Annotated in this window: 90 protein-coding genes, 7 pseudogenes and 1 riboswitch; of the genes and pseudogenes, 29 read left to right on the top strand and 68 right to left on the bottom strand. The window is 39.7% G+C overall.

Annotated features, from left to right (window positions below; all coding sequences use genetic code 11):
• Positions 1-55 precede the first annotated feature (55 nt).
• From ltrA to CVD19_RS25730, 8 genes and pseudogenes are all read right to left on the bottom strand, one after another.
• Entirely contained in the window at positions 56-1,336 is a 1,281-nt protein-coding gene (ltrA, locus tag CVD19_RS13270) for a group II intron reverse transcriptase/maturase (RefSeq protein WP_101582341.1), read from the bottom strand.
• A 613-nt stretch (positions 1,337-1,949) separates the two neighbouring features.
• A complete protein-coding gene (locus tag CVD19_RS13275) occupies positions 1,950-2,672 on the bottom strand; it encodes a DUF2812 domain-containing protein (protein WP_101582342.1) in 723 nt (240 codons plus the stop codon).
• Positions 2,669-2,986, bottom strand: coding sequence for a PadR family transcriptional regulator (locus tag CVD19_RS13280; RefSeq protein WP_101582343.1), 318 nt, complete (start codon positions 2,984-2,986; stop codon positions 2,669-2,671). The genes CVD19_RS13275 and CVD19_RS13280 overlap by 4 nt, the downstream gene beginning before the upstream one ends.
• Before the next feature lie 470 nt (positions 2,987-3,456).
• Positions 3,457-3,858, bottom strand: a complete 402-nt coding sequence (locus CVD19_RS13285; RefSeq protein ID WP_101582344.1) for a VOC family protein — start codon at positions 3,856-3,858, stop codon at positions 3,457-3,459.
• 310 nt (positions 3,859-4,168) lie between these two features.
• Positions 4,169-4,735: a DUF4256 domain-containing protein gene (locus tag CVD19_RS13290; RefSeq protein ID WP_101582345.1), complete on the bottom strand. Its 567-nt coding sequence runs from the start codon at positions 4,733-4,735 to the stop codon at positions 4,169-4,171.
• A 502-nt stretch (positions 4,736-5,237) separates the two neighbouring features.
• Positions 5,238-5,372: pseudogene (locus tag CVD19_RS25865) on the bottom strand (DUF4352 domain-containing protein); the annotation flags it as partial.
• A gap of 337 nt (positions 5,373-5,709) precedes the next feature.
• Complete coding sequence (locus CVD19_RS13300; RefSeq protein WP_101582346.1) at positions 5,710-7,983, bottom strand: PAS domain-containing hybrid sensor histidine kinase/response regulator; 2,274 nt, start codon at positions 7,981-7,983, stop codon at positions 5,710-5,712.
• A gap of 647 nt (positions 7,984-8,630) precedes the next feature.
• Positions 8,631-10,139, bottom strand: coding sequence for a methyl-accepting chemotaxis protein (locus CVD19_RS25730; RefSeq protein WP_101582347.1), 1,509 nt, complete (start codon positions 10,137-10,139; stop codon positions 8,631-8,633).
• Between the two features lie 670 nt (positions 10,140-10,809).
• Here CVD19_RS25730 and CVD19_RS13310 point away from each other — a divergent pair.
• A complete protein-coding gene (locus tag CVD19_RS13310; protein WP_101582348.1) occupies positions 10,810-11,424 on the top strand; it encodes a DUF6241 domain-containing protein in 615 nt (204 codons plus the stop codon).
• A gap of 263 nt (positions 11,425-11,687) precedes the next feature.
• Here CVD19_RS13310 and CVD19_RS13315 read toward each other — a convergent pair.
• Positions 11,688-12,049 (bottom strand): annotated as a pseudogene (locus CVD19_RS13315) (iron chaperone).
• Between the two features lie 579 nt (positions 12,050-12,628).
• Between CVD19_RS13315 and CVD19_RS13325 the strand changes: the two are divergent.
• A complete protein-coding gene (locus CVD19_RS13325) occupies positions 12,629-13,312 on the top strand; it encodes a DUF421 domain-containing protein (protein ID WP_101582419.1) in 684 nt (227 codons plus the stop codon).
• 449 nt (positions 13,313-13,761) lie between these two features.
• Entirely contained in the window at positions 13,762-14,118 is a 357-nt protein-coding gene (locus CVD19_RS13330; protein WP_101582349.1) for an STAS/SEC14 domain-containing protein, read from the top strand.
• 42 nt (positions 14,119-14,160) lie between these two features.
• On the opposite strand, the gene CVD19_RS13335 is transcribed toward CVD19_RS13330, so the two are convergent.
• The 7 genes from CVD19_RS13335 to CVD19_RS13360 all read right to left on the bottom strand — a co-directional run bounded on the left by CVD19_RS13335 (position 14,161) and on the right by CVD19_RS13360 (position 20,941).
• A complete protein-coding gene (locus CVD19_RS13335; RefSeq protein WP_180953620.1) occupies positions 14,161-15,387 on the bottom strand; it encodes an MFS transporter in 1,227 nt (408 codons plus the stop codon).
• A gap of 10 nt (positions 15,388-15,397) precedes the next feature.
• Positions 15,398-16,678, bottom strand: a complete 1,281-nt coding sequence (locus CVD19_RS13340) for a CehA/McbA family metallohydrolase (protein WP_101582351.1) — start codon at positions 16,676-16,678, stop codon at positions 15,398-15,400.
• Between the two features lie 18 nt (positions 16,679-16,696).
• Entirely contained in the window at positions 16,697-17,545 is an 849-nt protein-coding gene (locus CVD19_RS13345; protein WP_257985130.1) for a carbohydrate ABC transporter permease, read from the bottom strand.
• 1 nt (position 17,546) lies between these two features.
• Complete coding sequence (locus CVD19_RS13350; protein ID WP_101582352.1) at positions 17,547-18,428, bottom strand: ABC transporter permease subunit; 882 nt, start codon at positions 18,426-18,428, stop codon at positions 17,547-17,549.
• Positions 18,429-18,490: 62 nt separating this feature from the next.
• The gene (locus tag CVD19_RS25480) at positions 18,491-18,700 is read right to left on the bottom strand and encodes a hypothetical protein (protein WP_257985131.1); all 210 of its coding nucleotides are present in this window, start codon (positions 18,698-18,700) and stop codon (positions 18,491-18,493) included.
• On the bottom strand, positions 18,651-19,895 hold the full coding sequence (locus tag CVD19_RS13355) for an extracellular solute-binding protein (protein ID WP_257985132.1): 1,245 nt from the start codon (positions 19,893-19,895) through the stop codon (positions 18,651-18,653). The genes CVD19_RS25480 and CVD19_RS13355 overlap by 50 nt, the downstream gene beginning before the upstream one ends.
• Positions 19,895-20,941, bottom strand: coding sequence for a LacI family DNA-binding transcriptional regulator (locus tag CVD19_RS13360; RefSeq protein ID WP_101582353.1), 1,047 nt, complete (start codon positions 20,939-20,941; stop codon positions 19,895-19,897). Before CVD19_RS13360 ends, CVD19_RS13355 begins: the two co-directional genes overlap by 1 nt.
• A gap of 310 nt (positions 20,942-21,251) precedes the next feature.
• Between CVD19_RS13360 and CVD19_RS13365 the strand changes: the two genes are divergently transcribed.
• Positions 21,252-21,989, top strand: a complete 738-nt coding sequence (locus tag CVD19_RS13365) for a hypothetical protein (RefSeq protein ID WP_101582354.1) — start codon at positions 21,252-21,254, stop codon at positions 21,987-21,989.
• A 43-nt stretch (positions 21,990-22,032) separates the two neighbouring features.
• Here the strand turns inward: CVD19_RS13365 and CVD19_RS13370 are convergent, their stop codons facing one another.
• Entirely contained in the window at positions 22,033-23,565 is a 1,533-nt protein-coding gene (locus tag CVD19_RS13370; protein WP_101582355.1) for an N-6 DNA methylase, read from the bottom strand.
• Between the two features lie 309 nt (positions 23,566-23,874).
• Here CVD19_RS13370 and CVD19_RS13375 point away from each other — a divergent pair, with 309 nt between their 5' ends.
• A complete protein-coding gene (locus CVD19_RS13375) occupies positions 23,875-24,246 on the top strand; it encodes a hypothetical protein (RefSeq protein ID WP_101582356.1) in 372 nt (123 codons plus the stop codon).
• A gap of 143 nt (positions 24,247-24,389) precedes the next feature.
• Here the strand turns inward: CVD19_RS13375 and CVD19_RS13380 are convergent.
• Positions 24,390-24,781: pseudogene (locus tag CVD19_RS13380) on the bottom strand (DnaB-like helicase C-terminal domain-containing protein); the annotation flags it as partial.
• A gap of 225 nt (positions 24,782-25,006) precedes the next feature.
• Between CVD19_RS13380 and CVD19_RS13385 the strand changes: the two are divergent.
• Complete coding sequence (locus tag CVD19_RS13385; RefSeq protein ID WP_101582357.1) at positions 25,007-25,381, top strand: hypothetical protein; 375 nt, start codon at positions 25,007-25,009, stop codon at positions 25,379-25,381.
• Between the two features lie 130 nt (positions 25,382-25,511).
• Here CVD19_RS13385 and dnaB read toward each other — a convergent pair whose 3' ends face one another.
• From dnaB to CVD19_RS13405, 4 genes are all read right to left on the bottom strand, one after another.
• Complete coding sequence (dnaB, locus tag CVD19_RS13390; protein ID WP_101582358.1) at positions 25,512-26,816, bottom strand: replicative DNA helicase; 1,305 nt, start codon at positions 26,814-26,816, stop codon at positions 25,512-25,514.
• A complete protein-coding gene (locus CVD19_RS13395) occupies positions 26,816-27,154 on the bottom strand; it encodes a replicative helicase loader/inhibitor (RefSeq protein WP_101582359.1) in 339 nt (112 codons plus the stop codon). The genes dnaB and CVD19_RS13395 overlap by 1 nt, the downstream gene beginning before the upstream one ends.
• The gene (locus CVD19_RS13400; RefSeq protein WP_101582360.1) at positions 27,147-27,893 is read right to left on the bottom strand and encodes a conserved phage C-terminal domain-containing protein; all 747 of its coding nucleotides are present in this window, start codon (positions 27,891-27,893) and stop codon (positions 27,147-27,149) included. The genes CVD19_RS13395 and CVD19_RS13400 overlap by 8 nt, the downstream gene beginning before the upstream one ends.
• A gap of 241 nt (positions 27,894-28,134) precedes the next feature.
• Entirely contained in the window at positions 28,135-29,028 is an 894-nt protein-coding gene (locus CVD19_RS13405; protein ID WP_101582361.1) for an AraC family transcriptional regulator, read from the bottom strand.
• A 569-nt stretch (positions 29,029-29,597) separates the two neighbouring features.
• Here CVD19_RS13405 and CVD19_RS13410 point away from each other — a divergent pair.
• On the top strand, positions 29,598-29,924 hold the full coding sequence (locus tag CVD19_RS13410) for a hypothetical protein (protein WP_101582362.1): 327 nt from the start codon (positions 29,598-29,600) through the stop codon (positions 29,922-29,924).
• A 570-nt stretch (positions 29,925-30,494) separates the two neighbouring features.
• Here the strand turns inward: CVD19_RS13410 and CVD19_RS13415 are convergent.
• Positions 30,495-31,466, bottom strand: coding sequence for a helix-turn-helix transcriptional regulator (locus CVD19_RS13415; RefSeq protein WP_101582363.1), 972 nt, complete (start codon positions 31,464-31,466; stop codon positions 30,495-30,497).
• Between the two features lie 392 nt (positions 31,467-31,858).
• Between CVD19_RS13415 and CVD19_RS13420 the strand changes: the two genes are divergently transcribed.
• Both CVD19_RS13420 and CVD19_RS13425 read left to right on the top strand, forming a co-directional pair.
• The gene (locus CVD19_RS13420; protein ID WP_101582364.1) at positions 31,859-32,422 is read left to right on the top strand and encodes a dihydrofolate reductase family protein; all 564 of its coding nucleotides are present in this window, start codon (positions 31,859-31,861) and stop codon (positions 32,420-32,422) included.
• A gap of 316 nt (positions 32,423-32,738) precedes the next feature.
• A complete protein-coding gene (locus tag CVD19_RS13425) occupies positions 32,739-33,326 on the top strand; it encodes a lysophospholipid acyltransferase family protein (RefSeq protein WP_101582365.1) in 588 nt (195 codons plus the stop codon).
• 366 nt (positions 33,327-33,692) lie between these two features.
• On the opposite strand, the gene CVD19_RS13430 is transcribed toward CVD19_RS13425, so the two are convergent.
• A complete protein-coding gene (locus CVD19_RS13430) occupies positions 33,693-34,529 on the bottom strand; it encodes a transposase (protein ID WP_257985133.1) in 837 nt (278 codons plus the stop codon).
• Positions 34,530-35,172: 643 nt separating this feature from the next.
• On the opposite strand from CVD19_RS13430, the gene CVD19_RS13435 reads away from it, so the two are divergent.
• The 5 genes and pseudogenes from CVD19_RS13435 to CVD19_RS13455 form a co-directional block, all read left to right on the top strand.
• Positions 35,173-35,751, top strand: coding sequence for a TetR/AcrR family transcriptional regulator (locus tag CVD19_RS13435; protein WP_101582366.1), 579 nt, complete (start codon positions 35,173-35,175; stop codon positions 35,749-35,751).
• Positions 35,752-35,814: 63 nt separating this feature from the next.
• Complete coding sequence (locus CVD19_RS13440; RefSeq protein ID WP_101582367.1) at positions 35,815-37,125, top strand: cytosine permease; 1,311 nt, start codon at positions 35,815-35,817, stop codon at positions 37,123-37,125.
• Between the two features lie 24 nt (positions 37,126-37,149).
• On the top strand, positions 37,150-38,250 hold the full coding sequence (locus CVD19_RS13445; RefSeq protein WP_101582368.1) for a DUF917 domain-containing protein: 1,101 nt from the start codon (positions 37,150-37,152) through the stop codon (positions 38,248-38,250).
• Positions 38,238-39,794: a hydantoinase/oxoprolinase family protein gene (locus CVD19_RS13450; protein ID WP_101582369.1), complete on the top strand. Its 1,557-nt coding sequence runs from the start codon at positions 38,238-38,240 to the stop codon at positions 39,792-39,794. The genes CVD19_RS13445 and CVD19_RS13450 overlap by 13 nt, the downstream gene beginning before the upstream one ends.
• A 295-nt stretch (positions 39,795-40,089) precedes the next feature.
• A pseudogene (locus CVD19_RS13455) lies at positions 40,090-40,334 on the top strand (transposase family protein); the annotation flags it as partial.
• A gap of 326 nt (positions 40,335-40,660) precedes the next feature.
• Here the strand turns inward: CVD19_RS13455 and CVD19_RS13460 are convergent.
• The 5 genes and pseudogenes from CVD19_RS13460 to CVD19_RS13485 form a co-directional block, all read right to left on the bottom strand.
• On the bottom strand, positions 40,661-41,617 hold the full coding sequence (locus CVD19_RS13460; protein ID WP_219620101.1) for a helicase-related protein: 957 nt from the start codon (positions 41,615-41,617) through the stop codon (positions 40,661-40,663).
• 86 nt (positions 41,618-41,703) lie between these two features.
• Positions 41,704-42,388, bottom strand: a pseudogene (locus CVD19_RS25875) (DUF6946 family protein).
• A gap of 18 nt (positions 42,389-42,406) precedes the next feature.
• Positions 42,407-42,610, bottom strand: a complete 204-nt coding sequence (locus CVD19_RS25190; RefSeq protein WP_219620102.1) for a hypothetical protein — start codon at positions 42,608-42,610, stop codon at positions 42,407-42,409.
• A 197-nt stretch (positions 42,611-42,807) separates the two neighbouring features.
• Positions 42,808-43,065 carry a hypothetical protein gene (locus CVD19_RS13480; RefSeq protein WP_101582373.1) on the bottom strand — a complete coding sequence of 86 codons (258 nt, stop codon included), beginning with the start codon at positions 43,063-43,065 and terminating at the stop codon, positions 42,808-42,810.
• 43 nt (positions 43,066-43,108) lie between these two features.
• The gene (locus CVD19_RS13485; RefSeq protein WP_257985134.1) at positions 43,109-44,233 is read right to left on the bottom strand and encodes a hypothetical protein; all 1,125 of its coding nucleotides are present in this window, start codon (positions 44,231-44,233) and stop codon (positions 43,109-43,111) included.
• Between the two features lie 219 nt (positions 44,234-44,452).
• Between CVD19_RS13485 and CVD19_RS13490 the strand changes: the two genes are divergently transcribed.
• Positions 44,453-44,722 carry a hypothetical protein gene (locus tag CVD19_RS13490; RefSeq protein ID WP_101582374.1) on the top strand — a complete coding sequence of 90 codons (270 nt, stop codon included), beginning with the start codon at positions 44,453-44,455 and terminating at the stop codon, positions 44,720-44,722.
• A gap of 214 nt (positions 44,723-44,936) precedes the next feature.
• Here the strand turns inward: CVD19_RS13490 and CVD19_RS13495 are convergent, their stop codons facing one another.
• The 4 genes from CVD19_RS13495 to CVD19_RS13510 form a co-directional block, all read right to left on the bottom strand.
• Positions 44,937-45,275 carry a hypothetical protein gene (locus CVD19_RS13495; protein WP_101582375.1) on the bottom strand — a complete coding sequence of 113 codons (339 nt, stop codon included), beginning with the start codon at positions 45,273-45,275 and terminating at the stop codon, positions 44,937-44,939.
• Positions 45,276-45,525: 250 nt separating this feature from the next.
• Positions 45,526-47,604 carry a DUF262 domain-containing protein gene (locus CVD19_RS13500; RefSeq protein ID WP_101582376.1) on the bottom strand — a complete coding sequence of 693 codons (2,079 nt, stop codon included), beginning with the start codon at positions 47,602-47,604 and terminating at the stop codon, positions 45,526-45,528.
• A 92-nt stretch (positions 47,605-47,696) separates the two neighbouring features.
• Positions 47,697-48,032, bottom strand: a complete 336-nt coding sequence (locus CVD19_RS13505) for a hypothetical protein (RefSeq protein WP_101582377.1) — start codon at positions 48,030-48,032, stop codon at positions 47,697-47,699.
• A gap of 124 nt (positions 48,033-48,156) precedes the next feature.
• Positions 48,157-48,903: a hypothetical protein gene (locus tag CVD19_RS13510; protein WP_101582378.1), complete on the bottom strand. Its 747-nt coding sequence runs from the start codon at positions 48,901-48,903 to the stop codon at positions 48,157-48,159.
• Between the two features lie 206 nt (positions 48,904-49,109).
• Between CVD19_RS13510 and CVD19_RS24230 the strand changes: the two genes are divergently transcribed.
• On the top strand, positions 49,110-49,304 hold the full coding sequence (locus CVD19_RS24230; protein WP_142383530.1) for a hypothetical protein: 195 nt from the start codon (positions 49,110-49,112) through the stop codon (positions 49,302-49,304).
• A 2-nt stretch (positions 49,305-49,306) separates the two neighbouring features.
• On the opposite strand, the gene CVD19_RS13520 is transcribed toward CVD19_RS24230, so the two are convergent.
• The 13 genes and pseudogenes from CVD19_RS13520 to CVD19_RS13580 all read right to left on the bottom strand — a co-directional run bounded on the left by CVD19_RS13520 (position 49,307) and on the right by CVD19_RS13580 (position 62,017).
• Positions 49,307-49,627 (bottom strand): hypothetical protein, encoded by a 321-nt coding sequence (locus CVD19_RS13520; protein ID WP_101582380.1) that lies wholly within the window; start codon positions 49,625-49,627, stop codon positions 49,307-49,309.
• Positions 49,624-49,860 carry a hypothetical protein gene (locus tag CVD19_RS13525; RefSeq protein WP_101582381.1) on the bottom strand — a complete coding sequence of 79 codons (237 nt, stop codon included), beginning with the start codon at positions 49,858-49,860 and terminating at the stop codon, positions 49,624-49,626. Before CVD19_RS13525 ends, CVD19_RS13520 begins: the two co-directional genes overlap by 4 nt.
• Positions 49,861-50,065: 205 nt before the next feature.
• Positions 50,066-52,135 carry a CocE/NonD family hydrolase gene (locus tag CVD19_RS13530; RefSeq protein WP_101582382.1) on the bottom strand — a complete coding sequence of 690 codons (2,070 nt, stop codon included), beginning with the start codon at positions 52,133-52,135 and terminating at the stop codon, positions 50,066-50,068.
• Positions 52,136-52,154: 19 nt separating this feature from the next.
• The gene (locus CVD19_RS13535; protein WP_219620103.1) at positions 52,155-53,318 is read right to left on the bottom strand and encodes a DUF819 family protein; all 1,164 of its coding nucleotides are present in this window, start codon (positions 53,316-53,318) and stop codon (positions 52,155-52,157) included.
• A gap of 26 nt (positions 53,319-53,344) precedes the next feature.
• On the bottom strand, positions 53,345-54,364 hold the full coding sequence (locus tag CVD19_RS13540) for a dipeptidase (RefSeq protein WP_101582383.1): 1,020 nt from the start codon (positions 54,362-54,364) through the stop codon (positions 53,345-53,347).
• Between the two features lie 129 nt (positions 54,365-54,493).
• Entirely contained in the window at positions 54,494-55,633 is a 1,140-nt protein-coding gene (gene menC / locus CVD19_RS13545) for an o-succinylbenzoate synthase (protein WP_101582384.1), read from the bottom strand.
• Between the two features lie 16 nt (positions 55,634-55,649).
• Positions 55,650-56,471, bottom strand: a complete 822-nt coding sequence (locus CVD19_RS13550; RefSeq protein WP_101582385.1) for a GNAT family N-acetyltransferase — start codon at positions 56,469-56,471, stop codon at positions 55,650-55,652.
• Entirely contained in the window at positions 56,464-57,606 is a 1,143-nt protein-coding gene (locus tag CVD19_RS13555) for a M20 peptidase aminoacylase family protein (protein ID WP_101582386.1), read from the bottom strand. Before CVD19_RS13555 ends, CVD19_RS13550 begins: the two co-directional genes overlap by 8 nt.
• Before the next feature lie 12 nt (positions 57,607-57,618).
• On the bottom strand, positions 57,619-58,467 hold the full coding sequence (locus CVD19_RS13560) for a MurR/RpiR family transcriptional regulator (RefSeq protein ID WP_101582387.1): 849 nt from the start codon (positions 58,465-58,467) through the stop codon (positions 57,619-57,621).
• 214 nt (positions 58,468-58,681) lie between these two features.
• Positions 58,682-58,801, bottom strand: a pseudogene (locus tag CVD19_RS13565) (helix-turn-helix transcriptional regulator); the annotation flags it as partial.
• A gap of 31 nt (positions 58,802-58,832) precedes the next feature.
• Positions 58,833-59,243, bottom strand: a complete 411-nt coding sequence (locus CVD19_RS13570) for a type II toxin-antitoxin system death-on-curing family toxin (RefSeq protein ID WP_101582389.1) — start codon at positions 59,241-59,243, stop codon at positions 58,833-58,835.
• A gap of 6 nt (positions 59,244-59,249) precedes the next feature.
• On the bottom strand, positions 59,250-59,516 hold the full coding sequence (locus CVD19_RS13575) for an AbrB/MazE/SpoVT family DNA-binding domain-containing protein (protein WP_257985135.1): 267 nt from the start codon (positions 59,514-59,516) through the stop codon (positions 59,250-59,252).
• 230 nt (positions 59,517-59,746) lie between these two features.
• Complete coding sequence (locus tag CVD19_RS13580; protein WP_101582390.1) at positions 59,747-62,017, bottom strand: transporter substrate-binding protein; 2,271 nt, start codon at positions 62,015-62,017, stop codon at positions 59,747-59,749.
• Between the two features lie 241 nt (positions 62,018-62,258).
• Between CVD19_RS13580 and CVD19_RS13585 the strand changes: the two genes are divergently transcribed.
• From CVD19_RS13585 to fmdA, 4 genes are read left to right on the top strand one after another with little or no spacing between them, the layout of a single operon-like run.
• The gene (locus CVD19_RS13585) at positions 62,259-63,308 is read left to right on the top strand and encodes an aliphatic amidase (protein WP_101582391.1); all 1,050 of its coding nucleotides are present in this window, start codon (positions 62,259-62,261) and stop codon (positions 63,306-63,308) included.
• A gap of 47 nt (positions 63,309-63,355) precedes the next feature.
• The gene (locus CVD19_RS13590; protein ID WP_101582392.1) at positions 63,356-64,429 is read left to right on the top strand and encodes an AAA family ATPase; all 1,074 of its coding nucleotides are present in this window, start codon (positions 63,356-63,358) and stop codon (positions 64,427-64,429) included.
• A complete protein-coding gene (locus CVD19_RS13595) occupies positions 64,419-65,030 on the top strand; it encodes an AmiS/UreI family transporter (RefSeq protein WP_257985136.1) in 612 nt (203 codons plus the stop codon). Before CVD19_RS13590 ends, CVD19_RS13595 begins: the two co-directional genes overlap by 11 nt.
• A 46-nt stretch (positions 65,031-65,076) precedes the next feature.
• The gene (gene fmdA, locus CVD19_RS13600) at positions 65,077-66,258 is read left to right on the top strand and encodes a formamidase (RefSeq protein WP_101582393.1); all 1,182 of its coding nucleotides are present in this window, start codon (positions 65,077-65,079) and stop codon (positions 66,256-66,258) included.
• 205 nt (positions 66,259-66,463) lie between these two features.
• On the opposite strand, the gene CVD19_RS13605 is transcribed toward fmdA, so the two are convergent.
• Positions 66,464-66,736 carry a hypothetical protein gene (locus CVD19_RS13605; RefSeq protein ID WP_180953621.1) on the bottom strand — a complete coding sequence of 91 codons (273 nt, stop codon included), beginning with the start codon at positions 66,734-66,736 and terminating at the stop codon, positions 66,464-66,466.
• Positions 66,737-66,929: 193 nt separating this feature from the next.
• Positions 66,930-67,040, top strand: a riboswitch (TPP riboswitch).
• A gap of 86 nt (positions 67,041-67,126) precedes the next feature.
• On the opposite strand from CVD19_RS13605, the gene CVD19_RS13610 reads away from it, so the two are divergent.
• The 4 genes from CVD19_RS13610 to CVD19_RS13625 are packed head-to-tail and all read left to right on the top strand — an operon-like array spanning position 67,127 to position 70,735.
• A complete protein-coding gene (locus CVD19_RS13610) occupies positions 67,127-67,723 on the top strand; it encodes a YkoF family thiamine/hydroxymethylpyrimidine-binding protein (RefSeq protein ID WP_101582394.1) in 597 nt (198 codons plus the stop codon).
• A 21-nt stretch (positions 67,724-67,744) separates the two neighbouring features.
• Entirely contained in the window at positions 67,745-68,323 is a 579-nt protein-coding gene (locus tag CVD19_RS13615) for an ECF transporter S component (RefSeq protein WP_101582395.1), read from the top strand.
• Positions 68,320-69,984: an ABC transporter ATP-binding protein gene (locus CVD19_RS13620; protein ID WP_101582396.1), complete on the top strand. Its 1,665-nt coding sequence runs from the start codon at positions 68,320-68,322 to the stop codon at positions 69,982-69,984. Before CVD19_RS13615 ends, CVD19_RS13620 begins: the two co-directional genes overlap by 4 nt.
• Positions 69,985-69,991: 7 nt before the next feature.
• Positions 69,992-70,735: an energy-coupling factor transporter transmembrane component T family protein gene (locus CVD19_RS13625; protein WP_101582397.1), complete on the top strand. Its 744-nt coding sequence runs from the start codon at positions 69,992-69,994 to the stop codon at positions 70,733-70,735.
• Between the two features lie 562 nt (positions 70,736-71,297).
• On the opposite strand, the gene CVD19_RS13630 is transcribed toward CVD19_RS13625, so the two are convergent.
• From CVD19_RS13630 to CVD19_RS13650, 5 genes are all read right to left on the bottom strand, one after another.
• Positions 71,298-72,269 carry a DUF4885 family protein gene (locus CVD19_RS13630; RefSeq protein WP_101582398.1) on the bottom strand — a complete coding sequence of 324 codons (972 nt, stop codon included), beginning with the start codon at positions 72,267-72,269 and terminating at the stop codon, positions 71,298-71,300.
• A 527-nt stretch (positions 72,270-72,796) separates the two neighbouring features.
• Complete coding sequence (locus CVD19_RS13635) at positions 72,797-73,429, bottom strand: type 1 glutamine amidotransferase family protein (protein WP_101582399.1); 633 nt, start codon at positions 73,427-73,429, stop codon at positions 72,797-72,799.
• Between the two features lie 75 nt (positions 73,430-73,504).
• Positions 73,505-74,467: a helix-turn-helix transcriptional regulator gene (locus CVD19_RS13640; protein ID WP_101582400.1), complete on the bottom strand. Its 963-nt coding sequence runs from the start codon at positions 74,465-74,467 to the stop codon at positions 73,505-73,507.
• A gap of 278 nt (positions 74,468-74,745) precedes the next feature.
• The gene (gene xerA / locus CVD19_RS13645) at positions 74,746-75,588 is read right to left on the bottom strand and encodes a site-specific tyrosine recombinase/integron integrase (RefSeq protein ID WP_101582401.1); all 843 of its coding nucleotides are present in this window, start codon (positions 75,586-75,588) and stop codon (positions 74,746-74,748) included.
• 464 nt (positions 75,589-76,052) lie between these two features.
• Positions 76,053-76,859: a cupin domain-containing protein gene (locus CVD19_RS13650; RefSeq protein ID WP_101582402.1), complete on the bottom strand. Its 807-nt coding sequence runs from the start codon at positions 76,857-76,859 to the stop codon at positions 76,053-76,055.
• A gap of 204 nt (positions 76,860-77,063) precedes the next feature.
• On the opposite strand from CVD19_RS13650, the gene CVD19_RS13655 reads away from it, so the two are divergent.
• A complete protein-coding gene (locus CVD19_RS13655) occupies positions 77,064-77,963 on the top strand; it encodes a ferritin family protein (protein WP_101582403.1) in 900 nt (299 codons plus the stop codon).
• Positions 77,964-78,630: 667 nt separating this feature from the next.
• On the opposite strand, the gene CVD19_RS13660 is transcribed toward CVD19_RS13655, so the two are convergent.
• The 15 genes and pseudogenes from CVD19_RS13660 to CVD19_RS13725 all read right to left on the bottom strand — a co-directional run bounded on the left by CVD19_RS13660 (position 78,631) and on the right by CVD19_RS13725 (position 89,830).
• Positions 78,631-79,068: a hypothetical protein gene (locus CVD19_RS13660; protein WP_257985137.1), complete on the bottom strand. Its 438-nt coding sequence runs from the start codon at positions 79,066-79,068 to the stop codon at positions 78,631-78,633.
• Complete coding sequence (locus CVD19_RS13665; protein WP_101582405.1) at positions 79,022-79,498, bottom strand: MerR family transcriptional regulator; 477 nt, start codon at positions 79,496-79,498, stop codon at positions 79,022-79,024. Before CVD19_RS13665 ends, CVD19_RS13660 begins: the two co-directional genes overlap by 47 nt.
• A gap of 354 nt (positions 79,499-79,852) precedes the next feature.
• Positions 79,853-80,311, bottom strand: a complete 459-nt coding sequence (locus tag CVD19_RS13670; protein ID WP_101582406.1) for an ASCH domain-containing protein — start codon at positions 80,309-80,311, stop codon at positions 79,853-79,855.
• 276 nt (positions 80,312-80,587) lie between these two features.
• On the bottom strand, positions 80,588-80,992 hold the full coding sequence (locus tag CVD19_RS13675; RefSeq protein WP_101582407.1) for a hypothetical protein: 405 nt from the start codon (positions 80,990-80,992) through the stop codon (positions 80,588-80,590).
• Between the two features lie 456 nt (positions 80,993-81,448).
• Positions 81,449-82,132, bottom strand: coding sequence for a hypothetical protein (locus CVD19_RS13680; RefSeq protein ID WP_101582408.1), 684 nt, complete (start codon positions 82,130-82,132; stop codon positions 81,449-81,451).
• Positions 82,129-82,956: a Cof-type HAD-IIB family hydrolase gene (locus CVD19_RS13685; RefSeq protein ID WP_101582409.1), complete on the bottom strand. Its 828-nt coding sequence runs from the start codon at positions 82,954-82,956 to the stop codon at positions 82,129-82,131. Before CVD19_RS13685 ends, CVD19_RS13680 begins: the two co-directional genes overlap by 4 nt.
• The gene (locus CVD19_RS13690; protein ID WP_101582410.1) at positions 82,937-84,073 is read right to left on the bottom strand and encodes an ABC transporter ATP-binding protein; all 1,137 of its coding nucleotides are present in this window, start codon (positions 84,071-84,073) and stop codon (positions 82,937-82,939) included. The genes CVD19_RS13685 and CVD19_RS13690 overlap by 20 nt, the downstream gene beginning before the upstream one ends.
• Before the next feature lie 14 nt (positions 84,074-84,087).
• Complete coding sequence (locus CVD19_RS13695; RefSeq protein ID WP_101582411.1) at positions 84,088-84,960, bottom strand: carbohydrate ABC transporter permease; 873 nt, start codon at positions 84,958-84,960, stop codon at positions 84,088-84,090.
• The gene (locus tag CVD19_RS13700) at positions 84,957-85,919 is read right to left on the bottom strand and encodes a carbohydrate ABC transporter permease (RefSeq protein WP_101582412.1); all 963 of its coding nucleotides are present in this window, start codon (positions 85,917-85,919) and stop codon (positions 84,957-84,959) included. Before CVD19_RS13700 ends, CVD19_RS13695 begins: the two co-directional genes overlap by 4 nt.
• A gap of 18 nt (positions 85,920-85,937) precedes the next feature.
• Positions 85,938-87,341: a sugar ABC transporter substrate-binding protein gene (locus CVD19_RS13705; RefSeq protein WP_101582413.1), complete on the bottom strand. Its 1,404-nt coding sequence runs from the start codon at positions 87,339-87,341 to the stop codon at positions 85,938-85,940.
• Between the two features lie 7 nt (positions 87,342-87,348).
• Positions 87,349-88,077 carry a GntR family transcriptional regulator gene (locus CVD19_RS13710; RefSeq protein ID WP_101582414.1) on the bottom strand — a complete coding sequence of 243 codons (729 nt, stop codon included), beginning with the start codon at positions 88,075-88,077 and terminating at the stop codon, positions 87,349-87,351.
• Positions 88,078-88,619: 542 nt separating this feature from the next.
• Positions 88,620-88,855: pseudogene (locus CVD19_RS13715) on the bottom strand (DsrE/DsrF/DrsH-like family protein); the annotation flags it as partial.
• 125 nt (positions 88,856-88,980) lie between these two features.
• Entirely contained in the window at positions 88,981-89,238 is a 258-nt protein-coding gene (locus CVD19_RS13720) for a hypothetical protein (protein WP_101582415.1), read from the bottom strand.
• An 84-nt stretch (positions 89,239-89,322) separates the two neighbouring features.
• Positions 89,323-89,451 carry a hypothetical protein gene (locus CVD19_RS25485; protein ID WP_257985138.1) on the bottom strand — a complete coding sequence of 43 codons (129 nt, stop codon included), beginning with the start codon at positions 89,449-89,451 and terminating at the stop codon, positions 89,323-89,325.
• 55 nt (positions 89,452-89,506) lie between these two features.
• The gene (locus CVD19_RS13725) at positions 89,507-89,830 is read right to left on the bottom strand and encodes a nucleoside triphosphate pyrophosphohydrolase (RefSeq protein ID WP_101582425.1); all 324 of its coding nucleotides are present in this window, start codon (positions 89,828-89,830) and stop codon (positions 89,507-89,509) included.
• A 668-nt stretch (positions 89,831-90,498) separates the two neighbouring features.
• Here CVD19_RS13725 and CVD19_RS25490 point away from each other — a divergent pair.
• The 4 genes from CVD19_RS25490 (at position 90,499) to CVD19_RS13740 (ending at position 91,763) form a co-directional block, all read left to right on the top strand.
• Positions 90,499-90,822 (top strand): hypothetical protein, encoded by a 324-nt coding sequence (locus CVD19_RS25490; protein WP_257985139.1) that lies wholly within the window; start codon positions 90,499-90,501, stop codon positions 90,820-90,822.
• Positions 90,777-90,869: a hypothetical protein gene (locus CVD19_RS25880; RefSeq protein ID WP_374702891.1), complete on the top strand. Its 93-nt coding sequence runs from the start codon at positions 90,777-90,779 to the stop codon at positions 90,867-90,869. The genes CVD19_RS25490 and CVD19_RS25880 overlap by 46 nt, the downstream gene beginning before the upstream one ends.
• Positions 90,827-91,168 carry a hypothetical protein gene (locus CVD19_RS13735; protein ID WP_101582416.1) on the top strand — a complete coding sequence of 114 codons (342 nt, stop codon included), beginning with the start codon at positions 90,827-90,829 and terminating at the stop codon, positions 91,166-91,168. Before CVD19_RS25880 ends, CVD19_RS13735 begins: the two co-directional genes overlap by 43 nt.
• Positions 91,169-91,358: 190 nt before the next feature.
• Positions 91,359-91,763, top strand: coding sequence for a hypothetical protein (locus tag CVD19_RS13740; protein ID WP_101582417.1), 405 nt, complete (start codon positions 91,359-91,361; stop codon positions 91,761-91,763).
• 103 nt (positions 91,764-91,866) lie between these two features.
• Here CVD19_RS13740 and CVD19_RS13745 read toward each other — a convergent pair whose 3' ends face one another.
• On the bottom strand, positions 91,867-92,910 hold the full coding sequence (locus CVD19_RS13745; RefSeq protein WP_101582418.1) for a hypothetical protein: 1,044 nt from the start codon (positions 92,908-92,910) through the stop codon (positions 91,867-91,869).
• Positions 92,911-93,055 lie beyond the last annotated feature (145 nt).

A 93,055-nucleotide genomic window follows, 5' to 3' on the forward strand; every position in this document is an offset into this window, starting at 1 on the left:
CCGACTGTGTATAAGGATGGAATCAAATGTAATTCAGGAAAATCTTTAGTTCAACTTATATAGGTGAAGGTAGTGGATATTTATTAAGAAAGAGCCTGAATTTATCCCAAGTAAAGGACTTCCTTTGACTTCTTCTGTTTAGCCATTTAAATAGTAAATACTCGATTTTCTCTTTGAAGTTATTGACAGTCTGGGTATTATCTGTGATGCAATAATAGTTGTAGTAACCTATGAGTGAGCGTTTAAACCTATCCATAATGGTATGAATATCTTTATTCCTGTTATTCTTCAGCCATTCTTTGGTTTCTTTTAGTTTGCCTTGGACTTTCTTCCTGCTGGTTTTCCGTTTAACTCGGAAATTACCCTGTTTACTTACCCCACAATAGTGGGTAAACCCGAGGAAATCAAAAGTATCTGGTTTGCCAGTCCCGTCACGTTTTGCATTCTTTTCCGCAAACCGTCCGAAAGGAATAATTTTAGTTTTATCCTCGGCTATTTCCAGGTTAAATTTCTTTAATCTGGCTTTTAATGAATGGAAGAATTGCTGGGCTTCACTTTTATTCTGAAAACAACAAACAAAATCATCTGCGTATCTTACTATATATGCCTGGCCTTTACATTGTTTCCTAACCACTTTTTCAAACCATAGATCAAGAACGTAATGGAGATAGACATTGGCTAATATCGGAGATATCACTCCACCTTGCGGTGTACCAGTGTCTGTCTTGTAGTTCTTACCCTCCTCCATGTATCCACCTTTAAGAAACCTGCTGATTATTCTCAGTAGGTTGGGGTCAGTGATTCGGAGTTTCAAGAATTCCATCATCCATTTGTGGTCAACGTTATCAAAGAATCCTTTAATATCTACATCGACTACATAACTTACTGCTCTCTTCTCAATATATTGATTCAGTATTTTCAGCGCATCATGGCAGTTTCTATTTGGACGGAACCCAAATGAGCAGTCTAGAAAGTCATTTTCATAGATGGCATTTAGTATTTTCGTAATGCCCTTTTGAACAATTTTATCTTCATGTTCCGGTATTCCCAACGGTCTCATCTTGTTTGAGCTGAGCTTTGGGATATACATTCGTCTTACTGGAACAGGACGGTAACTTTTGCTTTTAAGCCTACTTACTAGATCCTCTATGTTTTCTTCCAGGCTGTCACTGTATTGTTCTTTTGTCGTTCCATTGATACCAGTTGCCTTTTTATTTGGCAATTCATGATGACACTGAGTTAAGAATTGCGCATTCAGTAAATGCACCAGAGATGTGAATTTCATTTTAGGCTCTGATTTCGCTAATTCTGCTATCCTTAGTAGTTTTGTTTCCATTAATTATTCCTACCTCTGTGTGTAGTTAATGTGTCCCTAGTAAGGATGATAACTGGTAGCTAGCCTTCCCTCCATCGGCATTACCCAACTTCATTGGTACTACGCTGCTATCCGACTCCCTACACGGCATTTGGTTTCCTTGCTTATTATCGCTTGTACACCATACTCTTCATCTGAAAAGACCGGTAGGGTCTCCCGAGTTGCCGTATCATATCCATGTGTAACGTGCCAAGGTCTCTGACTCCAGGGAGGCTTTACCCTTCTTGCCTTTGACGAAGGATAAAATGTTGCTTTCTGCACGCAGGTAAGGCATCAGCCCTCCCGATTTACTAACGATTATGGAGCTCAATCCCTTCAACCATTTGGCTTTCGTCCCGCCACCTAACTATCTAAGCTTAAAGGCTAAAGTTACCATTAGCCCTCCAAGACTCGCTACGAGCGAATGGCTAGTTCTTACTCGGCGGGAATCCCACCCGCTATATGATACGACCTAGGCTCGGCCGCACACCTGCCCGTTACTTGAATAAGCAAAAAAAGCGATCCTTCGCTCTTGAAGCATCGCCCCCATTAACTCAATAACGGTATCTAAAAACTTTATTTTTCGACTCCTATACTAAGCTCTGTTGCCCCCCATTTTATGATAAAGAGACATGATGACCCAAATAGCAGTTGGAAGTGCGACCGCACCAATTACCATAGACGCTAAGAGGCGAGCTGCACTGTCTGAGTCATCGACAAATAACAATATAATAACAGCAATTAAGAAGAGAAAGAATGGTATAGGTTTCAATAGATTGACTAATCCTTTTTTTCCTTTAACCTTCCATTTGTTATTGTATGTCGCGATTACAGTCCAAGCTGTTGGGATGGCAATTATACTAAGAATAACAGCTATTACATGAAGTAATGATTTTAAGGCACCAGTGCTTATCATTGCTCCAACCCATATGAGTACTGTTATTAAAACTAACGGAATTGCTAGATATTTCATGGAACCAATTGAATTTTCATACTTTTCAACTGATGTGTCACGGTCACTATAAATCGGTTTTGTACCAGGATGTGCTCGAAATAAATGAATATCTCCTTCTGAGGCAATATGCGTCCATCCAGAAGATGAAAAAAAGTAAAAATATTCCTCTTTTTCATCCTCTTTTAATGAACGATAATCTACACTGTAGATATAATCTGAGCTTTCTCCTCTTTTAAGCGCATACCCCATAAACTTAAAGTCACTGACATGCCAACCCTTCAAAGAAAATCGGCGTAATTTTTCCATGTCCTTATCCTCAGAAAAAGCTAACCCACCTGACGTAATATACTTTGTTTGCCTCATTCTAGAACCTCCTTCAATCCAGTTTCCGCTAATTGAATCATCAGTTTTCTTAGCTTCACATCTTCTTCTAATACTTCTCTGCCCTTTTCAGTAAGCAGATATGTTTTACGTCTTGAATCCGACCCATCATGCAAATAAATCCACTCTTGTTTTAATAACTTTTTAATAATCGTGTACATTGAAGCAGGACCTATAGTAATTGCTCCTTTTGTTGTTTCTTCAATTAAGTTCATAATAGCGTAACCATGCCTTGGTTTAGTTAAAGCAGCCATAATATAAAACATTGAATCTGTTAATTGCTCAGTTTTCTTCAACCAATCACCTTCTGTATCTTTTTAAAATATATCATAAAGCGATATATATCTAAAAATATATCATGATGTGATATATATGTCTAGAGCTATATCATAATTTGATACAACACTATGTGATATTTTTCCATAAGAATCAAAAAAGAGCCTTTACAATGGGCTTTTCTCTAAATCTAAAAATATGGATGTTCTTGTCCATTATCCTTCTAACCTGCCCCCTTTGTTCAACAAGGACTTCTACAAATAAAGTGTTAATCCTTCCTGGAAAACGCACCCGTTCGTGTAAGTACTATCCTTCAAAATCTTTATATAATAGCCTACTATGCTCGATACTTTTATTAATTACGGCTCTTCGGAATATGTAGTGGAAAAATAGATTTTAATACTTTATCAAAATATTAATTCATGTAAAGTAGCCCCTAATGTGCAGCATAAAAAATCCACCAATATATTTGGTGGAAAGCTCCGTAAATTTATTGATTTTCATGAAGAACATTGCATGCACTAATTAAATTTCCATCGGGGTCTTTAAAACCGAACCCACCGATACCAGTTTCATCACTTATATTTAGGTTTCCTACTTCAACCTTTTTCTCCACGAGCCAATTATAGAATTCTTTTAACTTTGGAGTATAAAAGTCAATTACACTATGTATAATACCGTTATTTGTATTTAGAAAAGATAAACTCTTGTTAGCTTCGGTTTCAACCAAGAACAAAGAAGGTACACCCTTTGTACTGAATGTAAGCATTGCATTCTTATCTCCTTTAAATTCCACTTTAACACCAAGAATGTCTGTATAAAAATGGATGGATTCGTTAAGGTTTGTTACGGGAATCTCAACAGTAGCTATATGAGAAATGAAGTTAGACACAATTAATACCTCCCTTTAATGTTATCTGTATTATAGTTCTGCATTTTTATCAAAAATCCTGTTCAAAAATCAACTATGAAGTGGTTAACGCAGTTCGTGGATAGAGCGAAATAACAAAGTCAAAGGGTATTCCACCAAATAATCCGAATACCGTCAATTACTTACGCTCATTGTTTTTAAATCCCTCATTATCAATAAATCCTGAATTCCCCATTGCACCTTCGCCTTTTCGAGCAATCCCAGCATATACACCTTCAGAAAGTTTTTCCAGCGAAAAATAAGATGATTGAATTTTACTTTAGGGTAAATTTCAGACCCTTAGAGAGCCACGGAAACCCCTTGCAGCATAGTAGGAATCCGCTCCATTATGGTATACAAATACAGTGTCGTAGCGATAATCACAAAAGATGGCCCCGCCAAGTTTTCTGATACTAGCAGGTGTTTGCACCCAGCTCGATGTCTTCATATCGAAATTTTCAAGTTTCTGCAGCATCCGGTATTGTTCTTCAGTTAATAGTTCAATTCCCATGGCAGTTGCCATATCAATAGCGTTATTTTCTGGTTTGTGTTTTTTTCTTGACTCCAGAGCTTCACGGTCGTAACAAACACTTCTGCGACCTTTAGGACTTTCCGCTGAACAATCATAAAAAATGTATTCGCCCGTCTTTTTATCATGGCCAACAACATCCGGTTCATCGCCAGTGCCCTCCATTTCATTGAGCGACCACATTTTTTCAGTATTAGCTTCGATGTTAGCTTGTACTTCAGCCCATTCGAGACCTTCATGTCGGTGCATGTTCTTCTCAAAACGGGCTCTTAAAGTCCTTAATAGTTCTTCACGTTGTTCTAGTGACAACTCCTTATTTCTCTTTGTCATATTAGTTTCCTACTTGGGTTGTTCTCATAATTGAATAAGGACTGAACTGCTCCTTAGTACAATAACTTCAACAAAAAGCTGCGTTATCCTTCTTAGATAAACGCACCCGTTTGTTTAGCAGGGTTATAAATGAAAATGTAGTCTACTGCTTATCACTCGTCTTTAAAAGAGTTAAGACGAAAAAATCAAGTGATACTATCTCTTGGTGTTTCGTTCATATATTTAAGTAAGTCTAACTTATATTGTGGTGAATAATGTATAGAGCTTTTGGAAAAAGCTTTTTCACCGTGAGATTCATATTTTCTTACCCAATACTGAAGCTTACTAAAATGAAACTAAGTTCTTGGTGCGATAGTTGGTCCCCATCATTTCCTTCTAATTATCGTTTCGCAACTCTAAGTTTTTCTTCGTTCGAAAATTTACCCAAAAGAAAAGCACCTCCAAACTTTAGACGGTGTCTAAAATTTGGGGTGCAGTTCATTACTACCACTGTTTTTTCATACTATTGCAAGTTAACCTTGATCGTTTTGTCTGACCAGAAAGATGGAATATATTGTAGCTGAAGTCCAGTATCTCCTGCTGGTTGTTCAAAAGATATTGTTCCTGAAACTTTTCCACCTGCTGCAAGCTCGCCAGCCTGTAATGCTGTAACATAAAAGTCATAAAGTTATTTTAGAAAAGTATTGGTAGTGATGGATAATCCTTTTATTTTATCTAATTTTTGTACCCAGGCAATGCAACAGGTTTCTACTACTATAATTATAAGTCTGACTCCCTTTACCCTTTATTGTTGTACTGGGGTTCTTTTATAAGCCAAAATGTTATAGTGGAGAAAACAGGATCAAAATACAGGCTTTTATGATGTGGATTAGTCCGGAAAAACCACCAAATAAAAAGGTAATTTTAATCTAATTAGAAAAATCAAAGGAGAAAATCATTAGATATACGATTGCATCAACAATGTTTCCGAGATTCTATTTTGTTGGTTCAACAATGTCATTCAGCAGGGTGAGGAACTCCTTAATTTCAATTGGCTTCGTAAGATAATTTGTAAATCCCTGATTAATGGTTTTCTTAATTTCGTCGGGCATAGCATTCGCACTTAGAGCGACTATTGGAGTCTCAAGTGTTTTTGGAAATCGCTTTAAACAATCAAACACTTCTTGACCATTCATATCAGGCAAATTCAGATCCAGCAGAATCAAATCAAATTTTTCTTTTTGAGCGATCTTTATTCCTTCTTCACCGGTCCGGCCAACAGTGATATTGTATCCTGGCAATAAATTAATTATGCGGTTCAATAAATTAATGTTCGCCTCGTTATCCTCTACATATAAAATCCGGGTGGATCTACTATGATTGATATGAAGTTCTGGATGTTCAACGTGATCGGTTATGATATCTTTTTCTGGCGCTCCAACGTTTAGGCTGAACCAGAAATCACTACCTTGTCCTAAAACGCTGGAAACACCCATATCACCGCCCATTAATACTACTAACTGTTTCGCTAATGGTAACCCAATACCGTTGCCTTCTATTTTCGTTTGTTCTATTCGATAAAAAGGTTTAAAAATATTTTTATGTTCTTCGTTGGATATGCCCTCTCCAGAATCTTTTATGTGAATGATTAATTTATCTTCTGCGCAGGTAACTGATATTTTAACTTCACCATTTATCTGATTATACTTAACTGCATTGTCTAGAAGATTGTACAAAACTTGTTTAATGCGGATGGGGTCAACCGACACATAAACATCCTTACATTCCTCGATTTCTCTAATTACCGAAATGTTTTTCAACATCGCCACTGCTTCAATATTTTTAATACATTCATTGATGGTATCATAGGCATTAACGGTCTCAAGATTAATTTTTATTTTGCCTGTTTCGATTCTGGACAGGTCCAATATTTCATTGATCAACTGAAGAAGATGGCGGCCGCCTTTTATTATTTCCTGGACATAATCAAGGTGTATCTCGTCTAGTTGCGTATCCATTTCTAACAGCTGGGCAAATCCAAGAACACCGTTGAGGGGGGTTCGGAGTTCATGGCTCATTTTAGACAAAAATTCCGATTTCGCCATATTGGCTTGTTCTGCTAATTCCTTAGACATGATTAAACTACTCTCTAATTTTTTTCGTTCAGTAATATCAATAAATTCAAATATATGACCACTGAATTTTTTCTTAAAATTAAAGGGAATATAAGTTGCCTCCAGAATTTTTCCATGTACAGTTTCTATTTCAGCAGATTTGATATTTCCGTCAACCATTGTACTTATGACAAGCTGGTCTATAAATTCTTGATCTTTCCATAGACTATGAAAATCAGGCGCAAATAGCCCAGTGTAGTCTCCAATCTGTCCTGTCAGCCCAAGCGTTTCCAATGCTTTCTTATTAATCATGGTGACTTGTCTTGTGTTGTCTATCACAACGATGCCGTTATCCAAATTATCCAGAAGAGTCTTTTGAAAAGCCAATGTTTCCAGTAATTCCATCTCCTGTTGTTTCTGTTTTGTGATTTCGAAGAATGAAACAAGAGCGGCAGCTTTACCTGATATGGTGATGGGGCTTGAGTTAAGTGAAAACCATCTGGTATGTCCGTTCTTTTTGAGTACGCTTACCTCAACATTTTGGAAGCGCAGGCCTGTTTCAATACTTAAAAAAGCCGGCCATTCTGTGTACGGCAGGGGTTTTCCAAACTCGTCAAACAGCTGAATGCCTAATTGAGCTGCAGTTTCTTCATCGTAAACACCGGAAACCATACCGGTCAATTTTTCAACGTTATCATTTAATGTTGTTACTTTTCCATCTTTTTCTAAAATTAATATTCCTTCACTCATCGTTGTTACAACCGAATGGTATATCATCTGCCTCTCTCGCAGTTCAATTTCCCTGGCTTTGATTCCTGAGACATTGAAAGCTGTCCCTGCTATTTCAGTTACAACACCGTTTTCGAATACTGGCGTTAAGGTGGTAAGATAATAGACATTTTTATAAAACGCTTCGTACTGTACACATTCACCTGTCCAGGCTTTTTCACAAAATTCATGTTTGGCACCGGCCAAATGAGCAGGAAAAATGTCAAATACGGTTTTGCCAATAATATCACCAGGTTCAAGCCCTAATGCATGAAGTAATTTCCCTTTGCAAAATGTATGTATGTACTGATCGTCGTGTTTTTTTACTTTAAATAGCATTCCTGTGTTGCTGTTATCTACCTGAGAAATAAAACTAGAGTATGGCATCTCGTTCTCCTTTGTATGCTAAGTGCTTTATATAGATACGGCAGCTGCATGAAAAAATATACATTCATGTTAACGACTATTTCGTTAATTATATCGTGTGAAAATAAGTAAAATTATGCGGGAAATATTTACCTATTACTTGTTTTAACAGATATACTCTCAAATAAAAAAGAGAGGCTTTCAAGCCTCACCAGTTTAAAAACTATTATAGTTTAAATTTTTTGACCATATCTTGTAAATCTTCAGCCATTGAAGCTAATGCAGTTCACGAAGCATGGATTTCTTGCATGGAAGCAAGTTGTTCTTCTGTTGGTGCTGAGCTGGAAGCATTTGCTTTGGCTAACCCTGTAATAACTTTAGCGGATTCAGCCAGTTCTTCAACACTTGCGGAAATTTGTTGAACAGTAGCCGTTATTTCTACAAGTGGTGGAGTGATATTTTGAGTGCTTTCAAGAATTGTCGCGAACTTACTTTGGTTACTTCAGATACTTTTACACCATCTTCTGCATTTTCATTTCTTCACTCATAATTTTAACGGATTGTTCTGTATCTTTTTGAATGAGTGTAATTAAATTAGCTATTAATTTGGTAGATGGTTGTGGCTGTTCGGCTGACTTCCTCACTTCATCCGCAACTCTAAAATCAACTTAAATTGTTTTGGCGAAATCCACCAGATCTTGTGATGTTTGACTAATCTCTTCTACTGACGCATTCACTTCTTCTGTCAAGGCTGCCTGGGTTTGAGCGAGATTACTGATTTTACTCATGTGATGAATAATTGTTTCGATAAGATCCTTCATTTCATTCAAACTGTTCTCAATGTTTCCGGTGGCATCCGCACTGCTAACGGCGAGTTTTCTGACTTCATCAGCCACCACTCCGAAACCACGCCCCTGCTCGCCTGCACGCGCCGCTTCTATCGCAGCATTTAGACCAAGCAGATTCGTTTGGTCTGCAATGCCTTTGATAAAGTTCGAAATGTTTTGAGTGTCATCTGCATAACTCTTTGCTTTATTGGCAGCGGCAGTTGATTGTTCTTGAGCGATAGCCAGTTCTTGTGCATGATTGGTAATTGAGCTGATTCCCCTTACCATTTCTTCTAGCGAATCCGAAAGCTGTTGCATTCTGCTCGTCATCGTTTCCACAATCAGCTCTTTATTTTTTTCATGAGAAATATCCCTTATCGTCCCGGCTACCCGCAGTGGAACCCCATTTCGATCCCGAAGTGTGGCTCCACCTGCCTGGAACCAGCGATATTCCCCATTTTTCAATTGTATGCGGTAGCTAACATCAAATGGAGTTTTTCCAGAATAGTCATTCAAATGGGCAGCAAAAGCTGCTAGTGTCATTTCAGAATCCTCTGGATGAATTCGGCTGGACCAGCTGCTCATGACATTCGGAAAATCCTTCTCATCTGTGAAACCAAGTGTCTTTCGGAATTGAGGAGACCACCATAACTCATTATTAGGATTAATCACATCACCTGCGACAACCGTCATATCCCAAGGTGCCTCTACAAGCGCTTGATTGATCAGGTCGTGTCTGGTAACTAATCCCTTTAACTCTTGCTCCTTAAGTTTCTTTATGTTGATATCAAATAACGCACCCGCCACTAATACAGGTATTCCATCTGAATTCCTTACCGACGCTCCGGTTGCATGAATCCAGCGGTATTCTCCTTTAGCAAATACACGGTATTCCATATCAAAAGGAGTCTTGCCCGTACGGTCAACTAAGTGTTTATTGAAATTTTCAAGTACTGCGTCCAGGTCTTCAGGATGTAAAATTTTTAACAAGCTGCCAAGGCTGTTCGGGAAGTCAGTTTCATCCTGATACCCAAGGATTCTGCGCACTTCATCTCCCCACACGAAAGTATTTTCAGGATGATCCGGATCTCCATTTACGATGTCCATTTCCCATAATCCAACTTCAATAGCTTCAGTCACCAGTTGCAACCTTGTCGATAATCTTTCTTCGCGTTTATTCATTTGTTGTAGGATTATATTGATATTTTCGATAAACTCCGGATATCCCGGATCTTCACTAGAAAAGTCGAATGAACCACTGAAATCATTCTTTTCCAACGCTATGCGCAGTTTCCTGCTCTCCTCCAATAACGAGGTAGATATTCCGTTTGAAGCTGACTTGAAAAACATACACATTTCTCCTTAAAGTTATCTAATAACGGACTTTAACAGACTATTTTCACAACACTATTCTTCTTTGCCGTTTTCTTAACGTGAAAGCATAGCAGTTATCTTCATTGAGATGAATTAGATCTCGAATTTTTCAAAATTATATCTTTTATCCTAGGATTCTTTTATTTTACACGTTAGAGTAACAAAGAATATGAGTAAAAAGAACTATTTATCGAATTTTATCGAAATTTGTCGATTTTCCTGTTGATTTTCTTTTCAAAAAATGTCCTCTGATTTCACTTATAAAACTAAATACTAATTGAACTACTGACAAGGAGAATAATATTTAAATATAAAGAGGCAATATAAGAAAAAACCGCCTGATGCGGCATCTGGCCCTAACGTACGTTTTTATTGTAGGGAAATTTACTAACTTAATACTACATTTATATAACAAATTTTATTGGATAGGTAAGCTATCCTTGAACACCAAATTCCTGTTAAGCTTTCCGTACAGTTCCAAATATTGTATTAAGGATAAGTGCACGCTGACAAAGAAAATTATTTATACGCTTACTATTTCCCTCCATAAAATATATAATCTAAATTAAAATGAACATATAAAGGAACATTTCGGGCCGTTGACTCAGGACTGTTAAACTTAAGAATAAGCAGGTGTTGCTATATTATGAGAACTGAATTGCAAAAAGAAAAAAACAAGAAGCTGTTCATTGCATTAGTAATCCTTGTTATTATGCTGATAATTGCTGCATTTGCAGTTTATAAGATTAACGCAAACGCTCGTTCTTATGAATTACAACTGCAAGAGAAACAAAAGTACGAAGAAGAACGACTTGCTGAATTAGCGAGAGAACGAGGAGAAGAAGCAAAACGCGCTGAAGAAGAGGCTGTTAAAGAACTTTCAGAACGAATTGGTTTCATTGATGGGATTGAATATGACACTGGACTTACTCCAGAATCTACCGAAGATCAAGTGATGGGTGTAATGCACAAAATGACGCATCAGAAAGTTAGGGCAGAAAGAAAATTTGGTGCTATTCCAATGGTTGAAGACACTGTTAGTCAAGTGTACGACATAGTTTCTAATAGTAACTTTGCTGAAAAAGAGAAGTTGCTTGAGATTGCAGGAAATTGGAAGAAGGGTTGGTTCGATAACATTCATTCTGATCACAATTTCCTTTGGGAGCACCAAGAAGGTTCAGTTGGTAAAGCATACGGCGTTCTAAGTTCTGCTGAAGAAAATGAATTCGTAAGGGAAAACTTCCCTCAATATGTCCAATAATAAGCTGAATGGCTTATTATTTTTACTTTTTACGCTTAAATTTTAATAATCCCTCTTGTTAAACCTGCCAGTAGTAGTTAAAGTACGAAATTTCACAAATCCAAATAGAAACAAAAAAAATAAGCTGCAGAGGCAGGCTTATTGAACAATTTCCATATGCAGTGTATTAAAATGACCGTAATTTGCGGTATCCTTTCGTGTAGGTGGCCTCCCAGAAACCTTAAGAAGCCCTAACAGACTTTCTAAGGGCTATCCTCGTTTTTCTATTTCCGCCAAAAAGTTGAACAGTCTGCCTTATTCAAAATATTAAACTCGATCATTTTCTCAAGTAATGAGAAATCAACCGGACTATCCCACGTACCAACTCCTTGCTATGATCATAGCCAGCCTGCAAATGCCAGCAGAAAAATGATTAACCCCTGCCCTTTCAGGGGCAAAGCCAAATGATGTTTGGCTACGCTAAAGCCAATAATAAATGTGCCGTGATGGGTAAACACAGGCTGATTCCACGCAATTTTTGGCATTAAACCCGGAAATTTCTTAGTACCCAAGTTAAAACTTCTTCCGTTCGGCCCCGATGGTGCGGGTTGTCAATATGCGCTAAATATTCTGCAAAAACTTCCACGTTGGATCGCTCCTAAAATAAAAATTATGTCGTTCAGACAGGTTCCTCAAACCCATGAATCGGCTACACTTAACTGGACAATAAAATTAAGTTCAAGTAGACTAAATGCCAAATCTGGGCATACTGCCGTTAAGTATAAGTGATCCGTACCAGAAACTTTGTATGGGTGATATGTGCTAAACTCGTTAAAAGTTTAGAAATTTTGTTGTTTGGTACCATAATTATCATAACAACAACCTTATTATATGTAGTTGGTTTACAATATAGATTTTGGGATGATCCAATTGCATTCCCACCTATTATTCCCAGGGCCTTTCCTTTTGATTTTTCAATGATACCTGTAGCTTACAAGTTGTTACTATCAATATTTTAGAACATGGAAATTTTTTATAACCGCCTCAATCAATATGATCTTACATACGCCTTTATTGGTGAACCTTTTTGCGGTGGGTCAAACTTGTTTATTATTTAGAGTGGAGATACAGTTATTCATTCATATATTACATCATCGTTGGAATTTCTAATTTTCTCAAGCTCAAGATTTTACAACTAAGTAAAATTTATATTGGAGGAAAAACTTTGGTAGAAGTTAATATTGGTTTACTGACCATCAAAACCATCGTAGGTTTTGTCACCTTATTTTTTATCATTATCGTAACCGGAAGAACATCCATGTATCAGTTAACCCCGTTTCACTTAGTTTTTGTGTTAGTACTTGGAGATTTTTTAGGGAATACCATTTATGAAGATAAGGTAAGCACTTTTCATTTTTTATATGCCATCGGATTATGGACGCTTCTTATGTTGGGAATAGAGTTTTTGACTCTAAAAAATAAATCGACACGTTCTCTGTTATTAGGCGATCCTAACATCATCATTCGGGATGGAGTCATGGATCGAAGGTTACTTAAGAAAAACAAATTGGATGTAAATCAAGTACTGAGTATACTCCGTCAAAGTAATGTTTTTTCAGTTAGGGAAGTCAAATACGGTATATTGGAAGCTAATGGACAAATAAGTTTATTATTACAATCCAAGTATCAAAAACCAGAAAAGCAAGATCTCAATCTTCCAGAAAGTCCAGTAAACCTCCCAACATCGTTAATTATAGATGGGGAAATTTTATGGTATAATTTACATGAACTCGGATTTGATCAACAGTGGTTAGATCACCAATTATCTATCAATGGATATGATAATGTGAAACGTATACTCTACGCAGATTGGCGTGAGAGCGAAGGCATACATATAAGTCCCAAATAAAATTTTGGGTCTTCCATAATCGGGCGCGATTGTAGAATAAAACTAAGATTTTTAAACGACTTTATTGCTAAAGCATTCTTTATAAAAATTTAACAACCTTATTACACCCCCCATCCAAAACAGGACGGGGGTATGCATGTTAGAGGTATTAAACTTAAATAACTTATTGATCTTGACATTTCCCTATTGCGGGTGGTGACAGCTTCGCTGGTACTACCCCTTTTCCCAACGTTGGCCGCCCTCCATTTTATTCTAGATGATTTCGTGAACTGCTACAGCTGTATATTTTTTGTCCATATGCTTATCGTCTAACAAAACAATATAGTTGGCAAGCAGCGAGGCAAGACCCAGACAACCCTTTTTTGATAAGGGGTGGGAAGACCCACCATTTGTTTTAATAGGATATGGTTGGGTATGGTTGTATATAAAAAATTTTGGAGGTACTCACAATGATTACATTCAGGCCGAGCAGGGATTTATCAACCATAGCCCTGGAGTTCGAAGGTAACGCCACAAAACAAGACGCAGAAAAGCTGGATGACTACGTGAAAACCAGCTTCACAGAAGACCAAAAATTCAACATCCTCGCTGTCATACATGATGTGGACGGCTCTACTTTGAGAGGGGTGGTCGACGGTGTAAAGTTTGATGCCAAACGCTGGCGGCAGTTCAACAAATTTGCGGTCGTGAGTGAACTAGACTGGCTGGCGGCAATGACGATGCTTGGCAATTATTTGCCCGGTATTGAGGCAAAGCATTTTGGGCAGGATCAGATTGAAGAGGCCTGGGATTGGATAAAACAATAACATAACCGGCAGGGAGCCCTGGCTCTCTGCCGCCTGAAGTACTTATTGGGTAATTCCTCTTGAAACAGACCGTAAAAAAAGATGTGGCAAAAGACCAATTAAAACAACCAATATGATAAATCCCTGAATATAAATCTGGGAATGGCCGTCAATATTGTATATGGCATATAACATCAGGACACTGGATATTCTGCCGATACTGAGGGCCGCTTCCCTCGCCACAACAAGTTCCATCCGCAGCTTACCCTTCTGGTCATGATCGGATATATTGTTCAAAGCAATTGTGTGAAATGGAAGCTCGAACAAGGGCATACAGATTCCAGACAATACCCCATAGATTAATAGCGTAGTCCAACTCACTTCAAATACCAAGCCCAACAGCGCGATACTCAGAAACACATTTCCGATCAACATATACTTTAAGCGCCGCTTTCCTTTGCCATACTTCCCTACCATATAATACATAAGAAATGTAAGGCCCGTTGATAGAAGTGAAAACGCCCCTAACGCAGACTCATCTTTTGTGACCATGAACACCCAAACAAGAATGACGAATGACAGCACGCCTCCTCGAAAGGCGTTTGCCATGAAGGCGTACGTCAAGGCCCTCCATTCACGATTACCATGGACAGCAAGCATTTCACGCCAGTAGAATTTCTTTTCGCCATCTTCCCGTGGAAATTGAAGACTTAACAGAATGGTAAAAAAGAAAATCACAAAGGAGCAGCCAAAAATAATATAGTATCCTGATAACCTCTCGAAATTGACGATGAACAAGCCTGCCAGAAACGGGCCAAGCATTTGGGAAATGGAATTCACCATCCCGTTGACACCATTGAACCAGTCCCGGTTTGAATTCGTCGTATAGTCCACCGACATGACGTTGATTGACAGCCAGTAAAACCCCGAACCAACCCCAAACAACAGTCCAAGTAAAACGACATGATCCCCTGCCTGCTCACCCAACAACAAGATGCATAGATAAAATACAAATTGAAAACTATTGCCGATAATCAAGCCATTCCTTTTTGAGGTCCGTTTGCCCAGCCAGCCCGCCGCTACAAAGGCTGGCAGCCATGCAATATACATCATCAAATTGAACAAGACGACGATCCCAAACTGTTCAGTGACTTTAAACAAAAAGATATTAACAAAAATATTCGATAAACTGTTTGCTAAAGTATTTAACCAGCTTACTGCCAACAGTGTTTTAGTAGTTTGAAAAAACTGCAGTGAAGACGGAATGGGATTTGATGCTTCTTTGATCACAAATCCCACCTTATTTCTTCGGAACGGAAGTTTCAAAATAAATCGGGTTGCTCATTGCCGCCAAAAGAACCGCATCGACGACCTCAAAATAACGCCATATTTCAACCCTTATAAACATTTGATTTTCAATTTTACAGCTCAGTTCCTTGCTTCCGGCCCCGTCCTCGCACCGTCTCTCCTGAACATCGACATCTGATATGATCTTGATGATGTCACCTTCGATTAAATGATTCAGCTTCACGATAAGAGATTCACCACTGACTGGAATTACATCGCCCATCTGGTACTGGCCATAGGCCAAATCAATTGTCGGACCATGCACATCGTAACTCATAAAGGCATGGCCTTTATGCATGCCGTCCAATATGGCTGCCATCGTTTTGCTCCCGCTCCAAACATGAGTCGTTGGAGTACCGTGTTCAATGAATTTTTCCGGTCTGTGTACATCACTGCCTCCAACCGCCACAATCCTCTTGCCTTTGCAAAGCTGTTCATGCCACCAGGCAAGTGTATGTTTATTTTCCTTCCTCCACGGTCCGTTCCATACTTCAATCCAGTCGAACGGCACCTCAAAATCATACTCCCACGGGCAATTGGAACAATGGGGGTGATTTAAAACAATTGTCGCACCCTTTTCTTTGGCATTCAGCAGTGCTTCATTCATCCGTTCCGTTGTACTGAAGCGAAAATCAATGCCCGGATTGACGAGACCGAGCAAATTACTGTGGCCTTTATGTGTAGTCAGCTCCATTCCGGGAATAAAAACGAGTGATGTATCCCTTGGGTAAGTTAAGTTTTGGCTGATCGTGTTATGGTCTGTAAGGGCGATGAAATCAAGGCCCTTTTGCTCCGCTTTAGCGATTACGTCCGCAAACGTGAATTTGCCATCGCTGTGAACGGTATGCGTGTGCCAATCCCCTTTAAGCCATGACCCTTCACTTTTTTCCATTTCAATTGCGATGTTCACTGTACAGCCTTCTGGAGATATTTTATATAAACCTAGCAATACGGCCCATACACCTTCCGGCAGCTCCCCATGAAGATAACCTGGTGTCGCATGGTGCGCCTCAATGGAAAATTCTTTCCTCGCTCCCCCGCTCCAGCCGCGAATTGCTAAAGGATCCTTTACACCAAGATCCACAATGGATGCGCCGGTGCCATTATGCAATATTTCATACTTCACATGCAGTTTTTTTACATGAACAGGCATCTCAAACTCGACTTCCAGGCAGGAGCCTTGTTCATTCGGTGATATAGTTCTTGACAGGTTTTGAACGATGGTGTTTTTCATATGTACTCCTTTTTGCGGTTATTCTTTCGTCGACCCCAGCGTGATTCCTTTCACAAAATATTTCTGAACAAAAGGATAAATAATCAGCAATGGGATCAAGGCAATCATGATGCCGGCCATCCTGACATTATTGGTAAAGAAATCACTGCTCGACGTTGAGTCAGATGTAATGATTAATGAACGAAGTGCGAGCTGCAGCGTGAATTTTTCGGAATCATTGATATACAAAAGCGCACTGGTGAAGTGGTTCCACCTGCTGACAAATTCAAATAGTGTAATGGTCGCCAGCCCCGGTTTTGCCATTGGCAAATAAATTTTATAGAAGATTTTAAAGTCACTTGCCCCGTCTATTTTTGCAGATTCAGAGAGACTGTAAGGGACTGACATGAAATAATTTCTCATTAATAAAATGCTGAAGCCTGATACAAGGCCAGAGATGATTAACGATGTCAGCGTGTTTAACAGACCCAATTCTTTATTAACGATATAAAGAGGAATCATGATTGCTTCAGCGGGGATCATCATGGTAACCATGATGAGTGTAATGATGATTTTTTTCCCGAACAGTGTCGGCTGAATCAGGACATAACCAGCCATAGAGGCAAGGACAACATGCCCTGCCGTCCCGAAAATTGTCACAATGGTATTGTTTAAAAAGGGACGCCAAAGCTCCAATCGATTCCAAATCGTTTCATAACCACTGAACGAAAACTCATCTGGCCAAAGTTTAATCCCCGGCCGCATTGATGCGATATTGGAAGATAAAGATACCGCCCATGTATTAATGATTGGAACAATCATGATGAGTATCAGCAGCAAAAGAAACGCAGTGTTGAGGGTGGTGAATATTTTTGATTGTTTATTCATGCTACAATGACTCCTCATCATATTTTAATAAGCTTCTCGTCACCAATGAGAGAATCAAAGTCATCAACAATACGAGAAACGCTGCTGCTGATGCAACCCCCATCTGAAACTGCAAAATGCCCTTTTCATATGTATAAGTCATAAACACATTCACTTCGTGCGCAATGGCCGGATTGCTGAAAATGAAGATCTGGTCAAAGATCCTTAAAATCCCCATCACATTAAGCAAAAGTACAACTTTCAGGGTGGGCACCAGCTGTGGCAGAGTAATATGGCGGATTTTGTTCCATCTGTTAGCCCCGTCGACGCTTGCAGCTTCATAGAGCGAAGGATTGATCCCGACGATTGCTGCCAGGTACAAAATACAGGTGTAGCCCATGTCCTTCCAGATGGCTGTTATGATCATAACCGGCTTTGCATAGTCTTCTTTCACAAGAAAATGAATGGGTTTTTCATTTCCAAACCATTTCAGTAATTCATTGACCAGCCCTCCATCTGGGGACAGAAGAAAAATCCAAATTCCGCCCACGACTACCCAGGAAAAAAGGTGAGGCAGATAGATCACGGTTTGAGTGAATCGTTTGAAAACGCCATTTATGACTTCATTCAAGGATATGGCAATGATAATCGGAAAAATAAATCCGATAATGAGGATTCCTCCACTAATCGCAAACGTATTAATGGTAGCTTGCAAAAATGCGGGGTCCTTAAGTACATACATATAGTTGTCAAAACCGATAAAAGGACGGTCTCCGATGATCCGGAAATCCTGAAGGCTGATGATGAAGCCCCGGACAAGAGGATAATAGGCAAATAGAATAAAATATAAGAATATCGGCAACAACATTAAGTATAGAGAATAATGTCTTTTTATGGCTTTCATAGTCCAGCACCTTTACGTAAGAGGCTGGACAGAAGGGAATACTCACTTCTGTCCAAGTCTGATTATTTGTCTATTAAATTAGCATCCAGCAGTTCTTTATGCATTTTGCTGACCGCATCCTTCGCAGCCATTTCACCCATCATGGCCTGGAAGGCGTATTTCGTTACGATCTTCTCTGCGTCTGCCCAATCAGCAGTGGAAACTTCAACGGTTGAGTCATTTTCAATGCTGTGCTTCTTTCGCTCCCGGGTATGTGCCGATCGGGTTTTCAAATTTTGTGTTGTTCGGGAAAGGAGCCCCGTGATCCATTCCATGCTCTTTTCCTGTTTCAGTCAGTTCATACTTTCCGTTATTTACGGTGTAATCATGGTCTTTAATTCCGAGCGTTCCTAAAATATTGCCTTCTTCAGAATGCCAGAACTCTAAAAATTCCATCGCGGTGTCCGGCTGTTCTGCATTCACTGGTACGGCCCACAAACTTGGGTCGCCACGGCGCAGCATCTTTTTCCCGTCAGGGCTTTCGGCACCTGCAATACCTTTTGCTTCAAACGTTGTTTGAGGGTCTTCAGTTTGTTTAATGTTATTAAACAAGCCTACCCATGCATCCCAATATGTGACCATTCCCACACGGTCTGTCAGGAACAATTCTCTCATTTTTCCAGAATCATTCGTGGCAAAATTCGGATCCAGGATCCCGTCTTTATATAATTTCGCGAACCATTCATAAACTGGCACTGCTGCTTCCGTTGCATACGGAATCGTGCGTTTTCCGTCCTCTATTACATACCGGTATTTCACGCCCTCTGCACTCATGAACCCTTGAATATCATAAAGGCCTGCAGTGGATAAACCGTATGTGTCATTTTTGCCGTTTCCATCAGGATCTTTTTCTTTAAAAGCTTTTAGCACTTCATAAAACCCATCCAGCGTATCTGGCGCCTCGAGTCCGAGCTTGTCCATCCAATCCTGGCGAACCGTTGGCAGGGTTCCGCCTTCAAACTTGTTAAATACCCCATAAATCTTGTCATCCTCTGTCCGGACAAGATCCCATTCTTCCTCTGGAATCACGTCAGAGTCTGAAAGAATTTTAGATTTCTCCACTTGTTTTGTTAAATCTGTCAGGACACCTTGCTCCACCAAAACGTCCAGCATTGGCTTCGTTAAATAAACAAGGTCAAATTTTTCACCCGAAGACATGGATGCCAGCAATTTTTGATCATAATCTGCAGGCGGTTTTTCCATTTCCACTTTAATGCCTGTCAATCTCTCAATTTCTTCTTCAAATTTCTGATGCTCTTCAGGATCCTTCCCGCCAACTACATTTGTCAAAATACGAAGTGTCTTTTCTTCTTTGTTGGTGGCAGCTGCTTTTTCAGACTCTTCGTTTGAACTGCAGCCTGACAAAAGGATGCTGCCAGCAAGACCTAACGTCATGATTTTATGGACATAGCTAGATTTTGATTTCATTATTTATCGCTCCTTGCTTTAGATTTAGAAGTGGCCACTGATGTTGATTCTCTGTAATTGAGATCTGCCGGGATAATAATTTTTTTCACAAGCTTCTTGTCTGAATCGATTTGATCAATCAATAATTTGGCAGCTTCCGACCCTAAAAGCTCAGCATTGAGTTTTACACTTGATAAAGGAGGGATCAGTTCACTTTGAAAAATAGAATCATCACTGAACGCAAAAACAGACAACTGTTCAGGAATGGCAAGGCTTAGCATTTTGGCAGCCCGGTACACACCGAGTGCCATCTTATCTGTATCAACAATAATTGCAGTTATGTATGGATGCTGCTGTAGCATTTCCAAGGTTGAATTGAAGCCAAAATCAACGGAAGTGTCTATGCCGTTATGATATAAAATAAAACCTGCTTCATATTCTTTTTTATGATCCATATGTGCCCATTTGAAACCGGCCTCACGGTCAATGGAAACTGTCCGTTCCCTTGGCGCATTGAGGAACATGATATTTTCATGCCCGTTATCCAGAAGGCTGGATGCCACTTCATAAGCAATTCCAATATTGTCATTGTCCACATAGCTCGTTGCATGTTCATAAGCAGGGGGCGGTTTGCCGATAATGACAGTTGGCATCGCTTTAATCGCCTCTCTGCTCAATCTCGGATCTTCATATGATGGATCCATGATGATTTCCCCGTCCACTGGGATCGATACTTGGTTTTGAATTTCAGGCTGATGCTGCTGAGAGAGAGTATTCACAAGAAGCTGATAGCCCATTTCATGACATTCATGAAGCACGCCATTTAATAAGGACAAATGAAACTGGCTGAACTTAATCTTTTCCGCCTGCATCTTCAAACCGATGATTTTCGTTTCCTTCATCGTGAGGGACCGTGCAAAATAATTGGGCTTATAGTTTAACTCCTTCGCGATTTGTAAAACTCGTTCGGATACTTCCTTGCTTATGGGCCGTTTTTTGCTAAACACATTCGAAACTGTACTTTTCGAAACACCAGCAGCTTCTGCAACTTCCTTTATGGTTGCCAAAGCCCTCCCTCCCTTACAGGTTACATATTAAACCGGTTTTATTAAGCTAAAGCCGGAATGCCCATAACTTACGGTAAAAATTGTAGGCATTTTGTAAATTTCGATTAAGTTTCATAAATTTTTGCATAGCTTTGTCGAATCGGGAGGCAGTTTGGTAAAACCGGTTTCATGACTTTGAAAATTTGAAAACGGAAGAGACCAGGCTCTCCAGCTGTTCCAATATATTCTTCCAACATATCGCCCGGTTTTTTACACGGTGGGAAAAATAGCTGATATAATACGATTAGTTTAAAGCTTGGGGGGAAATGTTTTGAACAGACAAGAGAAAATAGATAGAATTGCCAGGGAAAGGCTAGCACTGGAAAACAGTATTAATTCTCTCATTAAGGACAGGATCAGCCATATACAAATCGCGAGTCCAGAATTAATGCCGTACGGCTGGAGGAAGTCCGGCAAAGGCAGGACAGTGTGGAGAATCATCGAGGAAGTGATTAGCCAGAACCTCGAGATGTATGGCAGTGAATATGGCTTTGAAAAAGTGGTTCCTGCTGACTCAGAGGTTGGGGTTTATGATTTTGAGTTTGAACTTGAAGCCGGTTTTAACTCGTTTGTAAACATCAAATCTGCCGTATTTGGCGGCCGTGTGAATAAGGATGATGTTTCAAAGGCGGATGGCTTGATCAATTTTATTGAAAATAATCCTTCTGTCAATTTATATGTGGCCACCTTCTTGATCAAGTTCAATCCTGACATGAAGGTTGAGCTGTTGAAATGCATTGTGTGCCCGACAGCCTGGATACCTGATGTTTATGTCAATCCAAGCAATAACGGGAATCTTCAGTCAGCCAAGTTTAAAAATGTGGACGAAATGGTCCAAAGAACCAATGAAGAATTCCTGGAATTGCTGAAAAAGGAAAATAAAATTGCCAAGCTTGGCGGCAGGACAAAAATTAAAAAGACAATTGCTGACAAACTTGAAGATGGCGAATATATTGCCGAAATTGCGGAATTGCTCGGCGTTAAAATAGAGGATTTATTAGAGATTTAATACGACGAAACCCCAAAAGATTTTCCTTTTGGGGTTTTCTTGTTTAAGTATTTTTAATTAGATTCAATGTGAAATTTTTAATCATCAAATTGGTCTTTTCGGTTATTCCAGCTATGTTGTTCACCAAAGCATTTATCTCTTCCAGCACATGATCATAAGATTCCTTATTCTTCGCATGCTCGTAAGCCTTTAAAGCGAGATTTCCCAAAAGGATTTTTTCTCCCTCATTTACATTGATTAATGGAATCCGTGATACATAACCTGAAGTGATCATATTGGATCGAATCAAAATTCCTCTTACCAAATAAGTCACCAATCCTGAATTAAGATAGGCCAATAACCACCAGGCATCTGTGTCCTCACAAATGATATTGGCATTGACCCCGTACGTGGAGCCCTCCGGCAGCCGACTCGCGGTAAACTCTACTCCCATTGAAGAGCAGGTAATTCCAGGTTTATATAAGAGCTGCTTGTTCCTGACCATGAAGTTTTTAATCTCACTGTCAAATTTCAGGAAATCCTTGTGCAAAAACAGATTGTTTTCCGTAAAAAATCTATTTTTACCTGGATTTTTATAAAATGGTATCATGAACGGGTCCGCTTTTACTTTCGACAGGTATAATTCATCCTTGCCTGTCGAGATCCCTGTTACACATTTAAACCGTTCTCCCAGCCGGTCATTGGCAAAAAGCAGCTTTATATCATCCGGACATTCAATAATGAACTCATTATTATCTTTTTCATTGGATAATATGATATCGGATAACTGGTAGCCCTTGCTGTTTCCTGTTTCAAAATCTACAAGTTGTTTCTCTAACTGAATTTGAAAATCCGCTTTTGACAATGGACGGTTGCTGACGAAAACTTCCCCTTGATATTGTTTTCCTTTTTGCAAAATCAATATGCTGGTTCTTACGTCTGCTGCCTGGTCATGGAATAAGTCGTTGGAGCACATGGTCACTTCATGAATGGTGCATTCATTTAATATTTTCTTCCTGAGGTCTGCATGTGCTTTCGATGTAAAAAAGGAGTCGTACGTAATCAGGCCGATCAATGCGCCTTCCTTTGCCACATCAATGATTGCCGATATGAACATGCTGTACATATTATGAACACCCACATCAGCAAACAGCTGTTGCAGCTGTTTCTTGTTATCCCTGATATAGTTGACTTCATGGCAATTATAGGGTGGATTGGCTATATAGTAATCGTAATCCAGTTCACTTGTTCTTTCTTGATCATCGAGGCCAACCAAGTCCTCAAAGGAAATTTGCACATCATTTCCGTAAGCCTTAATTTCACGGTAGTATTCAATAAAGTCTCTTTGACTGAAATTAGATCTGTAATCTTCTTTATATTTAAACACATCTATCCCATCAACCATTTTGCCCCGGTTGAAAAACTCTTCCAGCAATTCCTCTTTTCCAACGCAAGGGTCTAAAACTTTATTTCCGTCGGGATTGATCATCAATAGACGTTTACCAATATATTTCGAAATAAAATCAGGGGTGAAATAATAACCTAGCTCCCGCCTGTCTATATTATCCTGTTCCACAACTTTCAGGTGCCTGCCCAATTCTATCTCCTCCTACTGAAAATTATATTATACTACAAAGCAGGTGACTATAAAGGGGTTGTCGAATTTTGGAGATTAAAAACAACCAGTGTTTATTTACTAACAACTGGTTGTTTTGCAGAAAGCTTTCTAATCGGAACAATGGCGGTCAGCAAGAACTGCCCCTCAATCTCTTTGCTTACACTCCCCCCAGCTGATCTTTGTTCAACTTGTCTATGAAACTTAATTATGTTTCAATTATTGACTAGTCCCAAATACTCACTTAACATGGTATATAATACCTATTTTAATAGTGGGTGAGGTGTAAACTTGAAAATAGAAAGTGTAACGACTCTTATCAACAAAGTAGTCCTTGAGGAAAAGTACAATATAGCACGGGAGTTAATTGAGCGAGACTGGGAACGCCTAATCGAATATAAAAATTACCAAGTGTTAAATGGTGAGGCGAAACAATTCCTCAAATTTATCAAGGAAGAAAAAGAGAATGCTGCTAATTTTTCTTTAACCCACACCGAAAAGAAAATTCTTAATTTACTCAACCAGACTATCCGTGATATGAATCTGCGTTATGCCAAACGCTTATTTGAACAACACCAAGAACTGATATACAAGCCTACTGGGCAAAGTTGGCTGACCTCGGAAGCGCGGTATATATGTGATGTGTGGAATAAACATAAATGAGGCAGTTCAAAAACAACTGCCTATTAATTCTTTTGTTAATTAAAACCGGCAGAGCCTGCAGGACAGCTTTGCATCGATACGCTTTCATAACACAATGAAAAACGGCAGGTAGCCACGGTCCTGCCGTCTCTTATCATCCACTACTACATCCCCAGATCGGCAAACTTTCCATATTCCTTATTAAAAGAAAGCTCTACTGTCCCGACCGGCCAATTCCTCTGCTTTGCGACAAGATATCGATCGTATTTTTTGATTCGGCTTCCTTGTCATAGTAATCGTCCCGGTAGAGGAAGGCAATCACATCAGAATCCTGTTCTATTTGGCCCGATTCCCTTAAATCGCTCAGCATCGGCCGTTTATCCTGCCGGCTTTCCACGCCGCGGCTCAGCTGGGACAAGGCAATGACCACTACATTCAGCTCCCTCGCCATATGCTTCAATGACCGGCTGATTTCACTGATTTCCGCCTGGCGGTTTTGTTTGTGCCTGGGGTCACCGACAATTAATTGCAGATAATCAATCACTACGAGAATCCTTGTCCCATCTCCGTACTCCCCACCAGTGTTCATTTCCTAACAACTGGTGGTTTTGCAGAAAGCTTTATAATCGGAACAGTTACGGAGAGCAAGAGTAACTGCCTTTGGACTGCATTGCTTATCTCAACGCCAACACAATTTGCTCATCCTTCTATGAAACTTAATTACTCTTGTGTTTGTTATGCTTTCCCATATACTAAAATTAAAAAGTGTGGGGTATTCCATATGAAAAATGCTAGAAAAATTTATGTGGCTTTTTTTACAGCTGTTATTTTTACTTTTGGATTTTTTCTAATTTTTCTTCGAAATATGTTTATCACCCTCTCATTTAACGATTTCTCGAGTTTTATCATTGTATTTATCTATTCGTTGGTAGGTAATGTACTATACGGATTACCAGTTTCTTTATTAGCAGACTTTGTTTCACAGAAGTTTAAAAAAATACGGATCTTGGTATCCGGTTTGATTCATATAGGTCTTGGCTCAATTACATACTTTATTTTCCCTCATTTTTTTGCATATTTTATTATGATGTGTTCTATTATCTTTTTTGTTCTTGATGAAATAACAAGAAGAAAAAGTAAGAGTGAAACACAATAATTCTTTTGTCATTTGAAAACCGACTGGGAGTTGTAGTATTTATAAACAGGGCAGATATGAAACGAATGGCTGTATAACACAATCAAAAACGGCAGGCAGCCGCGGTCCTGCCGTCTCTTATCATCCACTACTACACCCCCAGATCGGCAAACTTTCCATATTCCTTATTAAAAGAAAGCTCTACTGTCCCGACCGGCCCGTTCCTCTGCTTTGCGACAATGATATCGATCGTATTTTTTGATTCGGCTTCCTTGTCATAGTAATCATCCCGGTAGAGGAAGGCAATCACATCAGAATCCTGTTCAATCTGGCCTGATTCCCGTAAATCGCTCAGCATCGGCCGTTTATCCTGCCGGCTTTCCACTCCGCGGCTCAGCTGGGACAAGGCAATGACCACTACATTAAGCTCCCTCGCCATATGCTTCAATGATCGGCTGATCTCACTGATTTCCGCCTGCCGGTTTTGTTTATGCCTCGGATCCCCGACGATCAATTGAAGATAATCAATCACGACGAGAAATCTTGTTCCCTCCGCGTACTCCCTTTTCATTTTTCGTACCTTTGACCAAATATAGTTGACATCCATTCCAGGCCTGTCAAAAATATGGAGGTTATGATGTGAGATCTCCCCCATCGCACTATACAGATGGCGCCAATCCTCATCAGCAAAAAATCGCCTGGGATTCCTCATCTTTGTACTGTCAATGTTCCCTCTAAAACCGGCCGCCCTTTTCACGAGCTGGTTTTTTGACATTTCCAGCGAAAAAATAACACTCACATCGTGTTCCGAAGCGTTAAGTGCGATATTCAGGGCAAAAGCGGTTTTTCCCATGCTCGGCCGGGCCCCAATGACAATCAAGTCAGATTCCTGAAACCCTCCTGTCAGCCTGTCCAGTTTTTTGAAGCCTGAAGGAACGCCTGAAATCTCACCGCTATCCTTTTCACAATCATTGTACAAATCTACTAAACATGACTTGATATCACCAAGTTCATCGTCCCCGTTTGCACCTTCTATCTCCATCAGATTGTGGATGCCATCGCTGATCGTTTTTCTGATATCCTCAGCACGGGCAACCTCATCCATGATCCTTCCGGCTACTTCCTTCGCCCTCCGTTTTTGGTAATACTCCCTGACGATGTCCTGATAATACTTGAAATTTGCAGTGGTCGGCACGCTCCCCGCCAATTCCGTTATGTATGATATCCCGCCAATACTCTCAAGATTCTGTTCCCCAACTTCCTCCACCACAGAGATGACGTCAATTGGCCTGCCTTTTTCATCAAGCCGCTTCATTGTTGAAAGAAGCCTTTGTAATTTCGGCAAGTAAAGCTGCTCTGGGCGAATGTTACAATCCTTTATCAAACCTTCTTCGAGAAATAGCGCGCCAACCAAAGCCTCTTCCGCTTCCTGATTAAATTGCCACTGTTCCATCATCACGCATCCCTTCTGATCCCCAAGATTTTACGCATATTGGCGAGCTCTCTTTGGATAACCTCCTCACTCGCCGGTTTGACTTGCGTTTGCATAAGCGCCCGGGTAGCCTCGGCTCCCGGTATTTCCCTTGAAACCACGGCGGTTTTTTTGACCAGATCAGAAATTTTAGGTGGAAAAGGGGATTCAGCTACAAACGCAAACAGTTTTTCTTTTACTGGTTCAAAAGGGTAATGCTTAAACACTTCATGCCAGGCATCCACTTTTTGCTGGTCCATCTCAAACTGGTCATAATACACGGATATCGTCATCATGATCAAATACGTCTCCCGCTTAGTCATTTAAATCAAAATCCTCCTCCCGCCACAGTTTCTTGTTCGATTTCTGGTTTAAATAAGACTCGAACTTCACGCCAAACAATGTTTCCGGCCGCAGATATTTGCTCCACTGCGGATCGTTCAGCCACTCAGCAGCCTTCAAATCTATTACTTTTATAAAGTCCTCCAGCCTGAATCCTTCATTCCATCGTGCCCGGATCAATTCTCTTGTTTTCCTTGTAAAAGCCTTGTAAGTGGAGTTTGTTTTTCGATTGAGGTAATCAATAATTTCTTTGTAGGGTATATCTTTCTCTGTTGTATTCTCTGTAGTAATCTCTGGTATTGCTCTGGCCAAGCCGGCCTCCTCCATAGGGCTGTTTGATATGCCGGACGGGTCAGCCTGGCGGCAGGACTGCCCAAATTGAGACGATGCCGCCATATCCAGTGCCTCCACCTTTTTATAGTCAATGCTGTACCATTTCGTCTTATCAAGCTTCAATCGGTTCCAATTGCCGGAAATCAAATAACCCTTGTCCTCCAGCGACTTAATCGTCCGTTTAATCGTGCTCTCCGACCAGAAAGACAACTGATCCTGCCAGTCCTTATACGTATTGTAAATCCACTTCTCCCCCTCGATTTCATGCGAACTCCTTACCAGCCAGTAATGAACCTGCTGCAAAAAAAGCGCCTCATTCAAACCAATCTTCTTCGCCAATGACGGAATCACCATCATTGGGTTTTCGTTGATTAATAGATTGCTCAAATTGGAAACCTCCAGTGTGTATGATTTTATTCAAAGTACAACCATCGTTCACTTTCCTCATGTCCATCGGACGATTTATATCCGTCCATCTGCTCAGCTCCTTTCACTAGTTATATATAAGGAAGTGTCATGGAAGGACAGGGTAGGTAGAAATTTTTTCAAAAAAAAGAACCCTAGATAACAACATTGTTATTGTTATCTAAAGCTCTCTAAGTATTGTTACAATAGGGATATTTAACTTTTACCCCATTATTTTTTGTTTTTTCACCGGAATGTAAATGTCCATTACTTTGTTCTCTGATCCGTAACATCTTTCATCATACAGTTCAAATTCCACTGTTCCATCATGTTCCAGGCCTGATTTTGGAAACCATTCCGTAAAGATGTAATTCCATGTGGACTGAATTGAAGGGCTAAACGATTCTTCATCTGACTTTGGTGTAGTGAAAACCGCATACTCTAGTTCGGGAAAACTCATATATACCATTCCTTCTGGTGCTTGAGTTCCCTCTTTTACTTCCATTCCGATGACATATACGAATTCACCTGTTTCAGCATCAAAATTGGTGCATATACCTAGTTCCTCATTTTTATTAATCGGATTCGGTATATTACAACCTAGTTTATTTTGCATGTACTGCTGCCAAAATTCCGGAATGTCCTTATTATTCAGACCGTCTATATTCCTCGTTTTAAGTTCGTAGCCAATGATGTGAAAAGCAGGTTTAGTGACCAATTTTGGTTCCATGCAAAAACCTCCTGAAAAATGGTGTGTTATTAGGCAGGCTTTTCCGATTAAGGGGCCAGATAAGCTTTTGGCGTCGCGGTATTGCCTTGGTGAAACTCCATAAAACTTTTTGAATGCCCGGTGAAACGATTCCGGGTATTGGAAACCAGCATCTAATGCAATGTCGATCACCTTTTCATCTGTATAGAACAAACGCTCTGCTGCATAGGTAAGCCGTCTTTTTCTCACGTAATCCATCACAGACTCACCGACCATTGTCTGAAATACACGATGATAATGAAAAGGAGAAAAACAAGCAATGTCTGCTAATTTCGTTAGTGTAATCTGTTCCTGCAAGTTCTCTTCAATATAATCAAGTGTCCTTTGTATACTGGCCTCATACCCCACGCGTTTTCACCTGCCTTACATTCACTATAGCAGCAATCGCACAGCTGTTCTTAACATTTTTTGCGGTATTCTGTGTATTTGGAAAATCGGCCTTTAGGTTGGCGACCAGTATTCATGAACGTTCCAGGATTTTTGCAGCAGAAAAGCATGTACCTTCGGCCATGTTAGAAATTGCAAGGTCTATGAAATTTGTCAAGTAACCCAAAAAAGACCGCTTTTTCAGACTCTATTTCAGCAAAACATCTGAATAGAAAAGAACTATGCGTAACAGATTGTGCAATCTAAAAAAGATGCCAGGCTTCCGATATTCCAAGCCAATGGCACCCTTTTCTATAATAATAACTGATGAAATTAAGAGTTCCTAGCCAAGAATCTGACAATACCTAATCAGTTCGAACACCATTTTCAGGCCCCGGTCTCTAATGGACATCTTACGACCTTCCTCCCTAGAACGTTTGTTCTTTTATTGTAACCTGTAATAAAAGAAACTAACAAGCTAAGTTTTACCTAGATGAAAAGGACGTGATAAGATAATAGTGAACAATACTATTGAAAACGTAGGTGAGAGTATGTCAGTGACTTTAGACAATATTTATTCATTTTTGGATGAAGAGAACAAAAATCTATTAAAATCTATCCTGACTATTTCTAAAGTGAATGGATACGAAATTGTTGAGGTTGAAGGTCGCGCCATAGACTTAAGAAAGGACGGTAATAACCCTTGCTTTAGTTTAATTTTAAAAGAAACTGATGGATTAATTTCGTTCTGTGTGTACAAAAACAAAGAATATATGATGATTAATGCAGATGTGGACGTAATTGCAGAGTATGATGATGAAGGGTATAAACAGGGGCTACACATGATAGCTTCTCATTTTGCTCCAAATAGAATCTAAGAAAGAATGATTAATGTTTGCGCACGGTTTATCAATTTCATCTATGAAAGTGAACAATCCTCCAGCCAAAGGCACGGAGGGTTCGAATTAGCATCTGCTAAACGAAAAGAAGAGGCCGAGCAGGAATTACATAAGCAAAAAGAAAAGTTAGGATCGCTTTCGAGAATTCTGGCTAAGTTTGGTCTGTGAAATTATAGGGAAAGCACGAATTGTTTTGAGTTACGGATTATCCGGAAAAATAGCAGTAGCACGGGTTGAATCTTCTTCTCCAGCATACAGCCAATGAAATGTACCATCCTTGACATAGTTTTTACCACTGAATGACAAAAAGTGTACCAAGGAATGACAAACTGCTTACCACTTCAAACCTTCTGGTGATAAAAAGATAAAAAAACAAGTTTTGAGAATCAAAAATTTTATAGTTTTATACATATATGATTGATTTTCAGTAAGAATCACTCTTCTACAAACGGGCCATATTATGGAATAAAAAGTGTACATAAGTATGCTTTTTAACAAAAGGAAAGTAGAATAAACTAAAATGTTTTTCTACTTTCAGGACATTTTATTTTACATTTGATTCTCCTGCTCATAAAAATCGATTACAGCCCTTGCCATATCATATATATTTTGCTTTAAAATGTTAGGTCGTATGATTTTTATCTGATTCTCGAAGCCTAAAATATATTCTTTTGCTTCTTGTTCTGTGTCAAAACACAGCTTTATTGGGATCCATCCATTTTCTAAGGGAGAATCAATTTTTAATATTTGTACAAAGCGTCCGGTGAACTTTATTCTTTGAACGATAGATGGAGATACTTCAACATCTACCTCATATCTTGGTAGACTTTTAATAAATTCTTGTGTTGAGCTACTCCAATATTGGGCTAAATCAAAGTCATTTGGTCGGGTAAATGTTTCACTCATCAATAGCGCAGACCTCATTCTTGATGCTCGATAGTTTCGAATGTTCCCGTTTGATAACGCGATTAAATACCATGTGCTGCCTTTAGCAACTAACCCTAATGGGTTAACAACTCGTTCAACACATTCCCCATCTGCCCGTTCATATTTTATTTGTAGTTTCCGATCTTCCCAAATCGCTTGTTGCAAAACTTTGAATGACTTCATTTTTTCAGTTGACTGTCTCCAAGCACTTGTATCAACATGGATTCGGTTCCATATATCATCGGCATTTGTCTGTAAGGAGCTTGGAATCGAAGCAAGTATTTTCTGACGTGCTTCATACCAATCTTTTGTTAATCCTAAGTCAGTAAGCAACTGGAATGACGGTGAAATAAGCAAAGACTTAATTTCATTGGCTTTCAAACCAGTTAAATTTGTTCGATATTGTTTAAGTAATCTCCACCCTCCAGCCTTTCCGCGTTCAGCCACAACAGGAATACCTGTCGCACTCAATGCTTCCATATCACGATGAATGGTACGTTCAGTTACCTCTAATTCCTGGGCTAATTCTCTGGTTGTCAATTTTCTTTTATTTTGAAGCAGAAGTAAAATGGAGATCAGCCTATCAGCGCGCATAACTACCCACCTAAATGATTAAGTAAAAGATATTTAATTATGACAATAGATGTCATCATTAAGTATTATACTAGGTGTCGTGTAGCAATGGAACTTATTTACACAATAAGTATTAGCAGACATTGATTTTCGGATTTATTGCGTAAATGAGCGGACATAAAAGCCTGATTTTTATGCTTATGATGTCCACTAATATTACTTAGGGGACATGATCACGCTACGTGAATGGAGATGAAGTCAAATTTTTCTCCTTGTATGTAGGGGTCCCGGTAGAAAGAATGGATGTTCACTATTACTTTTTCTCGTTTTTAATGTCCACTAATGATTAACGTAATATTTGATTCTATTGCTACACACAGGCCCTATCTATTTGATTAAAGGGAGGAAGAATTATGTCCAAAAACGTAAGACCAGGAAGAATAATTTTAGATTTAGCAGTAACTTTAGATGGTTTTATTGAGGGGAAAAATGGGGAAATTGATTGGTGTATCATGGACTCTGAGATGGAGTTTATTAATTTCTTAAATCAAATTGATACTATTTTATATGGAAGAAAAAGCTACGATTTATGGGGACAATTTACTCCAGAAATTGAAGTTACTGATACTGAAAAAGAAATTTGGAAATTAGTTCATAGTAAAGAAAAATACGTGTTTTCCAAAACGCAAAAAGGGACTGATAATAAAGCAATATTCATAAATGATAATATTCTTGAAGAAGTAAATAAATTAAAGAATAAGCCTGGTAAAGACATCTGGCTATATGGTGGAGCAAGTCTTATAACAACTTTTATCAATTTAGGGCTTGTTGATGAATATAGATTATCTGTTCACCCTGTTATTTTGGGAGAAGGAAAACCGTTGTTTATTGATATAAAACAGAGATGGAATTTAAAAATGGTTAATACAAGGACGTTCTCCTCTGGCGTTGTGCAACTAATCTATCATAGGAATTAAAATTGCAAATTCCAAAGATAAAATACTCGATAGTAATTGTCACTTCTTCAACAAATTCAGCTAATAGAAGCTCAAAATTTTATTCCGTTATAGACTACTCAATCTTCCGTTAAAGGGCGCTTTTCTGAAATAAGGAAAGCGTCATTCTTTATGAAAAGGGCCATATAATTGAACAACATCTCTAGAGGAAAGGAAATTGGATACTTTTAGTGGAAAGATAATCAAAATTTAGTATCAACTATTAGAACCAAGTGTTAAAATTATGGTAGATGTAGAGTGAAACTATAAATGTTTAAGGTTAATGGAGGAAGAAATTGTGTATCAATTTGCAGCGTATTCTTTGAAATGTATCTTGCGTGTATTTGGAAAACTTCACGTTTATGACAAACAGAACATCCCTAAAGAAGGTCCTTATGTTATTACTTGTACTCATACAGGTTGGGTTGATGTTTTGTATTTAGGCATCACTTTATTGCCAAACAAAATACATTTCATGGCAAAGAAACAACTATTTACTAATAAATTGATAGGTTGGTTTTTGCGCAAATTTAATGCTTTTCCTGTGGATCGTGCTAACCCGGGTCCAAGTGTTTTAAAAATTCCTTCTCGACTGCTGGCTCAAGGTGAAATCGTAGGGATATTTCCAAGCGGAACAAGAATTGAAGAGCAAACCGCATTAAAACAAGGAGCAATTACAATTGCTCAGCGTTCCAAAGTACCTATCATACCCGCAGCATATGTGGGTCCAAATAGTTTTAAGGAATTGTTCATTAAGAGGGATGCATATATTATATTTGGTGAACCACTACATATTTCTAATTTGAAAGAACAGAGAGCCAATTTCACAAACTTGTTAGAAGAAAAAATGAATACTCTTTTGCAGAAGATCCAATTCAAAAATTAGACGAGAATGTGTAAAGAGAAATAAATCTTCTTGTTCAACTACCATGAAAATTAACTTCTAACTTCTGTAAAAAAGGCAATACTTAAGAAGACGCAGCTCGTTCGTTTTTTAAAAAAGGGAGAGCGCCAAATTCATTGACCTATGGTAATTAGATGGACTGGTTTAAGATGCTTTAGGTTCTTCTAACTTAACAATGTATCCTAAGCTTTCTAGTCGTCTCAGTGAATGCCTGACAATCGATTGTTGTCTCTGCTTATCAAAGTAGTCTTCGCCTAAGTCTACATACATTTCTTTACGTGTTAAGAGATAATAAGAGATACGTAACATAGCGTGAGCGACTACGATTCCAGCACGTTTCTTGCCTTTTCATGAGGCTGTACGCCTATACAGTGCTCCGAGATAGTTTTTGGACCCCCTTACGGAATGAGCTGCCTCAGTTAAAGCCGACCTCAAATACTTGTTTCCCTTTTTAGTTTTAGCCGATTTCCGTTTCCCTGCACTTTCATTTTGCCCTGGAACCAAGCCGGCCCAGGAACACATGTGAGACGCAGTTGGAAACTGCTTTTTTACATCTGTTCCGATTTCAGAAAGGATCTGTTCAGCCATCCTTGTCGCAATGCCGGGAATGGAATCAAGTATTTCTATATCCTCTTGATGAGAGCTTACTCTTTTCGCAACTTCTTGATTGAGCATCTCGATTTGTTCAGTAAGAAAGTCAATGTGGCCCAAAATGGTTTTTAACAGTAACCTTTGATGGGAGTTAATATAACCTTTTAAAGCCAGTTCAAGTTCTTCCTTCTTCTTTTTCATAGTGCGTCGAGCGAAGTTTGCTAGTTTCTCAGGGTCTTCTTCGCCATCTGCGATTGCGTCAAGCATATCCCTTGCAGAAACACCCAATACATCCGAAACAACAGACCCCAGCTTAATGTTCGCACCTTCTAACACCTTTTGGATCCGGTTATGTTGTCTGGCTCGCTCTTTTAATCTTTTAAAATGAGCCATTCCAGCTTTGACACATCTGCCATTACAATTGTTATGGCTGAAGCCTAAGTCGTACAATTCCGGCTTGCGTATCTTATACTTGTTCAGTACCTGGTCATGGTCAATGAACATATCGATTAGAGGAAAATCAACTTTAAAACCATTCTTATCGCTGTTCTTAGACCAGTTTTTTCGTATTGGCCCAGACCGGTGTGCCTCCATAAACCCGACGCCGAAGTAAAGTGTTGCATTTCATTAGCATGCAACTCGTATTTATACTTTCAAGAATATTGCTATACATGTGGCCATGAAAGAATATTTCGGTGTGAAAACAGGTTTGAACGTAAAGAAAAGTCGTTTTTTTAAATAAATTAGTATTGTAAAACATACCATATTTGTAATAAGGATGAATAAAGTAGAAAAGCATAACACGTCAACAAACGTTATTTTTCGGTTAATTACTCTGGAATAGAGCATAACCGCAACAATAGATGGCATAACTAAGGCCATAACTTGATAAAAAAATCCCCCTCAGCATACATTTTAGAGTCTACTCTAGGGTAAGTAATGTGGTGTCGTGCACAAAAACAAATTTTATTTTTAGAAATTTCTGTATTTTATACTATTATACCACAATCCTATAAGAAACTGATCGTACTGAATTGTTCTCCGGTTATTAAATTAATGAAATGGCAGCTGTAAGAGGCTGTTTTTATATAATTCTCAACATGTTTGTATTCAACACCAACCTTCATTTCAACCGGAAGTGACCTTATGCCAAAATAAAATTTATTTCGACTATTGCATAATAATTCATAGTTAAGTATAATCAAACCTAACTAAATTAGTTAGGTGCGGTGAGTGGATGACGAAGAACAAAATTAAAGAAGTGGCTTGCAGGCAATTAGCCGAGAATGGTTATGACCGGGCAACCCTGTCCAGTATAGCAAAAGAAGTAGGCATTAAGACGCCATCCATCTATGCATTTTATAAAAATAAGGAAGACTTGTTTTTGGCTGTTTATAAAGATTTGCTGGAAGATTATTATTCTTACATACGGCAATCTGTCCAAAAAGGTACAGATGGAACAGTAAGGGAACAGCTTCACGAAATTTTAAAAGAGCTCAGCTACTACCATTTAAGCCAGCCGGAAAAGACGGCGTCCTATACAAGGCTGGCCATGTCGCTTCCGCCCACTTTAAATGATGAAGTGAAACAAACGTTTAGTGAGATGGAAGAGCTTCTTTATGAGATTCTTAGCGAAATATTTTCAAAAGGGATAGAACGCGGAGAAATCAAGGACCAGCCGGTTGACGATTTAATAGCATCCTTTCTTTGTGTGATGGATGGGGTCTTCCTTGAATTACTTTATTATCAGGAAGACAAGTTCAAAAGGCGGCTTGAACAAATTTGGGGGATTTATTGGAATGGAATCCGCAAATAAAATACTACATCACGAATTGCATTGATAGATAATTAGTTTTTCATTATTAAGGGGGATTTATCAATGAAGGATGAACAAGTGGTTTCAGATTATGCACGGGAAGCGGTTCCCAAGGAACTTCAGAGAAACTGGTTTTCGATGTTCTCGGTATTGGTCGCTATAGGGGTGGATTTATCATCCGTATTATTAGGGGCAGAATTAGCCAATGGCATGCCTTTAAAGGATGCTATTTTATCAGTCTGCGTAGGGTCATTTTTCCTGGCAATTCTCTGTACGATTTGTGCCGTTGTTGGTTCGGCCACAAATCTTTCTACATCCATGATCACAAAATACGTGTTTGGAAAATACGGGGCGCAGGCATTTTCTATTGTAATCGGCATTTCCTTGCTGGGATGGTTTGGTGTCCAAGTTGGTTTTTTTGCTGACAATGCCCAAGCAGTATTGCAGGACGCGTTTGACTTGACCGTTGATGTAAAGATTCTGTCTCTCATTGGCGGCTTGCTGATGATGACCACTGCAATCTATGGATATCGTGCCATTGAGAAATTAAGTGTATGGTCAGTGCCATTTTTGTTGGGGATGATGCTGCTTACCTTATTTTTAACACTAAAAGATCATTCTATTTCGTTCAGCATTCCGAATGCAGGGGCCTTTACATTTGGCAGCGCAATTTCACTTGTAATCAGTATTTTTATCGTCGGGGCAACGATTTCACCGGATATTTCCCGCTGGGCAAAAAGCAAGAAAGATGCGATGATAGCCACGTTTTTCGGGATCTTCATTGGCAATAGCTTCATGATTATCATTGCGATTATAATGTCGAAGGCAATGGGTACTGATGCGATCATGAAAATATTTATTGCTTTGGGATTAGCCATCCCCGGGGTGTTAGTATTGACACTGGCGCAATGGACAACGAACACAAGCAATTTATATTCGTCATCGCTCGGCTTCTCGTTAATTTTTACAAAAATATCAAAAGAAGCGTTAACATTGATTTTAGGGGTAATATCCACGGCACTTGCTGTTCTTGGCATTTATGATCAATTTATTTCGTTTTTAAATATATTGGCCATTGTCATTGCACCAATTGGCGGAATTTATGTTGCTGAATATTTTCTTGTTAAAACCGAATTTCAGCGCTATTACAACCATGTGGAGGAGAAGGCGCTTGTTGCGCGTTCCATCATTGCTTGGCTGGTGGGGATGCTGATTACCTATTTTACAACCGCGTCGCCAACTGGGCTTGCCTTATTTTCCATTACATCGGTCTCTTCTCTGGATGGATTTTTAACAGGCTTTGTCGTCCAGGTGATTGTCGGTAAATTTTTCAGCCAGAAAAGATCTTTGCAACAGGTAACCGTCAGTAAATGATAAAAAAATAGGGAGTTAGATTTTATGAGATACATAGATGAACAGGCAATTGAGAAAATCGCTCTTGGCGCTGCTGTCCTTGGGACAGGCGGTGGCGGTGATCCTTTGATTGGGAAATTGATGGCCAAACAGGCTGTCAGGAAATATGGACCGGTGAAATTGATTTCTTTGAATGAATTGAGTGATGACCACTTGGTTGTCCCCGTTTCCGGTATGGGGGCACCGACTGTAACGGTCGAAAAAATTCCGTCAGAAATTGAAGTGACTGCACCGCTAAACAGACTGGAAAACGTTCTCGGAAGAAAAGTGGATGTTGTCATGCCAATTGAAATAGGAGGAATCAACTCTTTATTTCCAATCATTGCCGCTGCCAAAACAGGTCTGCCTGTACTCGATGCTGATGCGATGGGCCGGGCTTTTCCCGAAGCACAGATGGTGACATTCCATCTGGATGGTTTTGAACCATCGCCGGTTACAATGGCTGATGACAAAGGAAACACGGTTGTGCTGTACCCAAAAGATGGAGTCTGGTCTGAAAGGCTGGCCCGTGCCCTCACCATTGAAATGGGTGGGAGCTCATCCGTGTGTGATTACAGTTTAATGGGGAAAGATGTCAAAACAAGCGTAATTCCTGATACATTGACTTTGGCAGAAAAAATCGGTGGGTATCTCCTCGACAACAATGATAAGGAACGTCTCGGGATTAGCAAAATGCTTGCGGAATTACAAGGGCGCCGTTTGTTTGAAGGGAAAATCACAGACATAGAAAGGCGGCTCAGTGGTGGCTTCACTAGGGGCAATGCATCCTTTGAAGGAATTCGTGATGACCAGGGACGGCGCTTTACTATTTATTTTCAAAACGAGCATCTTGTAGCAAAAGAAGATGACAATCTTTTGTGTTCTACCCCAGATTTGATTGCTGTGTTGGATGCGGAAACAGGTTTTCCAATTACAACAGAACGGATGAAATATGGAGCCCGTGTAGTGGTGGTCGCTTTCCCTTGTCATGAAAAGTGGAGGACGCCAAAAGGTATTGAAACAGCTGGCCCCCGTTATTTTGGTTATGATTTTGATTATCAGCCTATTGAAGTGTTATTGAAGGAGAGAGAAACATGTATCGGCTAGGAGTGGACGTTGGAGGCACGAATACAGATGCTGCGTTGCTGGACGCTAATTTACAGGTTGTCCATACCGTAAAGGTTCCAACGACAAAAGATGTAGAAACCGGCATATATGAAGCGGTTGCCAAAGTGGTGCAGGATAGTGGGACCGATAGGAGCAGGATAGGCTATGCGATGCTGGGAACGACGCATTGTACGAATGCAATCGTCGAGCGGAAGCGCCTCAATAAAGTAGGGGTAATCCGGATCGGAAAGCCGGCAACAACTTCTATCCCGCCGTTTACAGAATGGCCAGAAGATTTACATGGAAAAATTGAGGCTGCGTCCACGATTGTCTCAGGTGGTTATGAGTTCGATGGCCGTTTAATCAGTGAATTGAACCGGGAAGAAGTAGCGTTTTTTTGCAGAAACATAAAGGGAATTGCTGAGAGCATCGCCATTTCAGGTGTATTTGCACCAGTTAATAAGCAACAAGAACAAATTGTTGCAGACTGGGTAAGAGAAGAACTTGGAGACATCCCCATTTCACTTTCCCATGAGATTGGCAGTATCGGTCTTCTCGAACGTGAAAATGCAACGATACTGAACGCAGCCTTGATGACAACGGGTCAAATGGTGGTCAACGGCTTCGCCAAGGCGCTTCAGCAACTCGGTATTGAAGCGCAAATGTACTTCAGCCAAAACGATGGCACGCTTATGAATGAAACATATGCATTGCGGTATCCCATCCTTACCATGGGCTGCGGACCAACAAACTCGATTCGTGGTTCTGCACATTTATCCGGACTTCAAGATGCTATTGTCCTTGATGTTGGAGGCACAACCAGTGACATCGGTGTGCTGGCAAAAGGGTTTCCAAGGCAGTCATCCCTGGCCGTTAATATTGGTGGTGTAAATACCAATTTCCGGATGCCTGACATTCTGTCAATCGGACTCGGCGGCGGTACCCGCATACGTGAATCTGACGGGAAGATTGCTGTTGGTCCGGATAGTGTCGGCTATGAAATTACAAAAAAAGCACTTCTTTTTGGCGGGGAGAAGCTGACCGCCTCTGATATCGTGACGCGTTTAGGATATGCATTTGCAGATCGGACCGAACAAGTCAAACAGTTACCGGAAGATTTTTGCACCAGGGTATACGAAAAAATGACAGAGATACTTGAAGACGCTGTTGACCAGATGAAAACAAGTTCAAAACAAGTGCCGCTTATTTTGTCGGGAGGTGGAAGCATCATTGTTTCCAGTTCTCTTAAAGGGGTGTCCGAGGTTATCAGGCCCGCGCATTATGATGCAGCCAATGCCATTGGGGCAGCGCTTGGACAAGTCAGTGGTGAAGTGGAACGGGTCTATAGCTTAAATCAGCTCAGCCGTGAACAAGCCATTCAGGACGCAAGGGATTTGGCCACTAAAGAAGCCATGAAGGCTGGGGCAAATGAAAATACTATTTCGATTGTATCAGTTGAAGATATCCCGTTAGCATACCTGCCGGGAAATGCATTGTTTATTCGGGTTAAGGCCGTTGGGGACTTGATTGCCTGGGGAATATGATGGTCTGACTTGGCGACTCTACAGAAGCGAAAGCGAATTATGGTTTTAATTAGGTTAGAAATGGTGAATAGTTAGGAAAAGATGCTTGTTTGTTTCAGCTTACATTACAAAATCTGACAAGGGGCTCTCCAGAAAGTCAATTTATCTGACTTTCGGCGCCCCTTTTTAATTTAGGCTCTATAATATTTGTTGGGGTCTGGACACACTTTCGTTTGCATAATAAAAACACGTAAACACCCAATTCTTTTATACTTGAATTGCCGGAAACAAGTAGAGAGATTGGGGTTGCGTGCAAATGAATTTTATCATGAATATACCTGGTTTAAAAGAGGTCTTAGTGACCAATTTGGAAGACGCCATGACGTAGTATGTCTCTACGTGGAGATGGAAAGGAAGGTTCATGGCTGTCCCTGCTGTGATCAGAGGACCAGTCGCGTTCATGATTACCGGATTCAGAAGATCGACCATCTGAAATGGTTTGAAAGGAAGACCCGAATTTTTTATAAACGTCGCCGTTACGCCTGTGAATGTGGGAAACGAGGAAATCATTTTCTTTTATTAATCCCGATTGTAACAAGCGTACTATAAATGTGCCTGTACCAGTAAATGGCTCTAATATTTGTACATCACGCTCGGTTACTGATGTATTGAAATGGTTCACTAAAGCATATTCCACACTATTTATTATAAAGTCAACCACTTCCACAGGGGTATAAGTTATTCCTAATCGATCAGCCATACTAGGAAAGGCCTTCTTAAAAAATGTCTCATACAAATTCCTGATAATTTCCTGACGAGATTTATTGCTCTTGGCTAGTTTAATCCTTTCCCGAACGTTGTCGTAAAATTTCTCCAAACCTTCAATTTCAACTTTCCATTGCATGCTCATCCATTAGTTCAATTACTAATTGCATTGATTTTGAAACTGGGTTACTTTCTGTGAAGGAATACCCTTGAAACAAAGCTTCAAAAACTGGACGTGTTATAACATGCTGTGCCAGCATTTCAATCGCCTGGCTTTCAGTCACTTCAGGATTAAGATTATCTCTAATCCCTTTTAAAAATTTTTGAAAAGCCTCATTTGCTTTAGGATAATTCAACATCTCCTGAATACGCAGAATCGTTCTTGAAGCAATTTCTGCTACATTATTAGCCCAATCATTCCAATATTCTAAATCTCCAAGTTTCTTTGGTATAGCAGCATAGACAGCTTCTGAAATTTGTTCAATTGGTAAATCAGGAAAATCCAAAGATAATTGCTCAGAACCACCTTCATCGCCACCTCGAGAACCTTTAGGATTACCAATTACCTTTATCTTCTTTCTAAACTCAGCTTCATCAACTAATGATTCATCGTGTGCTCGTAGTGCCTTTATAACTTTCCATATACCTTTAAATTGAGGGTCGTTCTCAATATAACTGTTATAATCTTTAATTTTAGAAGACGGAATCGCTACGGGAAGAACTATATAACCATATTGTTTTTTCCCGTCTTTTGGCTTTCGCATAACTCGACCGACAGATTGTATAATATCTACAATAGATTCACGAGTATCAAAAAAGATAACCGCATCAAGGGATGGAACATCAATACCTTCAGACAAACAGCGAGCGTTGGATAGGATTCGGCAATGATTCTCTCCAGGATCTTTCTTTAGCCAATCTAAAGCATTTTGACGTTTAAGTGCGTTCATTCCTCCGTCAACATGATCAAGACTACAATGAATCATGGCATTAGAACCATCAGGATGAGATTGTGCATACAAATTTGCTAAATCTGTAAATATCTCTGTTGTAGCTTTATTATCGATTATGATAATCATCAACCTCATCCTTATAGGGGCTCTTTTTGTAAATATAATCATCGATTTCTTTAGCCAACATTCTAGCTTTCTCAGTTTTAAACATGTTATAGAAATACCTCTTTTGGCAAAACCTTATTACAGGTAACCCATCCAAAATAAAGGTTACCCCCACTAACTAAAAATGGACCAACAACAGCACCTTTCAGACGCGTCAAATTAAACAATTCAACAAAACTGGCGTAGTCTTCAAACCATTTGCCTTCTTGATTAAATGGAAGAACAAGCATCAAGGCGTTTTTCGCATTTACTTTTTTTGCTTCTATTATTGCTGAAGCTGTCCGATGCAGTAATTGATATCTTACCTGTAAGGTATCTTCTTCTTTTAGATTCAACATATTTAGCAAGGTATTCAGCCTTATCCTTTTCCCATCACTGGGAGTTTTCCCTATCCAAACTCCAGCTTTCTCTCCGAATGGTTCATTCAACCATGATTGTCAATAATTCGTCATTGGCTTTAGCTAATAGGTAAAGATCATTTTCAGAACTTGCCCCTCCACCCGGCAACGAAACTTTGTATTCCGGAAATCCATATAAAATCTCTACATTTTCAAAAAGAGAGAGACTACTATTTTTAAAGGCTCTCTCCACGAAGGAGGGCAGGTTTCGTGCATCTTCCCAACAGTGTGCTAATTCGTATGCAGAATAACCAGGCTTCCAATGCTTATTCGGATCTGCCAATGAATCTTTCCAAGACTCTACTGCTTTTGTAGGAACAAAGTATTTTCCCATATCCACTACTTCCTTTTCTTATTTTCTTTTAAAAAGGCTTAGCAAAAATTGAAGAAAATTCTTTTTTGGTATTTCTACGGCAACAGCTACAAGACTTTCATTCTTAACAGTACGCTCTTTTTCCTCTTTTAAAAGATCTTTTGACGGACAAGTAAAGGCACCGTTTAATTCTTCAAGCGTAACTTCTTTTATGTAGAATCTATTTTTGTTGGTCATATTCACGATTGTGTATCCATCAGTGTTCTTGATAATATTAAACTTCCAATGAACACCGCTTACTTTGGTTTCGACACTGTTGTCATCACGAATCATTTTCTCAATGAACGGATCTAATTCCGTGAGCAAAAACTTGTCGAAGAACCTAATCAGCAAATAGCCTTTTGCAGTTTGATTCTTGTATCTGTTTAAATTAACTTCCCTTAAATCAAACCAGTAGTATTATTTTGGATAGATGGAGAAAGAACGAAATACCCCTTTTTAACAAAAACGGAGGTATTTGAAACCTGCCTCAACCCTAGAATTTGTTTTAATATTTCTTTATTTTTATTTGAAGAAGCTGAAAGGTTTCCTGCCAATTGCGCGCCTCCTATATTCAGCAATCGATATGCAACTTCTTTTACGGTTGCCTCTCCGCCCAATGCTGTCAGCGCTTCAATAATCGCTTCGTAGTGGTTCATACTTGGTCTCCTTTTATATAACTCTTTTTAATTTCCTTTTCTTTTACTCAACCAATTCCTTTATTCTTTTTGCAGCATTTTTTATTCCGTCATAACTAATCCTGCCATTTCCAAAGAAATGAGTAGTAAGGAAATAGACTTCTTTTGACAGCGAAAGATTAATACGGTAAAGAGTATACTGCTCATGATTATATTGCCAGTCAATTAGTTTACTTGTTACATCAGAAAAGTAATTCAGCATACTTTTTGTAAGTGTTTGATCATATGAAACGATAATCTTTGCTTCAGAATTTAATAGATTGTTTCTAATAAGAACAAATCTGTTCGCTTCAACTTCATCATAATATCCCTTTAAAGAATTCCATAAAAATTTATATTCCTCAATGGAATCTTTGCTTGGTTTAGGAAGTGGCATCATTTCACAAATAAAATGATTACTGCTTTTGCTTCCAAACTTTTTAGATCTAAAAATATATTGATTTATATCTTCAGGCGAAGAATTCAGCTCTTCATATTCCAAAAGAAAAGCTGCCTGATAACGCCATACATTCGGGCCTTTAAATGTTGTTAGTGGAATATCGTATAATTCTTCCCAGACATTTGTAAATTCCATACTTAAATCAAATTGTGATCGCAAATTAAGACTTTCTATTAGGGTTTTAGTTTTACTACGCCATATCTCTGCTCCCCCTTCTTCAATTCCAATGAACCAAATATGGCCGTTTAAATTGCCGTACCCAAGCCAGTTGTATAAGCAAGAACGAACTAAATCATCTGATGGTTGGACATTTTCTGGTTGTGTATTAGATTCAATTAATGGTTTATGGCTCGCGTTCTCATCAGCCTTTTGGACTTCTGTTCTTGATGTTTTGCCCGACATGGACCTCATAGCTTCCTGTATTACATTTATCAAGTCATCCTTTGTAAAGTTCTTTATTGAAATCCAGCCACGTGCATCAACATTGTATCCATTACTCTTAACCACTGCTTCGGGTAAATACTTCCCCAAAACATAACCGTTACCACTAGGATGTAATTCCCTGGCAAGGATATTTCTCTTCTGTAAACTGACTGAATAAATATAGTTAATGCGCTCGTTACTTATTGGTTTTTCCTTTAAATCAACGAATGCTTCAAAGACTTTTCTCTTTTCTTCAAGTGATAACACACTTGCCCCCTCCTTCTCCTTGTTTTAAACTTCTTTCCCTTTGCAAATAAGTTTTACTTTTACTATTCCTTATTGAATTATAGGTTCCTGCTTTATTATTAGAATATTATGGTAAAATTTAATCAGAAATATATTTGTAATGGTGGAGGAAGGGTCTATGATGAAAAAAATGATTATCGCAGACCTTGGATAGTTGTTACCATTTGGAAGGTAATGTAAATGTTGAATAGCACACGATATTGTAACGTAATTGCGCAAGGCAGGACTCAGGAAGGTGCAGATATTGCTGCTGTTGAAAAAATTTTCGTCAAATCCATTCAACGAGATGAGATTAGGTTTGCCTGGTATAAACTTAAGGATGGAAAAGAACATTTCCAACTTAGACCTTTAGATTTAACTGAGGAAGAACTTTTGGAAGTATTTAAGGACGGTTTGGCGAAAGACGTCTTCTCCAGCAGATTTAGAGAAGAATTGAAAAAACTGCTTTAAAATGCAAAAGCCCCTAACAATGTATATTTCCACTAAGTACTGGGACTATAGCTATAAAAATCGTTGATTCTTATTACTTCATATACTTGTTTAAACTCATCGGTAAATATTTTTTCGAGGATTTTTGTTTCAATAGAAGAATAAGAGGCTTTCCAGAAAAAGCTTCAGGACAACCTCTTAATTAATATAGAACTTGTCAACCTTTAATACTGCATCACGTTTCCCGAAAACTATTAAATTCGTCCAGGGTTCCTAATTCCATGGAAGCATAAATTTGAAAGAGGGCTCGTTCATTTTCATCTTCAATTTTTAACATTTGGACAGAATAATTTTTGTACATGTATTCTCTGGCATCTTGAATAGTATTAAGTTGGGGAAAACGTTGTTTTAAAGTTGTAAGTTTATAAGAAATAGTTGCCTGCTGGCGTGTAACTGCTCTTAAATCCACACCTATTCGCTGAGCTAAATTTCCCGAGCGGCCTACATAAACAGCCTTATTTTCTAGATTTGTAAATAAGGAAGACTCCCTCAATTGGGAAAGTATTCTGTCCAAAAAATCTTTTTATTTCCCCTTCCGTTAAATTACTTATAGGAAATTTAGGTGCTTGTGTTAATTGAATTAGCTTTTCTTGTAAACCATTTGTTAATTCATTAAATGTAGACATCAGGCGCATTACCTCCATTTATTTAACATTCTTTCAAGGGGTCTTCTGGAATTCGTAATCCTGATATGTGGCAGCACCAAAACACCTTCCTTACTCACTTGTTAAACAGAATTAAGAATTAAGCAAAATAATTCCCTTTTACATAAAGTCCAAAAACAAAAAGTCTTTTTTACACTCCGAATCCTCGAATTTTATGTTCCATCTTCTTTCCATAAAATCAACAAGCTTTAGCCCCCGGTCCAAAATTGAGTCAGGATTCCAATCCTGGTATCCAGCTACTTCAATCTCGCTATGTGATCCGTCATTATATCCCCGCCGGACCTTAATTCCCTGCGAATTGAATTTGTCCTTTTTCTTTTCAGAAAAGCTGTCGTTTTGAAGGCTGGCATTTATGCTCATAGATAAAGGGATAAGATTGCCTAGCGACCCAGTAAGGATATTTTTTTGCTCTTCATCAAATGCACTAAACTGCTGATTCCAATATGGATCTGTTGGGGTTTGAGGATAGATATGTTCAATCGAGATTTTATCCTTTTCACTCTTTACAAAATAAGTCCAGTCGATTTTTGGATTCCCTGCCTGATTGACTTTTTCCACTTCATATTCGTACAAGAAATACCTTAAACCATTCCATCCATAAAATCCCTGCCCATTTTTATATAAACGCTGAACATAGGTCTTAAAAGGCTGGTAATCAAACTCTGTCCCTGCAGCAAGCCATTCTTCCACTCTCTCATTGAGTAACTCACAAACCTTTTCAATCGTAATCTTTCCCACATACAGTTGCCTTGTGGCTCTATAAAATTCACTGTTCCTGTAAGTTGAAAAAGCTCTGCCCAACCTAAAGGCGACAAAGATAAACCTCTCAATTTCTTTAAAAAGTTTAACTCTCTGAAAAGAGGTTACACCCGGAGTAATAAAGGACACGGTAACCAACGGACGAAAATAAGCAATCCCGATCCGATTTAAACGGTCCAGCCACAAAGCCTCTTCACTCGTTAAATCCAGGTTATTGAACGGATTAAAAGAACTGTACCAGTATTTCGCCGCCGATTTAAGGCTCCCTACGTACTCCTCAATTTCCTTAGGAGACAGTCTGGCCCGCTTAATTTGTACCTCTTCCACATCAGGAGACTCACTCTCTTCACCTTCACCGCTGTCGCTAACTTCTCTCACTTCTTCAACTGTCTCCGCTTTTACTTCTGTCTTTAAAAATACATTTTGTGGCGTAAACTTCTCATCCAGCAAGAAGCGGATATAATCATCGCCCTTTTGCCGGGTGTATTGAAAGTACATAATCCAGTGAGCCGTAAGATAATCGTCATCATTTAATGGCTTTGACTTGTTTCGTCCTAGATGATGATAAACCTGCTTCCACGCATCGTTAATTTTCCTTCTCAGTACACTTCGGTCATCATCTTCAAGTTCATCAACTTCATAAAGTGTGGTTAAGTAGATAAGACGGTTCTTAAGGAGCTCAAGATTTGAAAGTTTTTTGCCTCGGTTGTTCATGGTTTCAAAAGCAACAAACACATCAAAATCATCTTGGATCTCATGAAGGTTAAACATCAGATTTTGTGTTGTCTTCTTAAACAGTGATTCAATTTCGGAGATTCCATTCTTCCGATAGGCATTTAACAGATTTTCTTTAAAAAATCGCTTGGCGTTTTCCAGGTTAAGAGTATAAAAGGTTTCTTCAATGCTGCCGCCATTTGGAGCACCAAAAATATTGTGCTTTAAGTACTCAAAGCTCGGGTTGTCCGTTTCATAGCCAAATTTATATGTATGAATAATAAACTGTGGTGGTTTAGGCACAACCAGATACTCTTCCTGAATTTGCCGGAGGTTGAAAGTACCAACATAAATCTCCTCATCCCTTTTCCCTTCATTTTCAGGCAGAGTTTGAACGAGATTTACGATTTCCTGTATAAAGATAACAAAGGTTGTCAGCCTCTGCTGACCATCCACGATAAAAAATGGTTTGAAGCCCCTATCCTCAATTAGCCATCTTTCATCATCCCATTGTTTCCATTCCTTTTTGCCCGCTTCCTTAAGCGAGAGCAAGCCGGTGTAATGGAATCGTTCCGGAGGAAGATTAACAACATCTTCCCAAAAATCGGTCAGCTGCCTGGTCGTCCACGCATAGCCCCGCTGGTAATCAGGGATTCGGAATAACCGGTCCTTAAAAATACTTTTTAGTGATTCTAATTCGTTCAAGTAAAAACACCTCTACTCTCCAGCAAATTAAGATGTCAGCCTCCTAACAAACCACTTGGAGACTCACAATCCATTAAACCCTCAGAACTTAATTAAATATCAATCTCATCCAACTCCGGATCATCAAACGGATGCACTTCTCTCTTATAATACTTCACAATTTGCCCGTTGACTGCTTCCTCATACATCTTTAGAAACTTAGTTACTGTGGTATCAGACATGGGAAGGCCGGGTTCAGTTGTATAGCTCAATAGATCTTCCTTGTTCGCCTTTGCCATTTCATGAATCAGTTCGGTCTTGAGGTGATATTTTTCATATGTTCTAATGATCTTCATAAGCTGGTTAATCCTTGTTTCTGCAGGAAGGCCAAGGTGGTATTCCACCCCTTCACCTCCGTCTGGAAAATGAACCTTGCTTGTTTCGATCAAGTCCCAGCCTTCTTCAAGAAGCTTATTTACTCGGTATATCTCTGTATGTACGAAAATCTTGATATTGCTTCAACGCAAGCACCTCCGTATACTCCTTAGAGATTTTAAAGCTATTCTGTATAAGTTAACTCCCAAAATGTGATCGCAGAGTCTTCTCCATCCCCGCTTTATTTTCTTCAAACTGGCGGTGGCGATGGCCATTTCCTCCAGATGGATGTGGGAAACCGCTAAGAATGTTCTCAGGTGCCAGGCGATTGTTTTCAGCAAGGTAGTGGAGCACCTTCTCGACATTGACCCCCAATGGAATGATCAGCGGATTTTTCAAGCTTTTCATTTCCCTCGCAAATCCTTGAACGATATAGTCCTTTAGCAATTCTGTCTTCAGGATGTTAGGAGTCGAGCCGCTGTAATTCTTCCCTTTATGGAAGACAGGGTAAGTGATAACCGAAGTGGTATGCACAAGGCTGCTGGCTTCTCCAAACAGTTCACTGGATGAAGCTAAACCAAGGTGATTATGTAAATTCAGTTCATCGAGCATAGTGATCAAGTTTTTCCTCATCGGCCCTTCAAAGCTCGAATTTTTCTTTACTTCATGGAGTATTGACTCGTCACTCTTATCCTGATCCTTTAACTCTAGCACGGTAGCAAATGACCGTTTCATTTGGTGGAATCCCGGAGTAATTCCTGCGATTACGATTTGAGCATTCTCATTTACATGCTCGAAGGGAGCATAATAGATTTCAAGATTTTTCTTTTCATCTTTATCCAGTAAAAATGATTCATTGATCAACGTCGCTTCCTCCAAAGGAAGCGACAATGCTTGAATTCTTTCTTTGAAATCATCAAATTTAGAAAAAGCTGCTATTGCCAATGCTGTTCCCTCCATATTAGTTAAATTATACTGGGTGTAAATTCATTGTACCTTATTCGGCTGTTTGCTTTCACACTAGTTTTCCAACCGTTAATAGAACTTCCTCTTCAGTTGGATTGATACAATTAGTAGAATTCTCATTGCCTAACATGCTGGAATGGATTCATAACTATTTGACATTGAATGGTCCTATGTGGATGTTACAAATGGAGTCAAAGATTGCCGTTCCAGCTTTAAACATTCCAGCCGAAATTACTACAGACCTGCAGAAGCTTTCTGAAGGAGTGGATTTCCATGTTGATAAGCAGATCCTCTTGGCCGCTCTCTTCTGTTTTATCGGCTTCCTTTTCATCATTACTCGCTTTTTCCTCAGACGAACAGGCGGTAAGCAGCGCCATTAAGGTCAAAAGTGAAATGAACAATAGTATTTTTCATGAATATCTCCTCCTGGATTGCCGCGTTCCAGGTAGCAAATAATATTGCCTTCTTTAATGACACCTTTGTCAATTTCCCCGCCAATATTATCCGAGACCCACATATCAGGCATGTCGATTTGCTCCCCAGTGCTTGTGACCAAAACAGCCTGGTCTGGATAGAATGTGAACTTACCATCAGTCGTATTTTCCATCCTAAACTTCACTCCCACGGCAGAAGCATTGGCATTCTCATCTTCCATCGTTGGGGCTTTATCTGTCACAACAACCTTCTGCACTTCAAGCTTCATCCGTTATAATTATCCGACCACTTGGCGTTATCATAATACGTCCAAATATCTTCCGACTTCTCTTCTGCCTCAGGTTTATCATCCTCTTCAACTTTCGCACCCTCGCCCCCAGTTTTAGCCTCCGCCTTGTTTGTATCATTCTTTTCCAGCTCATCCGTTGCGGAATCTGCACCACAGGCAGCCAACATTGCCATCAGAAAAATAGACACCAAAACCATCAGCATTTTTTTCATTTTGGTTTCCTCCTTGTTTTAATGTTTGATTGTCTTATAAAGCCATTGTACCTCGTTTTTTTACGCCACCCTTCCCCAAAACGGGAAGGGTAAAAAGCATAAAGAAAAACACCCGCTTCGCGCAGGTGCTACTGGTAAACTTTATTAATTTATTTTGGAAGTGTTCTTCAGTGGTCTCGAGCCGCCCCATGCTTCCATCCAATCTTTAATCTTTTACTACAATAGGAAGCTTTACATGGGTAGGATATTTGTCATCGTGGAAGATTTTTTGCTCTGCGACGATATAGTCAGTGTCTGATGCTGGGTCATTCCCGGTATTTTGATTCGGAAAGGCAAGGTTGACTGCTCCAGAAGTTATGGAAATTCTTAGTCGGTGCCCTTTTTTAAACGTATTTGCAATCTTGGTCATCCTGATTTCGTATTTCTCAATTTTCCCTGGCTCCAAAAATTCCGGCTTCCTAAATGAATTTCTATATCTCGCTCGTATGATTCCATCTGAAAGCCTGATCGAATTTCCTTTGGGATCGACATCCGTAACCCGAACCACCCAATCTGTATCCCTGCAGGAGCTGGACGCGTATAATACTCCTATAATATCCCCTGCAACTTCGAATTCTTCAGCAAACGGTTCCGATGTATAGACGAGGACATCATCCCGCTCTTCTACTTCCTTATAGTTTTCAGGGACACTGCATTCATTTTCGGACACATCGATGAGATAAGGGGCCGCATCTTTGGGATCAAACTTATATTCATCATGCTTTTCTTCCTGGGGTATCTCAGTTGTTACCGTCCCATTATCCGTCCCCTGGTGTGCCTGTCCACTGCTGCTGATGTAAAAGTTCTGGTATTCCGCTGCTCTCGGCGGCCACTGTTCATCTTTTTCCCATTTGTTTGAGCCTACAGAATAGTACTCTACCCTGGGTTCCTTGTCGACCCCATTTTCAATTCCCTTCAGGAAGCGGTCAAACCAGCGCAAATACAGGACATCCAGATCATAGCGGATTGAATTCTCGCCAAATCTCACGTTATGGATTTGCCGTGTTGAATTCGCATCATGATACCATGGGCCCAATATGAGCCGCTGGCCGCTGCGGTTGTTCCGCTGGTTCATCTCCCAGGCCTCTGTGGTACCCATGCCGTCATCATCATACCAGCCCGAAATAAACAGAGAAGGAACATTGACTTTTTCGCCATGGACGGTAAAATCGGATTTCTCCCAGAACTCATCATAGTCCTGATGCTTCATCCATTCGTTCCAGAACGGAATTTCTTTTCCAAGGGCTTTAAGCGGGATGTCCTGGATCGGCCTGATATTGAGTACCTCTTCCCAGTCATCGCGGTTTAAAGCCGCTGGATCCATCCTTTGACCGGCCATCATAAACGACCAGGCGGATATGCCCGAAAGGAGGGTTCCTCCTTTTCGAGGCAAATCCACAAATGGAGTTCCGGCTGTGACAAGGCTGACAATGGCCTTCAAATGGGCGTTCCCGCTTGCAGCCGCAGCCCATTGGACAAAGCCGCCATACGACCCGCCAATCATCCCGACATTCCCGTCCGACCAATCCTGCTCAGCAATCCAAGTCAGGCTGTCGTCCCCGTCCTCCATTTCATGGGCCATCGGAATCCATTCCCCATCCGAATCCTCGCGTCCCCTGGTGTCCTGGGAAACAACTGCATAGCCTCTATGCACATACCGGAGCATATGGGGGCCGCCGAAATCTTTGCTTAACCTTCCATATGGAGTCCTGATGAAGATAGCAGGAACTCTGGTGTCCTTCGCCAATCCTTTTGGCAGCCATACATCTGTAGCGAGCTGAACGCCATCCCTCATTTTTACCCTGAAAGTCCCCAGATGGCTGACGCCGTATTTGGCCTCGGAAAGGAGCGGATCCTTCCACTGTCTTAAAGGCGTCAACTCCTCGAATCCATCCTTCACCAGTACCATGCTGTCTTCTCTTCCGTGAAAAAGAAATGCAATAATGCTATTTTCGCAGATGACCAGATCGATTGGATGCTTTCTGTTCATAAGCGCCCATATTTCGGCTTCCTGTTCAGCGCCTTTTGCGGGCCCTTTGATCTTCTCGAACAAGGAGTACTCTTCCCCGGTCGATAAAAGGACCTTTTCACCAGCAAAGTCTGTATCAAACAGCTCCTTCAGGTTCAGCTCGCCCAACGGCATTTTTTCAACGGATTTAACATTTTCCGTATCCCATGGATCGATTTCCCCAAGAAAAATCCCCGACTTGAACAATTTAAAGCTTGCTTTTGGCATTTTCCCTCCCCCTTTTCGTTTAACCGCCGATAATAGCACGGATTAAATAAGCTGTCCCAATCCCGATATAGTTTCCGACTGCAAATCCGACAGACCCGAGAATAATCGCTGTGCCGATGATTGATTTCCATTTGGCCGAGCCTGCTACTACAGCAGCGCTGGTCCCATCAGCAATTGCTGCAACGACGGAGATTAATACATATTGATATTCGATTTTAGAGATGCGGCACAAAATGATATGCAGCAGAAACGAACCGAAAATGATCACAAAGCAGAATACGGCAATTAATGGAGTGGAGCTTGCAAATGCCTTGATATCGATAAGCAGTCCGATAATGACCAGGAAAAACATTGCGACGAACATTCCCAAATCAGTGCTTCCCGGGATGGAGCGCACTCGTTTGAATTGTGCCAGGATTATTGCAAACGTGGTCACAAAAATGATTTCCAGGGAGCTGGCATAAAATTCCGAGAATAATCCTGCGAGCCAGGTCGATACAGCTGTAACGGTGAAACCAATGGCAAAAAGGCTGGCAATATCGGTAATCGCCCAGGACTTTTTCGAAAAAAGCTCATGCTCTTCTTCCTCACTGGAAGCAGCAGTTTCAGCCAAAGTGTAGGGCCACCAGTTTTTGAACCAGCTTGATTTTGCAATCAAAGCAGGCAACGCGAAGAAGAAAATCAAGGCTGGTATCCCGACAACATAGTCGGCCGCATTCGCACTGGCAAAGGTTTCGGGTGTAGCGTCAAGTCCGGTCCCAATTGCCGTCAGGTTGGCACTGCCCCCTGTATAGGTTCCGATGAACATACCGGCGATTTTCCAGCCTTCTTCGATTTTATCCGCAAAAATCAGACTGGCAAGGAAAGTTACAACGGTCACGCTCAGCACCGCATAGCCCATGGCAAGCAATGGCCTTTTTGCCAGCCTCAGCCATTCCTTTATGTTTACATTCAACAGCATCATGGTAAGCGATACAGGGATCGCATATTCAAAAAATACACCATAAACATCGTTCCAGTGCGGCAGAATCTTGAAGTTTGAGAGCAGGATGCCGATAATGACGCTAAATAGCGCGGGCCCTGCCCAGCTGGCCCACTTGTACCTCATCACATAAAAAGAAAAAGCCACAGTAGCTGTAAGCACAGCCATAATTGATAGATTTCCAGACAATAATGTTTCCAATCCCTTAACCCCCTGTTAATATATTTTTAAAAAATATTCAAGAAATTTCTCCCTAAAATCTTTGCGATATCATCGTCCGAATACCCTCTCTTGGCCAAGCCTTCAGCAATCCTCGGCATCTCCTGGTGGCCGGCGATGATATCAAACGGCCTCCGCGGCATTCCAGCCAGATCTTCAGCCGAGACATACTTCATAAAATCGTCGCACAGATCCAGCCCCAATCCGACATGGTTGATGCCAGCCAGGCTGACGATATAATCGATATGATCGATATACCGTTCCAGATTGCTGTTCTCATCCTCCAATGACACCATCATGTTTACAGCGTTGAGGCCGATGACTCCTCCAGTTGCAGCAATCGCCTTTATCTGGTCATCCGTCAGGTTTCGCATCGTGTCTGCCAGCACCCTTGAATTGGAGTGGGAAGCAATCACCGGCCTTTTTGCTACCTCGATGACATCCCAAAAGCCTTCGTCATTCAAATGGGTGACGTCGATGGTCATTCCCAGGCTTTCAGCCTCTTCGATCAGCTTGATTCCAAAACTGGTAATCCCTCCTTTCCTGCCTTCTCGCACAGGGCTGAAATGGCTCCCATCCCCGACTGCATTTCTCCTGCTCCATACCAATCCAAGATTGCGGACCCCAAGTTCGTAGAAGATCCTTAACAAGGTTATATCCGTACCGATTGGTTCCGTCCCTTCAAGCGACAATAAAAACCCAACTTTTCCAGATTCGCGGGCCGCTTGCATATCCTTGCTGTCCCGGCAAATCATCAGGCTGTCCGGGGATTCCCGCACTTCTTCATGCAGTGCACTAATCTGGCTAAGTGCCTTTCTTAAGGCCATTTCAGGCAAAAAACTGCTGTCAACAAAGATGGCGGCAATGATGACATTTACTCCCCCTTCTTTAAAGCGGGGGAGGTAATCTGTTTCAATTACCTTTCTTCTGCCCTTTTCCCTTTGAAGGGCCACATCCATTAACAAGTCAAAATGCCCATCGAGTGTTATTGAATTATTCTGAATAATCATTGCATCAGACTGCTTCATCCCTTCACCTTCCAGAAGTAAAATTATGATAGAAACTGGCTCGTTCCAGATTTATACTGTTTCGAGCCAGCCTGCAACCCAAAAACATTTGTACAGTCCAATTGTTTTGGGTCACCAAATCCAAAAAGACTATTGCCCCAATTCACGCCTGATATATATTTGTTCTACCCGGTATTTTTCCAATGCGGCACGGTTGATGTCGAACCCGATTCCCGGAGAATCCGGAACCTGGATCTTTCCGTCTTTTACGAAAACCTCTGGGCGAATGATGTCCTCCTGCCAATAGCGGGAAGAAGCGGCTGTGTCCCCCGGAAGCGTAAATTGGCTTAACGTCGTGAGTGCAATGTTGTGCGCCCTCCCTACCCCGGCTTCAAGCATTCCGCCACACCAGACAGGGACATTATGCTGTTTACAAAAATCATGAATTTTCCGGGATTCCGTCAGCCCGCCTACCCGGCCGATTTTGATGTTAATGATTTTGCAGCTCCCCAGTTCGACCGCTTTTCTTGCGTCCTCGAGGGAATGGATGCTTTCGTCGAGGCAGACCGGGGTTTGGAGCTCCGCCTGCAATCGGGCGTGGTCGATAATATCATCATGGGAAAGAGGCTGTTCGATCATCATCAGGTTCAAGTCATCGAGTTTTTTCAAATGTTCAAGATCTTTCAAGGTATAGGCGGAATTAGCATCGGCCATCAATGGAACCTCGGGAAAATGCCGTCTGACTTCCCTCAGCATGTCCACATCATTGCCTGGCTTGATCTTCAGCTTGATCCGTTTATAGCCTTCTTCCACATTTTTTTCAATTACACGGAGAAGGTCTTTCGTCGTTGGCTGGAGGCCGATGCTGATCCCAACATCAATCTCTGCTTTTTCTCCGCCCAGCGCATGAGCGAGGGTCTGGTTTGTCCTTTTTGCAAACAAATCCCAAACAGCGCCTTCCAGGGCTGATTTTGCCATATTGTTTCTCCTGATTGGTTCGAATCTTGCGGAAACTTCATCCGGGTGTGTGATTGGCGTTTCGAACAGCATGGGGATTAAAAAATCTTCCATGATGTGCTTGTTTGTGTTTACGGTTTCTTCACTGTACCACGGGCTTGAAAAGGCCACTGATTCACCAAAGCCACTGATCCCGTTTTCATCGACCGCTTCAATAACAAAAAACTCTTTGTCCTGAAAGGTGCCAAAGCTGGTGGTGAAGGGGGCGTTAAGACGCATGACCAGCCTGTGCAGAATGATTTGCTTTACTGTAATCGGGGATGTCTGTGCCATGTTATAACCTGCCTTTTTAAGAAATCGAAGTAAACTCTCTCTTTTTAAAAACATAATAGCTTAGCTGCTCTTCTTTCCTTCTGAATACGTCAGTGGCTATGTATCCTTTTGATATCAGCAGCTGAATTGTCTCCCTTGTTTTCAGCCTCCAGTCCAGCGCAGCCCTAGGGTCAGCTTTTTTTATGGCTTGAATATTTTCAGGAATTGGGACGAAATAGCAATCCCTGCCATCTGACACCTTTCGAGTATGCGCTTTTTGGGCCATTTGAAAGTGATTTTTGCTGATAGAGGTTTCAATCAGGTTCAAGTCTGGCTCCCACTCAATCGTTTTTTCATTCTTTACGTTTGCGTGAGGACTTCCAATCCACCAATCAACAATGAATCGGTCGGTAGGGAGGCCCTGATTGAGGCCATCGTCCATAGCCTGGTAATAATTTTCATGATACTCTGCCGCAATGCCACCCAGTTTATGCAGATTCAGATAGGCATTCACACTTTCAAGCGGATCGTACGTCCAGACAATCAAGGAATACCCCATTTCAGCTGCCAGTTCCTTTTGCCTGAGCTTAAGCATTTCCCCTATGCCGCTTTTGCGATAGTCAGGGGAAATGCCCAGCATGTGGGAGCATAAGTATGTGAATCCATTTCGAAAGCCGGGAAAGCTGTACAGAAACCCGATCATTTTTCCTTTATCATAAGCACCAAGGATGATCCCGCCATTTTTTAATGCCGTAAAGGTTTGATGAATCGGGATGGAGTCCATATCCCATACACGGGTTTCAAGTTGCTGGATATTCTTCAGACCGTCGATCGTGTCGATACTTCTGATCTCAATCATCCTTATTTGAATCCCCTTTCTCCAGGGTGGAAAGTATCGCCTTAGTCAAAATGTTAATGCCGATAAACATTGCTTCCCGGTCAAATGTCATGTTTGGATGGTGCAGGCCAGGCTGCAGGTTACAGCCCAGACCGAGCATGGTAGCTTTAAGATGGGGCCTTTTTATAGTGTAAAAATGAAAATCATCACCTCCGCTTGTAACAAGCGGGGCCGTAACATTCTCGGCTCCCAGGACACTGGAAATGGCTTCTTCCATAACGGACTGCGCCTCCCCGTTAACCTCGGCAGCTGCTATATTCGCTCCAGTTTCCAGGTTTATTTTTACCTTATATAAGGCTTCAAGGGCCCTTGCAATATTTTCGGTTTGCGAAGCGAGCTGCTCCATCCCTTTGTTTGTCTGCGCCCTCAGGTCAAGGCTGAAATTTGCATTACCAGGAATGATATTTGTACTTTCTCCCCCGGCATGGAAGGAGGTCATTTTGATGGAATAGGGAAGCAGCGGGTCGAGATGGATCCCCTGCAGATGATGGACAAAATCTGCTCCGACCTGAATCGCGTTGGTGCTTAAATGGGGACGGGCCCCGTGGCTGTCTTCCCCGCGAATGGTTCCTTTGATAAACCTCGCGGCACCGTGGTTGATGGCCGGGGCTGCCTGCCCTTTTGCCATTTCCTGGATTGGGCGAAGGTGGACTCCATACAAGAAATCAACATCATCAACCACTTTTTCCTCCACCATTTTGAGGGCTCCAGTCCCCTTTTCTTCCGCCGGCTGAAAAATAAACCGGATTGTCCCTTTATGAAGGGTATCCATTTGTTTTATAGCGAATAGCACACCAAGGACAATGGCCATGTGGGCATCATGGCCGCAGGAATGGTTCTCCCTGAATTCCCCGTCCACTTCCTGCCAAAGGGCATCCATATCCGCCCTTACCGCGACGACAGGTTTGCCTTGCCCAATGTCGCCGACTACCCCTGTACAACCTGCAAATGTCCGGACATGGCATCCATTTGCCTCGAGCATTTGTTTTATGTATTTGGTCGTTCCTTCCTCTTTCCAGCTTAGTTCAGGGTGTGTGTGCAGGTAATTAAAAATATTGAGGATTTTATCCCTGAATTCAGTATGATTGCTGATCATTGTTGTTCTCCTTTATTCCCCGAAAAAATTCTCCAGCCGAAGATTTTCGTATGCTTTCCTTCTTTTCTCAAACAATTCCGGGTTTTTCACGGAAATGCCAGCCACAATAGCATTCATTAATGAGAATATAGCAGGGGCCGCATCCAGAGTGGATTTGACAGGAAGCTGGACCGTAAAGGAAATGTCGGAATGCGCCCTGATAGGTGCAACCTTTGAATCGGTAATCGCAATTACATAAGCCCCTCTCTTCTTTGCTTCCTTCGCAATGTTAATTGTCTCGAGAGCGTAACGATGAAAAGAAAAGGCTACTAAAGTGCTGTCTTCATTCAGCTCGCCAATCCTTAATAGCACGTCATCGGTATCTGGCCTGAACATTCTCACATTGCCTCTGACCAAGTCCAGCGAGAATGAAAACCAATGGGCCATGGAATGGGAGGACCGAACTCCTGAAACAAGGACCTGGTCCGCGCCTGATAACCTAGAAACAGCCTCCTTAAAATTTCCCTCGCTTAGTCCCTCTGCTGTCTGCCGGATAATATCAGCATCCATCAGCAACATCTTCTTGGCAAAATGAGGCTCGTGTTCCATTTGTTTTTTTCCGGCTTGATATTCAAACAGGCTGCTCTGCCGGTTAAACATATTATCCTGAATATCCTTTTGAAAAAGGCTGTATCCATTATAGCCAAGGGCATGACAAAACCTGATCACAGTCGTTTCACTGACCCCGATTTCCTTCCCTATTTGCTCGGCCGGTTGGACAGCAAATGCTTCAGGGGATTTCAAAAAATAAGTGGCCACTTTTTTAAGCCCCTTTGAAAACTGATCAAATTGATCTTCAATCTTTCGTTTTATTGATTCCATAGAGAAGATCTCCTTTTTGAAGGGAAAACTTTTTTTGTTAAAAAATGAAGGATTTTCTTTATTAAGTGAAAGGATATCATAGCTGTGATGTTTTTTCAATTTTTATTTTATTCAGACGAATGGCTTTTTTTTATTAACAAAAAAGAAGAGGTCCCCTTACTATAAAGAAAAACACCTGCATGCGCAGGTGCTACTGATAAACTTTATAGAATTTCTAAGCCTCTTCTTTTATTCTTTCAACCAATGATGGAGGGGTAAGTACTTTGGCATCACTGCCCCAAGTCATCAGCCATCGCACCAGCCCGTCACTGATAATTGCCTGTGTGGAAATCCGAAATGCATCTTCCCCAACAGAAGGTACACCTTTAAAAAATGGGGTTTATATGTTCTCCAATCCAAGTAACAATCTGAGAAAAAGAAACTTCCGGCTGATCTGGATCTACAATTTTAACCCAGAAGTCCTCCGCCTCTTTTGGATTGACAACTAGCCGGTATCCATTTTGCCGAAGAAACATATACAAACTCGCAAACGCTGTTCTTATATTTGCATTATAAAAGCAGTGATTTTTTAATAAACTTTCAAACAATGCTGCTGCTTTTTCCTCAATGCTTGGATAAGCCTCTTCCCCAAATGCGCTTTGCTTCGGCCAATTAACAGCACTGCTTAAAAGACCTTCTTCTTTCACACCTTGCTGCTCTTTCGCAGAATATAATCGGATTTTATGCATATTTAGAAATATTATTTGATGCTCCGTTATATATTTTACTTCGTCCATGATTACTTACCTATCAACCAGGTTTTTAAAAGTCTGGTCATATTCATTAATCATATCGTCCATTTGCTCCAAGAATTCTTCATCAATTCCTTTTGGCAGCTTTAAATTTGCTTTTTTCTTAATGGTTACCTGACCCTTCACTATCTCAAAACGCACTTCATCACCTTGGCCAATACCCAAGTGTTCCAACACTTCCTGTGGAAACGTAACACCTAAACTATTCCCGATTCTTGTAACTTTTCTTTCCACTTCTCTCACCACCGGTTGAGTCATAATGGTTCCTCCCCACTATTTATATATACGTTTCGGGTGGTTTATCATCGTTCAAACATTTTTGTATTAACCGTTATAACTATTACAACATCATGACTTCGTTAAATTACCTTTGAGTACATAAAAGATGCCTGCGCCCCGGCACGTTAACATTTTACTCCACTGGGGGGTCAGGCACCAAAAATTCATTTACATAATTTAAGGAGTAGGATAGGTCTTTTCTTTTAACCTCAGGTTAATTTATACTCCCGCAGCTTCCGGTACAGTGTGCTCCTTGAAATACCAAGGGTTTTTGAAGCTTCGGTTATGGAGTCAGTGGTTTTAAGTGCTTGCTCGATTAAGTTTCTCTCGTTGGTTTTAATGGAATACTGTTCCTTTTGCTGTTGTTCTCCTACTGAGTGTATTTCCTGAGGCAAGTGTTGAGGCTCAATAATTTCCTGGTTCCCTGCCATTAAAACGGCATGTTCCAGTACATTACGGAGTTCCCTAATGTTGCCTGACCATGGATAATTTAGCAATGGTTCGAATGAAGCAGGACGAAGGGATTTTACCTGCCTACCGTAGCTATTACAGATATGCCGAACAATTTCATTAGCCAGATGGGGGATGTCCTCTTTTCTTTCCCGCAACGGAGGAATGGTGATTGAAAGGACGTTAAGCCTGTAGTATAGGTCAGAACGAAACGAACCATTGTTTGCGATCTCTTCTTTTAGATTTCGGTTGGTTGCTGCAATGATACGTACATCTACTTTTCGCTCAATGTTTTCTCCTAATCTCATAATCGTTCCTGACTCGATCGCACGCAGCAGGACAACCTGAAGATCCTGCGTCATTTCCCCTATTTCATCCAAAAAGAGCGTTCCTCTATGCGCTGCTTCAAACTTGCCTGCTTGTCCGCCTCTTTTGGCCCCTGTAAAAGCTCCATCGGCAAATCCAAATAACTCACTTGCAATTAAGTCCTTCGGGATAGAGGCAGTATTTACTGCAATGAAAGGCTGGTTTTTGCGGTCACTCTCCATATGGATCGCCCTTGCCATCATTTCTTTCCCTGTTCCTGTTTCCCCCATTATCAATACATTGGCTTTTGATTCGGCTGCAACATGGCCAATCTGCAGCTGTTTCTTATAGTTTTCATTAATTGTTTTAATCATGTGGAAAGCCAGCGGCGATTGGCTGATCGAAATGTTTGGTTTTGGTTTAAGCAGGATCACCTTTTGATCATTAGCATCATAGCGGATAAGCTTGAAGGATTTATCTAAATCTGAAATGTTTGAAGATAAGTCACTGTCACTGGAAGCTGAACGAAGATATTTTTTTGCTTTTTCTGAAGAATAAATAATTTCATTTTCACTGGATGTGATAATGACGGCTTCTTCACTTATTTTCATCCATACATCCAGGATATGAGGGTTTAGCAGCGAAGACGTCTGCTTTCCTTTTTCCAAAAACGGTTTGGCCCTTATGTTCTCTCTTGAATCCCATACGATTGAGAACTGACCATCCGTCTTGACTCTTCCAATTCGAGACGGCCTTGCAAGGTGCCGAAAGTCGGCCTCTACCTGAACCGATCCACACGGTGTTTCAATCCTCTTACTGCTTAACTCGTAAAAGATCGATCGGAATTCCGTTGTTTTCCCCTTGAAGATTGCTTCCAGCGTCAATATGGTCCCTAAGTATGTATTGTACATGACGCTGGACACGACTTTTTCAGACCTAGTGTAAAGTTTGAAATCCCGTAAAAACTTTTGGTTTTCATCGTTATCAAGGGATTGAAAATAGCTTGCTGCTCCATAGTGTCCTGCGGCATATTCGGGCTTCATCGCAGCGATTTCCGTTTCTTTTGTAATCGGGCTAAAAATCGGCAGTGTTTCCGGATTTAACCCCATTTCATAATACGTTTTATAAAAGGGGATAACACTGGATCCCACCAGTGTTAAAAAGATTGCGTCAGGCTGTTTTGAAACCACTTCCTGCAGAATAGTAAAAAACTGCTGATGACCAAATGGCACATACTGCTCTCCGACCACGTCACCGCCCTTTTCCGAGAGGTACTTTCTTACTTGCACATTCGTTTCCCGAGGATAAATATAATCTGTACCGATACAGTACACCTTTTTACCATATTGCTTTGTCAAGTAATCGATCAGCACAAGCACCTGCTGGTTTGGAACTTCCCCCGTGTAAAACACATTGGCATGGCATTCCATCCCTTCATACAAGGTGGGGTAAACCAGCATGCATTCATATCTTTCCAGGATAGGCAATATCGCTTTTCTGCACGCAGATGTATAACAGCCTACAAATACTTTGACACCCTGTCTTGCTAACATGTCAGCTTCTTTAGCAGATTTAACCGGATTGGAGGCAATGTCCCGGACAATGACTTCAACTCGATGATGCTTCTTATTAAATTCGTGGACCGCATATTGAGCCATTGCACATTGTCCGCGTTCTGTAATTGCAGTGGTTCCTGTTAATGAAAAAAGCAATCCTATTTTCATGGACTTTCCTCCCCTGTTTCATTTTGAGAAACTGTTCTGATTTCGGAAAGGTGAAAACTACAGGTTCATTATAGCAATTTTTCTAACAATTTAGAATTATTAGTAATAGGTTGTCTCATTATGAGACACTTTCATTCTCCTTCTTGTTTAAAAACCTCAATCCCTCTTCATTTTTTAAGTTGGCACGAGTTTTGCATTATAAACAAGTGAACACTCATAAAAATTGAAAGGAGTTTTTCAAATGAGACATGGGGATATTGGCAGCAGTCATGACACGGTTGGTGTTGCAGTGGTTAATTACAAAATGCCAAGACTGCACACAAAGAGGGAGGTCCTAGAAAACTGCAAAAATATCGGTGATATGATTGTAGGAATGAAAAAAGGCCTTCCAGGCATGGATTTAGTCATTTTCCCAGAGTATAGCTCAATGGGAATCATGTATGACGAACAAGAAATGTATGATACCGCAGCAACAGTACCCGGAGAAGAGACTGAGATTTTTGCCCAGGCATGTCGAAAAGCAAATGTATGGGGCGTCTTCTCTTTGACAGGAGAGCAGCACGAAGATCACCCCAATAAGACTCCTTATAACACGTTAATATTGATGAACAACGAGGGGAAAATCGTTCAGAAATACCGCAAGATTCTTCCTTGGAATCCAGTTGAGCCATGGTATCCAGGGAATACCACTCACGTTGTAGAAGGTCCAAAAGGCATGAAGATCAGCTTGATCATCTGTGATGATGGGAACTATCCTGAGATCTGGCGTGACTGTGCAATGAAAGGCGCTGAATTAATCGTCCGCTGCCAGGGATACATGTATCCTGCAAAAGAACAACAAATTATGGTAGCAAAAACGATGGCATGGATGAACAACTCCTATGTTGCGGTTGCGAACGCATCAGGTTTTGACGGTGTCTATTCCTACTTCGGACATTCAAGCATCATTGGTTTTGACGGCGGAACTCTCGGTGCATGTGGTACAGAGGAAAACGGCATCCAATATGCAGAGCTTTCTGTTTCGCAAATACGGGATGCTAGGAAAAACTGGCAGTCTCAAAACCATCTCTTCAAGCTTCTCCACCGCGGCTATACTGGAACGATTAAATCTGGAGACAGCGATAAGGGCATTGCCGATTGTCCATTCGAATTTTATCGCACATGGGTAATGGATGCTGAAAAAGCACAAGAAAACGTTGAAAAAATAACCAGGACTACCGTCGGAACTGCTGAATGTCCAATCGAAGGCTTGCATCATGAAGAAAAGGAGAAAGTTGCCGGAAAACAATAATGGTGAAATCAGCATATCAGACTCTCCTTTAAAGAGGAGGAACATAGATGCCGTTTATTAATGATCAGTTAAGAGCCAATGAAGAGCAGCTTTTGCGCAAGCAATCTTTTGCTTCAAGGTTCACCTTTAAAACGGAAGATGTGATGCACCACCTCACATCTTCCATCTTTGGTCAGGACCATGTTTTACAGCATATTGAAAACATGCTGCATATTGTAAAGGCTGATATCGGAGATCCATATCGGCCTTTATATGTAGCCCTATTCCTGGGACCAACGGGAGTCGGGAAAACCGAAACGGTTCGCTCCGTTGCAAAAGCAATCCACGGGGATCCAGAACTTTTTTGCCGGGTAGACATGAACACCCTGTCCCAGGAACATTATGCCGCTTCGCTGACCGGGGCACCGCCAGGTTATGTCGGGAGCAAGGAAGGATCGAGCATCTTCCAGGAAGATTTAATTGAAGGAAGCTTCAGTAAGCCCGGCATCGTCTTGTTTGATGAATTGGAAAAAGCAAGTGAACCTGTCATTCAAGCTTTGTTAAACGTATTTGATACCGGAACACTGATCTTAACTTCAGGAGAACAAAAAATTGACTTTCGCAATACGCTGATCTTCATGACCAGTAACATTGGTTCAAGAGAGATGGGAAACTTCGCCAATAATTCCCTAAACAACAAACTGAAAAAACTACTTTATCGAACAAAACCAGCAAATTGGAGAATGAAAGAAGACGTCATGATCAGCCATGTAATCAAGCAAAGCATGGAAAAGTCATTCCCTCCAGAATTTATCAACCGAATCGATGATGTCTTGACCTTCCAATGGCTCAAACGAGATGTAATGGAAGAAATTCTGAATGCACAGCTAGAACTGCTGAATGAACGTCTGAAGAAAAAACAATATCAGCTTGAAGTGAATGAAGAGGCAAGACGGTTTTTAATCGAAAAAGGCTATGACCAAAAATACGGTGCCCGATCACTAAAACGCAGTATTCGAAAACATTTGGAACTTCCAGTGGCATTAGCGATGCGCACCCAGTCAACCGGAAAGCTGAGAGCATCTGTACAGGGAAATGAAATTGCAGTAAATCGGCAGGAAGGAATGATAAATGATGTCTAATGTCGGCTTACTCTATGTTGGTGCCGTTTTATTCGTCAATGGCTTGATGCTTTTAAACCGTGTGGATGGAAAAAGTGCAGCCATATTCAACCTGTTCATTGGCGCCCTTCAGGTCATAACACCGCTTTATTTAATCATGACGTCTCAAGGAGATACGGCCGTCATATTAAATGCATCAGGAATATTCCTGTTCGGCTTCACCTATCTCTATGTCGGACTGACAAACTTACTAGACTTGAACACGTCTGGACTCGGCTATTACTGCCTTTGGGTATGCATCCTCGCAATCGGTTTTTCCCTTCTTAACTTCACACAGTTTGCAGATGTAAAGTTCGGGATCATTTGGGCAATGTGGTCGTATCTGTGGCTGCTTTTCTTTTTACTTTTAGGCCTGGGAATGGACATCGGTCAATATGTTGGAAAAGTAACACTTGTGCAGTCGTGGATTACCGCGACCCTCCCTGCGTTCCTATCTTTAGTGGGGGAATGGAATTCATTAAGCGATCCCTTAGTGTATGGAATTGCCATCCTGTCCGTCGTTTACTTCATTGCAGCAGGCATCCGAAAAGGCAAAAATCAAACCGTGGGGAACGCAGCTTAACAAGTCTGCCCTATTAGACGACTAATTCATTTAGGAGATGATTTTTATGCCGAAAACAATGTTTCATGTAGACTTATCCAGAAGAATGGATGAACAAGCAGTAGCAGGACATAACAGATGGCATCCGGACATTCCTGCAGCGTTTTCCGTTAATCCTGGCACTTCGTTTCGCATGGAATGCCTGGATTGGACAGACGGCCAGATTCAAAACAACGACGATCCTTCAGATATAAAACATGTTAACTTAAAACGGGTTCACGTATTAAGTGGCCCTGTGTATGTAAACGGTGTGGAACCAGGAGATCTATTAGTTGTTGACATCTTGGATATCGGCGTGTTTCCAGAAGCTGAATGGGGGTTTAACGGGATTTTCGCAAGAGAAAATGGTGGAGGTTTCTTGACTGACCACTTCCCTGAAGCAGCAAAATCGATTTGGGATTTCCATGGTATCTATGCAACTTCCCGGCATATTCCAGGCGTGAAATTTCCGGGAATCATCCACCCGGGGCTAATCGGTGTGGCTCCTTCTCAAGAACTGCTTGATGAATGGAACAAACGGGAGCGTGAATTGGTAGAAACGGATCCGAACAGGGTCCCAGAACTCGCCACGCTGCCTGATCGGGACAGTGTGGTATTAGGCCAGGTAAAGGAAGCAGATTTTGACCGGATTGCAAGAGAAGGCGCCCGGACTGTTCCTCCAAGGGAAAACGGCGGAAACTGTGACATCAAAAACTTATCCAAAGGATCCCGCATCTATTTTCCAGTGTTTGTAGAAGGTGCAAAGCTGTCAGTCGGTGATCTGCACTTCTCCCAGGGAGATGGAGAAATCTCGTTCTGCGGCGGTATCGAAATACCGGGATGGATTGACCTGCACGTGGATGTCATTAAAGGCGGTATGGAAAAATACATGATTAAATCCAATCCAATGTTTAAACCAGGCCCAGTAGATCCGCAGTTCGGGGAATATCTTGTGTTTGAAGGGATTTCAGTAAATGAACTAGATGGCAAGCAGCACTACCTGGATGCTCATATCGCCTATCGCAGGGCATGCTTAAATGCCATTGAATTCATAAAAACATTGGGTTACACAGGAGAACAGGCTTATATGCTTTTAAGTACTGCCCCGGTCGAGGGCCATATAGGCGGAATCGTGGATATTCCAAACGCTTGCTGCACAGTAGCTATCCCGAAAGATATATTCGACAAGGATATTTTACCGAAAAAGTAGGATAAGAAGATGGGATACTATACTTTCAACTGTTTAAATTGCGGAGAATTTACAGAGTGGCATAAAAGCATTTTCGGACAAAAAGAGTACTCCCACTGCCCCGAGTGCCAATCTGAAAGCAAAAGAGTGTATAAAGCGCCGCTGACATTTAAAATGGACAGTCATCTTAAAAACAGAATTGAATCCGGAATGGAACCCCGTTACGTTAAAAAGGAAGACATGCCGGCAAAAAAAGTAAAACAATTTGCTGCCAAAAGCAGGCCTTGGCAAGCAGGGCATTAAGACAGGTAAAATCACATATAATCCCCAAAGATTTTTCAAAGATTAAAAGATATTGAAATTCGAACAATGCCATTGCTTTGGGACTAGTTGCAATAAATGGTTCACGTTCAAAGATAACAAAATAACCATTAAGACCGGCAACGAGGAAAATGAATTCTATAAATGCTCTGGGGATAAGTTTAAGTACTTTTGTCAATCTGCTTACCTCCTAACTCCACTTGCAATGGATTCTATACATTGATAATAAAGAGAAAGCCGGGTAACTCTTTTGAAATTATATTTTAACGAAAAAAGTTTTGTTCAGAAATATATGAAAATTTTGCTATATCCTTTACAAACCTTTGACCGACGTGTATGATGAACTCGAACAATGAAAAACTGCATATATCCTGTTGCACTAGGGGTGCCGAAATGGCTGAGATGAGAACGCTGAAGAGCGTTCCGATCCCTTATTACCCGATCTGGATAATACCAGCGTGGGGAAGTGCGGCTGTTTACGGGCGTTTGAATTTTCCGTACACTGCTGCATCTTCCAAAAAGATGCAGCTTTTTTATTGTAATAAATACATTTTAAAGGGAGTTTTTTATGTCAAATTCAGTTTGCGGTACAAGCAGGATTGTCGGTTTCAGGTTTTCTCTTTATCCGATGAGCGATCAATTCGTCGAGATCATCCAGTCCACATTGAAGGAAGTCGACAAAACAAAAGTATGGGTGCAGACAGATGATATTAGCACTTGCATCCGGGGGAAAATGGGGCATGTTTTTGATGTCGCGAAAGCGATGTATATTCACGCAGCGAAAACAGGAAAGCACGTTGTATTGAACGGAACTTTTTCAATCGGCTGCCCTGGCGACTCCGAGGGAGATACATATATGTCTGAGGACGACGTGCGCATTAATGAGCCGAGAGTTGCAAATCTTCAAATCGAAGCACCTACTCAATTCGCACTTTATCCAATGAATAAGGACAGCTACATGCAAATCATTGCTGGTGTCTGTGAAATCGCGAAAGAAAAAGGTACCTTCACGGGCGGCGTTCATTATGCTAGCCGGCTTGATGGTGATGCACACGATGTGTTCGAAACACTGGAAGAAGCTTTCCGCGTTTCGCAGGAACAAGTGAGTCATGTCACGATGACCGTTAATATTTCGGCGAATAGCCCTTCCAGGAAAAAAAACTAGAATCATAGGAGGACTTCAATCATGTTCAAATGGAATCTTCGCGAAATCGTCGTGATGTCAGCTCTATCCGTCGTTTTCGCAATCGTATATTTATTATTTTTCCAGGTTGGAAATGTCTTTGTTGGCTTGATGGGACCGATTGGCTATGAGCCTATTTTCGGTATTTGGTTTATCGTGTCGATCATTGCCGCCTACATTATTCGGAAACCGGGTGCTGCTTTATTAGCAGAAACGATCGCAGCATTTGTTGAAGTGTTAATCGGCAATGTGAACGGACCCCGTCTGATTTTGTCCGGAATGATCCAAGGACTCGGAGCAGAAGTTGTCTTTGCAGCAACAGGCTGGAAACGCTACTCTGTCTGGGTACTAATGGCTGCCGGAATGGGTTCATCTGTTTTCAGTTTCATCTGGGGTTATTATTTATCTGGATTTACTACACTTTCGTCGACTTACGTTTTCTGGATGTTTGTCATTCGATTGGCTTCGGGTGCAGTGCTGGCAGGCCTGCTTGGAAAATACATTAGTGATAACCTAGCAAAAACAGGTGTCCTCAATGGCATGGCACTTGGAAAAGAAATGAAACGGAATAAAGCAGCATGATCGTAGTCGAGAATTTTTCCTTCTCCTACAATGAAATGGAAGCTCAAGTACTGCACAACCTATCTTTTTCATTGAAAAAAGGAGAAACATTGCTTTTGCTCGGGCCAAGTGGTTCAGGGAAAAGTTCGCTCGCATTATGTCTAAACGGCTTATACCCTACAGCTATCGACGGATACACGGAAGGCTCTATTCATCTTTTCGGAAAAAAAATCGAGGATTATCTACCTGGTGAAGCAAGTAAACATATCGGGGTCGTGTTTCAAGACCCCGAAGCCCAATTCTGCATGCTGACCGTGGAAGATGAAATCGCCTTTGGCTTGGAAAACTTGAAAGTTTCTCCCGAAGAAATCGGCGAACGAATAGAATGGGTACTATCCCTTGTTGGACTTCAAGACTATATATGTGCAAGTATTGCTACGCTCTCAGGAGGAATGAAGCAAAAGCTTGCGCTTGCTTGCGTACTTGCCATGAAGCCAGACTTAATTATTTTGGATGAACCTACAGCACTGCTCGATCCGATTACGACGAAAGAATTTGCCCTTACGATGAAAAAACTGCAAGAGAAACTACAATTTTCACTCATCGTGATAGAACATAAATTGGATCACTGGATTTCGTTTTTGGATAGATGCCTCGTATTCACAGAAAACGGAGAGAGCATGTTCGACGGGATGATCAAGGATTGCTTCCGTTATTATCTTGAAGATCTGAAGGAACAAGGGATTTGGCTCCCAAAAACACTGCTATTAAGTGAACAGCTTGATTTAGTAGACGCAGTTCCTTTAACTGAAGATGAGTTGCTCCAAAAACTGCTTGATGAAGAATTTACTGCGGAAGATCTTCCTTTTTTTGCACGTAAAAAAGAATACTCTTTACCGGATCCAATCATGGAAACCCAAAGTCTCACTTATGGCAAAAAAGACAAAACCATTTTGAATAAGATTGATGTTCACATACCGAAATGTTCACTTACTGCCATCGTGGGTCCAAATGGGGCCGGGAAATCGACTTTGTCATACGCGCTTTCAGGTCTTGTAAAACCTAAAACCGGTGATGTTTTATATAAGGGCACATCTCTAACATCCATGTCAGATTTAGAAATTAGCAAAACAATCGGCTATGTTTTCCAAAATCCTGAACATCAATTCATCGCTGATACTGTGTATGAAGAAATTGCTTTTTCATTGAAAATACAAAAAATGAGTGACACTGAAATTAAGCCGATTGCGGAGCGAATTTTGACTGCATGCCGTCTTCGAAATTTAGCAAATCAGCATCCTTTTTCACTAAGCCAAGGACAAAAAAGACGGTTAAGTGTAGCGACAATGATGGTGGATAACCAACCAATTTTTATTTTAGATGAACCGACATATGGTCAGGATGCCAGAACAGCGGAAGAACTGATGAACATGGTGCGCAAACGACTCGCGGACGGCTTTTCCGCCTTGATGATTACGCACGACATGGAGCTTGTATCCTCATATGCGGATCATGTGATTATAATTGTTGGCGGAGAAGTTTTATATGAAGGAACGCCTCATCATTTATTTTCAGGGTCTGGCCAGCTGCTTGAATCAGCTCACCTTGAACTGCCACTGTCATATTCATTGCAGAAAAAGTTAACGTTGGGAGGTGAAACATCTGCAGCTTCATACACTTAATCCAAGCATGAAAGCTTTGACTGTGATTGTACTCGTCCTTCTATTATCAATCGTTTTTGACCCAGTCACACCCTTGCTTTTTTGGCTGTTGATTCTAATCGTAACTTTTAGATTTGGTAAAATTGAAATCCGTAAATGGTTGCTCATTTTCATTCCATTTTTAATCGTCGCACTCGGTTATGTATGGACTAGCGCGGTTTTTTCCGACCCTCCTGAGGGCACGGAACTCATTGTTTATCTCTCAGTTGGTTCAATTGAAATCACGAATTATGGAATTTCAACAGGGTTGGCGCTCGGACTGCGCGTACTTTGTTTCACGGGCTTGTCACTTATATTCATCTTGACGACAGATCCTGTAAAATTTATCTTAAGTCTCGTTCAACAATGTAAATTGCCTCCGAAACTTGCCTACGGATTACTTGCGGGCTACCGCTTTTTACCACTGTTGACGGAAGAAATCAGAATCATCCGCCACGCCCATAAAGTAAGAGGCGCTAATCGTGAAACAGGTATCAAAGGGAAATTACTTACTTTGAAAAGATATGCTATTCCCTTGCTTGCAAGTGCCATTCGCAAAGCTGAGCGCTCCGCCATTGCCATGGAATCTAAAGGATTCACAGGTGAGCGCGATCGAACATTTTACCATCGGTTAAAGATAAGATGGCGTGACTGGATCTTTTTCGGTATGATGTTCGGCTTATTTTGGGTCTGTGTGTTCATTTCTCAGATGTTAGGAACCTTTAGATGGTAAGGTAAAAAAGTCCCTTTATCATGCTTTTGCAGAGATATGGAAAGAGGGAAATAATATGTCTTAAGGGCGGTGCAGAGTTGGATTACGAAAGATCTCTACCGCAGCTTGATAAAACAGCAGAGCGATATAAAGTTAACACTCAGAAAGATTAAAATATTGCCCTACTTGCCAACCCTATGATGGCGGTGACTATATCTGGATGATGGGTAAAGAAACCACCATAGATGAAATATTAGCGGATGTTGGATGTCCAGATAAATTCCGTAGCCAATGTGTTTACCAATAGGTATCGTCAAAAAGTGCGGATTTACAAAGTTAAGGATTTTGAAAGATAAAAAAGCCTAATCCCTCCGTATTTCTACCGAGGAATTAGACTAATGATCTTCCACAATCGCGCCCTTTAATTGAACAAGGTTTAAAAGGAAAAAATGAATACCTTATACAAAACTAGTTAACATAAGGCCACATTCTAGGCACAAAGTAAATAAGTTCCCATTATTTAACAGGGTACTTTTATTATCTCTAAGTAAGCACTATTTTTTATTTTTTTGTAGGCTATGAATTAAAGTGTCTTACTATAGTTTATGGATTGTCCGATGTCTTTGAGTTGGTTATCTTCATAAAGGATAGAAAGAGTTAAATCAGGAATGGAATCAAAGCCATTTTTCGCTAGTTCATGGAGAATGGGGCCATAATAGCCAATTGCTGCTCCGACATGATCCTTTGTATATGGATTTTGATCAAGCTTTTCCTTATAAATATTGAAAATATCAGTCCCATCTTCTGTAATAAACTTACCATTTACAATTTCTAAATCTTTCAAATTATATCCTGTGATTGTTTTTATTTGATTAACAAGATGGAACTTATCTAGTTTTGCATTTGAAAATTGAGTCGAATCGTCAGATCTACTTTTCATTATATGGAAAAATAATTCTCTTGAATTATTGTCTGCATTTAATAAGCTTTCTAATTGGTTTATAAGAGCTTCATCTTTTGATCCACTAAATATTAATTTGAAATTATTAGGGTCAATTGTTAATGTTAAACTTGTACCATTAGGAAGTGTTACTCCATTTTTAGAGAATAATGAATGCAATTGTTCATTAACCTTCTGCCGATTAAATGCTTTTCGTTCTATACTTTCTTGCTCGGGATTGTATGCCTTTTTATTACGAAAGGCAGCATCATTAAAACTATAATACCCCCCTGTTCCACTGTTTGCCCAACTTATTTCCATACTGTAAGCAGCATCTCTTTCACTTTTTGTTAGATCACTTCTGAAGTAAGAAGAATATGGGTTTCTATACTTATCAAATATATGGCCTTGAGGATCTTTAAATTGTTTATTTTGTTCGTTGATTTTTTGGTATTTTTCATCTAGTATTTTCATCATTTTATCTGATTCGCTTACAAAATCATTTGTACTTTGAATAACCGTTTGATCTTTATCTTTAGTAATTGTTTTATCCTGAATTATTCGTTGATTTGGAGTAGTTAAAACGACTGATGTATATGTTGTATTAATATTCATTTTGATTCTCCTTAAAAAGGATATTTTTTAAATTTACTCATTACTATATTAATCGGCATTAAAATTAAAGTTGTTTAGTTTTTGTACGGTGTAGTAATTATTAAAAGGAAGCTAAAATATGTTGAACAAGGTGTACGACAAGAAAATGCGGATTTACTACGTTAAAAAGATTACAATATTAAAAAGCCTAATTTCTTAGCATTAAAACAAGAAATTAGGCTTTTTCATTGCTCTATTAAATGGCCCTTAACAAAAAGAAAGAGCGTAATTCTTGCTGCAGAATTGCGCCCGATTCTTGAAGATCGTTCCATCATTATTACAAAATTACAAGAAAAAAGCCACCGTTGTTCAATAATAAGACTAAAAAGAGATTTAGTTACTAGTTCTATTTACAACAACTTCAGGAGTGCTTTGTAAGTTTTTTTATAAACATTTTTAGGTTATGTACAAAAAACATACTTTGACATCGTCTAAAGCATGGAAATTATTTGAACTAATATAAAACTGCTATGTTGGTTTTTTTTAGCTCATCTATTTATTGAATTCATTAATTGGAAGAAGTATTCTGGCTTATGAGTTTTATTTAGGTAATACCATGAATGTAATGTATCAGTTGCAAATACATCTAATTTTTTTAGTACTTCCATCGCGAATTCCAGAGGAGCTACTCCTGATGCAGTAACCAAATTCTCATCAGATACAGCAGGTCCCATCTCATAAAATTTTTCTCCTTGATAATTAGGACAGACCATTTTAATATACTCTAAGTCATTGCTTGTATGTTTTCTAGAATCTAGGTATCCAATATTCGCTAGCCCCTCAGTTGCACCACAAATTGCAGCAACAATAGTGCCTAGCTTTAAAGCTTGGCCAATTTTTTTCAAGATAGGTTGATGAATATCTTCTCCCCATGTATTCCCTCCAGGTAAAACTAAAAGATCTTTACTCTCAAGAGTACACTCATCAAGGGAAATATCTGGTTTTATGCTCAGTCCCCCCATCGTAGTAATCATTTCTTTATTAGCTCCTACTGTAACTACTTTTAAAGGTGCTAAATCTTTTTTGAAATATCTTCCTGAGTTTAGTTCAGCAATTAAATATCCATATTCCCAGTCTGACATTGTATTAAATACATAAAGATAAACTTGTTTTGTTTGCATCCAATAACACTCCAATCACAATTGATATAGCCTATTATAATATAACTTCCCTGACAGCTAACGTCAGGGAAGTTATCATGCTTGATGAAATTTTATTAATTCCGACAGAACTTCAATAAGTCTTTTCTTTAGACTTATTGGCTCAATAACTTGAATAGATTTACCGTACGGTAAAAGTAAATAAGGTACATATGTATGTATCATATCTTTTTCAAGAAGAAATACTGCTTGATTTGAAGTCCGTTCTTGTAAATAATGTCCTAAAAACCAATGTTGGCAAATATCCCCCAACGTCCTTTTATTCCCATTAATAACTAAAGAAATAATCCCTTCCTTATCTTTTATAGTTGGAAGGAGGTTTTTCATAAAAAAGTCACGTGCTGAAAAATTTTCTGGCCGGTTAAACTTATTTTCGGTTAGCATTAGACTTTCAATTCGATCTACTCTAAAACTTCGGATATCATTCCTAAGATGACAAAATCCAATAACATACCACTTAATATTCCAATAAATAATTCTGTACGGATCGACCAATCTATACTTTGATTGCTCTTCGCCACTTTTATGGTATAGAATTTTTACAGAGTACCCGTCAGCTACGGACTGCTCTAGCTCCTTCAAGAAAGGTTCTATAGAGAGGGAACTTAATCGACTTATTACTTCAAGACTGGTTAAATGTTGGTTTATCTTTGTTTCCTGCTCTTGATTTGAATATTTGCTTAGTTTTGAAATAGCCCTATTTAGTGCTTCACCTCCATAATATCCGGCTTCTTCTGCAAAAATAGCAGCGTGAAATAGTGATGTTTGCTCCTCAAAATCAAAAAAAAGAGGAGCTTCAATAAAATTGTTCAATAAAGTGTATCCACCGTTATGTCCTGTGTCTGAAATTATAGGTACACCACTTGTTGAAAGTGTATCAATATAACGATACACAGTCCTTATATTCATCTCTAACTTTTCTGAAATTTGTTTTGCAGTAATTTTTTCACCTGAACTAAGCATCCATAGAATTGCTAGTATATTGTCAATTTTAGGCATATAAATCCACCTTTATATGGAATTTATTATCTATTATATAAGTTTATTTTCCTTATTTAGTAATAAGTAAATTTTACTGTACTTATCATTTAAATTTAACTTATTTCCTTGAATTTGACTATTCTGTCTTGTTAGTTTAAGCATAATTCTTCACAATCTATTCCCGATTTTTAGTATAATCCATCAACTGCGTTATTCCACAATCTGGCCCGATTCAAAAAGACACGCATTTATCTATGCGTGCGTCGATTTCGATTAAATATTATTTTTAGTAGCTTTCAAAAATATTTACTATAAAAATCATGTCTCAACTTTCCGCTAAGCTGCGCATATATTTTTGTAGTCTCACTCTTCTCATGACCAAGTAAGCTTTGGATTACTTCAAGAGGTGCTCCATTGTTGATCATGTGAGTCGCATAACTATGTCGTAATTGATGCGGATGAATACTCTTTTTTATTCCCGCACGACTTGATATGCGCTTGATGATATACCTTATAAGGTCGATACTCATACGTCTTTTAGGTTTTCTTTCGGTGATAAAAAGGCATGGATCCTCATCATCTCGTTCGTCTAAGTATCTATTTAACCACATTGAGCAGCGAGTATTAAAGTACACTTCTCTTTCCTTATCGCCTTTTCCATGCACAATAACAGAATTTGTAGAGAAGTTGATATCATCACGGTTGAGTTTTACGACTTCTCCAATACGACAACCGGTAGAATAAATAAACTCAAATAATGCATTTTCCAGAGAGGTTTGGCACGCTTCCCTGAGATGTTCTATTTCAAGTTCTGAAAGGAATTTTGGGATTCTTTTACCCAACTTTGGTTCCTTTAGTTTAGTAGCTGGTCTCTTGGAAATGAATCCTTCATCATATGTCCATTTGAGAAGTGATCGAATACAACGAACTCGATGCCCTAGACTGGACGGTTTTAAATGTTCTCCCACTTCAATTAAGTAGCTTTTGAGTTTCTCTGTTGTAAGTTCACTCATATCAATATCGCCAAAAAATCTTAATAACAGGTTATATTGAAAGCAATAAGTTTTCAATGTGAGAGCAGAATATCCCTCAATCTTCTTATCCAGTTGATACTTCTCCCATGCTTCAGATAATAACATTCCACTTCACTCTCCTAGGTTTTGAAACATTTAATCTAGATTTCATTATGTTCAAAAAGAGTAAATTTCATAGTATTATTCAACAATCTAAGATTAACCATTTTCTAGAAACTCTCATAACCCTTGGGAGACATAAAAAAAGACGCTTTTGTTATTTCGGAAAAGCGCTCGTTTGCTGAAGATCACTAATTCACTTTTTTCTTGTACTGCGCAGTAAATGATTTATTTTGGTAGTTGTTCTTCTTAAACAAAAGCAACCATTGGATACAATAACTTCAACATAAAAATTTAAAAACCTTTTTTGAATAGCATTACCTTAAAGCTCAATAAGAAAAAAGCTTTTCTTATAAAATTTATGAATCGCTGAAGTACTCCTTAATTGTTAATCTAACGTTTTATGTTTTTTAATGTTGAAATAACTTGGGTTTGCCAAGAACTACTATTTACAAGCTATTACTCTATTTTTACATATTTTTGCTTTTCTGAAGAAGTTTAGATTCTCCTGTTCGTTCCCATTCTTCTACTGTTTCATATGCTCTTTCAGGAGAATAACCTTTTCCAACAAGAACTCCCATTAGAATAAATTCTTGTAGAATATGTGTAGCATTGATACCTCTTTTAACGTCCTCTAGCCCTTCATTAACTAAATATTCGGTGTGCTGTATCCACTCATCTGGTGTCTTACCGAAAACATCTGTATTACCATTTCCATGTCCTTCTTCCGCAGCCATTGCATCTGCTTTAGAAACATGGACAGTCCCAAATGGATGGTTAGGGGGAGCATATATCGAATAAAGTTTAAGTGGACTATTCCCTGTATTAATTAGATTATGCCATGTGCCAGCTGGTATAAATATTGCAGAATCATCATACACATTTCTCTTAAAGTTTAAATTATTTTTACTCTTTCCCATTTGAACAATCCCTTGTCCTTGTTCAATACGTAAGAATTGATCAACGTCAGGATGCATTTCCGAACCGATATCATCGCCAACATCAATACTCATTAAAGTAGTTTGTAAATGTGTTCCTGTCCATATAGCAGTGCGGTAAGTATTGTTTTGCTTTGTTGCTTCATTGATATTGATGACAAATGGTTTTGTTCCATAATCTTTTAATAAAATACTTCTATCACCATTAAAAGAGTGATAAGAGTAGAATCTGCTTTCGTTAGGAAACGTCCAGTAACGTGGTTGAATGTCATAGTTATACCTTGGTGTATTAACATAATAAGGATATTGATTTGGATACATATAAGGATTATTGTACATTTTTACCTCAATCCCTTCACAGTTTATAAAATTATCCTATGCACTTGTTAAGAAAGTGTACTTTGAGATAAGAATTCTTATTTAATGATTTATCTTTCCCAATTGGTGAAAAGAGGTAAAAACAACAATACAAGAAATGAACTTGCACAGCTACCCAGACATAAAACATATGATAAGTTGATGGTTAACAAAAGGAGGACAAACATGTATTCAAATCATTCTGGTCCACAATATTATGATTATCGTATGCCAAATGACATTCAACTTGTTAATGATATTAAGAAAGCCATAAATGCAGAGTATAGTGCTGTTGCTTGTTATAAGAAGTTAGCCAATATGACAACTTCAGTGGATGAAAGGAACAGAATTCTTGAAATCCAAAAGGATGAAGTACGTCATCTTGAAGAATTCAGCAGAATTTATACAAACTTAACAGGAAATAAACCATCATATCAAGTCATTGAGAAATGTCCAGACAAGTATAAAGCAGGAATAGAATTTGCATTTAAAGATGAACAAGAAGCTGTAGATTTTTATTTAGATATAGCAGATAAAGCGAATGATCCAATTATTAAAGAAAGGTTTCGACGTGCAGCTGCAGACGAACAAAATCACGCTGTATGGTTCTTGTCTTTTTCAAAAAATCTAAGGCAAACAAACATCAATAGGCAAATCAATAATTACGGTGCTAAAGGGGCATTAAGTGTTTCAACATTAACTTTACCTCAAATGTTGACGTTTGCCCTTCAAGACGAATACCTAGCTCAAGCAAGATATGATAATATTTTAGGAAACTTTGGATATATACGTACATTTGCACAAATAAAAGAAGCTGAATTGAGGCATATAAATGCTTTATTACCACTTTTTGAACGTTATCAGGTACCGTTACCTGAAGATAAATCGCAATCATTTGTTACAACTCCAGAAAGTATTAAGGCTGCATATGCTGACGGCGTTCAAGGGGAAATAGACAATATTTCTATGTATGAAAGGTTTTTATCACTTAATATTCCTAATGATATTCGAACCGTTTTTTCTCAACTACGTAATGCCTCTTTAAATCATCTTTCAGCATTTGAAAGAGGTCTTGCAAGAATTTAAATAATTGAAATTCTGACAATACATTAGGATTTAAAAGGTATAGAAGGGGATTGTCCCTTTCTGCTTCTTCAACCTTATGCTTCATTAACGTAAAGTACATTCTTTAACAAAATGCCCTTGAAAATGAACATATTGTTGCGGAGTAATAGTCTACTACGTAATAAAAGATTCACTACACAATCTGGCCCTTAACAAAAAGAAAGAGCGTAATTCTTGCTGCAGAATTGCGCCCTTTAACGGAATAACCTGATATGGCCTCATGCTTAGGATTGATTAATTGTTCTTCTTCTATCGCCCCCGTTACTTTAAGTACATTACTTCACAATCTTTTTTACACCACAAAAAACTATCCCTTAAATGTGTGGTCTATGCAAAAAGACGACTTCTTATTAATAACGAGCTCCAAGGGTTCGCCACCTTTCGAATGGCTCCCAATAGCACAAAGGGACACGCCCCCTGACCTCATGGCTGTCATGGATGTGTATCCCACCTTGGTTAATTTCACTGCTCTAATATTCGATAACAGCACGACTTTGAATGTACAACTTTGATCATAAACATATTTAATCAAGAAAGGCCAATGATTGTTTACTATATAGCTTTGATAGAGTCTACAAGTTGGAAGAAAATTCAGAAATCTAAGTTACTGTAGCTGCTAACCACCTGTTTATTTTTTATTCATAGTTGTGCCCAATATAATCAAGGCAACATAGATTACGATGGCAATAGAATCTACAATCGTATCCGTAAGAGCTGAAACGTCAAGTAATGCAGTTACGCCAAGAATGACAATCAGTCGGACGATCAGGATCGCCGCGATTATCCAAGCGGCAATACGGATTTTTAATTGCTCACTTTGGAATGACATGTAAATGAATGCAATGCCGAAGACCAGATTTTCCGCCGTTATAATGTGCCAAACATACGTGAATACCGTCCGGGTATCCATGGGCATCGCCTTAATGTCGAGTGTCGGCAGCACAACGGATTGCCCATTCCAAGCATGCGTAACGGCAAACAGAATCGCAAGAACCCCTACAATCAGATAATAATAATTCCTAACCTTGATGACGATCACAACCCTCCTTAGAAATTTCCGGTTCATTCTCTCGGATATCCTTGTAAAGCTCGCGGACGAATTCTGCCAATCGTTGGTCGCTTTCTTTATTAAAGTCCCTTAACGTTTCGGCTGCCATATTGAGCAGCTGGCTGACCTTTTCCAGATGGGTAATCTTCATCCGCGTTTCTGCGTTTTTAGCATCGAGGAACGAAGCAACATCTTCACAGTAAGTGGAATCAATATTTTCCATCTTGCGGATACCAATAAATTTCTCCTTGATTTCGTCAAGAGAAAAGTCCGCATACTGCATGATTTGAATATTCATCAAGTCTATGAGGTCATCCCTCGAATACTTGCGGTACCGATTGTCATCCCGAGAAGGCGAGATGATCCCAATCCGGTCATAATACCGAAGTGTATCCTTGGGTATCCCAAGTTTTCGTGAAACCTCTTGTATAGAATAAAGTTTTTCCATGAACCCAGAATATCATTGGAGTTTACTCCAATGTCAAGTTGTATTTATAATTTTTCCTCAATATGACTTGAAATAAAATTTGTGGTCAAATTAACTACAAAAACCGGTATTTAACGAAGAAAAGATTGATAAAAGTGGATTCTTTTCCACTGGGTTAAAGTATGGTTTTTATAAAAAGTTCAATCATTTTCTATCTGTATTATTCAATAATCTGGCACGATACAGGAAAAGGCGCGTTACTCAATAAACGCGCCCTTTAATGGAATAACCTGATATGGCCTCATGCTTAGGATCGATTAATTGTTCTTCTTCTATCGCACCCTATAGTTTAAGAACAATTCTTCACAATCTTGATCACTTTTTATAAATCAGCCGAAATCTTTCACATACAACTGGAATATTATAATGAAACTCCTGATTAATATCATTTAATTCCTTTTTGAAAAAAGACTCGTGAACGTCTCGCCAATACCTTAACGTACGGTCTCCTTCTCCTTCCTGATATGCATGTTCAGAAGTGACTTCATCAAAAGGGACAACTTGAACGGATGTTGTTTCAACGATTGCGACAGCCTTTCCTTCCCCAGTGAGTATTATATTGTGGAGACCAACAGATGGTAGTGGCTCTTTTTCTAATTCATACAACATGAAATTAGAAGTTGTCGCTGTTTTAGTTCCTTCTAATACTAATTTTGCAAGTTCATCAGCCATTTCCTTTGTTCCGCCAAATGCCCATACCACATAATCTTTTGGTGCATCTGGGTTTACTTTTTGATATTCGTGCCATAACTGATTAGCGGAATCATTCTCCATATTAAAAGCCTACTTTCGATTTATGCTAAAAAATATATCATCAATATTGTATCATTTGAGATGAGTTTATGGATTTCATTTCTTTACCTATCCTGCCCGTTTGTACAATAACGACAACAAAAAAGGGCCTAATCCTTTTTGGATCAAAGCTCCCAATAGTTTAAGTACAATGTTTCACAAACTGTTATTGTAAATCCATATTATTAACGCTCTGTCTAACTTAATTATTGATTTTCGTCAGATTAATGATTGTATCTGAAATTATTTAGATTACACTTATTCAACAGGGTCACCACCAAAACTAGATGTAAATTCCATAGTTGCCATATCGCTCGCTATCCGTCTGAATTCATCTGGTTCTACCCATTCTTCTTCTTTAAACTCGTTGAGAGGAACAAGTTCCAACTGCGTATCTGAATACTCCAAATTTACCTGTTCGATAATCTTAGCATATTGCTTGTAGTAATCTTCTTTTTGTTCTTGAGTCAATTTTAAAACAGGTTTTGAAACCATTTCTTTGCCAGAGTCAGCTAAAGGCTGAACTTTTCCTTCTTGTATGTTAGTTGCATCTTCCGTTTTCACTTCTTTTACGTTAACTTGTTCTTCTGTTTGCTCATTTGCACTACACCCAGCTAACACAATAATTCCAAGTAAAATCCCTGAATATAGATATTTTTTCAACATTGCCCCCCCTTTATAAGGATATTTTACCATAAATATCTAATTAGTTGTTAAACTGTTCTGCACGTTAGTTTAAGTGAAAATCATCACAATCACTTTACCTATAATAATTTTTATTGGAGTATGTTGTTCCATTAAATGGCCCGTTTGCTGAAATTGATCTTATTGAAAATCAATTAACATTTTGATTCCAAAAACTACGGTTTTTCATCTTTGATCATCCAGAAGGTATGAAGTGTTAAACAGTCTGTCATTCAGTGATACACTTTTTGTCATTCAGTGGTAAAAACTATGTCAATGATGGTACATTTCATTGGCTGTAATCACAAGGTCTATGAAAGTTGTCAAGTAACCCAAAAAAGCACTATGCGTAACAAATTGTGCAATATAAAAAAGATGCCAGGCTACCAATTTTCCAAGCCCATGGCACCTTTTCTATAACAATAACTGATGAAATTAAGAGTTCCTAGCCAAGAATCTGACAATACCTAAAGTACCAGTGTTCATGTCTTCTCTCAAATTTTCATGGTTTATCTTGTCATACTGCACTTCAAAATTATCTTTAATCGTAACTAAACCATTTAATAGGGGGACTGGCTTGTTTTTGACAGTTCCAAAAATGGCAGCTTCAACTCCCAATGGATCATGAAGAAATTCATTCTTAAGCTTTGATGATTTATTGTGGTACTCTTCTTGATAATACTTTTCGTATCCCCCGGTACAACCGCAGATTGGGCATTCATCTACAAACGGATGCAAATGGCTCGGACGGTCCACTTCAAAGTGGACACTGATTGCGATTGGATAGTACGATTCATTTTCGAATTGTAACGGTTTCTGCTGGCTTAAGTAATGGGTGTAGAAACGGAAATGGGTCGAATGGTCATGGGTCAATTCCCCATTTTCCCCCAGCTCGATTAACTGCAGTCCCCTTCTTCTGCCAACTGCATCGCATCCCTCTGCTGTATGAAAATAACCGTAGTCATCTTCCATTTCGATTGTGTTCTCAAGGGCACGGACTGCAAATGTCAGGGCTTGCTTGTAATTGTTTGCAAGTTTGTCAGAAACCATGATCCATAGGTTAGGATACCTGGGCGCTGAATTGGGGAAGTTTTCAAAGTGCGGCAATAAATCAATCATCTTCTGAGTCCTCCATGTTCCATAACCGTCATATAATTCGTCTCTTCAAGCTTTTCAATCACTTCAATCAAAGCATGTTCAGTATTCGTTTTCCTGGTTACATAATCTGAAACTGCTTTTATGCTGGGAACCGCATTTCGGACGGATATTCCCAATCCCGCTGTTTGCAGCATTTCCAGATCATTCTCATTATCACCGACAGCTGCGAGTTGTTGGGATGGAATGTCGAGGTAATCCATTAAGAACTTTACTGCGGCCCCTTTATTCACCCCTGTGGCGATGAATTCAAGCAATTCAGGTTCTGAGTTAATTGGCTGAAAAGCGGAAAACAGGTTTTTTAATTCATGTATATGTTCATGTCCCCCAATCAGCATGATCTTGATCAATTGTTTCGTCAGAAGTTCACCTGCCGATGTACGCTGTGCGCGAATGCCATCTTTTCTTAATTGTTTTTTGATGAATTCAGTTTCTTCAAGGTAATAGGCACCTTCGCGGTCAAATGCCAACAAACTGATTTCATATTCCGTCTGGATGTCTTGAAAAGCTGAAACAATGTCTTCGGTTTTACGAGTCTCTAAAAATCGTTCATAAATAAACTCTCCTGTTACCGGGTGATATACGATGGCTCCATTGTACAGGATGACAGGGGTTGTAATGCCAGCTTGGCCGAGATAAGGCATGACACTGTCGAGCGAACGGCCGGTCGCAAACGTAAATCTGCCGCCTGCATTTTCAAAACGTTGGATTCTTGCTATGACTTCTGCTGGAATGCGTTGGCTGCTATCAAGCAAAGTACCATCTAGGTCAGAAATTATGCACCACAAGCTGCTTCAAATCCTTTTCTTCTTTTGGATAAAGATTTTGTTGTAAACCATCTCTTTCAAACAAAAATTTCAGCGTTTTGATTTTCACCCACACATCCGCATAGACTCTCGGCTCAAGGCTGGTGGGACAAATCACTTTTACAGTTTCGCCAGTACCCTCCAGCACCACCGTGATCAGGTATTCCCTGCCTGTATGTTCAATATGCTTCGTCATGCCCTTAAGGAAATTGTCCTGATCAGGTTTATGAAAAACAACGTCCGCATCATGCGGCCTAAATCCTAAGATAAGTGGTTCATTTTGATGATGCGACAGATTGTAACCCGCTAAACTGATCGATGTACCCTCCCTTTCCAAAACTAGCGAATGATTCAGGTGATTATAGCTGCAATCAATTCTGTTCATGATGGGCATTCCTAAAAATTCAGCTACGAACCAATTTCTCGGGTTATGAACGATATTGAGCGGCTGGTCAAACTGCTGAAGCTCCCCATCCTTCATGACGGCTATCATATCGGACATCGCCATCGCTTCATCCTGGTCATGGGTGACCATTATGGTCGTTATCCCTAATTGTTGTTGAAGCTGTTTGATTTCTTCCCTCATTTTCATTCGCAGTGAAGCGTCAAGCGCAGATAATGGTTCATCAAGGATCAGGAGATCTGGCTCTTTTGCGATCGCTCTGGCGATGGCAACGCGCTGGCGCTGGCCGCCTGACAGCTGGGCAGGCTTCCTGTGTTCAAATCCTTCCATGTTGACCATTTTCAGGACCTTGCTAACTCTTTCAGCCGCTATTTTCTTCGGCACCTTTTCATTTTTTAAAGGAAATAAAATATTGTCTTTAACAGACATATTGGGATACAACGCTGAGTTCTGAAACACCATCCCGATTTTCCTGAACTTTGGCGGAACTGTTGTGACACATCGATCATCGAAGAAAATGTCACCATTTGATGGCTTTTCCAATCCAGCAATCATGAGCATGGTTGTGGATTTACCACACCCTGATGGGCCTAATATCGTGGTCAGCTTCCCGGATGGTATCTCTAAATCAATATTTCTGACAGCTGGTTTTTTCGGGTCATAATATTTATATAGCTGTTTTAAAGAAACTTTCATCAGTTGGCCCTCCACTACATCTTCATCTTCGTTATATATTTTTGAGAAAACAGATATAACAACATGGCTGGAATCATGTAAAACGTTGCTAACGTCATAATAAAACCGTAATTCACAGCGGCCGTTGAATCCATATCCAATAAAGCATTCAAGACAATCGGAAGTGTCACTTTACCCGCATCATAGGTGAAGGTGGAGACAAGAATATACTCTCCCCATCCATTCAGAAAGGCAAACAGCGTTATCGCTGCAATTCCTGGCCAAATATACGGGACATAGATCGCGAAGAACTTTTTCCATTTCGAACTCCCGTCAATTTCGGCAGCCCGGTGGATTTCGGTGGGTATCTCATCAAAGAACCCTTTAATGATCCAGGTCGACAGGCCTACTTCCGCTAAGCCTTTTATCAAAATCGTTCCGAACAGCGTGTCCAGAAGTCCGACTGTTTTTAATATGTAGAAACTGGCGATTAATGTTGTAATCGACGGAAGGGCCCTTGTAAATAATGTCGATTGTAATAACAAATCTTTGCCAGGAAATTGGCCTTTTGACAAAGCGTAACCAGCTAATAAGCTGACGCCCACTTCAATTGCCATACTTCCAACCGCGATGACCATGGTGTTATAAAAAACAGTCCAGACACTCGGGAACGTAAACGTGCCAATCACTAAATTGGGTTCAAATAAAAATTTCCAGTTGGTGAGTGTGAAACCTGCCGGCCAACCTCCCTTGATGTCACTAAAAGCAAACACAAACATGCCTAAATAGATACATAACAAAATCAATGAAAAGATCGTTAACGCGGTAATACAGAATATTTTTAACCAGCTGTCCGAAAGCCGTAGATTTAAATTTGCCATTGTACCTGAATTTAATGGTTTCATCATTTATCACTGTCCATTAACTTTTTTAAGCCAAATTGCTTATAAGCGATGAAAATGACCGCAAAGATCAAGGGGAGCATATACATCGAAATGGCCGAACCATAACCAAAATCCAGCGTGGAAAATGCAGTATGAAACGAATACAATGACCATACTTCCGATTGATAGGTTGGTCCCCCGTCCGTCAGCAGCAAGATAGATTCATAGGATGTTACCAGTGCCAACCCTTGCCATAGCGTTAGAAATGCGAGTGGCCACTTTAATTGTGGAAAAATGATTTTTTTAATGATTGTCCAGTCTGACGCTCCATCGACCTTTGCCACCCTAAACAGGTTTTCATCCATCGACTGAATAGAGGACGAAAGCATAATGGTTGTAATCGATGTTCCCATGACACCCGCTAAAACAATGTTAATGAGTAGCGGATATTCATTAAGCCATGCGACCGGTTCCAATCCGTACATCTTGTGTAAAATCATATTGAGAATGCCACGGTCAGTCGGGCTGAATATCCATGTCCATAGAAGAGCCTCTACCACTCCTGGTGATACTTTCGGCAGCAGCCAAATCGCGCGAAAGATCGTTCCAGGCCTTGAGTTTTTCATAAAATAAGTCGTTGTAACCGCAACAAACAATCCTAAAAACATTTTGATGAACAGGGTCATACATACAAAAATGACGGTATTCCAAAAGATTAAGCCGATTTTTGGGTCCGAGAATACCTTTTCGTAATTGGTCCAGCCGACAAAGTCCCAGTGCAGCCCGTGGTCCATTGATGTGAAAGAGATCAGGATGACAATCAGCGCTGTGATAGGTACGAGCACAAGCTGGTTGAAAACGAAGGGGCCTAATATGAGGCCCCAATATTTATTTTCTTTTGCCGATTGCCATAGCGATTTCTTTTGTTCAAATTCTCTCCTGACAATCTCTTGTTCCAATAAAATCGTTTCATTTGCTAACATTGCAATTCCCCACACTTATTATTTGATGACTGAATTTGCTTTCAGATTAAGTGCCATTTGTTCTTCGATGTACCCTACCGCTTTTTCAGGTGTCATTTCACCCGACATTACATAGCTCGTGGCATCAATGAGGATTTTGCTGTACTTTGTCTGGTCTGGGTGATTCCCTGTGAACTTTGAATAGTTTGTTAAATAATTTACACTATTGATCCATTCATTCGCTTTTACTTGTTCATGCTCTTGCCCTTCTTTTGTAAAAGGAATATGCGAGGTTTCAACCGCATGTTTTGCCTGCAGCTCCGGAGCACTTACATGTGCCAGTAATCTTTTGGCGATGTCTGGATTTTTGCTGTTTTTGGAAACGACATAAACATAGGGATTCGATACCGTGATCGGTTTCTGTCCTTTTTTTACAACAGGCAGATTCATTACGCCCACATTCTGTTTAATCCAATCCGTTGTCACATTTCCTAATTCTTTATGCCAACCTTGTGTACGGAACTTCGCTTCATCCCAAATTCCTCCCTGGGCAAACAGTGTTTCCTGGTTTAGCATTCTCGCCAATTTTTCTGCTTTATCCGTTGTCATGTTTTGTGCAGGGACAACGCCACTCTCGCGACTTTCCTTCACCCACTCAAATGTTTTGAGCGCTTTTTCTTTATCCAGGACAAACTTTTTATTTTTCCAGTCGTAAAGCTCTGCTCCAAAGTTGTAAAAATTCATTGGGACATCATTTGGACCGCGGTCGAACTCATACCCGTTTTTTACAAATCCCTGTTTTCGGGCGTCTGCAGCGGTGTCTGTCATATCATTCAAGGTAAATTCGCCAGCCTCCGCTTTTTTTGGCAGTTGGTTGATGTCTTCTTCCGACCAACCCATTTTTCTTAAAATTTCTTTATTAAAATAAACAACCCGTGCTTCGGTATCTTGAATGACTCCGTAGGCTTTGCCATCCCATGTCACTGGCTGCCAATAGCCATCCATGATATTTTCAAACACTTTTTCCTTCTTAACACTATCAAGCGGCAGGATGTAATCTCCTTCCGCCATCCAGCCGACAGAAGCGTATGAAGTGGTATAAATATCTGCTGCATTATTTGATTGGGAAGCGAAGATGAAGTTTTTATCGAAGTCTTCCGCACTCATCGGTTTCACAATCGGTTCAATTTTCACTCGATAATCGGCTTTTTCTTTTTCCAGCTCTTCATTTAATTTCTCTGCTGCACTTTCAAAGTTGGTGACTCGAGTGGGAGCAGAAGCATCATTTGTAAACACCTTCATCGTCATAATTTTGTTGCCATTTGCATCTTTTGGCAGGCCATCCGCAGAAGCAGAGGTGGTCTCGCCTTTATTTGACTGGCAGCCGGATGCGATACTTATGGTTAATAATAATGCGATTGCAAGTAGTAATAATTTTTTCATGAGCTGATTACCTTCCTTTTATTTGTTTATTTCTTTTCACATAAAAGCGGATCACATCGTTCCTCATGTAATCGTATGAAAGTAAAATAGGTTTTCCTTCAATCGTATAATGGGTTTGGATGAATTTTAATAAAGGATAATGGTTCCCGGCAAAAACGTCCGATACTTCATCCGCTGCCGTGACTGCCTGGATTTCAGTGATTGCTTCCGTAAATTCGTACTGATAGAAGTCCTTTAAAAATTTTGATAGCGACCCTTTAAAGTAATATTGTTCAAATTCTTTGCCGACTAATTTCAGAGGCAGCACGTTAATCGAGTAAACAACTGGTTCGAAATTGGCGGTCCGTATCCTGTTTAAGATATAGACGTCGTCATCCTCATTCAGGTCCAGGAGCTGTCTTGCTTCTTCAGAAGCCTTGTCCACATGCATTTTTGTATTCATGTCATTTTCCGACAGGTTGAAATCCCGGATCATTTCCGTAATGCTGCTTAAATAGTTCAGCGAATTCTTCAAAGTTAATGATGCTTGTTTTATGTAATAGCCGGAACCTTGGATGCTGTAAATTTTGCCATGCTGGATCAATTCGTTTAATGCTTTCCGAATCGTTTCCCTGCTGACACCATATTGCTCTGATAATTCTTTTTCCCCTGGCAGGCGCTTAGTCGATCTATCATTCTTCATGATGTAGTCTTTATTTATTTGGTTGCTGATCGCCAGAAATTTAATCGTTGTCATCCATCTCCCCCTCACAATTTCATTTTAAGCAGCGAATGTTAACCCCAAATTGCCCTATGGTAATGAATTAACGAAATAAGTGTAAATTTGTCTAGACAGATATAAATTTGTCTAGAATGGAATGTTGCTGTCTAGACACAAAAGTCATACCCTAATATAAAAACCGGGCAAAAACCACTCGGTTCTTTTTGTTTGATTACGGCCATAGGAATGTACCACTTCTGCCATGTTTTTTACCGCCGATTGTCACAAGATTTACCACTTGTTGCCTTTACCATTGGAGGAATGTCAAGAAAACCGCAGATTTACAATGTTAAGGATTTTGAGAGAAAAAAAAAGTCTAATTCCTCTGCATTTTTACCGAGGAATTAGACTAATGATCTTCCACAAACGCGCCCTGAAAATGGAATAAATTAATTGAGTTTTTAATAAGAGAAATTAGACAACCTGTTGTTTTTAGAGTACAGGTTGTCTAGATGCTTTTTATGTGTTCCATTTTAAGGGTTCACTTCAGCCAGGATAGTGTTCCATTTTCGTGGTTTGCTCATCGTACAAGCGACAAGTTTCACGCCTGCTTTTTGAGCTGTTTGAATTAAGGTTTGCTGAGTATCAACGTTTTTCTTTTCCATTACGCTTTTCATCATTTTAGTTCCCATACCGCCATATTCATTTTAGAAAGCGGCAGTTCGCTTGGCCCCTTTGGCATCATCATCCCAAACATTCTCTCCATAGAGTCCTTTTCCACACGCGGAGCGTCTTCTCTGCGGAGAATATTCAATTGATGTATAGGGATCAAAAAAAATTAATAAAAGAAAAATAGTCTTTTCGTTGAAGAAAAGACTACTTTAAACAAAATATTTAAAAATCTAATTTTATTACACTGTGATTTCTTAGAAATTCAATTTAGCCAAAACTTTTAGCCCACAAAATAAACTTCGTTTTATTCCTCTCATACCAGTCATTGCAAACAAGATACTTTTCATTGTCGATTGTAACTGGCTCCGCCCAATAACGATCATACCCATTTACTTTTCTTTGTTCGGAAAGCGGATTACCCCACACGACTTTTTTCAACATAGGAAAATTAAGATCAAATAAGTTTTTACAGTGTTTTTCTTCCTGTAAGAGGCGAACTTTTTCGGAAGAAAGTAATTTATTCATTATGACTTTATCTAAAGTTGTTCTTACTAAAATACCAATTTTTAATGAGCTATCAATTTGAATTAAATCTGAAGAATTAATTAATTATGGAATTTTATTATTTTCATAACCTCTCCATTTTTTCATATATTTTATCTTTTGCTCAGAGTTTATTCCATCTATGGGTTCTTCTAAAAACGTTTGAAAGCTAGATTTAAAAGTCTTCTTGTCCATCGTTCTCTATCTCCTCTAGTAGACAAAAGTAAGGATCTGTGTAATCTATAAGAGTTTAACCCTCTACATCGATTAGAAATACTCTGTCCTTAAAACCACCTCTAATTTCAGCCTTTTGCTTACGGGTTTGTTCAATATCATGAATTGAATAGCCATGAATTTCCGCAAGTGAATGGATAACCTCTAATAAATCAGCAAGTTCTTCTCCAGCCTCTTCATTGCTCTTAGAGTTAATGTACTCATTTAGCTCTTCAGATGCTTTTCTTCTCAACTCTCTTATATATTCATAGTTTGTTAATTGTCTTACCTTTGCGTTTTTCCCATTGCCTTTGATAATTTCCGGTATCCGATCACGTACAAGTTTATTATGTATTGTAATGGGTTTTCCACTTAGACCCTTTACCCATTTGCTAAAAAAGTCCCAATCACATACAGACCCGTCATCATTTAAAACTCTTAAATAGACGCCATCTCCCTTTCCTACCTGCCAGATAGCTTGTGCAGAATTCAGCTTATCAGTAATTCCATTTTTCATAACATATTCTATAAAGGCTTGCTTTCCTGGTTTAATATTTTCTGCTATCTTATCTAAATCGTTTATCTTCTAGTTGCTGATCAATAATCTCAATTGCCCGCAACCAAGTAAATATCTATACAGCTTGCTCTCGGCAAAGCAAACTTATCTTGAGTAAAAGCCGCCATGTCTTTTTCCCTCTATTCTGAATATACTTTATTTAAATTATACTTGAAATAGAACACGACTGTTTCAATGGCTGCCTTTTTCTCTCATAATAATCCACTGGCTCTCCACTCCACTTTCACTAGATCTATTGTCCGCAAATAGTGGCTCAAAACTCCGCACTAGTGGCTCATTCTCTTCGCAATACTCAAAGTGATTTAATCATACGGGACCTCGGCTACTTCAACGTCGAGGAATTGTACCAGATTGGCCAAAAGGGCGCTTACTATCTCACTCGACTAAAGCCACCCACTACGCTATTTACGAAGGAAGATGGGGATTATATAAAATTGGATTTGGGAGAGGTAATGGATGAGATGGAGGAAGGGGAAATCAGGGAGCTTTTAGATATTTTCGTAACGGCCAAAAAACACCACATTCCCCGGCTGATCCTTTATAAGTTGGCTCCCGAACAAATTAAAAAAAGGGAAAAAAAGAGAGAGAAAACCGAAAAAAAGAGGGGCGTGAAATTATCACACCCCACCAAAAAACTCTATAAATTGAACATGTTCATCTCTAATATACCATATCAGAGTGTGCCAAAGGAAGAAATTCCCTTTTCTACTCCCTTCGTTGGCAAATTGAAATCCTGTTCAAGACATGGAAGTCCCTGTTCCAGATTCATAAAGTAAAAAGATGCAAAAGGAAAGATTTGAATGCCACTTATACGGAACGTTGATTTCTCTTTTGATTAGTTCGACGATTGCCTTTCAGGCAAGGGAGTATCTACTAAGAAAAAAGAAAAGAGAAACGAGTGAATACAAGTCCATATCAATCACAGTGGAGTTTATTCCGACGCTGTTTGAAGCGATTATCTCCAGCAGGACTTCCATCCTGGAAGTTATAAAAAGAATCTATTTCCAGATAGAGAAAAACGGGAAGAAAAGTCATAGGAAAAAGAAGCTGACTGTTTTTGATATATTGAAAGTCTCCTATGAAAGGACTATTGGGAAGGCTACCAATGGCACGGCAGCTTAAGCATATTACTTTTGAAAAATCTAATGATGAGGCTTATTTGAGTATGCAAATTTTTAGGTTATGTCCAAAAGTATTAGTAAATTTCTCTTTACTTTCAAGTTAGCTTGTTGGATATGAGGTACGTCTCCGTGCTTCACTGTTGTGTTACAATGCTGAAAAAGGGGATTATCCATGGAGGAGGACGGGCAAAATGGTTACTGTGTTAACGTATTTTGTTTGCCTTATATTCATTGTGATATCAGTATTCATTACCCTCACATTTAAAAATGAACTGGAGCGGATGTTTCGAGAGGAAAAAGAGGTATTCGTCTTTCACATCTTCAATGTGCTGATCACCCTGACCGTCGCTTTCGCATCCCAGGCAGTCATAACGATTTATGTAGTTGGTCATAGGTTTCACTTCATTAGGGATGCACTCATACTCTTGGCCATCACCCTACCCATTTATATCCTTGGGCACCTCGCATTCGAAAGATGTAAAACTGTTTACCGCAAATATGCAGCCACGGAGAATGGGAAGGTATTGGTTCTTAACGAGAAGTATGTGAAGCAGAAAAAGCGGTTTAAGACGCTTAGACATTATAATGTCAAATGAAAGGGAGCAGTACGTTTCTTTTGCTTCTAACCACATGAAAGAAGCACTGGGTATGTCCCCGTGCTTCCTTCTTAATTCCTATTTCCCTCTTTCTCCTCCATCTTTATTTATTAAGATCATTAATTTTCTTTTCTAAGTATACGGGCGTTTTATCATAATAGTATGCGTTAAAGTTATCTGCCCACGTTTTTTGGCTTACTTTTTGTTTATCTTCTATTATTTCCACGTTATCTGAGAAGCATTTAGGGCAAAAAATTCCACGAAATTCATTTTTGCTTTTTATTAATTTATCATCTAATTCTTTTGCAGAGTCAGGAACTAGTTTAACTTTTTCATCACAGGCACACTTAATTTTTAAAAGAAAGTAATCTTCTCTAGAAGATAACTTCTTATTTGGCGTCAAATCCTGCTTAAGCATCAAAAAGCTTTTTTCTAAACCGTCCTTAATATCATCTAACCCGGCTAATAGGTGAACTGTTAATTCTCTATAATCAAAGAATTCTTCTGCCTTATTTTCTATCTGAATAATATAATTGTCATGTGAAGCATCTAGAATAAATTCAGATTGTCCAATAAATTTATGGTGAATTATATCGTTTCGGTACTCTCTTATTTTTTTCCAATGTGGTTTGTTAGATAAGTTAACAATTTCCCTAAGGATTGGATCAGCTATAAATTTCTTTTTTACGTTACTCAAAAAGCTAGTTCTAGTCAGATACTGATTACTAACTTTTGCATATTTTTTAAATGAAATATTCTTTTTAATAGTAATAGATTTTTTTTCTATCAACCATTTTTCATCAGTTTCTTTAACTCTTCTAGGACTCATATTAATTTCTAAAAACGTATTTAATATCTGAAATAGATGCTCCCAAACAGAAGTAACTCGCATTAAAGCATGTTCTGCATGAAATGCTAGCGTACTTTTATTAACTTCCTCTTCCACTAATACTTTATAGTAATAAACAGGCACTATAACTTTCTTCTTTAAATTTCGAGATAATTGTTTTAATAAATAAAGATGTGTCATTTCTTCTAAACTAATAATTCCCTCTGTAAAGTCACCTTCACTTACGACAAAATCATTAATTAATTTATCAACTTTTTCTGAAATTTCCTTACTCATTGGATATAATTCTGTAAACATTCTATCATCCCTTAAAATTTGTATTAAATTCGCTTTTCATATACATACTGTTAATGAAATTTCTAATAAAAACGTGATACCTGAATGAATTTCATAAATCTCAGCCCTTATGCCCCAAGACTTTTAAGGCATGAAAAAAGGAGTA

It is taken from the genome of Bacillus sp. T33-2 (assembly GCF_002860205.1).
In the GTDB taxonomy this organism is placed as follows: Bacteria; Bacillota; Bacilli; order Bacillales; family Cytobacillaceae; genus T33-2.

What these genes read in the sequence shown, in the direction of transcription:
- ltrA (WP_101582341.1), bottom strand. Translation starts at nt 1,336, where the DNA reads ATGGAAACAAAACTACTAAGGATAGCAGAATTAGCGAAATCAGAGCCT.
- CVD19_RS13275 (WP_101582342.1), bottom strand. Translation starts at nt 2,672, where the DNA reads ATGAGGCAAACAAAGTATATTACGTCAGGTGGGTTAGCTTTTTCTGAG.
- CVD19_RS13290 (WP_101582345.1), bottom strand. Translation starts at nt 4,735, where the DNA reads ATGACAAAGAGAAATAAGGAGTTGTCACTAGAACAACGTGAAGAACTA.
- CVD19_RS13300 (WP_101582346.1), bottom strand. Translation starts at nt 7,983, where the DNA reads ATGCCATACTCTAGTTTTATTTCTCAGGTAGATAACAGCAACACAGGA.
- CVD19_RS25730 (WP_101582347.1), bottom strand. Translation starts at nt 10,139, where the DNA reads ATGTTTTTCAAGTCAGCTTCAAACGGAATATCTACCTCGTTATTGGAG.
- CVD19_RS13310 (WP_101582348.1), top strand. Translation starts at nt 10,810, where the DNA reads ATGAGAACTGAATTGCAAAAAGAAAAAAACAAGAAGCTGTTCATTGCA.
- CVD19_RS13330 (WP_101582349.1), top strand. Translation starts at nt 13,762, where the DNA reads ATGATTACATTCAGGCCGAGCAGGGATTTATCAACCATAGCCCTGGAG.
- CVD19_RS13340 (WP_101582351.1), bottom strand. Translation starts at nt 16,678, where the DNA reads ATGAAAAACACCATCGTTCAAAACCTGTCAAGAACTATATCACCGAAT.
- CVD19_RS13345 (WP_257985130.1), bottom strand. Translation starts at nt 17,545, where the DNA reads ATGAATAAACAATCAAAAATATTCACCACCCTCAACACTGCGTTTCTT.
- CVD19_RS13350 (WP_101582352.1), bottom strand. Translation starts at nt 18,428, where the DNA reads ATGAAAGCCATAAAAAGACATTATTCTCTATACTTAATGTTGTTGCCG.
- CVD19_RS13355 (WP_257985132.1), bottom strand. Translation starts at nt 19,895, where the DNA reads ATGAAATCAAAATCTAGCTATGTCCATAAAATCATGACGTTAGGTCTT.
- CVD19_RS13385 (WP_101582357.1), top strand. Translation starts at nt 25,007, where the DNA reads ATGAAAAATGCTAGAAAAATTTATGTGGCTTTTTTTACAGCTGTTATT.
- dnaB (WP_101582358.1), bottom strand. Translation starts at nt 26,816, where the DNA reads ATGATGGAACAGTGGCAATTTAATCAGGAAGCGGAAGAGGCTTTGGTT.
- CVD19_RS13395 (WP_101582359.1), bottom strand. Translation starts at nt 27,154, where the DNA reads ATGACTAAGCGGGAGACGTATTTGATCATGATGACGATATCCGTGTAT.
- CVD19_RS13410 (WP_101582362.1), top strand. Translation starts at nt 29,598, where the DNA reads ATGTCAGTGACTTTAGACAATATTTATTCATTTTTGGATGAAGAGAAC.
- CVD19_RS13415 (WP_101582363.1), bottom strand. Translation starts at nt 31,466, where the DNA reads ATGCGCGCTGATAGGCTGATCTCCATTTTACTTCTGCTTCAAAATAAA.
- CVD19_RS13420 (WP_101582364.1), top strand. Translation starts at nt 31,859, where the DNA reads ATGTCCAAAAACGTAAGACCAGGAAGAATAATTTTAGATTTAGCAGTA.
- CVD19_RS13430 (WP_257985133.1), bottom strand. Translation starts at nt 34,529, where the DNA reads ATGGAGGCACACCGGTCTGGGCCAATACGAAAAAACTGGTCTAAGAAC.
- CVD19_RS13435 (WP_101582366.1), top strand. Translation starts at nt 35,173, where the DNA reads ATGACGAAGAACAAAATTAAAGAAGTGGCTTGCAGGCAATTAGCCGAG.
- CVD19_RS13440 (WP_101582367.1), top strand. Translation starts at nt 35,815, where the DNA reads ATGAAGGATGAACAAGTGGTTTCAGATTATGCACGGGAAGCGGTTCCC.
- CVD19_RS13445 (WP_101582368.1), top strand. Translation starts at nt 37,150, where the DNA reads ATGAGATACATAGATGAACAGGCAATTGAGAAAATCGCTCTTGGCGCT.
- CVD19_RS13450 (WP_101582369.1), top strand. Translation starts at nt 38,238, where the DNA reads ATGTATCGGCTAGGAGTGGACGTTGGAGGCACGAATACAGATGCTGCG.
- CVD19_RS13460 (WP_219620101.1), bottom strand. Translation starts at nt 41,617, where the DNA reads ATGATTATCATAATCGATAATAAAGCTACAACAGAGATATTTACAGAT.
- CVD19_RS13480 (WP_101582373.1), bottom strand. Translation starts at nt 43,065, where the DNA reads ATGAACCACTACGAAGCGATTATTGAAGCGCTGACAGCATTGGGCGGA.
- CVD19_RS13490 (WP_101582374.1), top strand. Translation starts at nt 44,453, where the DNA reads ATGTTGAATAGCACACGATATTGTAACGTAATTGCGCAAGGCAGGACT.
- CVD19_RS24230 (WP_142383530.1), top strand. Translation starts at nt 49,110, where the DNA reads ATGGAGTCAAAGATTGCCGTTCCAGCTTTAAACATTCCAGCCGAAATT.
- CVD19_RS13520 (WP_101582380.1), bottom strand. Translation starts at nt 49,627, where the DNA reads ATGAAGCTTGAAGTGCAGAAGGTTGTTGTGACAGATAAAGCCCCAACG.
- CVD19_RS13525 (WP_101582381.1), bottom strand. Translation starts at nt 49,860, where the DNA reads ATGAAAAAAATGCTGATGGTTTTGGTGTCTATTTTTCTGATGGCAATG.
- CVD19_RS13530 (WP_101582382.1), bottom strand. Translation starts at nt 52,135, where the DNA reads ATGCCAAAAGCAAGCTTTAAATTGTTCAAGTCGGGGATTTTTCTTGGG.
- CVD19_RS13540 (WP_101582383.1), bottom strand. Translation starts at nt 54,364, where the DNA reads ATGAAGCAGTCTGATGCAATGATTATTCAGAATAATTCAATAACACTC.
- menC (WP_101582384.1), bottom strand. Translation starts at nt 55,633, where the DNA reads ATGGCACAGACATCCCCGATTACAGTAAAGCAAATCATTCTGCACAGG.
- CVD19_RS13550 (WP_101582385.1), bottom strand. Translation starts at nt 56,471, where the DNA reads ATGATTGAGATCAGAAGTATCGACACGATCGACGGTCTGAAGAATATC.
- CVD19_RS13555 (WP_101582386.1), bottom strand. Translation starts at nt 57,606, where the DNA reads ATGATCAGCAATCATACTGAATTCAGGGATAAAATCCTCAATATTTTT.
- CVD19_RS13560 (WP_101582387.1), bottom strand. Translation starts at nt 58,467, where the DNA reads ATGGAATCAATAAAACGAAAGATTGAAGATCAATTTGATCAGTTTTCA.
- CVD19_RS13570 (WP_101582389.1), bottom strand. Translation starts at nt 59,243, where the DNA reads ATGGACGAAGTAAAATATATAACGGAGCATCAAATAATATTTCTAAAT.
- CVD19_RS13575 (WP_257985135.1), bottom strand. Translation starts at nt 59,516, where the DNA reads ATGACTCAACCGGTGGTGAGAGAAGTGGAAAGAAAAGTTACAAGAATC.
- CVD19_RS13580 (WP_101582390.1), bottom strand. Translation starts at nt 62,017, where the DNA reads ATGAAAATAGGATTGCTTTTTTCATTAACAGGAACCACTGCAATTACA.
- CVD19_RS13585 (WP_101582391.1), top strand. Translation starts at nt 62,259, where the DNA reads ATGAGACATGGGGATATTGGCAGCAGTCATGACACGGTTGGTGTTGCA.
- CVD19_RS13590 (WP_101582392.1), top strand. Translation starts at nt 63,356, where the DNA reads ATGCCGTTTATTAATGATCAGTTAAGAGCCAATGAAGAGCAGCTTTTG.
- CVD19_RS13595 (WP_257985136.1), top strand. Translation starts at nt 64,419, where the DNA reads ATGATGTCTAATGTCGGCTTACTCTATGTTGGTGCCGTTTTATTCGTC.
- fmdA (WP_101582393.1), top strand. Translation starts at nt 65,077, where the DNA reads ATGCCGAAAACAATGTTTCATGTAGACTTATCCAGAAGAATGGATGAA.
- CVD19_RS13610 (WP_101582394.1), top strand. Translation starts at nt 67,127, where the DNA reads ATGTCAAATTCAGTTTGCGGTACAAGCAGGATTGTCGGTTTCAGGTTT.
- CVD19_RS13615 (WP_101582395.1), top strand. Translation starts at nt 67,745, where the DNA reads ATGTTCAAATGGAATCTTCGCGAAATCGTCGTGATGTCAGCTCTATCC.
- CVD19_RS13620 (WP_101582396.1), top strand. Translation starts at nt 68,320, where the DNA reads ATGATCGTAGTCGAGAATTTTTCCTTCTCCTACAATGAAATGGAAGCT.
- CVD19_RS13625 (WP_101582397.1), top strand. Translation starts at nt 69,992, where the DNA reads ATGAAAGCTTTGACTGTGATTGTACTCGTCCTTCTATTATCAATCGTT.
- CVD19_RS13630 (WP_101582398.1), bottom strand. Translation starts at nt 72,269, where the DNA reads ATGAATATTAATACAACATATACATCAGTCGTTTTAACTACTCCAAAT.
- CVD19_RS13635 (WP_101582399.1), bottom strand. Translation starts at nt 73,429, where the DNA reads ATGCAAACAAAACAAGTTTATCTTTATGTATTTAATACAATGTCAGAC.
- CVD19_RS13640 (WP_101582400.1), bottom strand. Translation starts at nt 74,467, where the DNA reads ATGCCTAAAATTGACAATATACTAGCAATTCTATGGATGCTTAGTTCA.
- xerA (WP_101582401.1), bottom strand. Translation starts at nt 75,588, where the DNA reads ATGTTATTATCTGAAGCATGGGAGAAGTATCAACTGGATAAGAAGATT.
- CVD19_RS13650 (WP_101582402.1), bottom strand. Translation starts at nt 76,859, where the DNA reads ATGTACAATAATCCTTATATGTATCCAAATCAATATCCTTATTATGTT.
- CVD19_RS13655 (WP_101582403.1), top strand. Translation starts at nt 77,064, where the DNA reads ATGTATTCAAATCATTCTGGTCCACAATATTATGATTATCGTATGCCA.
- CVD19_RS13660 (WP_257985137.1), bottom strand. Translation starts at nt 79,068, where the DNA reads ATGAACCGGAAATTTCTAAGGAGGGTTGTGATCGTCATCAAGGTTAGG.
- CVD19_RS13665 (WP_101582405.1), bottom strand. Translation starts at nt 79,498, where the DNA reads ATGGAAAAACTTTATTCTATACAAGAGGTTTCACGAAAACTTGGGATA.
- CVD19_RS13670 (WP_101582406.1), bottom strand. Translation starts at nt 80,311, where the DNA reads ATGGAGAATGATTCCGCTAATCAGTTATGGCACGAATATCAAAAAGTA.
- CVD19_RS13680 (WP_101582408.1), bottom strand. Translation starts at nt 82,132, where the DNA reads ATGATTGATTTATTGCCGCACTTTGAAAACTTCCCCAATTCAGCGCCC.
- CVD19_RS13690 (WP_101582410.1), bottom strand. Translation starts at nt 84,073, where the DNA reads ATGAAAGTTTCTTTAAAACAGCTATATAAATATTATGACCCGAAAAAA.
- CVD19_RS13695 (WP_101582411.1), bottom strand. Translation starts at nt 84,960, where the DNA reads ATGATGAAACCATTAAATTCAGGTACAATGGCAAATTTAAATCTACGG.
- CVD19_RS13700 (WP_101582412.1), bottom strand. Translation starts at nt 85,919, where the DNA reads ATGTTAGCAAATGAAACGATTTTATTGGAACAAGAGATTGTCAGGAGA.
- CVD19_RS13705 (WP_101582413.1), bottom strand. Translation starts at nt 87,341, where the DNA reads ATGAAAAAATTATTACTACTTGCAATCGCATTATTATTAACCATAAGT.
- CVD19_RS13710 (WP_101582414.1), bottom strand. Translation starts at nt 88,077, where the DNA reads ATGACAACGATTAAATTTCTGGCGATCAGCAACCAAATAAATAAAGAC.
- CVD19_RS13720 (WP_101582415.1), bottom strand. Translation starts at nt 89,238, where the DNA reads ATGAATAAATTACTTTCTTCCGAAAAAGTTCGCCTCTTACAGGAAGAA.
- CVD19_RS25485 (WP_257985138.1), bottom strand. Translation starts at nt 89,451, where the DNA reads ATGGACAAGAAGACTTTTAAATCTAGCTTTCAAACGTTTTTAGAAGAA.
- CVD19_RS25490 (WP_257985139.1), top strand. Translation starts at nt 90,499, where the DNA reads ATGGATGAGATGGAGGAAGGGGAAATCAGGGAGCTTTTAGATATTTTC.
- CVD19_RS13735 (WP_101582416.1), top strand. Translation starts at nt 90,827, where the DNA reads ATGCAAAAGGAAAGATTTGAATGCCACTTATACGGAACGTTGATTTCT.
- CVD19_RS13740 (WP_101582417.1), top strand. Translation starts at nt 91,359, where the DNA reads ATGGTTACTGTGTTAACGTATTTTGTTTGCCTTATATTCATTGTGATA.
- CVD19_RS13745 (WP_101582418.1), bottom strand. Translation starts at nt 92,910, where the DNA reads ATGTTTACAGAATTATATCCAATGAGTAAGGAAATTTCAGAAAAAGTT.